The organism is Pseudomonas sp. QLc11A (assembly GCF_052112305.1).
Taxonomy (GTDB): domain Bacteria; phylum Pseudomonadota; class Gammaproteobacteria; order Pseudomonadales; family Pseudomonadaceae; genus Aquipseudomonas; species Aquipseudomonas laurylsulfatiphila.
Map to the genome: position 1 here is coordinate 57672 of NZ_JAVAJJ010000015.1, position 114753 is coordinate 172424.

At 61.3% G+C, this 114753-nt stretch carries 102 protein-coding genes and 4 pseudogenes (1 of these 106 cut by a window edge); 55 read left to right on the top strand and 51 right to left on the bottom strand.

The window, feature by feature from the left end; translation table 11 throughout:
* Positions 1-263 precede the first annotated feature (263 nt).
* The 5 genes from Q8X48_RS20860 (at position 264) to Q8X48_RS20880 (ending at position 7207) form a co-directional block, all read left to right on the top strand.
* Positions 264-1433, top strand: a complete 1170-nt coding sequence (locus Q8X48_RS20860; protein WP_407801829.1) for a PAS domain-containing sensor histidine kinase — start codon at positions 264-266, stop codon at positions 1431-1433.
* Between the two features lie 465 nt (positions 1434-1898).
* On the top strand, positions 1899-3299 hold the full coding sequence (gabP, locus tag Q8X48_RS20865) for a GABA permease (RefSeq protein WP_095967185.1): 1401 nt from the start codon (positions 1899-1901) through the stop codon (positions 3297-3299).
* A gap of 108 nt (positions 3300-3407) precedes the next feature.
* On the top strand, positions 3408-4520 hold the full coding sequence (locus Q8X48_RS20870; protein ID WP_407801830.1) for a GlxA family transcriptional regulator: 1113 nt from the start codon (positions 3408-3410) through the stop codon (positions 4518-4520).
* Positions 4521-4988: 468 nt separating this feature from the next.
* Positions 4989-6185, top strand: a complete 1197-nt coding sequence (locus tag Q8X48_RS20875) for a serine hydrolase domain-containing protein (RefSeq protein WP_407801831.1) — start codon at positions 4989-4991, stop codon at positions 6183-6185.
* Between the two features lie 98 nt (positions 6186-6283).
* On the top strand, positions 6284-7207 hold the full coding sequence (locus tag Q8X48_RS20880) for a transporter (protein WP_095967187.1): 924 nt from the start codon (positions 6284-6286) through the stop codon (positions 7205-7207).
* Between the two features lie 80 nt (positions 7208-7287).
* Here Q8X48_RS20880 and Q8X48_RS20885 read toward each other — a convergent pair whose 3' ends face one another.
* Together Q8X48_RS20885 and Q8X48_RS20890 are read right to left on the bottom strand one after the other, a co-directional pair.
* A complete protein-coding gene (locus Q8X48_RS20885) occupies positions 7288-8316 on the bottom strand; it encodes an AraC family transcriptional regulator (RefSeq protein ID WP_095967188.1) in 1029 nt (342 codons plus the stop codon).
* A gap of 303 nt (positions 8317-8619) precedes the next feature.
* Positions 8620-9945 (bottom strand): sigma-54 interaction domain-containing protein, encoded by a 1326-nt coding sequence (locus Q8X48_RS20890; protein WP_407801832.1) that lies wholly within the window; start codon positions 9943-9945, stop codon positions 8620-8622.
* A 271-nt stretch (positions 9946-10216) separates the two neighbouring features.
* Between Q8X48_RS20890 and Q8X48_RS20895 the strand changes: the two genes are divergently transcribed.
* The 4 genes from Q8X48_RS20895 to Q8X48_RS20910 all read left to right on the top strand — a co-directional run bounded on the left by Q8X48_RS20895 (position 10217) and on the right by Q8X48_RS20910 (position 12941).
* On the top strand, positions 10217-11077 hold the full coding sequence (locus Q8X48_RS20895) for an OST-HTH/LOTUS domain-containing protein (RefSeq protein ID WP_407801833.1): 861 nt from the start codon (positions 10217-10219) through the stop codon (positions 11075-11077).
* Between the two features lie 229 nt (positions 11078-11306).
* Positions 11307-11468, top strand: coding sequence for a hypothetical protein (locus Q8X48_RS20900; protein WP_158247845.1), 162 nt, complete (start codon positions 11307-11309; stop codon positions 11466-11468).
* 134 nt (positions 11469-11602) lie between these two features.
* Positions 11603-11980 (top strand): c-type cytochrome, encoded by a 378-nt coding sequence (locus Q8X48_RS20905; RefSeq protein ID WP_407801834.1) that lies wholly within the window; start codon positions 11603-11605, stop codon positions 11978-11980.
* Between the two features lie 391 nt (positions 11981-12371).
* Positions 12372-12941: a hypothetical protein gene (locus Q8X48_RS20910; RefSeq protein WP_015094646.1), complete on the top strand. Its 570-nt coding sequence runs from the start codon at positions 12372-12374 to the stop codon at positions 12939-12941.
* Positions 12942-13215: 274 nt separating this feature from the next.
* Here Q8X48_RS20910 and Q8X48_RS20915 read toward each other — a convergent pair whose 3' ends face one another.
* Positions 13216-13980 carry a tetratricopeptide repeat protein gene (locus Q8X48_RS20915; RefSeq protein ID WP_407801836.1) on the bottom strand — a complete coding sequence of 255 codons (765 nt, stop codon included), beginning with the start codon at positions 13978-13980 and terminating at the stop codon, positions 13216-13218.
* 286 nt (positions 13981-14266) lie between these two features.
* Between Q8X48_RS20915 and Q8X48_RS20920 the strand changes: the two genes are divergently transcribed.
* On the top strand, positions 14267-14680 hold the full coding sequence (locus Q8X48_RS20920; protein WP_407801837.1) for a hypothetical protein: 414 nt from the start codon (positions 14267-14269) through the stop codon (positions 14678-14680).
* A gap of 129 nt (positions 14681-14809) precedes the next feature.
* Here Q8X48_RS20920 and Q8X48_RS20925 read toward each other — a convergent pair whose 3' ends face one another.
* A complete protein-coding gene (locus Q8X48_RS20925) occupies positions 14810-15769 on the bottom strand; it encodes a DMT family transporter (RefSeq protein ID WP_407801838.1) in 960 nt (319 codons plus the stop codon).
* Between the two features lie 184 nt (positions 15770-15953).
* Between Q8X48_RS20925 and Q8X48_RS20930 the strand changes: the two genes are divergently transcribed.
* Together Q8X48_RS20930 and Q8X48_RS20935 are read left to right on the top strand one after the other, a co-directional pair.
* Entirely contained in the window at positions 15954-16832 is an 879-nt protein-coding gene (locus Q8X48_RS20930; RefSeq protein ID WP_217837983.1) for a LysR family transcriptional regulator, read from the top strand.
* 139 nt (positions 16833-16971) lie between these two features.
* Positions 16972-17481, top strand: a complete 510-nt coding sequence (locus Q8X48_RS20935) for a YkgB family protein (protein ID WP_407801839.1) — start codon at positions 16972-16974, stop codon at positions 17479-17481.
* A 45-nt stretch (positions 17482-17526) separates the two neighbouring features.
* Here the strand turns inward: Q8X48_RS20935 and Q8X48_RS20940 are convergent, their stop codons facing one another.
* Positions 17527-18372 carry a helix-turn-helix transcriptional regulator gene (locus tag Q8X48_RS20940; RefSeq protein WP_126045385.1) on the bottom strand — a complete coding sequence of 282 codons (846 nt, stop codon included), beginning with the start codon at positions 18370-18372 and terminating at the stop codon, positions 17527-17529.
* A gap of 124 nt (positions 18373-18496) precedes the next feature.
* On the bottom strand, positions 18497-19453 hold the full coding sequence (locus Q8X48_RS20945) for an AraC family transcriptional regulator (RefSeq protein WP_407801840.1): 957 nt from the start codon (positions 19451-19453) through the stop codon (positions 18497-18499).
* Between the two features lie 199 nt (positions 19454-19652).
* Here Q8X48_RS20945 and Q8X48_RS20950 point away from each other — a divergent pair, with 199 nt between their 5' ends.
* From Q8X48_RS20950 to Q8X48_RS20960, 3 genes are all read left to right on the top strand, one after another.
* Positions 19653-20606: a hypothetical protein gene (locus Q8X48_RS20950; RefSeq protein WP_407801841.1), complete on the top strand. Its 954-nt coding sequence runs from the start codon at positions 19653-19655 to the stop codon at positions 20604-20606.
* Positions 20607-20687: 81 nt separating this feature from the next.
* Entirely contained in the window at positions 20688-21122 is a 435-nt protein-coding gene (locus tag Q8X48_RS20955) for an MAPEG family protein (protein ID WP_407801881.1), read from the top strand.
* An 87-nt stretch (positions 21123-21209) separates the two neighbouring features.
* Positions 21210-21824, top strand: a complete 615-nt coding sequence (locus tag Q8X48_RS20960; RefSeq protein WP_407801842.1) for a dihydrofolate reductase family protein — start codon at positions 21210-21212, stop codon at positions 21822-21824.
* A 38-nt stretch (positions 21825-21862) separates the two neighbouring features.
* On the opposite strand, the gene Q8X48_RS20965 is transcribed toward Q8X48_RS20960, so the two are convergent.
* From Q8X48_RS20965 to Q8X48_RS21045, 17 genes are all read right to left on the bottom strand, one after another.
* Positions 21863-23005 (bottom strand): acyl-CoA dehydrogenase family protein, encoded by a 1143-nt coding sequence (locus tag Q8X48_RS20965; protein WP_407801843.1) that lies wholly within the window; start codon positions 23003-23005, stop codon positions 21863-21865.
* A gap of 12 nt (positions 23006-23017) precedes the next feature.
* Positions 23018-24211 (bottom strand): acyl-CoA dehydrogenase family protein, encoded by a 1194-nt coding sequence (locus tag Q8X48_RS20970; RefSeq protein WP_015094638.1) that lies wholly within the window; start codon positions 24209-24211, stop codon positions 23018-23020.
* A gap of 157 nt (positions 24212-24368) precedes the next feature.
* The gene (locus Q8X48_RS20975) at positions 24369-25451 is read right to left on the bottom strand and encodes a Zn-dependent alcohol dehydrogenase (protein WP_015094637.1); all 1083 of its coding nucleotides are present in this window, start codon (positions 25449-25451) and stop codon (positions 24369-24371) included.
* Positions 25452-25479: 28 nt separating this feature from the next.
* A complete protein-coding gene (locus tag Q8X48_RS20980) occupies positions 25480-26832 on the bottom strand; it encodes a coniferyl aldehyde dehydrogenase (RefSeq protein WP_407801844.1) in 1353 nt (450 codons plus the stop codon).
* Positions 26833-26964: 132 nt separating this feature from the next.
* Entirely contained in the window at positions 26965-29178 is a 2214-nt protein-coding gene (locus Q8X48_RS20985; RefSeq protein WP_407801845.1) for a LuxR C-terminal-related transcriptional regulator, read from the bottom strand.
* Positions 29179-29313: 135 nt separating this feature from the next.
* Complete coding sequence (locus tag Q8X48_RS20990) at positions 29314-30681, bottom strand: DUF1329 domain-containing protein (protein WP_407801846.1); 1368 nt, start codon at positions 30679-30681, stop codon at positions 29314-29316.
* A 26-nt stretch (positions 30682-30707) separates the two neighbouring features.
* A complete protein-coding gene (locus Q8X48_RS20995) occupies positions 30708-32540 on the bottom strand; it encodes a DUF1302 domain-containing protein (RefSeq protein WP_407801847.1) in 1833 nt (610 codons plus the stop codon).
* A gap of 147 nt (positions 32541-32687) precedes the next feature.
* Positions 32688-33476: a crotonase/enoyl-CoA hydratase family protein gene (locus tag Q8X48_RS21000; protein WP_407801848.1), complete on the bottom strand. Its 789-nt coding sequence runs from the start codon at positions 33474-33476 to the stop codon at positions 32688-32690.
* A 9-nt stretch (positions 33477-33485) separates the two neighbouring features.
* Positions 33486-34487 carry an acyl-CoA dehydrogenase family protein gene (locus Q8X48_RS21005; protein ID WP_407801849.1) on the bottom strand — a complete coding sequence of 334 codons (1002 nt, stop codon included), beginning with the start codon at positions 34485-34487 and terminating at the stop codon, positions 33486-33488.
* Positions 34488-34511: 24 nt separating this feature from the next.
* Complete coding sequence (locus Q8X48_RS21010; protein WP_407801850.1) at positions 34512-35669, bottom strand: acyl-CoA dehydrogenase family protein; 1158 nt, start codon at positions 35667-35669, stop codon at positions 34512-34514.
* Positions 35666-36874, bottom strand: coding sequence for a lipid-transfer protein (locus Q8X48_RS21015; RefSeq protein ID WP_407801851.1), 1209 nt, complete (start codon positions 36872-36874; stop codon positions 35666-35668). The genes Q8X48_RS21010 and Q8X48_RS21015 overlap by 4 nt, the downstream gene beginning before the upstream one ends.
* A 31-nt stretch (positions 36875-36905) precedes the next feature.
* Positions 36906-38045, bottom strand: a complete 1140-nt coding sequence (locus Q8X48_RS21020; protein ID WP_217837967.1) for an acyl-CoA dehydrogenase family protein — start codon at positions 38043-38045, stop codon at positions 36906-36908.
* 244 nt (positions 38046-38289) lie between these two features.
* Complete coding sequence (locus tag Q8X48_RS21025; RefSeq protein ID WP_407801852.1) at positions 38290-39813, bottom strand: acyl-CoA synthetase; 1524 nt, start codon at positions 39811-39813, stop codon at positions 38290-38292.
* Complete coding sequence (locus Q8X48_RS21030; RefSeq protein WP_407801853.1) at positions 39804-40238, bottom strand: PaaI family thioesterase; 435 nt, start codon at positions 40236-40238, stop codon at positions 39804-39806. Before Q8X48_RS21030 ends, Q8X48_RS21025 begins: the two co-directional genes overlap by 10 nt.
* Positions 40238-41794 (bottom strand): acyl-CoA synthetase, encoded by a 1557-nt coding sequence (locus Q8X48_RS21035; protein ID WP_407801854.1) that lies wholly within the window; start codon positions 41792-41794, stop codon positions 40238-40240. The genes Q8X48_RS21030 and Q8X48_RS21035 overlap by 1 nt, the downstream gene beginning before the upstream one ends.
* Positions 41795-41854: 60 nt before the next feature.
* The gene (locus Q8X48_RS21040) at positions 41855-42658 is read right to left on the bottom strand and encodes an enoyl-CoA hydratase/isomerase family protein (RefSeq protein WP_407801855.1); all 804 of its coding nucleotides are present in this window, start codon (positions 42656-42658) and stop codon (positions 41855-41857) included.
* 51 nt (positions 42659-42709) lie between these two features.
* Entirely contained in the window at positions 42710-43864 is a 1155-nt protein-coding gene (locus Q8X48_RS21045) for a CaiB/BaiF CoA transferase family protein (RefSeq protein ID WP_407801856.1), read from the bottom strand.
* A 196-nt stretch (positions 43865-44060) separates the two neighbouring features.
* Here Q8X48_RS21045 and Q8X48_RS21050 point away from each other — a divergent pair, with 196 nt between their 5' ends.
* The 10 genes from Q8X48_RS21050 to Q8X48_RS21095 all read left to right on the top strand — a co-directional run bounded on the left by Q8X48_RS21050 (position 44061) and on the right by Q8X48_RS21095 (position 55333).
* Complete coding sequence (locus Q8X48_RS21050) at positions 44061-46883, top strand: LuxR C-terminal-related transcriptional regulator (RefSeq protein WP_407801857.1); 2823 nt, start codon at positions 44061-44063, stop codon at positions 46881-46883.
* Between the two features lie 258 nt (positions 46884-47141).
* The gene (locus tag Q8X48_RS21055) at positions 47142-48299 is read left to right on the top strand and encodes an acyl-CoA dehydrogenase family protein (protein WP_407801858.1); all 1158 of its coding nucleotides are present in this window, start codon (positions 47142-47144) and stop codon (positions 48297-48299) included.
* A 27-nt stretch (positions 48300-48326) separates the two neighbouring features.
* Positions 48327-49511: a lipid-transfer protein gene (locus Q8X48_RS21060; protein ID WP_407801859.1), complete on the top strand. Its 1185-nt coding sequence runs from the start codon at positions 48327-48329 to the stop codon at positions 49509-49511.
* Positions 49512-49540: 29 nt separating this feature from the next.
* Entirely contained in the window at positions 49541-49981 is a 441-nt protein-coding gene (locus Q8X48_RS21065) for a MaoC family dehydratase N-terminal domain-containing protein (RefSeq protein ID WP_407801860.1), read from the top strand.
* A gap of 14 nt (positions 49982-49995) precedes the next feature.
* The gene (locus tag Q8X48_RS21070) at positions 49996-50412 is read left to right on the top strand and encodes a MaoC family dehydratase (protein ID WP_217837960.1); all 417 of its coding nucleotides are present in this window, start codon (positions 49996-49998) and stop codon (positions 50410-50412) included.
* Positions 50413-50442: 30 nt separating this feature from the next.
* Positions 50443-51267: an SDR family NAD(P)-dependent oxidoreductase gene (locus Q8X48_RS21075; protein WP_407801861.1), complete on the top strand. Its 825-nt coding sequence runs from the start codon at positions 50443-50445 to the stop codon at positions 51265-51267.
* A 214-nt stretch (positions 51268-51481) separates the two neighbouring features.
* Positions 51482-52129, top strand: coding sequence for a TetR/AcrR family transcriptional regulator (locus tag Q8X48_RS21080; RefSeq protein WP_407801862.1), 648 nt, complete (start codon positions 51482-51484; stop codon positions 52127-52129).
* On the top strand, positions 52126-52758 hold the full coding sequence (locus tag Q8X48_RS21085) for an SDR family NAD(P)-dependent oxidoreductase (RefSeq protein ID WP_407801863.1): 633 nt from the start codon (positions 52126-52128) through the stop codon (positions 52756-52758). The genes Q8X48_RS21080 and Q8X48_RS21085 overlap by 4 nt, the downstream gene beginning before the upstream one ends.
* 84 nt (positions 52759-52842) lie before the next feature.
* Positions 52843-54423 carry an arylsulfatase gene (locus Q8X48_RS21090; protein ID WP_407801864.1) on the top strand — a complete coding sequence of 527 codons (1581 nt, stop codon included), beginning with the start codon at positions 52843-52845 and terminating at the stop codon, positions 54421-54423.
* 112 nt (positions 54424-54535) lie between these two features.
* On the top strand, positions 54536-55333 hold the full coding sequence (locus Q8X48_RS21095) for a glycosyltransferase family 2 protein (RefSeq protein ID WP_407801865.1): 798 nt from the start codon (positions 54536-54538) through the stop codon (positions 55331-55333).
* A gap of 74 nt (positions 55334-55407) precedes the next feature.
* On the opposite strand, the gene sorB is transcribed toward Q8X48_RS21095, so the two are convergent.
* The 3 genes from sorB to mqo form a co-directional block, all read right to left on the bottom strand.
* On the bottom strand, positions 55408-56043 hold the full coding sequence (gene sorB, locus Q8X48_RS21100; RefSeq protein WP_407801866.1) for a SorB family sulfite dehydrogenase c-type cytochrome subunit: 636 nt from the start codon (positions 56041-56043) through the stop codon (positions 55408-55410).
* Between the two features lie 10 nt (positions 56044-56053).
* Complete coding sequence (gene sorA / locus Q8X48_RS21105; RefSeq protein ID WP_407801867.1) at positions 56054-57295, bottom strand: SorA family sulfite dehydrogenase catalytic subunit; 1242 nt, start codon at positions 57293-57295, stop codon at positions 56054-56056.
* A gap of 401 nt (positions 57296-57696) precedes the next feature.
* Entirely contained in the window at positions 57697-59343 is a 1647-nt protein-coding gene (gene mqo / locus Q8X48_RS21110; RefSeq protein ID WP_407801869.1) for a malate dehydrogenase (quinone), read from the bottom strand.
* A gap of 401 nt (positions 59344-59744) precedes the next feature.
* On the opposite strand from mqo, the gene ilvD reads away from it, so the two are divergent.
* The gene (ilvD, locus tag Q8X48_RS21115) at positions 59745-61427 is read left to right on the top strand and encodes a dihydroxy-acid dehydratase (RefSeq protein WP_407801870.1); all 1683 of its coding nucleotides are present in this window, start codon (positions 59745-59747) and stop codon (positions 61425-61427) included.
* Positions 61428-61573: 146 nt separating this feature from the next.
* Here the strand turns inward: ilvD and Q8X48_RS21120 are convergent, their stop codons facing one another.
* The 3 genes and pseudogenes from Q8X48_RS21120 to Q8X48_RS21130 all read right to left on the bottom strand — a co-directional run bounded on the left by Q8X48_RS21120 (position 61574) and on the right by Q8X48_RS21130 (position 63958).
* Positions 61574-62437, bottom strand: a complete 864-nt coding sequence (locus Q8X48_RS21120; protein ID WP_371918122.1) for a methyl-accepting chemotaxis protein — start codon at positions 62435-62437, stop codon at positions 61574-61576.
* Positions 62432-63208: pseudogene (locus Q8X48_RS21125) on the bottom strand (MCP four helix bundle domain-containing protein); the annotation flags it as partial. The gene Q8X48_RS21120 and the pseudogene Q8X48_RS21125, both read right to left, overlap by 6 nt.
* Positions 63209-63283: 75 nt before the next feature.
* Entirely contained in the window at positions 63284-63958 is a 675-nt protein-coding gene (locus Q8X48_RS21130) for a DUF2238 domain-containing protein (protein ID WP_407801871.1), read from the bottom strand.
* Positions 63959-64116: 158 nt separating this feature from the next.
* Between Q8X48_RS21130 and Q8X48_RS21135 the strand changes: the two genes are divergently transcribed.
* Positions 64117-64548, top strand: a complete 432-nt coding sequence (locus tag Q8X48_RS21135; protein ID WP_102699839.1) for a nuclear transport factor 2 family protein — start codon at positions 64117-64119, stop codon at positions 64546-64548.
* 127 nt (positions 64549-64675) lie between these two features.
* Here the strand turns inward: Q8X48_RS21135 and Q8X48_RS21140 are convergent, their stop codons facing one another.
* The gene (locus Q8X48_RS21140) at positions 64676-65491 is read right to left on the bottom strand and encodes an AraC family transcriptional regulator (RefSeq protein ID WP_407801872.1); all 816 of its coding nucleotides are present in this window, start codon (positions 65489-65491) and stop codon (positions 64676-64678) included.
* A 134-nt stretch (positions 65492-65625) separates the two neighbouring features.
* On the opposite strand from Q8X48_RS21140, the gene Q8X48_RS21145 reads away from it, so the two are divergent.
* Entirely contained in the window at positions 65626-66144 is a 519-nt protein-coding gene (locus Q8X48_RS21145) for a carboxymuconolactone decarboxylase family protein (protein ID WP_407801873.1), read from the top strand.
* Between the two features lie 184 nt (positions 66145-66328).
* Here the strand turns inward: Q8X48_RS21145 and Q8X48_RS21150 are convergent, their stop codons facing one another.
* Together Q8X48_RS21150 and Q8X48_RS21155 are read right to left on the bottom strand one after the other, a co-directional pair.
* On the bottom strand, positions 66329-67417 hold the full coding sequence (locus tag Q8X48_RS21150; protein WP_407801874.1) for a polyamine ABC transporter substrate-binding protein: 1089 nt from the start codon (positions 67415-67417) through the stop codon (positions 66329-66331).
* A gap of 55 nt (positions 67418-67472) precedes the next feature.
* Complete coding sequence (locus Q8X48_RS21155) at positions 67473-68774, bottom strand: NAD(P)/FAD-dependent oxidoreductase (protein WP_407801875.1); 1302 nt, start codon at positions 68772-68774, stop codon at positions 67473-67475.
* 157 nt (positions 68775-68931) lie between these two features.
* Between Q8X48_RS21155 and Q8X48_RS21160 the strand changes: the two genes are divergently transcribed.
* A complete protein-coding gene (locus tag Q8X48_RS21160) occupies positions 68932-69819 on the top strand; it encodes a LysR substrate-binding domain-containing protein (protein WP_407801876.1) in 888 nt (295 codons plus the stop codon).
* 187 nt (positions 69820-70006) lie between these two features.
* Here the strand turns inward: Q8X48_RS21160 and Q8X48_RS21165 are convergent, their stop codons facing one another.
* Genes Q8X48_RS21165 through Q8X48_RS21175 form a run of 3 tightly spaced genes read right to left on the bottom strand, consistent with a single transcriptional unit; the run spans position 70007 to position 72983 of the window.
* A complete protein-coding gene (locus tag Q8X48_RS21165; RefSeq protein WP_407801877.1) occupies positions 70007-71515 on the bottom strand; it encodes a tripartite tricarboxylate transporter permease in 1509 nt (502 codons plus the stop codon).
* Positions 71516-71530: 15 nt separating this feature from the next.
* Positions 71531-72016: a tripartite tricarboxylate transporter TctB family protein gene (locus Q8X48_RS21170; protein WP_015094605.1), complete on the bottom strand. Its 486-nt coding sequence runs from the start codon at positions 72014-72016 to the stop codon at positions 71531-71533.
* Between the two features lies 1 nt (position 72017).
* Positions 72018-72983, bottom strand: coding sequence for a tripartite tricarboxylate transporter substrate binding protein (locus Q8X48_RS21175; protein WP_218479951.1), 966 nt, complete (start codon positions 72981-72983; stop codon positions 72018-72020).
* 357 nt (positions 72984-73340) lie between these two features.
* Between Q8X48_RS21175 and Q8X48_RS21180 the strand changes: the two genes are divergently transcribed.
* The 5 genes from Q8X48_RS21180 to Q8X48_RS21200 all read left to right on the top strand — a co-directional run bounded on the left by Q8X48_RS21180 (position 73341) and on the right by Q8X48_RS21200 (position 78755).
* Positions 73341-73598, top strand: coding sequence for a DUF2790 domain-containing protein (locus tag Q8X48_RS21180; protein ID WP_015094603.1), 258 nt, complete (start codon positions 73341-73343; stop codon positions 73596-73598).
* A gap of 85 nt (positions 73599-73683) precedes the next feature.
* Positions 73684-74355, top strand: coding sequence for a heavy metal response regulator transcription factor (locus tag Q8X48_RS21185; protein WP_007979096.1), 672 nt, complete (start codon positions 73684-73686; stop codon positions 74353-74355).
* An 8-nt stretch (positions 74356-74363) separates the two neighbouring features.
* Positions 74364-75794, top strand: a complete 1431-nt coding sequence (locus Q8X48_RS21190) for a heavy metal sensor histidine kinase (protein ID WP_126045369.1) — start codon at positions 74364-74366, stop codon at positions 75792-75794.
* Positions 75795-75901: 107 nt separating this feature from the next.
* Positions 75902-78289, top strand: a complete 2388-nt coding sequence (locus Q8X48_RS21195) for a DUF3772 domain-containing protein (protein WP_407802487.1) — start codon at positions 75902-75904, stop codon at positions 78287-78289.
* A gap of 199 nt (positions 78290-78488) precedes the next feature.
* The gene (locus tag Q8X48_RS21200) at positions 78489-78755 is read left to right on the top strand and encodes a hypothetical protein (protein WP_407802779.1); all 267 of its coding nucleotides are present in this window, start codon (positions 78489-78491) and stop codon (positions 78753-78755) included.
* Here Q8X48_RS21200 and Q8X48_RS21205 read toward each other — a convergent pair.
* The gene (locus Q8X48_RS21205; protein ID WP_407802488.1) at positions 78730-80220 is read right to left on the bottom strand and encodes an aldehyde dehydrogenase family protein; all 1491 of its coding nucleotides are present in this window, start codon (positions 80218-80220) and stop codon (positions 78730-78732) included. The genes Q8X48_RS21200 and Q8X48_RS21205 overlap by 26 nt on opposite strands.
* 101 nt (positions 80221-80321) lie before the next feature.
* On the bottom strand, positions 80322-80711 hold the full coding sequence (locus Q8X48_RS21210) for a c-type cytochrome (protein ID WP_116583134.1): 390 nt from the start codon (positions 80709-80711) through the stop codon (positions 80322-80324).
* Positions 80712-80993: 282 nt separating this feature from the next.
* On the opposite strand from Q8X48_RS21210, the gene Q8X48_RS21215 reads away from it, so the two are divergent.
* The 3 genes and pseudogenes from Q8X48_RS21215 to Q8X48_RS21225 all read left to right on the top strand — a co-directional run.
* On the top strand, positions 80994-82316 hold the full coding sequence (locus Q8X48_RS21215) for a hypothetical protein (RefSeq protein WP_407802489.1): 1323 nt from the start codon (positions 80994-80996) through the stop codon (positions 82314-82316).
* A gap of 273 nt (positions 82317-82589) precedes the next feature.
* Positions 82590-83099 (top strand): annotated as a pseudogene (locus tag Q8X48_RS21220) (cache domain-containing protein); the annotation flags it as partial.
* Between the two features lie 375 nt (positions 83100-83474).
* Positions 83475-84497, top strand: a pseudogene (locus Q8X48_RS21225) (methyl-accepting chemotaxis protein); the annotation flags it as partial.
* A gap of 463 nt (positions 84498-84960) precedes the next feature.
* On the opposite strand, the gene Q8X48_RS21230 reads toward Q8X48_RS21225, so the two are convergent.
* Positions 84961-85257: a DUF6124 family protein gene (locus Q8X48_RS21230; protein ID WP_407802490.1), complete on the bottom strand. Its 297-nt coding sequence runs from the start codon at positions 85255-85257 to the stop codon at positions 84961-84963.
* Between the two features lie 477 nt (positions 85258-85734).
* On the bottom strand, positions 85735-86247 hold the full coding sequence (gene hpaC / locus Q8X48_RS21235) for a 4-hydroxyphenylacetate 3-monooxygenase, reductase component (RefSeq protein ID WP_007978142.1): 513 nt from the start codon (positions 86245-86247) through the stop codon (positions 85735-85737).
* A 260-nt stretch (positions 86248-86507) separates the two neighbouring features.
* Here hpaC and Q8X48_RS21240 point away from each other — a divergent pair, with 260 nt between their 5' ends.
* Positions 86508-87137 carry a response regulator transcription factor gene (locus tag Q8X48_RS21240; RefSeq protein ID WP_126045361.1) on the top strand — a complete coding sequence of 210 codons (630 nt, stop codon included), beginning with the start codon at positions 86508-86510 and terminating at the stop codon, positions 87135-87137.
* A gap of 199 nt (positions 87138-87336) precedes the next feature.
* On the opposite strand, the gene feaR is transcribed toward Q8X48_RS21240, so the two are convergent.
* The 9 genes from feaR to Q8X48_RS21285 all read right to left on the bottom strand — a co-directional run bounded on the left by feaR (position 87337) and on the right by Q8X48_RS21285 (position 95258).
* Entirely contained in the window at positions 87337-88257 is a 921-nt protein-coding gene (gene feaR / locus Q8X48_RS21245; RefSeq protein ID WP_407802491.1) for a transcriptional regulator FeaR, read from the bottom strand.
* A gap of 152 nt (positions 88258-88409) precedes the next feature.
* On the bottom strand, positions 88410-89360 hold the full coding sequence (locus Q8X48_RS21250) for a PDR/VanB family oxidoreductase (protein ID WP_126045359.1): 951 nt from the start codon (positions 89358-89360) through the stop codon (positions 88410-88412).
* 160 nt (positions 89361-89520) lie between these two features.
* Positions 89521-90261, bottom strand: coding sequence for an SDR family NAD(P)-dependent oxidoreductase (locus tag Q8X48_RS21255; protein WP_407802492.1), 741 nt, complete (start codon positions 90259-90261; stop codon positions 89521-89523).
* Positions 90262-90271: 10 nt separating this feature from the next.
* Positions 90272-90772: an aromatic-ring-hydroxylating dioxygenase subunit beta gene (locus Q8X48_RS21260; RefSeq protein ID WP_407802493.1), complete on the bottom strand. Its 501-nt coding sequence runs from the start codon at positions 90770-90772 to the stop codon at positions 90272-90274.
* The gene (locus Q8X48_RS21265; RefSeq protein ID WP_407802494.1) at positions 90769-92052 is read right to left on the bottom strand and encodes an aromatic ring-hydroxylating oxygenase subunit alpha; all 1284 of its coding nucleotides are present in this window, start codon (positions 92050-92052) and stop codon (positions 90769-90771) included. The genes Q8X48_RS21260 and Q8X48_RS21265 overlap by 4 nt, the downstream gene beginning before the upstream one ends.
* Positions 92053-92075: 23 nt before the next feature.
* Positions 92076-93200, bottom strand: a complete 1125-nt coding sequence (locus Q8X48_RS21270) for an amidase (RefSeq protein ID WP_407802495.1) — start codon at positions 93198-93200, stop codon at positions 92076-92078.
* Positions 93197-93682: a nuclear transport factor 2 family protein gene (locus Q8X48_RS21275; RefSeq protein ID WP_407802496.1), complete on the bottom strand. Its 486-nt coding sequence runs from the start codon at positions 93680-93682 to the stop codon at positions 93197-93199. Before Q8X48_RS21275 ends, Q8X48_RS21270 begins: the two co-directional genes overlap by 4 nt.
* Before the next feature lie 3 nt (positions 93683-93685).
* Entirely contained in the window at positions 93686-94057 is a 372-nt protein-coding gene (locus Q8X48_RS21280; protein WP_007978123.1) for a hypothetical protein, read from the bottom strand.
* A 31-nt stretch (positions 94058-94088) separates the two neighbouring features.
* Positions 94089-95258, bottom strand: coding sequence for an acyl-CoA dehydrogenase family protein (locus Q8X48_RS21285; RefSeq protein WP_407802497.1), 1170 nt, complete (start codon positions 95256-95258; stop codon positions 94089-94091).
* Between the two features lie 69 nt (positions 95259-95327).
* On the opposite strand from Q8X48_RS21285, the pseudogene Q8X48_RS21290 reads away from it, so the two are divergent.
* From Q8X48_RS21290 to Q8X48_RS21330, 9 genes and pseudogenes are all read left to right on the top strand, one after another.
* Positions 95328-95405: pseudogene (locus tag Q8X48_RS21290) on the top strand (outer membrane lipoprotein carrier protein LolA); the annotation flags it as partial.
* 187 nt (positions 95406-95592) lie between these two features.
* Positions 95593-97065 (top strand): sensor histidine kinase, encoded by a 1473-nt coding sequence (locus Q8X48_RS21295; RefSeq protein WP_407802498.1) that lies wholly within the window; start codon positions 95593-95595, stop codon positions 97063-97065.
* A gap of 361 nt (positions 97066-97426) precedes the next feature.
* A complete protein-coding gene (locus tag Q8X48_RS21300; protein WP_407802499.1) occupies positions 97427-98575 on the top strand; it encodes an amine dehydrogenase large subunit in 1149 nt (382 codons plus the stop codon).
* An 11-nt stretch (positions 98576-98586) separates the two neighbouring features.
* Positions 98587-99126 (top strand): MauE/DoxX family redox-associated membrane protein, encoded by a 540-nt coding sequence (locus tag Q8X48_RS21305; RefSeq protein WP_407802500.1) that lies wholly within the window; start codon positions 98587-98589, stop codon positions 99124-99126.
* Between the two features lie 5 nt (positions 99127-99131).
* Positions 99132-99752 carry a methylamine dehydrogenase accessory protein MauD gene (mauD, locus tag Q8X48_RS21310; RefSeq protein WP_407802501.1) on the top strand — a complete coding sequence of 207 codons (621 nt, stop codon included), beginning with the start codon at positions 99132-99134 and terminating at the stop codon, positions 99750-99752.
* An 18-nt stretch (positions 99753-99770) separates the two neighbouring features.
* A complete protein-coding gene (locus Q8X48_RS21315; RefSeq protein WP_407802502.1) occupies positions 99771-100292 on the top strand; it encodes a methylamine dehydrogenase light chain in 522 nt (173 codons plus the stop codon).
* 231 nt (positions 100293-100523) lie between these two features.
* The gene (locus Q8X48_RS21320; RefSeq protein ID WP_407802503.1) at positions 100524-101075 is read left to right on the top strand and encodes a cytochrome C; all 552 of its coding nucleotides are present in this window, start codon (positions 100524-100526) and stop codon (positions 101073-101075) included.
* 51 nt (positions 101076-101126) lie between these two features.
* On the top strand, positions 101127-101339 hold the full coding sequence (locus Q8X48_RS21325; RefSeq protein WP_218503971.1) for a DUF4287 domain-containing protein: 213 nt from the start codon (positions 101127-101129) through the stop codon (positions 101337-101339).
* Positions 101340-101353: 14 nt separating this feature from the next.
* Positions 101354-102025 (top strand): class I SAM-dependent methyltransferase, encoded by a 672-nt coding sequence (locus Q8X48_RS21330; protein WP_407802504.1) that lies wholly within the window; start codon positions 101354-101356, stop codon positions 102023-102025.
* Positions 102026-102782: 757 nt separating this feature from the next.
* Here Q8X48_RS21330 and metE read toward each other — a convergent pair.
* Positions 102783-105071, bottom strand: coding sequence for a 5-methyltetrahydropteroyltriglutamate--homocysteine S-methyltransferase (metE, locus tag Q8X48_RS21335; protein WP_407802505.1), 2289 nt, complete (start codon positions 105069-105071; stop codon positions 102783-102785).
* A 376-nt stretch (positions 105072-105447) separates the two neighbouring features.
* Here metE and Q8X48_RS21340 point away from each other — a divergent pair, with 376 nt between their 5' ends.
* The 5 genes from Q8X48_RS21340 (at position 105448) to Q8X48_RS21360 (ending at position 109550) form a co-directional block, all read left to right on the top strand.
* Positions 105448-106431 carry a FecCD family ABC transporter permease gene (locus Q8X48_RS21340; protein ID WP_407802517.1) on the top strand — a complete coding sequence of 328 codons (984 nt, stop codon included), beginning with the start codon at positions 105448-105450 and terminating at the stop codon, positions 106429-106431.
* Entirely contained in the window at positions 106431-107198 is a 768-nt protein-coding gene (locus Q8X48_RS21345) for a heme ABC transporter ATP-binding protein (RefSeq protein WP_407802506.1), read from the top strand. The genes Q8X48_RS21340 and Q8X48_RS21345 overlap by 1 nt, the downstream gene beginning before the upstream one ends.
* 54 nt (positions 107199-107252) lie before the next feature.
* Positions 107253-108137, top strand: a complete 885-nt coding sequence (locus Q8X48_RS21350; protein WP_407802507.1) for a ChaN family lipoprotein — start codon at positions 107253-107255, stop codon at positions 108135-108137.
* Positions 108138-108433: 296 nt separating this feature from the next.
* Positions 108434-109039 carry an SCO family protein gene (locus tag Q8X48_RS21355; RefSeq protein WP_116583162.1) on the top strand — a complete coding sequence of 202 codons (606 nt, stop codon included), beginning with the start codon at positions 108434-108436 and terminating at the stop codon, positions 109037-109039.
* A 1-nt stretch (position 109040) separates the two neighbouring features.
* The gene (locus Q8X48_RS21360; protein ID WP_407802508.1) at positions 109041-109550 is read left to right on the top strand and encodes a copper chaperone PCu(A)C; all 510 of its coding nucleotides are present in this window, start codon (positions 109041-109043) and stop codon (positions 109548-109550) included.
* A 115-nt stretch (positions 109551-109665) separates the two neighbouring features.
* Here the strand turns inward: Q8X48_RS21360 and Q8X48_RS21365 are convergent, their stop codons facing one another.
* Together Q8X48_RS21365 and Q8X48_RS21370 are read right to left on the bottom strand one after the other, a co-directional pair.
* Entirely contained in the window at positions 109666-110082 is a 417-nt protein-coding gene (locus tag Q8X48_RS21365) for an organic hydroperoxide resistance protein (RefSeq protein ID WP_407802509.1), read from the bottom strand.
* Positions 110083-110205: 123 nt separating this feature from the next.
* Positions 110206-110535, bottom strand: coding sequence for a hypothetical protein (locus tag Q8X48_RS21370; RefSeq protein ID WP_015094587.1), 330 nt, complete (start codon positions 110533-110535; stop codon positions 110206-110208).
* 183 nt (positions 110536-110718) lie between these two features.
* On the opposite strand from Q8X48_RS21370, the gene potE reads away from it, so the two are divergent.
* From potE to Q8X48_RS21385, 3 genes are all read left to right on the top strand, one after another.
* The gene (gene potE, locus Q8X48_RS21375; protein WP_095968189.1) at positions 110719-112128 is read left to right on the top strand and encodes a putrescine-ornithine antiporter; all 1410 of its coding nucleotides are present in this window, start codon (positions 110719-110721) and stop codon (positions 112126-112128) included.
* On the top strand, positions 112125-114410 hold the full coding sequence (locus tag Q8X48_RS21380; protein WP_407802510.1) for an Orn/Lys/Arg decarboxylase N-terminal domain-containing protein: 2286 nt from the start codon (positions 112125-112127) through the stop codon (positions 114408-114410). The genes potE and Q8X48_RS21380 overlap by 4 nt, the downstream gene beginning before the upstream one ends.
* A 186-nt stretch (positions 114411-114596) precedes the next feature.
* Positions 114597-114753, top strand: the beginning of a protein-coding gene (locus Q8X48_RS21385) for a hypothetical protein (RefSeq protein WP_015094584.1). 245 nt of this gene lie beyond the right edge of the window; the window shows 157 of its 402 coding nt (coding positions 1-157); the start codon lies at positions 114597-114599; its stop codon lies beyond the right edge, outside the window.

Consider the following 114753-nt stretch of genomic DNA (forward strand, 5'->3'; position numbering starts at 1 on the left):
AAATATTCCCACGCATAGGTTAGATGAGTGCTTTCAACCCGAGTTCAACAAATCAATCTCAGGACCAGGACATGCGTTGAGCGGTACGCGTTATCGTTAACGACCATCGCTGGCAAGCCAGCTCCCACAAGGGGCGGTGACCTCCAAACCAGTGAACGCCCCAAAAAAAACATCGAGGTCTGAAAAGGGCAAGTTCTGAGGGCCCTTGCGCAAGCCGTGTCTATAATTTTCCAGATCTCGGCCCCTTTGGTCAGTGAATACAAATGTCCGAAGATGAAAATTCGCAGCCCGGTTCTGACGTTCTCTTCGACGAAGCTGACTGTGGATTGCTGCTGACCGCAGAAAATGGCGAGATCGCACGGGTCAACCTCACGTTCTGCCGCTGGTTAGGCTTGCGGCGAAAAGAGCTGCTCGGGCGTCACATCCAGGACTTGATGAGCCTCGAGGGAAGGACGTTCCACAAGATGTACTGGGCGCCCCTCATGCAGATTCAGGGCGTCGTTGCTGACGTGAAGTTCGATCTCGTTCACCACAACGGACACTCCATTCCAATGATGCTTAGCGCCGTCAGCTGTGAGCATTCTGCTGGCATATTTCATGAAATGACGCTATTCAAGGCCGCGGATAGCCAAAGGTACGAGCGCGAACTGCTCAATGCCCGAATGCTTGCCGAAAGGCATTTGGCGAAACACCTCAAGGACCAACGCGTACAGGACATGACCCAGGACAAGTTGCGTATCACGTACGCTGCGGCTGAAGACAGGGCCCTGTTCGCCGAGCAACTGATCGGGATTGTCAGTCATGACCTGCGCAACCCGTTGTCGGCCATAAAAATGGCCACGGAACTGCTGGGCCGCCGAGAGATGGATGCCAAACAGGTCCAGATACTTGGCCACATCACCCATTCGGCCGAGCGTGCGCTGCGCCTGGTGGCCGATCTGCTGGATTTCACCCTGGCTCAGGTGGGGCGAGGTATCTCGGTCCTGCCCAAACCCGTCGATTTACACGAACTGGTGGGCGATTGCCTGGACGAGTTGTGCCTGGCTTTTCCCGGGCATACGTTGACCCATCTGCGGTATGGGCAAGGTGCTTTCTCTGCAGACAGCGATCGGCTTTATCAGCTCATCGGCAATCTGGTCGCCAATGCAGTCGCCTACGGTGCCAGCGATAGCGAAGTCACCGTTTCCACACGCTTTGAAGATCAAGTTCTCGTTATAACCGTGCACAACTTCGGCACCCCTATACCTGAGGCGTTGCTTGGGGATTTGTTCGAGCCGATGATCCGAGGCAGTCATGACAATGCCGAACTCAGAAGTGTCGGGTTGGGTCTGTTCATCGTTCGGGAGATCGTTAAGGCGCACTGCGGCGAAGTGGCTGTAACTTCTACTCTCACCACCGGTACAACATTCACTGTAACCATTCCTCGCACCTGATATTTACCTGGATTGCCCTTCCCCCCTCCATTACTAGCCGACGATAGCCAGGCATGACTGGCCGCTTCACGCCCCGAGGAAGTCAGTCAACCCAAATAGAGGTTCTTGAGGAGCGGTGAATTTATTCCTTATAGGCAACGAGTCTCGCTACCTGATTAAAAGCACTCTCAATGAACCGAGATGATCACCCTTGGCCGCGTAGTGACTCGTTGGTTTCCATCGCGAACACAATGACTTCCTGTGTCGATATCAGACACGGATGTGGCGTGATCAGATAACTGAATCATCGGACAAGCCGGGTAAGGTGGCGCACCTTTTCATCGAAACAACCACGTCACGATGATGGGCTTGATAAGAACTGCAGCGTTTGAAGAGTGCTTCTTTCAGGAAGCCCGGCAGGCAGCAATGATGATCTGTTGCCCCTATCCATCCGCTTAAATGTCGATCGGCAGAGAAAAAAAACCAATGATTAGCCCGAGCTCCAAGGATTCGAGTGGCCAATTGGCGCAGGGCTTCAAGCCTCGTCACGTAACAATGCTGTCAATCGCCGGTATTATCGGCGCCGGTTTGTTCGTTGGCTCAGGACACGCCATTGCGGCGGCCGGCCCGGCGGTCCTGCTGGCCTATCTATTCTCTGGCCTGCTCGTCGTCCTGGTCATGCGCATGCTCGGTGAAATGGCGGTGGCCAACCCGGACACCGGCTCTTTCTCCACCTATGCCGACCAGGCCATCGGCCGTTGGGCCGGCTTCACCGTCGGTTGGCTCTACTGGTGGTTCTGGGTGCTGGTGATCCCTATCGAAGCGCTGGCCGCCGGCCATGTATTGAACCAGTGGTTTCCCCAGATCGATGCCTGGCTGTTCGCCCTGGTGTCGATCATTGCACTGGTGGTGACCAACCTGTTCAGCGTGTCCAAGTACGGCGAATTCGAGTTCTGGTTCGCCATGGCCAAGGTCGTGGCGATCATCGGTTTCATCGGCGTAGGTTTTGCCGTGTTGATGGGCTGGGTTCCCGATCGGGAAGTCAGCGGATTGAGCGGCCTGATGGCCGCGCACGGCGGGTTTGCTCCAAACGGGCTGTCGGCGGTAGTCGGCGCCTTCATCACCATCATGTTCAGTTTCATCGGTACCGAAGCGGTCACCATCGCCGCCGCCGAATCCGACAATCCCTCGCAGAACATTGCCAAGGCCACCCGTTCGGTGATCTGGCGCATCGGGGTGTTTTACCTGCTGTCGATTTTCGTGGTCATCTCCGTGGTGCCCTGGAATGACCCGCTGTTGGCTTCGGTAGGCTCCTACCAGCGGGCCCTGGAAATCATGAACATTCCCCACGCCAAGTTCATGGTGGACGTGGTGGTGCTGATCGCCGTGGCCAGTTGCATGAACTCCTCGATCTACATTGCCTCGCGCATGCTGTACTCGCTGGGCCGTCGCGGTGATGCGCCGAAGGCGCTGAAGGCGACCTCCTCCGAAGGCGTGCCGCGGGCAGCAGTCATCGCCAGCACCGTGTTGGGCGCGGCGATCACCGTGTGGAGCTACTTCATGCCCGCCGGGTTGTTCGAGTTCCTGCTGGCCAGTTCCGGCGCGATTGCCCTGGTGGTGTACCTGGCCATTGCAGTGTCGCAGCTGCGCATGCGCCGGATGTTGCGTCGGCAGAACGTCGAGCTGACCTTTCGCATGTGGCTGTTTCCCTGGCTCACCTGGTTGGTGATCCTGTTCATCTGCGCGGCGCTGGCGGTGATGATGGCCTCCCCTGATCACCGTACCGAAGTGAGCACGACCATTGGCCTGGCGCTGGCGATTTCCTTTATCGGCCTGGTGACATCGCGTCACCCCGCGCAGGCTGCAAGCGTGACGTCGGCGGGATAAACCAGCGAGGTAGTTGCGCCGAACCTGATACCCCCTTCGCCAGGACAGGGGGTATTACCCGCTCCTGTGTCACAGGCCGTCATCGCTTTTTGTGAGGACATGACCACGATGTCATCGAACTCCGCCGTGTCCGACGGGAAGACTCAATCCATCGGTTTTCTGCTGCTGGACAAATTCACACTTATTTCCCTGGCGTCCGCCGTAGAGCCACTGCGCATGGCCAATCAGTTGTCGGGGCGAGAGCTGTATCGCTGGCATACGTTCAGCCCCGGTGGAGAGCCTGTCTGGGCCAGTGACGGCGTGCAGATCACTCCGGATGCTTCGTGGAACAACCCATTGGTGGCGGACACTGTAATCGTGTGCGGCGGCATTGGAATCCAGAGCGTGATTACCCGCGAGCACATTACCTGGCTGCAAGCCTTGGCGCGTCAATCCAGACGCTTGGGAGGTGTGTGCACCGGTAGCTGGGCGCTCGCAAAAGCCGGGCTGCTCGACGGCTACGAGTGCAGTGTGCATTGGGAATTTCTGGCTGCCATGCAGGAAGCTTTCCCGCGAGTCAGCATCAGCGCGAGCCTGTTCACCCTCGACCAAAACCGCTTTACAAGCTCCGGCGGAACGGCCCCCATGGACATGATGCTGCACCTGATCGGTCGCGATCATGGTCGTGAATTATCGGCAGCCATTTCTGAGATGTTCGTTTACGAGCGCATACGCAACGAACAGGACCATCAGCGCGTTCCACTCAGACATATGCTCGGAACTCATCAGCCCAAGCTGCAAGAGATCGTCGCGTTGATGGAGGCCAATCTCGAAGAACCGATCGACCTCGATAACCTTGCAGAATACGTTGACCTGTCACGTCGACAGCTGGAGCGGCTATTCCAGAAATACCTTCACTGTACGCCGTCACGCTACTACATGAGGTTACGTCTTGTTCGAGCGCGACAACTGCTCAAGCAAACATCATTGTCGATCATTGAGTTGGCGTATGTATGCGGTTTTGTGTCCACACCCCATTTTTCCAAATGCTATCGCGAGTACTTTGGTGTTCCACCCAGTGAGGAGCGTTCCGGCTCTGAAATGAATCGTAAATTGGCAACACTTGCGACTACGCAGCCGTCATTGACCAAGCCGCTGACAGCACTCGACCAGGCTCGAAACGAATCGACGTTTGCCAGTGTTCGAATGATGGATTGTTCCGGTTTGGCGGAGTCGTGCTGATCGGTCGCCCCAGTCGCATCTTCCGTAGTGCATGAGCTTACTCAATAAGATCACGCAGCAGATTTGACGTGCACATGGGTGTTCCACCCAAAATCCAGGTCGGTGAAACATGGGTTTCTTGGCGATCCTGCACCTCTATGGCCCGACCAAGGGCTTCTTCGACAAGACGTGGAAACCTCGCCCCGCAAGTAACCGCTTCCAAGTCGCCCCGTGCGGCGTACCAAATCGCCCGCCAGCGAGCACTCAAATCTGGCCTCAGTCGCTTACACAGCACCCATCTGCGCGGTACTTGAATAAGTGCCTGACTCCGACATCCTCTGCCGGCAGCCGACAAACACTCTGATTCTATTTTCGTACTCTCCACTGGCCCGACGCTCATCCCTTGACGTCGGCCCAGTCAGTCCTACCACTGCCCTGCCATAGGCTCTAGCCGAGCGGACTATAGGTTGGGTTTAAGGAGAATAAAAAATGAATCCAGGTCTTACATCATCACTCAACCACTTGCTCGATACTGTCACGGCTGGACAGCAACGCGTCCCAGGCGTAGTCGCAGCAATAACCGGGCGCGACGGTTTGCTCTACGAGGGTGCATCGGGACAACGAATGTCCGGTCAAGCAGGTGCAATGACGACCGACAGTGTTTTCGCCATGTATTCCACGACGAAAGCGATAACCGCCACGGCAGTGCTGCAGTTGGTCGAAGAAGGTCGACTCGACCTCGATGCGCCTGCCAGGACCTATGTACCGATGATCGGCGAACTGAAGGTGCTCGAAGGGTTTGATAGCGACGGCACCCCACGGCTTCGCGCTCCCAAAAATCACATTACAACCCGAATGCTTCTGCTTCACACGGCAGGCTTTGGTTATGAGTTTTTCAACGAAAACTACAACAGACTGGTTCAGGAACAAGGACAACCCAGCGTCATCGGCGGGTCGCTGGCAGCACTGAAAACACCCTTGCTGTTTGAGCCCGGCGAACAGTGGGAATACGGCTCCAGTATGGATTGGGCCGGCCTGGTGGTGGAGGCCATTACTGGCAAACGTCTGGGTGACGTTATGCGACAGCGTATTTTCGAGCCACTGGGCATGACCGATACCGCGTTTACCATGACCCCGTCGATGCTCCAGCGACGGGCTGGCATGCATCAGCGGGAAGAGGATGGATCGCTGACGGCAATCGAGGACTCCATTGTTTCGCAGGAGCCCGAAGTGCACATGGGCGGTCATGGCCTGTTTTCGACTGTGAAGGATTATTGCCTGTTTATCCGTGCCTGGCTTAACGATGGGCAGGGTGATCACGGACGGATCCTGAGACCGGAAACGATTCGCTTCGCTGAAAAAAATGGCCTTGAAAATCTGAAAGTCAAAGCCCTTCCTGGCGTTATTCCAAGCATCTCTAACACCGCGGAGTTTTTCCCGGGCATGCCCAAGTCATGGGCGTTGAGTTTCATGATCAACGAACAAGACGCCCCCACCGGCCGACCTGCGGGCTCTTTGGCGTGGGCCGGATTGGCCAACCTTTACTATTGGATCGACCGCAAGAACGGCATCGGTGGTTTTTGGGCCACCCAGATATTGCCATTCGCCGATCCTGTTTCGGTCAATGCGTATCTGGATTTAGAAACGGCGGCCTACCGCCATCTGATCCACCAAGCCAGTAGCTGATTCGCCTTAAGTCCTATGAGAGCCCGCCACGGGCTCCAGGCGATGGTGCAAAAAACTGTTCCCTCTCTGAAAACCAACAAAAACAAAAACGGTGACTCATGGAGCTCTCCATACGTACTCCTGCGCGCGTTCGATCCTTGGTATGCGCGTTTGACACTTCAATGTTTGGTGCCGGCCTTGCGATGGCCATGCTGGCGGGCAACGCCCAGGCCGTCGATGTGGATGCCGGCGAATACGCTGCTGCGCTGCCAGCCGGCAGCAACATCGGCTTGCTTTACCTGCAACATGCGCAGCGGCGCTCGCTTTACAGTGATGGCCACAAGGTTGCGGTCAAAGCGGGGCTCGACTCGGATATCGGCATACTGCGAGTCGCAAATTACCAACAACTGGGTGACTACACCGTCAATTCGCAGTTCCTGTTGCCCTTCGGTCGCCTGGAAGGTACACGCGATAACGACTCGTTGGGACAAACCAGTGGCGTGGGTGATCTGATCCTGGCGTCTACCCTGTGGCTGGTGAATGACCCGGCAAAAAACCGTTACTGGGGTATCGCTCCCTACCTGTACGTGCCGACCGGTAACTATGACCGAAACGATGCACTCAACCTTGGCGAAAACCGTTGGAAGCTGATATTGCAAACGGGTTATGTGACCGGTCTGACTGAAAAACTGTCCCTGGACCTCACCGCTGATGTGACCTTGTTTGGCAAAAATGACGACTTCTCGAGTCAAGGTCTGACATTGCGCCAGAAACCGCAATGGCAAGCCCAGACCTACCTGAGGTACGCCGTGACACCCAAGCTGTCGGTGCATGTCGGTGCGTCTCAACTCTGGGGTGGTGAGACACGCCTTGACGGACAGGATCAGAACGATGAACCCGACACCAGTAAGTTCCGTGTCGGGGGATCATACTGGTTGACCCCTGCCTTCCAGGCCTTGGTCAATTACGGCCAGGACGTCTCGGTCGACAACGGTTTCAAGGAAAAGCAGCGGGTTAACCTACGGCTGTTGTGGGTGTTCTGATCCGCAGCAAATGACTGGATTCCTGGGCACCGAGAGCGGCTTCGACACAGCTCTCGGTGCCCTTGTCCTTCGTCAAATCGCTAGCGCAGCCGGCGCCGCAAGGTTTGGGAGGGTAACTCGCTGAAACGCTTGCGATAGCACCCCGCAAATTCACCCAGATTCAAATATCCCCAGCGAAAGGCGACAGACGAAACGGTCGTGCCCGACTCCGGATCCGTCGCCAATAAATCGCGCCGCGCCCCCTGCAATCGCTGCTCGCGCAAGAATGCACCGGGCGTCATACCGCGAAATCGTGAGAAGGCACCACTCAATGCCCGCACACTGGTCCCGACCGCACTGGCAACCTCTGCCATCGTCGGCAGGCTCGCGGCATTGGCACTCATGAACTCTTCGGCAGCCCTGACGTAACGGGGTGCAATCCGATTCATGGGACTACTGAAATCAAACCCGGCTTGCGCGGCGCGGCCAGCCCACTCTTGCAGCAGATGAACGCAAAGACTTTGCTCCAGGTGAGCCCCCATACGCCCTTTAGCCATGTGTTCGGGTGCCTCCGCCACACAACGAACCGTGTACTCCAGCAGACTTAGCCAGCTCGAACCAACGCCGCCAATGACGCACTTGTGTCTCCAGAACTGATCATCGGGCACGAACCCAAACCACTGCTGTGCCATCTGCTCCAAAAGCCCATGAGGAATGGTCAGATTCAGCTGCAAGTGATCCGGGTCAAGGTCGATCCGGTAATCGACACGACTGCAATCGGCGATGAAGGATCCTCCCACAGCCGTATCTTCAGTGACAGAACGCTGCACCCAGTGCCGGGCATTGCCGCGAATGGTCGTGAGCAAAAGTGCATTCCCGGCTTCTGGCGAAAAATCATCGACGCACACCGCCACGCCATAGGCAAAACGACTCAGCGTCAACTCGCCAATCCTGGACGAATGCATGGTTGCGTGGGGCTTGATTGCATGCCCTTTTGGGGATACACGATAGGGCATATAAACGCGGCTCGACCAGTCGCTGATTTCATCCCATTCGGTTGAATAACTTTTATGGTGCTGGCGTATCGGCATGCCACTGGCATCGATTAACAACGCATGGTCGAGAAGCATAGAGACACCTGTTTTTATTTTTTTAGGTTCGGGTAAATACGCAGCGGTGATCTTGGCGTTACCAAACACACTCGACCATTCCGAGAAGCTGAGGTTGGTGGCCTCGCAGTCGTTTGTCAGGAGTGGTCATGATTATGCAGTTAGCACACGCCATACCAAGAGTGGATATCTTGTTTTTATCTTTTTATAACAACTACTTAAATAGCAGCCTGCCAAGGCGCGGGATGCCTTGGCAGGTTAATACGCTGCCAGGATGGCAGTCACTGGCAGTCACTGGCAGTCGTGCAGCGTGAGCGCCAGATACTAGACCAAACCTTGTACTTTCAGTCGTCTGTACAAAGTACGCTCGCTGATACCCAGGTGCTTGGCAAGCTCACTGCGGGTACCTATAAAAGTAGCAAGTGCCTGTTCCAGCGTGCTGCCATCGAAAGGATTGGAAGTAGAGGCCTGCGCGGCCATCACGACGGATGCCTGAGGTAAATGTATGGAGCGGATCACACCATCGTCAGCAAACAGGCTCGCTCTTTCTAGAACATTGCGTAGTTCACGGATGTTGCCCGGCCAGGCAAAACACTGCAATTGCATCAGAGCATCAGCTTCTATCGTCATCCGGCGCTTACCGGTACTGGCACGCTGTAGAAATGAGTTCACCAGCAAACCAATGTCTTCAACTCGGTTGCGCAAGGGTGGTAACTGAATTGGAAAAGCGCTGATGCGGTAGTACAGGTCCTGCCTGAACTCACCTTTCTCCATCATTTTTTCCAGTGGTTTGTGGGTCGCAGCAATTAACCTGAAGTTAGCATGAAGGGTCTCAACACTGCCGACACGGCGATAAGTGCCCGACTCAATCAGGCGCAAGAGTTTTACCTGCATTGCCAGCGGAACATCGCCGATCTCATCGAGAAACAACGTGCCGCCTTGGGCCGTTTCAACCAAGCCAGGCTTACGTGCGGTGGCACCGGTGAATGCTCCTTTTTCATGGCCGAATAGTTCGCTCTCAAATAACGTTTCGGTCAAACCAGAACAATCAACGACTACAAAGGGTCCAGTGGCCCGCTCACTGGTTTCATGTACGGCGCGGGCGAACAGTTCTTTGCCCGTGCCGGATTCGCCTAGCAGCAGTACCGGCAGCATTGATGGTGCCACCCGCTGCAGCTCCGACAGGGCAAGGTTAAAGGCTGGTGAATGGCCAACCAACCCTTCGTTGCTGGGTCGCGCCGATGCGCCGCGAACCAGTGTGAGACGCTCCACATAGGCGATAATAACACCGTGCTCGTCTAGAATCGGGCGCAATTCGACGTCGACATGTTCTGGACCACGAGGCGTATGGTGAATGTGCAAAACACGATCCGGTCCGCGCATTTCCTGCGCCTTTTTCATCGGACAGTTCTCCCCCGCCTGATCACAAGGTACATCGTAATGGTGTGAAACCTGATAACACTTATGGCCGATAAAGGGTTTGTCAGCGCTGCCGAACTGCCGCTGATAGGCGGTGTTGGCAGCCAGGATGTTGTAGTCCGGATCGAGCACGATCATCGGATGTGGTTCGTGCTCAAGAAACGAAACAAGTGACTGCACTTGATCCGGGTGCAAGAGTGCGTTGGTTGGGGTGGGCAGGATAGTCTTCATAGTGGTTCCTAAGAATCCATCCATCCTGTTGTGGCATCGCCACTTCTGTCAACAAGCACTGCCAATGGCAGTGACTGGTCAGGTGCAATGCAAATGGGTGGTCAGGTAGGGTGTAATTTCCCAACCAAACACCTCAGATACGAAAGCACCTTCCGATACCTGGGAATCGAGGTTGAAAGCATCCGATTTACGCGTTGCAAGCCCTCCTGGCAGGGCAAACGTATTGAAGTGAATCGCTCCAGCCCTACCACTTATGCCTGAGTCGTTAATCATGGATGAAGTCACTGACATGCCCTCGGATGATGTACCTGACCTTCAACCTATAGTGCAGCGCAAGCTGGGGCGCTGCCTGTTGCGCTTGCAACAATACGAACGGCAGCTGAAAGCCCTTGTCGCACATGGCGAGCTGAGCGGTCCTGCGGATCGGCTGTCTATCATCCGTGAGCAGAAGGTCGCATGTGCCCAGAAAAAAACCATGGGCACGTTGATGGGGATGTTGACCGAAAGCTTTCTGACCCAGTCGTCCCAAAAAGAAGAATCACAGACGCAAGCCGAAGCCGGTGACCAGATCTGGTTCAACTATCGACACCAGTTGGAAATGTCAGGCGAGCGCTATGAGGCAACGAAGGCCGCTCTCAAGGAGCTCGTTGACCTGCGCAATGAACTGGTCCACCACTTCATTGAGCGTTTCGATCTCTGGACTGAATCAGGCTGCCAGGCGGCGGATGGTTTTCTGGAGGACAGCTACGAAACCATCAATCGGCATTGTCTGAATCTGCAATCCTGGGCCAAACACATGAGTGAGGCACGAGATAAACTGGCTTCGTTTATGCAGAGCCAAGCATTTGAAGATGTGTTCGACGGTATCCGGGTGGATGGCTCAGTCGATTGGCCCGGCAGTGGGATATGCAGCTGTTTACGTGAAGCGGAAACCAAGCTTGCCGAAAGTGGCTGGACTCGACTGGAAGCAGCCATCCGCTGGATTGGTGATACCTATCCAGAGCAGATGCCCAAGCGCTACGGTTGCAGCAGCTGGAGGCATGTCCTGCACGAATCACGGCAGTTCGAAATACGAAAATCCCAACCTGATAATGAACGTACTGCCGTCTGGTATCGCAGCAAGGTCAGTTGAATGGGAAGCTGCATCGCCCCTCCTCTTGTAAGCGCGCTGACTGACTGCTGCTGGCCGCTTTCTGCTTGTCGCGAGGGGCTGCTCCACAGTCAAAAGCCGTCACTGGGATGCGCCAGGAAAACGAGTTGATTCAACGGGAATGTGTGTATGCCGACACGATGGCTGATATCTTTCCCGCGCACCTGATCGCGTCCAATCGACGCTGATCCCATCAAGGAAGATGAAAACAATGAAAACAGTGCTCGGCGCCCTGCCCTTTATCTGCCTGAAACTACAGGCATTCGCTGGCGACAACCCCATCGGCTTCCCGGCCTCGACGTTGCCAGACAAGCAAAATGACCGCCCGCTCGAGTTGGCCCTCTGGCACCTGAATACAACAACTGCCCGCTGACAACCTGATCAGTGTGTTTCGCCAGTCGACCTCTCGTGGGCGCGAGCACATTGCTGATGAACTGAGTGTTGCAATGGCAACTCCGGGGTTTGCCCTCGATTCAGATCTGATTTAAACAACAAGGCCACATAAAAATGAAAATATTATTCATCGTCACGCTCGGAATTTTATCGCTAGTTCAAACATCACTGTCCTTCGCGGATAATGTTAACGGGAAAAATCTCTACTCACAGAGATGTATCATGTGCCACGGAACAGATCTCAAAGGAACAGGGCCACTGGCTAATAAAAGCAATCCCCCAACACCTGACCTTACAACCTCAATTTTCAAAAAACGATTAAATGATTATCCGGGCGTTATTGTATCGTCGATAATACTTCGTCCAAATGGAGATTTGATTCCAAGAACTTTGCAAGAGAATGGTGTAAAGCTATCGCCGTACTCCTGGAGGATTAAGGATCTGCGCGATATAAATCAATACATGAGTGGTGTGATTTCAAAAACTCGATGAGTTTGAGCTGAGAAGTTGGTACAGAAGTCCAACAGTCATTTCAGGCTTGAGGGCTTATGGGGCAATACCAGTGAGCCCGTCGACCTCTCGCGATCACATCGCTGATGACCAATCCCTGATTGATACAAGTTCGGGCGGCTCTTCGCATCCGGCAGCAATCGGCTTCGGTCGTGACAGATAAATAACGGCCAGGAGCGGCCTTTCCCGGTTAGAACCGAACACCTGAACCTGCAGATGCCCGAATGGATCCAATCAACACGTACAGGTAAGCGCAAAAAATGCTGACTAGAGGGTATTGAAACTTGTTGTTACAAGCAGGAATACGTATCATTAATATTCAAACTCAGGACGCAGGGAGTGCATTGTCCATACAATAAGGTCAATAAAAATAATGCTTAAAATGCTCCTCGTGTACGTTCATCTGCTCGCCAGTTGTATTGCCCTCGGCAGGGTATTGCTTGCCGATCACAAGCTTTGGAGTTGGCGCAAGGAAGCGCTGGATCAGGCGAAACTTGAGTATCTGGAAGAAACCAGGAAAATCGCCACCCTCGCGTTACTGGCCCTTTGGGGCAGTGGTCTGCTGTTGGTCCTTCAGGGATATCTCCTCGAGGGTACTGCGTACTTGCTCAACCAGAAGCTCTGGGCCAAGGTGGCGGTTGTCGCGCTGCTGACTCTGAACGGAGGTCTGTTGCATCGCGTCGGCTTCCCGCTGTTGCAAAAAGCCCCCTTCGTCTTGTTACCGGGTTCCGACCGCGGTCGCCTGGCACTCTTGGGGGCGTTCTCCATGAGTGGCTGGTTGTTCGCCGCTTTCCTGGGGGTGGCTCGAGCCTGGAATCATGTCATGCCATGCTTGCATGTGATGGGGGTTTTCACGGCATTCGCCTTGCTGGCTTGTGCCGTGGCGCTTGTGGTCGCCAGCACGGCGGGCACGATACGTGGTGAGGAGCCTACGGTTTCATAGTGGGTTGTAGCACAAGCTCAAGCGTTGATAGGCTCAGTACTGACACCTGATCGCCACACGCAGACCACCTGGCTGATTGATGGACCTTTCAGCCAACGTCTTGACCCGAGACCCGTTAACCCCTCGGAGTGAGGAGCGGACTCTGCGCCATGCACCGCTGCGCGGGGTTTCATTTTCGTCCGTTCCAGGCCACTGGAATCGCTGACAGACACAATGGGTCGAAAGAAGCCCTTCGTGACAGGCAGCCGTCGGCCAAAAGCGGACACCCGGAAACTCACCCGCGAACCAGGTAGGCCCCTGCGGGAACCCGATATCGCAGCTTCTTGCATTTACCGGGTTTAGGCTGATGCCCCGGCGGACGATCAGGAAACCAGATTCGGCATTTGCCCGGAGGCGGCATATGGCCGCGGGGAATCTCGACCTCGGCGTACGCCTGCTCTGACCCGACATTAGCCATTTGCAATTGACCTTCGGCCCCTACTCTGCCCGCCGTCGGTACATCCGAAACCCGATTTGCCTCTGCAGTAATGAAGTTGCCAGCCTCACGCCCGGTGTCCGCAGTGGATTGCCCGACAACCGCCACTTCCGCTTCGCGGCGCCTTTGGGTCTCCTCTTCCAGCCCCTTCTGTACGGCGACCACGTCCTCCTTGGCATTGGGTGGGGTTCCCGAAGATTGGGCCTGCTGCGCCGCCTGGATCAATTGGAAGTTGCGGTTGCGCAACTGGACGTTGTTACCCACCCGCATGTTCGAGCGCGCCGCCAAGGTTTCAGCCTGCTGGTACTGCCCCTGTTGCAGACGCAACACACCGAGGTAATGCAGCGTCGCGGGATTGTTCGGCTGGATATGCAGGGCTCGCTCAAGCGTGGCGGCGGCCTGGTCCAGTTGGCCGTTTTCATACTGCCGCGAGGCTGTTTCGATCAGGGTGGTTGATGCGCTGTTGCTTTGCGCGGGCGCTCTTCGCTCGGCAGCGACAGAACAAAACGACGCGACAGCGCAGAACACCAGGATGAGGACCGGCAGAGAACTCTTGTTTGGCATCAGGGGGGCGGACTCGACTGAACTCGGACGGCACTGCCGATACAGGGCCGGTATAGACCCGGCCAATGCCCTGAAGTTCCGGCTGCAAGGGCCGTCGCAACCGGTACTTTTTTTACCACCCCACGACTGAGACCCCGTTGGCTATTTAAGCAACGGCCCCCTAGAACTTTTTCCTATTTACCGGTCTATGTGGATAGGCACATGCGCTCGGTAAGCACGCCCCCTGCAAGCTTCCCGCCGCCATATAGCCACACGTCCGATTGTCCATCAGAGGTTGTCTTCGCTCATGAAATTCCATGTCCCACGGATGGTGCTCTTCGGCCTGTTCGCGTTCGCGGCAGTGGGCTCGGCATCAGCCACACAGATGAAGGATTCAACCCCTGTTTCTGCAACTCAAGCCCCAGCCATCCAGACGCCCGTCCAGGCCGCCGGCAACCCTTGGCCGACCTTGGCCAGTATGGCCGGCAAGCAGCCAGGGCCGTTGCTTGCCCATGACGACCGATACTGGCATGACGGCCGTTGGCACGATCATAGAGACGATTGGCGCCGAGACGACTGGCGCAGGGATCAGTGGCGTAGAGATCAATGGCGTAGAGAGCAAGCCCGCCGGGAAGCCGAGCGCCGTCGTGATTGGGAGCGCCACCAGGATCGGGCCATGCGGCACCGTTACGAGGACGATCGCCGTTACTATCGTCGCTAGTGCGAAGCTCCGGAACAGCTGCCTGCAACACGGGCGATTCTGCGCCGACCTCCAGGATTCAAACCGGTCCGCAATAGCCGCGTTCGCCCACCCGGTGAAGAGATCAGGCAGATCCTCACCGACAAGCTCTCAAAGAGCGACGGCGGTTTTAACGGTGCTGCCATGGAACACGCCGATCGCTTTAACAACGCCCACGACAATCAACGCGATGCCCATCGTTTCAAACGCCGTAGGCCACCGGTAGCAAAACAGCAGCCCAAGGCAAGTAGCGAAGACCATTTCCAGTGACAGCAACTGGCTGGCAAGTGTCATGGGTAGACGTTGGGATGCGATGGTCCAGGCCCACGCGCCGCCAATCGACGCAACGGCCGCCAGGAAAAATGCCGGCACGTAAAGGTGGCTGATAGCGCCTTGCCCGAAACCGAGCGTGGGGGCCTGGAATAAATCCAGGGCATCCCCCGCCGGGAGGAACATGAGCGTTTGCACGCTGCCGCCAATCATCATCATGGCGGTCCAGACCCAGGCATTCATGCCGGGCCTTTTCATCAGTGCCTTTTGATTGGCCAACCCGAACCAGGCCCACAGGGCGACCGCCGCGATGGATGCGCCGATTCCGATGGCCAGGGTGGTGAATGACTGGCCCTCGAACCGGGCGATGCTCTGGCCGTTGACCAGGAGCAAACCGAGCGCGGCCAGTGCAAAGGGCACTTGAAGCAAGCGCCAGGACATCCCGCCGTGAACATTTGCGCTGATGGCCAGCACGACAGGCACAAGGCCTAGAAAGGCAGGCGCGATGACGGGGCCGGCGTAGGTGGACGCAATGATGACGGCGATGAAGTAACCCACGTAGCCGATAAAGCCAAGCCCGGCGGCAACCAGCCAATCATTGAGGGTCAGGTGTCGCCAGGCTTTGATATTGGCAATCAGGATCAGGGCCCCGATCAGCCCGGCGATGATGAATCGGCAGGCGGCCAAGTCATAAATCGAATACTTGCCAATGACCAGAGGGGCAACAAAATTCATCGACCATGTCAGGGAGGCCGCTACCGCGGCACTGATACCTGTAATGGATAAGGTTGAGTCTTTCATCGCCGACCTCCAGAGGAATGAGTCACCGGGTTGGCACTCCGCTAGAACAGAAAGGAACAAGACGCGGGCTATGCCTTCGCAAGGATTCTCAAGGATGGAAAAGCAAAAGGGAATTCATTGCTTTTGACCAGTATCTGTTCCATAACGGAACAAAAAAGAGGCATATATGGACAGGTACAGCGATATGGCGATCCTGCTCGCCGTGGTGGATGCGCGCGGCTTTTCGCCTGCTGCGCGCAAGCTGAGGATGACCCACTCGGCCATCAGTAAACGGGTTCAGCGCCTGGAGGATCGGCTTGGCACACAGTTGCTGTTGCGCACGACGCGAACCCTGTCGCTGACGCAAACCGGCGAACGGTATGTGCAATTGGCTCGACCGATCCTGGAGGATATTCAGGCGCTGGAAGCTGCAGTCGTCCATGAGTCCGAGGCGCCGCGAGGGACCTTGAAAGTGTCGGCGCCCAATGCGCTCGGCCAGTACCATGTGGTTCCGGCGCTGATCGACTTCATGCGGCTCTATCCGGCGATAAAAATCGATTTGACGCTGAGCGACGCCATTATCGATATCAGGCACGAGCGCATTGATGTGGCGATCAGAAGCGGGACGTTAGCCGACCCGAGCCTGGTTGCTCATAAACTAAGTGCCAACGAGCGCCTTGTGTGCGCCTCCCCGGCATATCTTCAAGCACACGGTGTTCCTGCCGAACCTGGCGAACTCGCTGACCATTCCTGCCTGAAACTCAATTTTGAAAGCCGGTTCAACGACTGGGAGTTTCGTTCGTCCACCAGTAAGGCGATTCCCATCGAAGGTGCTTTTACCTGCAATAGCCTCGACGCTATTCGCACGTTATGCCTGGCCGGTACGGGCATTGCTCGACTGCCCAGGTACATGGTGAACGAGGATGTGCAAGCCGGGCGGCTGATACCGCTGCTGCAGGCGTTTTCAGGTCCGAGCACCTCTGGCATTTATGCGCTCAGGGTGGCTGGCGATTATGTTCCGGCCCGAACGCAGATGTTCATCGACTTTCTTTGCGAACGCCTGCTCTTTCAAGACCTGCCATGAGTCAAGACGATCTGCATTGAACGCAATACGTTCAGACGCCACGAGCGTGGAATCAAAGGCAACACTGTCTCCACTCCCAACGCACACCGCGCCGGGTTGCTGATTAGCGTTCCTCACCAAACTCCTGGAAGCCTTGATCATGAAAACCTTAAGCATCGAGAACTACAAAACCAACAACGCACAACACCCTTCCACGCTGGGGATCAAAACCATGGCGCTCGGCACTTACGGTGCCTACTTTGCACTGGCCGTCATTTACTTCTGGTTCGGCGGGATGAAGTTCACGCACTACGAAGCTGCCGGGCTGGTGCCGCTGGTGAGCAACAGCCCTTTCCTGGGTTGGGTTTATGACATCTTCAGTGTCGATACCTTCTCCAGTTTGCTCGGGGTTCTGGAGGTCTCGATCGGTATCCTGATTGCAGGTCGCTTGCTGTCACCCAAGCTTTCATTGATCGGCGGTGCGCTGTCTGCCGGACTGTTCTTCACAACCTTGAGCTTCATGATCTCGACCCCCGGCGTGATTGAACCCGGCCTCGGCTTTCCAGCCATCACGGTTGCGCCGGGCCAGTTTCTGCTCAAGGACATCGGGTTGCTCGCTGCTTCGATATTTGTCGCCGGCCATTCCCTGACTGAGCTGCAAAGCCGTTAAACCGATGATCGACCTCTCGCGATGGCCTGAAGCAGTTCGATGCTTTCAGGCCATTGCCCCGTCATCTTCTCCTGCCAGAACTTTCATCCAGTCCCGAGGGCTGTAGCCCGTCTTGCGTCGAAACGCGCGTGCCAGTGCCGAAGGGCTCTCATAGCCGACCTCGGCGGCGATCAGCGTTATCGACCGCCCTTCACGCAGACGCTTCTGCGCCAGGCTGATGCGCCAACTCAACAGATAATCCGCCGGCGTCTGCCCGATAACGGCGCGAAAATGCACGGCGTAGGCAGCGCGAGACATGTTCGACTCGCTCGCCAGTTCCGCAATCGACCAGGCTCGATGAGGCGCGTTGTGGATCTGCACCAGAGAGCGCGCCAGCCGCGAATCGGCCAGCCCAGCCATCATCCCCGTACGCAACTGGTGATGGTCCAGCAGGTGCCGGAACAACAAAATGATCAACAATTCGAACAACCGATCCAGCGCTGCCTCCCTGCCACAATGTCCACCTGCCGCCTCGGCGAACATCCATTTCAGCGTATCGGCCAGCATTGGCAGCTCATCCAGGGACAACACCAGACAATCGGGTAACGAAGCCGACAACGGGTTATCGACCCCGCCCTCAAACTCCATTGACGCACACAACAGTTGAGCGCCCTCGGACTCACCGGCAAACAGTTGATGCCGGCTGGGGCGTGGCATAAAAATCAGACTGGGCCGGGTCAGCAGCAAGTCCTTGCGATCGGGTCCCAGCAAGGTGACGCTGCCAGCCTGCAGCAGGTGGATATAACCACGTCCCTCAGCGCCGTTGTAGGACGCCAGGCCGCAAAGTCTGCCGTTGTAAAACAGGTTTGCGCGCACGCCGAACTGCGACAACAAGGTAGACAAGCGATCCATGGGCAATCTCTTGGCGAGATACAGACGTTCAGATCATAACACCGCCGGTTTGCGCTTCGACGGGGCTCAAATGCTGTGCCAATTGATTGGCCATGATCGGTCCGTCCTCAGGCACCGGCCCTTCTCATGCCGATTGTCTGCGCCAGGTGCCGGGTGATGTGCCGAACTGGCGTTTGAATGCGCGACTGAACGCAGCTTCGGATTCGTAGCCCACTGCAAAGCCGATTTGCGCCACATTACCGCGACCTTCGCGCAGGTGTTGAGCCGCCACGTGCATCCGCCAGAGCGTCAGGTATTGCATCGGTGGCTGCCCGACCAATGCCGTGAATCGCTCCGCGAATACCGAGCGCGACATGCCCACTTCAAGCGCCAGGGCTTCTGCCGTCCAGCCCTCGGTTGGACGGGCATGGAGCAGCGCCAGTGCGCGCCCGATATGCGGATCGCGCAGACCCGCCAGCCACCCGCGCCGTTCAGGGGGCAGGTTCGCGACATACTGGCTGACGGCTTCGACGAACAGCAGTTCGGAGAGCTTGGCGATGACCGTTGCCGAGCCGACGCGCCCCGCCGCGATCTCACTGACGGCGAAACGGAAAGAGCTTTCAATCCAGGCGCCCGAAGCCGTCGCGCGCACATCCAGCTTCAACAAGGATGGCAGCGACGAAAGCAACGGGCTGAACGGTGTTTCAGAGCCGAGGAATCCGCACAGTAACTGTGTGGCCTCGCCGCCCCCACCGCACTTGATTCGTGATATGCCGCCGACTTCCGGCGGCTGAATGACTTCGCGTGCCGACATGGGCGCAATGCCCAGATCACTGCCAAAGGTATGAACGTCGTTGCGAGGAAGCAGAATGAGTTCGCCTGCCCGTACCTCGAGGGTGGCACCTTCGTCGACTCGCAATTGCATGTGCCCCGCCGCGACAAAATGCGAGGCGATGATATGTCGAGGGGCCGCCAGGAACGGTTTGCAATCGTCGGCCGAGATTCTTCCGCTCAGACACCAGGGCGCAGTGAACTCCGCCTCGAGGAAGACCCCTCCAGACAGCCGGATCACCCGCAATACATCAGATAGCGCATCCAGCAATTGCCAGCCCTCCTTTCCGGAGTCCGGAGCAAGTAATCAGGCGCACTGGTCATTCGCCGCCTGAACGGCGAGGCCTAGATTAGCACCAACGTGGACTCAGTGATCGAGACGATCCCCAGAGGCATCACCGATTGTCATTGACTCCCGCGTTAACCCTGATTGGCCCATTCCAACTCGACCACGCCAGCCGGAGATCAGTATGAACACCGCCGCTACCCTGCCCCGCCCGGATTCGGGCAACGCCGCCCGTTATGCGCAACTTGTCAGATCCTCGAAGAAAGCGGAATGGCAGATCGACCGCGACTTGCTGCAGGACCGCAGCTTCGACTTCTCGCGCAAATTCTTGCCCGACGGCCTATCGCATATCGACCGCCTGACCTTCCTCGGCGCAGAGGAGGCACGCCTGCTCAGCCAGATTCAGGGTCGAACCTATGCGTACATTTTTGGCCTGGTCGAGCGCTTTATCAGTGCCAAGATGCTCGACCAGGGTCGGGCCCATGTATTTGACGATCAACTCGCACTCGAAGCGCTGGTGCGTTTTTCCAACGACGAGATCAAGCATCAGGAGCTGTTCCGGCGCATTGAGACGATGATGGGTACTCGATTGCCAGCGGGATACCGTCAGGTTGCCGATCCGAACGATGTGGCCCGCGCGGTTCTGGCGGCCAGCACCTGGGCAGTACTGGCGCTGACCTGTCATATCGAGCTGTTCGTTCAGACGCACTACGTGCAGAGCATCGCCCCGCGCGAGGAGTTGTGCCCACTGTTCAAGGACGTCTTCAAGTTTCACTGGAAGGATGAAAGCCGGCACGTCGTCCTCGATGAACTGGAGTGGGAAGCGGAGCACGCGAAACTCACGCCAGGCGAGCGCGACCAGGCCGTGAACGATCTGATTGCCCTGGTGGCGGCCGTCGACGCGATCCTGCAGGCACAATCGGCAGCCGATGCCGACTACTTCATGGGAAATGCTTCACGATCGTTCAGTGCCGATGAGATCTTGCAAATCAAGGCCTGCGTGCTGAGCGCCTACCGCTGGCAATACATTGTCTCGGGCGTACAGCATCCGCACTTTGGCCGGCTGCTTGCGCGAATGACAACCCCGGCACAGATGTCCAGGGTCCAGATCGCACTGGCACCCATCATGGGCCAATGATCGACAGGGGGCGACCGACCGCGTGTCGGTCGCGCGACAGCGGGATGACGTGCTGAAAATGATGGATTGACGATGGCCGCCATGACGATTCCGATGTGGATGCTGCTTGGATTTGCGACCTGGACTTTACTGCTGTTGATGGCAACCGTAGGGGTCTATCGCTGGGTCAGAATCCTGTTCTCGAATGTTCCGATCGCTTCTTTCCTAAGCGATCAGCTCGAAGGCGAGGATTGGTACCGGCGCGGGACAAGAGCACACGCCAACTGTGTGGAAAACCTGCCGGTCTTTGGCGTCATCGTGTTCGTGATTTCAGCCCTGGGTGTCGACGGCCCTGCGGTGAGCTACTTGTCCATGATCGTCCTGATCGCTCGTGTGTGTCAGTCTCTGGTTCACGTATCCCATGTGCAGACCGATAGCTTCGTGGCGGTTCGGTTTACCTTCTTTTGCCTACAATTGATCTGTTTTCTTGCACTCATTGTCATCGCCGCTGGTTACGGCGCTGGAATATTCAAATAGAGGTTCGACTATCCGGCAGGGGATGTCTCAACCAATCGCAGACGCCCCTGTCTAACCTCTTTGACCAGGACGAATCAGGAGAAAAGCATGCGCACACTGACCGTTGCCGCGTTCGTCAGTCTGGACGGCGTCATGCAAGCGCCCGGCGGGCCTGAAGAGGACACCAGTGGCGGATTCCGCTTCGGTGGCTGGATCGTGCCCTACGCCGACCAGACAACCGGCCAGGCCGTACAGGACCTGTTCTCGCAACCGTTCGAGTTGTTGCTGGGGCGTCGTACCTACGACATCTTCGCCGCCTATTGGCCGCACGCTTCGGCCGACTCACCCCACCACACCATTGCCGATCTGTTCAACGACGTGCCCAAGCACGTGGCCACCCATCGCGGCGATTCGCTGGAGTGGCACAACAGTCACGCGCTGCCGGGCAACCTGGTCGACGCGATCAGCGCGCTCAAGCGCCAGGACGGTCCTCGGCTACTGACCCAAGGCAGCGGCGACCTGGTGCGCCAACTGCTCGCCGCCGGCCTGGTGGACGAGTTGCGGCTGATGATTCACCCCATCCTGCTGGGACGCGGCAAGCGCCTGTTCGACGACAACGCACAGACGGCGGCCTTCACCTTGCTGAACTCGATCAGCTCGCCCGGGGGGGTGCTGATCGCCCGCTATACCCGCAGCGGCGAGGTGCGCACAGGTACGTTCTAACGTGGCGGGCGGCGATAGCCTCGCGGTTGGGGTATGCCTCACGCCACCTGCATCAACTTCGCGTAAGCCTGCAAATGGTGATCGTCATCGCCAAACTGACGCGCCACCATCAGCAAATGCCTGGCGTGGTGCGACAGCATGTACTCCCAGGTCAGGCCGATACCGCCGTGCAACTGGATACCCTGGTCGGCGACAAAGCGGCTGGCGCGACTGACGATGAACTTGGCGGCGGCGAGGATACGGCTGCGTTCGTCACTGTCCGCCTGGTCGGCCACGCAGGCAGCGAGCAGTGTCATGGACGTGGCCTGGTCCAGCTCGATGCGCATGTCCACCATACGGTGTTGCAGCACCTGGAACTTGCCGATGGGCTGACCGAACTGCTGGCGGGTTTTCAGGTAGTCGAGGGTCAACGCGCACGCCGCTTCCATGCTGCCAACGGCCTCGGCGCATTGCGCGGCGATGCACCGGCCCTGCTGATAGCGCAGCGCCGGCAAGGCCTGCCCCACTTCGCCGAGTACCGCACTGCTTTTGACGAACACGTCTTCCAGGTACAGCTCGCAGGCCATCCGCCCATCCTGGGTGGCGAAGTCGCGTCGACCGACGCCGCGGTCTTGCGGGTCGACCAGAAACAGCGTGATGCCCTTCTCGTCCCGAGCCCCGTGGCTGGTGCGCGCCGACAACAGAATCAGCCCGGCGCTCTGACCACCGATGATCACCGACTTGCGGCCATTGAGCTTCCAGCCGCCGCTGACCGCCTCGGCGGTCGTCTGAACATCGTGCAACTGGTAGTGACTCTGCGGCTCATCGAGGGCCACGGCCAGTTGCAGGCTGGCGCTGCCGACCTGCGGCAACAGCGTGTCTTTCTGGGCGGCGGTGCCCAACTGGTCGACCAGGCCTCCGGCGAAAATCACCGAATGCAGGAAAGGTTCCAGGCACAGACCGCGGCCCAGCTCGGTCATGATCAGCATGTTCTCCACACCGCTGCCACCATAGCCGCCATAGGCTTCGGCAAAGGGCACGGCGCAGAGGCCGAGGTCGCCCAGTTGCTGCATGAACGGGTCGCTGAAACCGTGTCTGCTCTGGCGGTATTGCTCGCGACGCTCAAAACCATACACGTCACGCACCAGGCGCGCGGCGGTTTCCTGCAGCATCAGTTGCTCTTCTGTCAGTTTGAAATCCATGATCGGGGCGCCTTACAGTTCGAGGATCATTTTCGCGATGATGTTCTTCTGGATTTCGTTGGCGCCGCCATAAATCGAGGCCTTGCGCGCATCCAGATACTGGTAGGTGGCCGCGCTGCTGTAGTCGGTGTACAGCAAGGGTTCGCTGCCGTAACCCAGCTCATCCTCAATGAACGGCAACGCGTACGGCCCCACGGCCTTGCTGATCAGGTAGGTAATCGCCTGCCGGATCTCGGTGCCCTTGATCTTCAGGAACGAGCTTTCGGCGCCGGGGACTTCGCCGTTTTGTGTAGCCGCCAGGGTTCGCAGGCTGCTCATTTCGGCCGCCATCAACTGCATCTCGACTTCAGCGATCTGCGTGCGGAACAACGGGTCGTCGATCAGTGGCCGGCCATCGCGGACTTCCTGGCTGGCAATGCGCTTGAGCCGGGTGAGCAATGCCTTGTTCTGCGCGATCCCGCCGATGCTGGTGCGCTCGTGGGTCAACAGGTACTTGGCGCAGGTCCAGCCCTCATTCTCCTGCCCGACCCGATTCGCCACCGGCACCCGCACGTTGTCGAAGAACACTTCGTTGACTTCATGCTCGCCATCCAGGGTGATGATCGGCCGCACGGTAATGCCGGGCGTTTTCATGTCGATCAGCAGGAACGAAATGCCCCGTTGCTGACGCGCCTCGGGGTCGGTGCGCACCAGGCAGAACATCCAGTCGGCGAAATGCGCCAGCGTGGTCCAGGTTTTCTGGCCGTTGACCACGTAGTCATCGCCCTCGCGCACCGCACGGGTTTTCAATGACGACAGATCAGAGCCGGCACCCGGTTCGGAGTAGCCCTGGCACCACCAGTCTTCACAGGAAAGAATCCGCGGCAGGAAGTGTGCTTTCTGCTCGGCGGTGCCGAACTTGATGATCACCGGGGCAACCATTTTCAAACCGAAGGAAGATACTTTCGGCGCCCCGGCCGCGAAGCATTCCTCGTCAAAAATATGTTTTTGCACATCGCTCCAACCGGTACCACCGAACTCGACCGGCCAGCCCGGCGCGAGCCAGCCTTGCCGGTTGAGTGTGCGCATCCATTGCACCTGATGCGCTTTGCTCAGGCGCTTGCCCAGGGCAATCCGCTCGGCGAATTCAACGGGTAGGTGATCACGAAGAAACGCGCGCACGTCCTCGCGAAACGCGCGCTCGTGCGCAGTGAAATCAATGTCCATCCATCCACTCCAAAAGCATTGGGGCTTACCCACACCCCCTGTAGGAGCGAGCTTGCTCGCGATGGTCTCCAACGATAACGCTGGCTTCCTGACTCCCCGCGGCGTTCTCGGGTTTTTCGCGAGCAAGCTCGCTCCTACAAGGAAATGACGGGGCTTATCAATCGAAAACAATCACCGAACGCGCCAGTTCACCGCGACGCAGCTCATCGAACGCCTCGTTGATCTGGTCCAGACGAATGCGCTGGGAAATCATTTCATCGAGCTTGAGCTTGCCGGCCATGTAGAAGTCGACCAGGCGTGGCATGTCGACCGGGAAGCGGTTGGAACCCATCAACGAACCCTGGATACGGCGTTCGTGCAGCAGTTGCAGCGGGTCCAGCTCGATTTTCAGGCCGGGCTTGAGCATGCCGATCACGGTAGCGGTACCGCCGCGCGCCAACATGGCAAACGCTTGCTCGGCGGTCTGCTTGAGGCCAATGCATTCGAAGGCGTGGTGCACACCGCCACGGGTCAGTTCCATCACTTGCTTGGCGGCATCGCCGTCCCGGCCGTTGATCAGGTCAGTGGCACCGAATTGTTTGGCCAGTTCCAGCTTCGAGTCGAGCATGTCGATAGCGATGATCCGCCCTGCCCCGGCCAGTGCCGCGCCGTTGATGGCCGCCAGACCGATGCCACCGCAACCGATCACGGCCACGGTCTCGCCCGGACGCACTTTGGCGGTGTTGAATACCGCGCCGGTGCCGGTGGTCACCGCGCAACCGAGCAATGCGGCGCGGTCCAACGGCATGTCGCGACGGATCGCCACACAGGCGTTTTCGTGCACCAGCATCTGCTCGGCGAACCCGGACAGGTTGACGAATTGCGGCATCGGTTTGTGCACGTAGGTCAGGCGCGGCTCTTCGTCCTTGTCACGTTTGGTTTCCGGTGACACGCAACGCGCCAGGTGGCCGGTCACGCAGTGTTCGCAATGGCCGCAGAACACCGTCAGGCAGGTGACCACATGATCGCCGGGCTTGACCGAGCGCACTTCGGAACCGACCTGTTCGACCACACCGGCAGCTTCATGCCCCAACACCATCGGGCCGGGATACGGAAACGAGCCGTCAATGACGTGCAGGTCCGAGTGGCACACCCCCACGGCTTTGGTGCGGATCAACACTTCACGCGGACCCGGTTTGCTGATGCCCACTTCTTCAATGACCAGCGGGGCTCCAACCTGATGGAATACGGCAGCTTTCATGACAGTTCTCTCGACAATGATGTGGGGTTCAGGCCGGGTTGGCCGCTGTACGCAAAACGGCTTTGGCATGGCTGAAGGTGCGGAAACCGTCGATGCCGTGATAGGCCCCCATGCCGCTCTGGCCGACGCCGCCGAATGGCAGGCCTTCGGTGCTGGCATGGCTCATCACGCCGTTGAGGGTCACGCCGCCGGAGCAGGTACGGCTGAGCACCAGGGCTTCTTCGGCGGCATCGTTGCCGAAGTAGTACAAGGCCAGCGGACGCGGCCGCGCATTGATCTGGGCGATGACTTCGCTGAGGGTTTCGTAGGGTTTGATCGGCAGCAGCGGACCGAAGATTTCGTCCTGCATCACCTGCAGATCGTCGCCGGGATTGCGCAGCAGCGTCGGTACGATCTTGTTCAGCGGCGACTGGCTGAAATCTTCAGCGCCGGCATTCAGTTCGATCAGCTCGACACCGGCGGCGCGGGCCTCGCTCAGGTAACCCTGCAAACGCTCGAAATGACGGGTGTTGATGATGGAGGTGTAGTCGGGGTTGTCCTTGAGCGTCGGGAAGAACTTCGATACCACGGCTTTGGCCACGGCGATGAAAGCCTCTACCGACTCCTGCGGGACAAACACGTAGTCCGGAGCCACGCACAACTGACCGGCATTGAGCAGTTTGCCGATCACGACCTTGGCCACCGCCTCGTTGAAGTTTGCCGAACGCGAGATGATCGTTGGCGACTTGCCGCCCAGCTCCAGGGTCACCGGCACCAGGTTCTCTGCCGCTGCCCGTAGCACATGCTTGCCGATGCTGGTGGCACCGGTGAACAGCAAATGGTCGAACGGCTGGCCGCAGAACGCCTGCCCGACGTCGGCACCGCCCAGGACCACCGCCACTTCGTCTTCGGCGTAGACCGAACGGATCAGCCGCGCGATCAGCGCCGACGTATGCGGGGTGAATTCCGACGGTTTGATCATCACCCGGTTGCCCGCCGCCAATGCGCCGGCCAGCCCGCTGAACACCATGTAGCCAGGGACGTTCCAGGCCGTGACGATGCCCACGACACCCAGCGGCTGGTATTGCACCCAGGCTTCGCCGGTGCGGGCCTGACGCTGTTCCGGGTGCATCCATTCGGCCAGTTCGGCTTTGGTCTGCTGCAGTGTCACCAGTGGCGACAGCACTTCACTGCCCTTGGAGAAACCCGGGCTGCGATGACCGAAATCGGCGGTCAGGGCCTCGATGATGTCCTGTTCGTGATTGACCAGCAAACCGATGGCCCGGTCGAGCAACTCACAGCGCTCTTCAAGGGTATAGGGTTCGCGGTCCAGCAAGGCCGCGCGTTGTTTTTCCAGGATCGTGCGGATGTCACAGCTCGTCGAACTCTCGATGGCGCTCATCACTACCTCTCTTGTTTTTTGTCAGGGCGCGGCCACGGCCGGGCGGCAATGCACAGGGTCTGGCTGCATGGTTGATCATCGCGGGCGCCGCGCCGCCACCCGGATCAGGTGGGTGGTGTCACGGCGATGGATTCAGGCGAGGATGCCCATGGCCTTGGCGCTGTTGATGGCCTGGGTGCGACGGCAGGCGCCGAGCTTGACGTTGATGTTCTTGGCGTGGGTTTTCACGGTGTTTTCCGAGATGAACAAGCGGCTGCCCACTTCGCGTACCGACATGCCCTCGGCCAGCAACTTGAGCACCGACACCTCGCGGGGGGTCAGGTCATCCTGGTAATCCGGCACACCCGTAGAGAGACGAGTGACCGACGCCTGGCCAGTTTCCGCTGGCTGTTCACGGGCCAGAATGCGTTCTTTCTGCCGGGCAATCGGTGCCTGATACAAGGCGCTGTCGATCTTGCCCCACTGCATGCGCCGCTCGGCCTCATGCAGCAGCAGATGAGCCTTTACCGGGTCGTGGTTGCGCGAAGCAATCTCTGCGAGCAGCAGATAGGCATTGAGTACAAAGGGTGCGCAGCAATCGCGGACCTGCAGCAACCCCGCCTGGATCACCACTTCGGCTTCGCTGCAATGCCCTTGTTGCAGCAACAACTCGCCGCGCAGGAACAGCAGCCGCCCGAGCAACGGATAAGGCTGCGACGGGACCGGGGCCAGCCGGTCCAGCTCAGTGCGCAACAGTGCCTGGGCAAAACCCGATTGTCCCCTGAGCATCATCAGGCGGACCCGGTCGGCATTGACCAGCACTTCCGATTCATGACTGCCCTGGCGTCGGGCCAGCTCCAGCGACTGATCGAGCAAGGTTTGCGCTTGTGCAAGATCGCCAGTCTCCATGGCAACGCGCGCCAGGATGCAATGGCACAACAGCACCGACAACCAGTCCTCGCCTACCAGATAATCAAGGGCTGCACGGCAATGCAGGCGCGCCGGCCCGGTATGTCCCCGCAATGCCTGCAAGGTGCCAAACAACGCCTGCCAGTTCGCCAACAGGCGTTGATTGCGTACCGGGTCGGGCAACGGCAAAAAATGCCCCAGACGTGCCAGGCACTCGGCGGCTTCGTCCAGCCGCCCACTGAACAGCAAAGCCTTGGCGCACAGATAGATCAGACGCGGGCTGCTGTGCAGCAACTGCGGCTCGATGCGCTCGCGCCAGTCCATCAGTTTGCTCAAGTGCCGCTCACTGAGGATCCAGCTCAGCCACAGGCGCTCCATGTAATTGGCGGCCACTTCAGGTTGATCGGCACACAGCGCCTGCTCCACGGCGTCGTCGACATGCCCGAGCACGCTGAGCAGCTGACAGGCCCGCAGGCGCAGCCGGTTCAACGGCGCACCGCTCAAGTGGCTTTGCAGGGTTTGCGCCACCGCGGGTAGCAGACGGAACCAGCCGGGTTGCTGCTCGAGCGGGAACACAAAGGCCTGGCATTCCAACAGACTGTTGAACACCCGGGCCGCTTGCCGGCCTTCCCATAGCTGTTCGCAGAAATCCGCCCTGACGCGGGACAAATGTGCCAGTCCGCCCATCACTTCACGCTGCTCGTCACTCAAGCGCGACAACAGTTCACGCTCCAGGTATTGGCCGAGCAATGGCGATGGCTGGGCATGATCCAGCGAAAGCGACAGGCGAACACCGGCGCACCACCCGCCTGTCTCCTGCCAGAGTATTCCCCTGGCCAGCGCATCGGTGTGTGGCGCAAGGGCATCAATCAGCGATTCGAACTCATCGGGGCGCAGGGCCAGTTGCCGGGCACCGAACTCCAGCAGCTGGCCGGTCAGCATCAGACGCGGCAGGTTCCAGTCCGGACGTTGGCGGCAGGTGACCAGCACCTGCATCTGCGGGTTTTTGAGAGACAGGAGTTGGTCGAACCAGTGGTTGAGGTCGTCGGGCATATCCACGGGAAGGTCGTCGAACACCAGGCGGATCGGGCTGGATTCGTTGGCCCCTTCGCGAGCAGGCTCGCTCCCACAGTTGCCCTCGTCCCCCTGTGGGAGCGAGCCTGCTCGCGAAAGAGACGTAACAGGCACCGAGAGTCCTGAATCGAGAAACGCCAATACCCCATCCGGTGCAGTATCCACCGGCAACCCAAGCGCCCCCGCCAACGTTGCAATAAAGCGCTCCAGCGTCAGCCGCTGTCCGCCCAAAGCCATCCAGACCACCGCCCCCTGCGGCGCAATGCCTTGCAAGTACTGTTGCAACAAGGACGTCTTTCCATACCCGGCAGGCGCACAAAGCAGTTGCAAGCGGCACTGCTTGCCCTCAAGTGCATCGATCAGATGCGGCCGTGGCACAAACATGGCGGACCTCGCTGATGGGGAGTAAGCACCATCATTGAGCCCGCCGCCGGATAACGCGCCACCCGCATCAGGTGGTAGGCGTAGCACAACGCACAACGCCCTGCGAACAGGGCGTTGTCTCAAGCGGACAAAGGGTCAGCGAATGCCGTCGTTGCGCAGCGCAGCCGGGGTGAAGTCGGTCATCTTCGCGGTCATGCCGTACGTCGTCGCATGCCTGGACTGGTTGGTCATCGCCAGGACGTTGTAGCGACCGGCGATCAGGTCGTAGATGCCGAGCATGGAGAAGTTCGACGAACCGCGCTCGTAATCATTGACCGCATAACCTTCCGCCACTCGCCACAGCTGCCCGCGGCCGTCATAGTGATCGACCTCGGCCAGTTGCCAGGTGTCCTCGTCGAAGTACATATCGCGCTTGGCATAGACATGGCGTTGACCGGGCTTGAGCGTGGCCTGCACGTGCCACACGCGGTGCAACTCGTAACGGGTCAGGTCCTGGTTGATGTGCCCCGGCTTGATGATGTCGTCGTACTTGACCTTCGGCGACTGCAACTTGTAGTTGTTGTACGGGATGTACAGTTCCTGTTTGCCCACCAGTTTCCAGTCATAACGATCCGGCGCGCCGTTCATCATGTCGGTGTTGTCGGCGGTGCGCATGCCGTCGGATCCGTTGCCCGGGCCGTCATACGCCACTTGCGGTGCACGGCGCACGCGGCGCTGACCGGCGTTGTAGACCCATGCCAGGCGCGGTTCCTTGACCTGGTCGATGGTCTCGTGGATCAGGATCACGCTGCCGGCCATGCGCGACGGTGCGGTGATTTCCTGTTTGTAGTAGTACAAAACGTTATCGGCCTGCCCGGCATCGACGCCTTCCATCAATTGCGGGAAGGCCAGTTTGTCTTCGTACTCGACGATGGAATAGGAACCGTTGGTTTGCGGTGCCGCCTGGGCCGCGATACGTTCCATGTTGCCGCCGCGATAGCGGTTGGTGTGGTTCCAGTACACCTCCACACCGCTCTTTGGAATCGGGAACGGGTAATAGCGGGTCTGGGTGAAGTTCACCAGGCCGTTGCCGTCGGGGGTCAGCTCGGTGGTCACCGCACTCTTTTTGGCGAGGTCATAGATGTCCTGTGGCGACGCCGCCGTGCGTTGGGTCTTGTACACCGGGATCTTGTAGCTGTCCGGATAACGCTTGAACATCGCCAGTTGCCCCGGGGTCAGCTTGTCCTTGTACTGCTCGACGTTGGCTGCCGTGATCACGAACTGCGGCTTGTCACTGGCAAACGGATCGCCAAGAAATCCATTGTCGAGCGGCGCCGCACCGGGCTTGAGGCCACCGGTCCAGGCAGGAATGCTGCCGTTGGCATTGCCCTCTTTCTGTGCCCCCAACGGCGTCAGGGTGGTACCCAGCTGGGCTGCTTCCTGCGGGGTGACAGCGGCCATGACCCCTGTGGCCAGCAACGACAGACTCAGTGCGCCGGCGCGCAGAATTAAACGTGCGTTCATGTTCAGTTTCCTCTGGCAGGGTTGCATCAGAAATTCACGCCGAAGCTGAGCGCGGCGTAGTCGCGGTCGACGTTGGTATTGAAATCGCCACCGAAGTAGTTGGTGTAACTGAGGCTGGCGGTGTAGGTGTTCTGGTAGTCGGCATCGACACCGAGGCTGACCGCCTTGGAACCTTCATCGAAGTTCGGGCCGTAACCCTGGACGTCGTGAGACCAGGCAAGGTTCGGCGACAGGTTGATACCGGCGATCGCGTTCGGGTAATCGAGCTTGCCGCGCAGGCGATAGCCCCAGCTGCTGCTGGTGTAGAAGCCATTGTTGTTGCACTCCTGCGCCGGGTTGCTGGCGTTGGGCTGGCCCGCTGCGCTGCCACGGCAAGTGGCGGCACCCGCAGCACCCGGCAGTTCGCCGGAACCGAAGGCCGGGCTGCGACCGAAGCGCAGGTCCGTACCGTCCGCCTTGCCCAGGCCGTTGATCTTGTTGTAACCCACCTCGCCCACCAGGGTCAGGCGACTGGCACCGAACACCTGATCGAAGAACTGCGTGGCGGTCACCTGCGCCTGGGTCACCGGCATGCGCTTGTAGCCATTGACTTCGCCACCCAGGGTGCGCCCGGCGAAACCGGTGGTGATCAAGGGCGATGTGGCGCCGAAGGTCGCGGCGGACAACAGGTCGGCGGTGTTCAGTTGCAGCGGCATGTTCGGCCGGTAGCTGAGTTCACCCCCCAGCGAAACGCCCGCGACGTTGGTCTGGAAGCTCAAGCCATACAGGCGAATGTCTTCCGGATAATCGATGAAGTAGCGGGCACTGCGCGCCGAAGCCACGCCCCCGGCCGGGTTGCTCATCTGGTTGATGCTCAGGTACGGGTTGCGGCTGTGATAGTTCATCGCATAGGCGCCGAACTCGGTGTCGTTCGCTTCCGGCACGTACCAGCGCAGGGCCAGGCCATACTGGCCGCTGTCGCGTGCATCGTTGTCGTTCAGGCGCGGGATAAAGGCATCATCGGTGCCTGCGGCAATGGCCGCCAAACCACCGGTGTTCTTCGCCACGCCCGGTGGCAGGTCGAGACCGGCGATCACCAGGCGATCGTCACAGCCTTGCGGTACACCGTCATTGCCAAAGAACGTGCCGCAGTTGTCCACCACCGACTTGTCCCATTGCAGCTGGTAAAACGCTTCGGCGGTGATGTTGTCGGCCAGGCCCTGGGACACGTAGAGCAGGTTGACCGGAATCAGGCCTTCCTTCACTTCCGCACCGGGACGACGCAAGGCGGCGACGTCGATCGGGTTGATGCTGTTGATCGAGTTGCCGATGAAGGTACTCTCGCCCCAGCTCACCACTTGCTTGCCCAGGCGCACGTTGCCGACCTGATCGCCAATCGAGTAGTTGTGGTAGACGAAGCTGTCGAGGAACATCGCGCCGGAGGACTTGGCCGCGCGATCACGCCCCGAGTCGTTGATGTCATAGAACGGGCGGCTCTCATCCATCAGCTCGAAGTCATACCAGTACTTACCGCGCACGAAAGCACCGCTGTCACCGTACTTCAGCTCCAGGTCATGCACGCCCTTGAAGATCTTCGAGAAGGTTTCACCCTTCTTGAAATTCAGGCGGTTGTCGTCGGTGGTCCGGGATGCGGACTGACCGCCGGTAACGCCCTGTGAATTGAAGTTGGAGATGAATTGCTTGTCTGGATCAGCCGTCGACCAACTTGCCCCCATCGACAGCGACGAATCGAAATTGCCCTGAATTTCCCCGATGTTGAAATCAACAGCGTGAGCCTGATTGCTCGCGCAAGTGGCAACCATTACAGCGACGGCCAGCAGATTCGGCTGGAAGACTCCGCGCATTGTTTTTGTTGTCATGCGGTTTCTCCGGTTAAGGATTAAGTGTTGGGGAGCCCATGCTAGTGGGGCTCCGGCCCGTCCCTCACACCCGAACGGGTGATTTGAAGGGGTGTTGGTCGCGAGGATTCGCGCGGTGTAACAACCCGGCGTTACGCTCGGTGACATTCACCCGGTAAAACTCGGCACGCGCTTGTCGATAAAGGCCGCCACGGCTTCGCGGTGGTCAGCGGTCTGGTGCGACAGCACCTGGAACGTCGCGGACATTTCCAGCAGCGTGTCGAGTCGGGTGTGCAAGGCTTCGCGCAACAATCGCTTGGACAGACGCACGGCGTGAGGCGGGTTGGCGGCAATCGACGCGGCGATTTCCCGTGCCGTGTCCAGCAACTGTTCGGCGGGAACAACGCGGGACACCAGGTTCCATTGCTCGGCCTGGCGAGCGTCGATCATTTGCCCGGTCAGGGTCAGTTCGGTGGCGCGGGACAAACCGATGATCCGTGGCAACAGCCAGGCGCCGCCGTCCCCCGGAATGATCCCCAACTTGACGAAGCTCTCGGCAAACTTCGCCTGCTCGGACGCCACGCGGATGTCGCACATGCAGGCCAGATCCAGCCCCGCGCCGATGGCCGCGCCATTGACCGCGGCGATCACCGGGACTTCCAGATTGAACAGCGCCAGGGGCAGGCGCTGAATGCCGGTGCGATATTCCTGACGCAATTGCATGCCCGACATTTGCCCATAACGGTCCATGTCGCGCACGTTGCCGCCGGAGCAAAACGCAGTGCCGGCGCCGGTGATGATCACTGCACGCACGCTGCTGTCGCGCTCAATGCGCTCGATGGCTTCGAGAAATTCCTGCACGGCACTGTTGCCAGTCAGCGGATTGCGTCGCTCGGGGTCATTCATCGTCAGGGTGACGACATGACCCTCCTGTTCGTATTTCAAAAACGGGTTCATGGCTGATTCTCAAGCAGTGGGAAACGGGGTGACGTGACGCACGAATTCGCAGGCCGTGACGTTCGGCTGCGTCAGCAACGCCTGGCCGACAATCCCGTTCCAGTAAGTTTCCGAACCTTCGCTGATGCGCCACTCGTGCAGGCGCCGGGTGAACAGTTGCAGGTCCAGCTCTTCGGTCACGCCGATGGCGCCGAACAATGCATGGGCGATGGCCGTGACTTGAGGCACCGCCATGCTGGTCCGCGCCTTGGCAATGGCCGTCGCCATCAACGGCGGCACCTGCAAATCGCCGGCAAACGCCAGTTCAGCGGCGATGCGCGAAGCGGCAACCTGCTCGGCCATCACACTGAGCTGGTGTTGCACCGCCTGGAACTTGCCGATGGCCTTGCCGAACTGCACGCGGTCGTTGCAGTACTCCAGCGTCATGGCGAGTGCCTGCTCCATGGCCCCGGCTATGGCAGCGGCGTGGATGGCGGCGTTGAACACCCGTACTTCCTCGCCGTTATTGCCGATGGCGCTACCGAGTGAGTCCTGCGACCAGTACAAGGTCGCGCATTGACTGCCGTGAACGCCCGTGGGCTGGCGGCGCGCCAGGCTGCAATCGAGCAGCAACAACTCGCCTTCCAGGTTGACCAGGGCGAAATCGGCCATCAAGCCAAACGCCACACGCGGCACGCACAACAGGCCATCGGGCTGGCGATGGCCTGTACCGGCCAGGGTCAACATGCCGCTCGGTGGCGCGCTCGGGCAGTCACGCATCAACGCGCGAGCGGCCATGCTTTGCGCCGCCGGGACCGGTAGCGCGCAGCGACCGAAGGCGACAAAAATCGGCAGCAGTGCATTGAGCGCAAGGCCCGCTCCACCGGCGACTTCCTGCGTCAGCAATTCGAGAAAACCGCTGTCTTCCAGGGCGCTCCACAACGTCGCTGCGCTGTCTGCGCTTTCCACGGCACGGACCCGCGCCGGCGTGCACAAGTCGCTGAGGATCTTTTCAATGGCTTCAGTGAACATGAAGTATTTCCTGTTGGAGGTGCATCAACGCAGGCCAAGGCCGCGGGCGATCATGCCGCGCAGGATTTCCCGGGTGCCGCCGCGCAACGAGAAGGTCGGCGCTACCTGGTTCAGGTAGGCGACCGTGCTGTAGAGCGCCTCATCGACCGGTACATCCGGATCGGCGCTGATCGCTGCGGCAATCGCCGCCGGGATCGCCTGCTCGAATTCGGTGCCGATGTCCTTGACCAGTGCGGCTTCCACCACCGGGCTTTCACCCCGTGCGAGCAACGCGGTCAGTGCCAGCGACAGGTTGCGCAGGCAGGTGAGCTGGCTGAGAAAACTACCGAGCAACGCAGTCTCCTGGGCCGTCGCGCCCGTGCGCCGCAATGTCTCGGCCCACAGGTCGAGCAACACGATGCTGGAGTAGAAACGCTCCGGCCCGCTGCGCTCGAACGCCAGTTCGGCGTTGACCTGTTTCCAGCCACTGCCCTCCTCGCCCACCAAAGCGTCTTCGCCGAGCAAGACGTCGTCGAAGGCCACTTCAGAGAAATGCGCGTCACCGGCCAGGTCAACGATGGGACGCACGCTGATGCCTGGCTGCTTGAGGTCGATGATGAATTGCGACAGCCCGTTTTGACGGTCCTCGGGCGCACCACTGGTGCGCACCAGGGCGATCATGTAGTCGGCGTGATGGGCGTTGGTGGTCCAGATCTTGCGCCCGCTCAGGCGCCAACCTTCCGGGCAACGGGTGGCACGGCTGCGCACGCTGGCCAGGTCCGAACCCGAGTTCGGTTCGCTCATGCCGATGCAGAAAAACGCCTGGCCGGCACAGATGCGCGGCAGGAAAAAATCCTTCTGTGCATCGCTGCCGAACTTCAGGATCAACGGCCCGCTCTGGCGGTCGGCGATCCAGTGTGCCGCCACCGGAGCACCGGCAGACAGCAGCTCCTCCACCAGCACGAAGCGACTGAACGCATCCAGCCCGGCACCGCCATAAGCGGCGGGCAAGGTCAGGCCGACCCAGCCGCGCTGCGCCAGTTGCCGACTGAAACCTGCATCGAAGCCGGTCCAGCTGCGCGCTCGTACATCCGCCGAAACCCTTGGCAGATGCTCGGCCAGAAAAGTTTTGACCTCGGCACGAAAGGCTTCTGCGTGTGGCGGCAACGCGGTCAGGCGAAAGGCGTCGAGCAAGCTGCTCACTGGGCACCTCCACTGACTTTGCCGTACAGCGTCACCACGCATGCGCCGCCCAGCCCGAGGTTATGGGCCATGGCCAGGCGCGCACCATCGACCTGACGCTGCTCGGCGTTGCCGCGCAATTGCTGGGTCAGCTCGTAGCACTGCGCCAAACCCGTCGCGCCCAATGGATGCCCCTTGGAAAGCAGACCGCCGGACGGATTGATCACGATCTGCCCGCCGTAGGTGTTGTCGCCATCCATCACGAACTTCTCGGCACCGCCCTCGGGGCAGAAACCCAGCGACTCGTAGCAGATCACTTCGTTCTGGGCGAAGCAGTCGTGCAGTTCGCAGACGTCGATGTCCTGTGGACCGACGCCAGCCTTCTCGTACACCTGGCCCACGGCGGCGTGGGTCATGTGGGTGCCGACCCAATCGAGCATCGACGGTTTTTCGAAGTTGAAGGATTCAGGGGTATCGGTGGTCATGGCCTGGGCGACGATTTCCACGTCGCGGCGCAGGCCATGTTTTTTCGCAAAACGCTCGGACACCAGGATCGCCGCCGCGCCGCCACAGGTCGGCGGGCAGGCCATCAGTCGGGTCATCACGCCTGGCAGAATCACCGGGTCGTTCATCACGTCTTCGACGCTGAGCACCTTGCGAAACAATGCAAGCGGGTTGTTGGCGGCATGACGGCTGGCCTTGGCGCGCACAGCGGCGAAGGTTTCCATTTTGGCGCCGTATTTCTGTATGTATTCGCGCCCGGCACCACCGAAGGTACGGATGGCCTGGGCCATGCCATCCATATCGGCGGTGAGACCACGCAGGATCGGCAGGAAACGTTCGCGGGTCGGCGGGCGGTCGTCCCAATGGGATTTCAACGCGCCGGCCTGCATCTGCTCGAAACCCACCGCCAGTACGCAATCGGCCGAGCCGGATTCGATGGCCTTGCGCGCCAGGTACAACGCGGTGGAGCCGGTCGAGCAGTTGTTGTTGACGTTGACCACCGGGATCCCGGTCATGCCGACTTCGTAAAGCACGGTCTGGCCGCAAGTGGAATCGCCGTAGACGTAACCGGCGTAAGCCTCCTGGACCAGGCTGTAATCGATCGCCGCATCGGCCAGGGCGCGACGCACCGCTTCGGCACCCATCTGCACATAGGTCGGGCTGTCGCTGGGCTTGCGGAACGGGATCATGCCGACGCCGGCAACCAGTACTTTTTCGCTCATGGTGTCACCTGAAAAAATGCGGGGAAAGGAATCACAACTGGCGCGCGATGAGTTCGCGCAGCACTTCGCTGGTGCCACCGAAGACACGCGTCACGCGCATGTCGACGAAGGCGCGGGCGATCGGGTACTCCATCATGTAGCCGTAGCCGCCATGCAGCTGGACCATGTCGTCGATGCACTTCCACAGTGTTTCGGTGGCGAAGAGCTTGGCGATGGCCGACTCCTGCACCGTGAGGCGACGACGCATGTGCTCACTGATGTAGTGGTCGATGGTCAGGCGCACGGCCGTGGCCTGGGCCTTGATGTCCGCGAGCTTGAATTTGGTGTTCTGGAAGTCCCAGACAGTCTGGTTGAACGCCTTGCGGTCCTTCACGTACTCGACGGTCTGCTCCAGCAGGCGTTCGAGCTTGGCGGCGCAATACAGGGCAATCACCAGACGCTCTTGCGGCAGCTCCTCCATCAGGTGCATGAAGCCCTTGTTTTCTTCACCGAGCAGGTTGCCCACCGGCACACGGACATCGTCGAAGAACAGCTCGGCGGTGTCGGCAGCGTGCTGGCCGACCTTGTCCAGCTTGCGGCCACGGCGGAAACCCTCGCGATTGCACTCGACCATGATCAGGCTGCAGCCCTTGGCCCCGGCACTCGGGTCGGTCTTGCACACGACCACCACCATGTCGCAGGTCAGGCCGTTGCTGATGAAGGTCTTGCTGCCGTTGATCACCCACTCGTCGCCGTCACGCACGGCGGTGGTGCGGATCGCCTTGAGGTCGGAACCGGTGCCCGGCTCGGTCATCGCGACGGCCAGTACGGTTTCGCCGGTGCAGATTTTCGGCAGCCATTTCTGCTTCTGCTCTTCGGTGCCCAGACGCACGATGTAGGGCGCGACGATGTCCGAATGCACGCCCAGGCTCCAGCCCGAAACCCCGGCGCGGTACAGCTCTTCGATCAACACCGCCGAGTGCCCGAAATCACCACCGCCACCGCCATATTCGGTGGGCACGGTGAGGCACAACAGGTTATGGCGGCCAGCCTTGAGCCAGGTTTCCCGGTCGACCTGCCCGGCCTCGTCCCACTGCGCCTGTTTGGGCAGACACTCACGCTCGAAGAAACGCCGCGCGGTGTCGCGCAGCATTTCGTGGTCTTCACGGTAGACGGTACGGTTGATATGCATCGGGATCTCCAGTGGGTTGCCAGGCAAGGCTTGCGCCTGGTTCGTGGAACCACTGTATTGGCGGGGGGTGGGTCGTGAAGCCACCCGGATCGGGTAGCGATTGCGATGGGGTGAACAATGGAGTTCAGGGGAGGCACACAGACCCTTGTGGGAGCGCTCGCGAAAGCAGTGGATCAGTCAACATCATTGCTGGATGTCATAATGCCTTCGCGAGCAGTCTCGCTCCCACAGGGGGGTGGTTTGGCTACTTGCGCAGTTCGCGCTTGAGGACTTTGCCGGCGGCCGACAGCGGCAGTTCGTCGCGGAATTCGACGGTTTTCGGGCATTTGTAGGGTGCGATGAACTCGCGGCAGTACCTGCGTAATTGCTCGGCATCGACCTGGGCACCGGGCTTGCGCACCACCACCGCGTGCACCGCCTCGCCCCACTGTTCATGGGGAACGCCGAGCACCGCGCACAGCGCCACGGCCGGGTGCCGCGCCAATACGTTTTCGACTTCCGCCGAGTAAACATTCTCGCCACCGCTGACGATCATGTCCTTCAAGCGGTCGACGATGAACAGGTATCCCTGCTCGTCCATGTACGCTCCGTCGCCGGTGAACAGCCAGCCATCGCGCAATGCCTTGGCGGTTTCCTCGGGCTTATTCCAGTAACCCTGCATGATGTTCGGCCCGCGCACGATGATCTCGCCCACCATGCCACGCGCAACTTCCTGACCTTGCGGGTCGACGATCTTCACGTTGACCCCCAACCCGCCGCGCCCGACCGAACGCGACAGACCACTCTTGCGTGCCTGCGGCGTGTGATTGCACGGCAGATTGCTCGACACCACCGGGCAGGCTTCGGTCAGCCCGTAGGAATGAGAAAGCTCGAGATCCGGAAGCCGGGCCAATACCTGCTCCACCATTTCGCCAGCGCTGGGTGACGCACCGTAGGTCAGGCGTTTCAGGCTACTGAGGTCATGGCGATCGAAGTCCGGATGGGCCAGCAGCGCGAGGATCATGGTCGGCACCAGCAGCGTCTCGGTGATCCGTTCCCGCTCGATCACCTGCAGCACTTGGGCCGCGTCGAAATTCGACAGCAGCACATGGCTTTCACCGGCCATGAACTGAATCAGTGCCCGAGCCATGCCGGCGACGTGGAACAGCGGCGCCACGTGCAACAGTCGACCGTCACGGATCGGCGGCATGTCGACCATGCGCGGCATGCACGCCGACCACAGGTTCAAGTGCGACTGCATCACGCCCTTGGGAAACCCGGTGGTGCCGCCGGTGTACATGATGCAGGCGAGGTCTTCACCGCCACGCCCGGCATCCTCGACCGGCGCGATCTGGCCAATCAATTGCTCGAAACCCAGCATGCCCACCGGCACTTCGCCCTCGCCTGCATAGATAAACCGTGGCGCATGGCGGGCACTCCTGCGGATCTGCTCGGCCAGTGGTGCAAAGTGTTCATCGACGATAAGGATGCCGGTACTGCAATCGTCCAGCGAATAGACGATCTCCGGCACGCTCCAGCGGATGTTCACCGGGTTGAGCACCCCACCGCCCCACCACACGCCCATGATGTATTCCAGGTAGCGGTCGGAGTTGAGCGCCAGCATGCCGACCCGATCGCCGGCCGCCATGCCCAGATTCTGCAAGGTACCGGCCAGGCGAGCGACACGATCACCAAACTGTCGATAGGTCCGACGGCGATCACCGAAAACCGTCGCGAGCTGATCCGGATTTTGTTGCAATGTGCGCTGCAGGCATTGGGTCATGTACATGGCATCTGGCCCTTCCACGGGGTGAAGACGCCGTTGGCACGTAACACCAGGCGCTCGCCGACCTTCAACAGGCAGTTGGCGTTGATGAAGGTGCCGCCGCTCTTGAGCACTTGCACATGCGCCTCCAGCCAGTCTCCTTCGCGCACCGGACCGAGGTAATCGACGTTCAGATTGACCGTCACTGCCACCGACTGCGACACCGAATGGCGCCGCAAAATGACGCCGAACGCGCTGTCCGCCACCGTGGCGAGAAAGCCGCCGTGGGCGATGCGCACGTAATTGAGATGCTGCGGTTCGAGACGCACCGCCAGGATGGGCAGCGTTTCATGCACATAAAAGTCGCCGCAACAGCGCAAAAAACCCGAGCGTTGTTCCAGCGCGCAGAAGCCCTCGGGAATCAATGCGCCACCGTTCACCTGTGGCATCAGCTGACACCCCGGTCCTTGCCGGCCCAAAACGGTTCGCGCAGATCGCGCTTGAGCACCTTGCCAGCGCCAGACAGCGGCAACGCAGTGCGGAACTCGACCGACTTCGGCGTCTTGTAGCCCGCGATCTGCCGCCGGCAATGCTCGATGATCGCGGCGCCCGCGGCTTCGTGATCGGGCTTGAGCACGATCACCGCATGCACCGCTTCGCCCCACTGCGCGCACGGAATGCCGATCACTGCGCAGGCAGCGACGGCCGGGTGACTGGAAATCGCGCTTTCGACTTCACCCGAATAAACATTTTCGCCACCGCTGACGATCATGTCCTTGAAGCGGTCGACGATGTAGACATAGCCGTCGTCGTCCATGTAGGCGCCGTCGCCGGTGTGCATCCAGCCGCCACGCAGGGCCTGGGCGGTTTCTTCGGGTTTGTTCCAGTAGCCGAGCATGATGTTCGGGCCACGGACCAGCACTTCGCCGACCGTGCCGCGCGGCACCTCGTTGTCATGTTCGTCGACGATGCGCACGGTCACGCCCAGCCCGGGGCGCCCGGCAGAACGCAATCGGCCATTGGCGATGCCCTCGACGCTATGGTTTTCCGGTCCGTTGGCGCAAATCGGTGGCGCCGCTTCGGTCATGCCGTAGCCCTGGGTGAACTCGACATTCGGCAACGCCTTGAGCGCCAGCTCCAGCAAGGGCACGGCAATCGGCGAGGCACCGTAGGTGAGACTGCGCAGGCAGCTCAGGTCATGTCTGGCGAAATCCGGGTGCATGATCAATACCTGAAGCATGGTCGGCACGATCAGGATATCGGTGATGCGCTCGCGCTCGATGGTACGCATCACGTCCAGGGCATCGAAGGCCGGGACGAAAATGCTCGGCAGACCGAGCAGCGAGATCAGGATGACCCGCGACAGCGCCGCCAGGTGGAACATCGGCGCGATGTGCAGGGTCAGGGCATCCGCCGGCACTGGCACATCGGCCGCGCGGGCCACGGCAGCGGTCCACAGGTTCATGTGCGACTGCATCACGCCCTTCGGCCGGCCGGTCGTGCCGCCGGTGTACATGATGCTCGCCAGGTCATCACCGCCGCGAAAGGCGTCGTCCACCGGCGTAGCTTCACGAATCAGTTGCTCATAGGACAGCATGCCTTGCGGCAATGGCCCGTCGCCGATGTGAACCAGCAAAGGCCGTACCTTGGCGCTGTCGGCGATGTTTTCGGCCATGGGCAGGAAGGTGTCGTCGATCAGCAGGATGCGCGTGTCACAGTCGTCCAGCGAGTAGACGATTTCCGGCACGCTCCAGCGTATATTGACCGGGTTGACCACGCCGCCGCCCCACCAGGTCGCCAGGAAATACTCAAGGAATCGGTCGGAGTTCAGGCCCAGCAGGCCGACGCGGTCGCCGGTCTGCATCCCCAGTTGCTGCAAGGCCCCGGCCAGACGAGCCACCCGCTCGGCCAGTTCGGCATAGGTGCGGCGGCGGTCGCGAAAGACCGTCGCCACGGCATGGGGACGTTGCTGCAACACGCGGTGCAGGCCTTGGGTCAAATACATGGGGGTCTCCTGTAAATTATTGTTGTCAGGGCAGGACGAATGCGGCGCTTGCCTGTTGCGTCAGGTGCCGGTGTACTTCGGTGAACGCTGTTCGACCTGGGCCATGCGCCCCTCGGCGTGATCTTCGCTGTCACGCAGCAAACCCCAGTGCAGATGGGCCTGGGTGACGAAATCCCGGGGTGCGAGGTGGGCGGTCTGCAAGGCCAGGCGCTTGATCGACTGCACCGCCAGCGGGCCATTGGCGGCAATGCGCCCGGCCAGATCCAGCGCCGCTGGCAGCAGACGGTCCTGGGGCAGCAGCTCTATGATCAAACCGATGTCCAAAGCCTCCTGTGCGCCGATCGACTCCCCGGTCAGGGCCATTTTCATCGCGTGTGCCGCCGGAATCGCACGCAGCAGGTATTGCACGCCGCCGGCCGCCGGAATGGTCGCGTCGCACACTTCAGGCAAGCCGAACGTAGCGCTGGACGAAGCGATGCGCAGATCGCATTGCAGCGCCAGCTCAAGACCGCCTCCCAGGCAGGCACCATTGATGGCGGCAACCACCGGTTTCCAGATGTCCAGGTCGCTGAGGTCGAACAGTCGGCTGTAGCCCCCCTCCTCGGCTTCGGTCTCGCGACTCTTGAGGGTGCCGGCGACGAAACCCGATGCGGCCAGCAGCGACTCCTGGTGGCTCGCGCCGCTGCAAAATGCACGCTCGCCGGCACCGGTCAGGACGATGACCCGCACCTGTTCGTCATCCTGGCAGGCGCCCAGGGTCTTGCGCAGGTGCATCAAATCGCTGAGGGTCAGCGCGTTATTCGACTGTTGCGCATCGAGCGTGACAAGTGCCACGTGATCGATGATCTTGAACTGAATGGCCATGGATGACTCCTGCGCTGCACGGATCTTTATGTTTTTTCGGGGCGCACGCGTTCAGGCGCGCCATCCCAGACCCAGCGCACGCAAGCGCTCGATGGCCGCTGTGTCGAACCCCCAGTCGCGCAGTGCGTCGCCGCCGTGTTCGCCACGCTCGGGGGCGGGTTGCGGTTGCGCCGATGGCGTGCCCAGGAAACGCGGAGCCGGGACCGGTTGCACAACCCCGTCAACCTCGATGAAGCTGCCACGGGCAACGCCGTGGGGATGCCGGGCGGCTTCGACAAGCCCCAGCACCGGTGCAACGCAAGCGTCGCTGCCTTCGAACGCGGCCACCCACTGCTCGCGGGTGCGGCCCAGGAACGCAGCGGTGAAGGCCTCACGCAGCCGCGGCCAGCCAGCCCGGTCGTGCTGATTGGGCAGGTCGGCGTTGGAGAGTCCGAGAATTTCCAGCATCTGCGCATAGAAGCGCGACTCGATCGGCCCGATTGCCATGTACTGGCCGTCGCGGGTTTCGTAGGTGTCATACCAGGGCGCGCCGCCATCGAGCAGGTTGCTGCCGCGCTGTTCTTTCCAGTGCCCGCCGGCCAGCAGGCCCCAGATCACCGAGCCCAGTTGCGCCGCACCTTCGGTCATGGCCGCGTCGACCACCTGGCCGGCGCCGCCGCGCTGCACGTTGACCAGTGCCGCCAGCACGCCCATCGCCAGCAGCATGCCGCCACCGCCGTAGTCGCCCACCAGGTTCAGCGGCGGCACCGGTCGCCCACCGGCCAGGCCGATGCTCGACAACACACCTGACAAGGCGATGTAGTTCAGGTCATGCCCGGCGCGGTCGGCCATCGGGCCGGTCTGCCCCCAACCAGTCATCCGCGCGTAGACCAGGCGTGGATTGCGCTTGAACGCGATGTCAGGGCCAAGACCCAGGCGCTCCATCGTGCCGGGGCGAAACCCTTCAATCACCACATCGGCACGTTCGATCAGTTCCAGCGCAGCGGCGACACTGTCTGGGCGTTTCAAATCGAGGGTGACCGAACGCCGATTGCGCCCGGTAATATCGGCACGTTTGCCTTCCAGCTTCGGCCCCAGGTCACTGGCCTTCTGCGGGCGGTCGATGCGCACCACGTCGGCCCCCATGTCGGCCAACAGCATGGTGCCAAACGGCGCCGGCCCGATTGCCTCAAACTCCACCACCCGAATGCCACTCAATACGCCCATTGCCAACGCTCCACTGTTCTGACGGAGCGCCACAGCACTCCTATTGTTGTGCCTTCCAGTAGATCAATCCGTTGATCGACGACCACCACCCGCATCGGGTGGTGGCCGCCAAAGACAGGGTCATGCCCCCCATGCTCTGGGTTACACTCGATGAGATTCGACGCACTCACAAAACAAGAAAGAATCGGACAGCCCCATGGATAAACACCGCAAGTCCAATGTATCGGACCCCCATGCCAGCCAGGTCTTCAATCCGGTTCAGTCCCCGATCGTCAGCACCAAACTGATTCCGCCGCGCAGCACCGGGCGCCTGATTTCCCGCGAACGCCTGCAGGATCAAATGCTCAAGGCCCGACGCCTGCGCTGCATCGTGCTCAAGGGGCCGGCCGGCTGCGGCAAGACCTCGACCCTGATCGCCTGGCGCCAGGCGCTGTTGCCGTTGGGGTTCGACGTGGCGTGGCTGACGCTGTCGGCGGACGACAACGAACTGACGCGTGTTCTTGACTACCTGCTGGCAAGCCTCGGCCAAATCGACCCGGCGCTGGTGCGGGACGCGACTCAACTGGAAGGTCGCGGCATCGACAGCGAGGCCGTTGAGCGCACCGTCATCACCCTGGTGCGCAGCATTGCCAGCCGTGGCCGTGAACTGGTGCTGGTACTCGACGACCTGCACCACCTGACCGACGTGGGCATTCACCAGGCCCTGCAATGGCTGATCGACTACGCCCCGGCCAACCTGCATTTGGCGCTGGTATCGCGCAGTGCCGTGCCGTTGTCCCTGGCGCGGTTGCGCAGCCAGGAACTGGTACTCGAGCTGAACCTGCGGGACTTGCGCTTCACGGCGATCGAGTCCGAACAGTTCCTCAAGGCGCAGTTGGGCGAGGTCAATGCCCGTGACGCCAGGATGATGCATGAGCTGACAGATGGTTGGGTCGCCGGCCTGCAACTGCTCGCTGTCAGCCGCAAAAAGAACCGCCCGCCTGCCACCCCGGACGCCACGTCAGTGCACCCGCAGCTGCGGGACGATCAAGCCTTCGCCAAATTTTTCGAAGTCGAAGTGCTGTCTCACCTGTCGCCGACCGACCTCGACCTGCTGCTGCTCATGGCCGTGTGCAACCGATTCTGCGCCTCGTTGTGCGCCGCTCTCAGCGGCCACCCCCAGGCGGTTGCCGAAGCGAATGCACTACTGACGCGCATGGAGCGGGACAACCTGTTCCTGATCCCGGTGGACAGCGCCGAACGTGAAACCTGGTATCGCCTGCACCCGCTGTTGCGCGAAACCCTGCTCAAGTATTTCGACTCCCGCAGCAAGGCCGAGCAACACGCGGTGCACGTGCGGGCGTGGCACTGGTTCCGTGACCACCATCACCTGGATGAAGCGGTGCACCATGCGGTCATGGGCGGCGACCCGGCTGCCGCCGCCGACCTGGTGGAGCAACACGCCGAGGCGCTCTACGCCCATGGCGACCTGCGCATGTTGATCGAGCTGGTACGGCTGTTGCCGGTCGAACAGGTACAGGCCCGGGTCAAGCTGCGCATCCTCAAGGCGCGAATGCAGCTGTATGCCAGGGATTTCGTGGCCTGCACCGCCAGCCTCGAACAGCTGTTTCGCGACGTTCCCGAGAGCGAAGTCCATGACCACTTCATGATCTCGCTGCTGCGCGCCTCCCTGGCCCTGCAACGGGATGACACCGACGCGGCCATGACGGTCCTGCCGCAACTGCTCAACCCGCCGCCGGGCAGCAACAGCGTGGCCATCGGCTCCTGCGCCAACATCCTGTCCTGGCTGTACATGCACCGCGGCGAATACGAAAAGGCCCGGCAGGTACAACTCGACCGGCCGAACCTGCTGATCAATGGCGAACCGCTGCTGGGGACCACGGCCGGCAGCCTTCAGGGTCGTTGCATGATTGGCTTGAGCCTGGCCCTTGAAGGCCAGATGACTCAGGCGGAAAGAGTTTACCGCGACGTGCTGCATGAGGCCGGCCAATGTGGCAAGGCCGGTGCCGACGCGACTTATCTCTCCGCCGCGCTGCTCGGTGAGGTGCTGTACGAAACCAACGATGTCGACGCCGCGTTCAAAATGCTCTCGGGCTGGATCGACATTCTCGAACGGATTTCGATTCCCGATTCCGTCCTGCGTGTGCTGCAAGTGTTATGGAACGTGCAATGGCTGGCAGGTAACCATCAAGAAGCCCTGGCGTTTGTCGAGCGGCTGGATGAGTACGCGATCAAACTCGGTCTGGAGCGCCTGCAAGCCTACTGCCTGACCTGGCAAGTGCGCTGGTTGCTGATTCTCGGGGAGACGGCACAAGCCCAGGCCAAACTGGCGCGCCTGGAAGCCATCGACGCGCGTCACCCGGATGCCGGGCACACGGCCCTGAAGGAAATCCACATCCTGGCCGAGAATGCCCGCGCTCGCTGGCAACTGATCCAGGGTGATCTGGACGGGGCTTGCGATCGCATAGAGCGATTGATCGAAACCTGCGACCGGCATCGTCGCCAACTCGGGGCAACGCGCCTGCTGGTGCTCAGCGCCGTGATCGAGTCCGAACGCGGCAACCATGAACGGGCACGGATCAAAATCATCGAAGCCTTGCGCCGAGGTCAACGCTTTGGCCTGGTGCGCAGCCTCCTCGACGCCCATCCGGATGGCTTGAAACTGATCTGCGATATCGCCGCCCGCGAAGTCCTGGACCCGGTGCTGGCGTTTTATGTCGAGCGCTTGCAGGCGGCCGAGGCCACGACCCCGGCGATCTCGAAGGTCAAACCTGCGACAACGGCCACCAGCAAACCGTTGACGGCCGGGATCGAACCGTTGAGCGAGCGGGAAATCGAAGTCGTGCGCCTCTTGGCCCAGGCCCTGCCCAACAAGAAAATCGCCCGCGCCTTGGGGCTCTCGCCGGAAACCGTGAAATGGCACCTGAGCCATATCTACAGCAAGCTCGGCGTCAGCAGCCGCGATGAAGCGGTGGCGCGGGTGCGGGATCTTGAATCGCAGTCCCCAGACAATCGATAAACCCTGTGGGAGCGGGCTTGCTCCGGGCGGCGATCCGACGAAGAGGCCACTACATCCAACATGGATGTCGAATGACACACCGCTTTCGCGGGCAAGCCCGCACCCACAGGGTCCTTGGTGTTCCTCTCCCGCCGTCAAATTCTCTCCCCGCCACCCGCCTCGGGTGGCGTTCGTATCAGCCCCCCAACCTATCGTAACCCTCAGATCACAGGCGCAGTCCGCGCCTTGCGTAAGCGCTCGGCCCAAGGCCGGCCTGCCATGTTTGAGGAGTCTTGCGTGCATATCGCCCGAACCGTTTTCCGCGACGACCATGAGATGTTCCGCACCACCGTGCGCCGTTTTTTCGAGCGTGAATGCCTGCCGCGCCAGGCCGCCTGGGACAAGGCCGGCCAGGTCGACCGCGAAACCTGGCTCAAGGCCGGCCGCGAAGGTTTGCTCGGCATCACCCTGCCCACCGAATACGGTGGTGGCGGCGGTGATTTCGGTCACTGCGCGGTGTTCAACGAGGAGTTCGCCCGGGCCGGCGTGAGTGGCGCCTACTTCGGCATGCATTCGGACGTCATCGCCCCGTACATCAATCGCTGCGGCAACGAAGAACAGAAACACAAGTGGCTGCCCGGCATCTGCTCTGGCGAGATCATCCTGGCCATCGCCATGACCGAGCCCGGTACCGGCAGCGACCTCAAGGCCGTGCGCACCACCGCCGTGCGCGATGGCGACGAATACGTGATCAACGGCAGCAAGACCTTCATCAGCAACGGCCTGACCGCCGACCTGGTCATCGTCGTGTGCAAGACCGACCCGGCCACCGGCGCCAAGGGCATCAGCCTGATCGCCGTGGAAGCCAGCCGTGCCGGTTTCAAGCGCGGGCGCAAACTGGAGAAAGTCGGCCAGGCCGCCGCCGATACTTCCGAACTGTTCTTCGACAACGTCCGCGTGCCCGTCGGCAACCGCCTCGGCGAGGAAGGCCTGGGCTTTACCTATCTGATGGGCGAACTGCCCCAGGAGCGCTTCTCCATTGCCGTGTCCGCCGCCGCCAAGCTGGAGCGCCTGCTGGAGCAGACCCTCGAGTACGTGAAGGACCGCAAGGCCTTCAACCAGACCGTCTGGGACTTCCAGAACAGCAAATTCAAGCTCGCCGATATCAAGGCCCAGGCCACCGCCATGCGGGTGATGGTCGACTACTACCTGGGCGAGCACATGCGCCGGCGCCTGACCCTGGAAGAAGCGGCCATCGCCAAGCTCTTCACCACCGAGACCCTGTGGAAATGCATCGACGACATGGTCCAGCTGCACGGTGGCTACGGCTACATGATGGAGTACCCGATCGCCCGCGCTTTCGTCGACTCACGGGTCAATCGCATCTACGGCGGCACCAGTGAAGTCATGCGCGAAATGATCGCGCGCAAGCTCTGAACCTCTCAAACAACAAGGAAAACAACGATGAGCAATAAAGTGTTCGTTGCTGGCGTCGGCATGATCCAGTTCAAGAAACCGGGAACCAACGAGCCCTACGACGTCATGGGTGAACAGGCGATCCGCCAGGCCCTGGCCGATTCGGGTGTGGATTTCAATGACATCCAGCAGGCCTACGCCGGTTATGTCTACGGCGACTCCACCTGCGGCCAGAAAGCCTTGTACCGCGTGGGCATGACCGGCATCCCGCTGATCAACGTCAACAACAACTGCGCCACCGGCTCCAGCGCCCTGTTCCTCGCTCGCCAGGCGGTACAAAGCGGCGCGGTGGACTGTGCCCTGGCGTTTGGTTTCGAACACATGAACCCGGGTGCCTTGAAATCCGCCTGGACCGATCGCGCACCGGCCACCGAACGTGCCCTGGTGCTGGCCAACGAACTGATCGGCATGCCTGACCTGCCCAATGCCATCCGCCAGTTCGGCGGCGCCGGCTACGCGCACATGCACAAGTACGGCACCCGACTGGAAACCTTCGCCAAGATCCGCGCCAAGGCCAGCCGTCACGCCGCCAATAACCCGCTGGCGGTGTTCCGCAACGTGGTGAGCAGCGAAGAAGTCATGGCCGCCCCGATGCTGTGGGAAGGCGTGATGACGCGATTGATGGCCTGCCCGCCGACCTGTGGTGCTGCCGCGGCCATCGTGGTGTCCGAAGCGTTCGCGAAAAAGCACGGCCTGCGCACCGACGTATTGATGGCAGGCCAGGCGCTGACCACTGACCTGCCGAGCACCTACGACGCCAGGGACATGATCCGCGTGGTCGGATTCGACATGACGCGCATGGCGGCGGATATCGCCTACAACCAGGCCGGCATCGGCCCCCAGGACATCGACGTCATCGAACTGCACGACTGCTTCGCGCAGAACGAACTGTTGACCTATGAAGGCCTGGGCCTGTGCGCCGAGGGCGGCGGCGAGCGACTGGTCAACGATGGCGACAACACCTATGGCGGCAAATGGGTGACCAATCCGTCCGGCGGCCTGCTCTCCAAAGGCCACCCGCTGGGCGCCACCGGACTGGCCCAGTGCTTTGAACTGACCCACCAATTGCGCGGCACCGCCGAACAACGCCAGGTGCAGGACGCGCGCATTGCGGTGCAGCACAACCTCGGCCTGGGCGGCGCCTGCGTGGTCACCGTTTACCAGAAAAACTGACGCGCCCGCAGAGCTTAGGAGCCATTTCGATGATCGACAAGAAACACATCGGCAGACAACTGCCCGCTTTCCTCGTGACCGCCGAAGCCGGGCAATTGCGCTTCTTCGCCAAGGCCACCGGTGAAACCAACCCGGTTTACTTTGACGAACAGGCCGCACGCGATGCCGGGTATCCCAACCTGCCGCTGCCGCCGACCTTTCTGTTCTCGCTGGAGTTCCAGATTCCTTCGAACGCCTGGCGTGACGAACTGGGCATCGTCACCGCGCGCATTTTGCACGGCGAAGAATCCTTCCGTTATCACCGCATGGCCCATGCCGGCGACACCTTGCGCTTCGATGTGCGCATCGCCGACATCTACGACAAGAAAGGCGGCGCCCTGGAATTCGTGGTGCGCGAAACCCGGGTCACCAATCAGCACGGTGAGCACGTTGCGGACCTGCGCAGCGTGCTTGTGCAGCGCAACAGCTGAAGCGGAGAACACTGATGAACGCGATTAGCCTGGAAAAAATCAACGTCGGCGACACCCTGCCACCCCTGGCCTTGCCGCCGATCAACCGCACCACCCTGGCCCTGTTCGCCGGTGCGTCGGGTGACCACAACGCCATCCACATCGACACCGATTACGCCCGCCGGGCCGGCATGCCCGACGTGTTCGCCCACGGCATGTTGTCGATGGCCTACCTCGGTCGCCTGCTGACCCAATGGGTTGATCAGCGCCAGTTGCGCGAGTTCGGCGTGCGCTTTCTCGGCATCACCCACCTGGGTCACCAGATCACCTGCACCGGCACTGTCGTCGAGCGCTTCGAGGTCGAGGGCGAGCAACGGATCAAGGTCGAAGTGCGCACCACCAATCAATACGGCGAGACCAAGATCGTTGGCGACGCCGTGATCGCTCTGTAAACAAAACTGATCACTGAGGAGCAACACCCCATGGCAAAACTCGAAGGCAAAGTCGCACTGGTCACCGGTTCCGGTCGTGGCATCGGTCAACAGATCGCCCTGAAACTGGCGAGCGAAGGCGCGCGCATCGTGATCAACGACCTTGACGCCGACCCGGCCCACGAGACCGCTGAAATGATCCGCAAGCTGGGTGGCGAAGCCGCCGTCTGCCACGGCAACGTCAGCGCCCCGGACTTCGGCGACCGCTACGTCAAGACCGCGATGGACAACTTCGGCGCCATCGACATCATCGTCAACAATGCCGGCTACACCTGGGACGATGTGATCCAGAAGATGAGCGACGAGCAGTGGTACGCCATTCTCGACTGCCACATGACCGCGCCCTTCCGCATCCTGCGGGCCGCCTACCCGATCATCAAGGCCCAGGCCCAGGCCGATGTGGCGGCAGAGCGCGAGGTGTTCCGCAAAGTGGTGAACATTTCTTCGGTGTCGGCCCTCAACGGCAACGCCGGGCAGATGAACTACTCCTCGGCCAAGGCCGGCGTCATCGGCATGACCCGTGCGCTGGCGCGCGAATGGGGTCGTTTCAAGGTCAACGTCAATGCTGTGGCCTTCGGTTTCATCGAAACCCGCATGACCAAGGCCGACGCCCATGCCGGCGCCACGGTGAACATCGAAGGTCGTGACATCCGTGTCGGCATCAGCCCGGAAGCCGCCAAGTCGTTCGCCCAACGCAACCCGCTGGGTCGTCCGGGCACCGTGCAGGAAGCGGCCGATGCGGTGTACCTGTTCTGCTCGCCGGAGTCGAACTACATCACGGCGCAGACCATCGCGGTCGCTGGCAATCTGCAATAAGCAATATAGATAAACAACCACCACTGTGGCGAGGGGGCTTGCCCCCGTTGGGCTGCGCAGCGGCCCCCGACAATCTGTCAGTTGTTGCGAATGGGCAGAGACACGACTGCTTCGCAGCCGAACGGGGTGGTGCGGCATTCCGACAAGCCCCCTCGCCACAAAAGCTCCTCCGCCACAACTTCGTTTGAGTTTTGATGACCGCAGGATCACTCCCATGAACATGACTGAAAGCAACATCCGCCTGGCCGCCATCAAACTGATCTCGCGCAACGGCTTCGGCTCGATGAGCCTGCGCCAGCTCGCCACTGAAGCTGGCATCAACGCCTCGACGCTGTACCTCTACTACAAAGGCAAAAACGAACTGCTGCTGGAGCTGATTCTCGAGTATTTCCAAGGTGTGTCTCGGGAGTGGGCACGGCGTCGCCCCAAAAAGTCCGCGACCGCCGATATCAAACTGCTCGCCTTCATCGCCTGCCACGTGCGTTATCACCTGGAACACCAGGACGAGGCCATGCTCGGCAACCTGGAGTTCAGAAGCCTCGCCGAAGAGGATCTGGAGCAGGTCCGCCAAGTCCGGCGCCAGTACCTGAGCGCCCTGCAGGAACTGCTCGAGCAAGGGGTCAAGGAAGGTTCGCTGAGCTGCGCCGAACCCAAACTGATGGCCCGCACCCTGTTCAACATGCTCACCCATGCCTGCGTCTGGTACCAGGCCGATGGTCGCTGGAGCATCGATGCCGTCATCCGCCATTACTCGGAACTGGTGTTGAAAATGCTCGGCGCCGCGCCTGTTCCGTCGCCCGGGATACCTGTCCCACGAGCCCTGATCACCCGCCGCCCGATGACCGCGGAGGCACGCCCATGAGCGATCCCATGCAGCCGTTTTCCATGGCCGGCAAGACCGTTCTGGTGGCCGATGCCAGCACCCGCCTGGGCGCGCATTTCGCCCGCCTGATCAGCCTCGCCGGCGCCCGTGTGGCCCTCGGCGGCCAGCACCCTTCGCAGTTGGAGCAACTGGCGGCCGACCTGCATTGGGAAGGTGGCGAAGTCATGGTCGTCAGCCTCGACAGCGCCCGCAGACCGAGCATAGAAGCCGCACTGGACACCGTGCAGCAACGATTCGGCAGCGTCGATGTGCTGATCAACAACAGCGCCGAGCGCGAGCATGTTGCCCTGAACAATCACATCGTCCACTGCACCAGCCTGCACATGATACGGGCCGAACGCGGTGGCAGCATCGTCAACATCGACCCGCCGCCGCGCCCCATCAGCGAGCCGAACCCGTGCCTGCGCGCCAATAGCAGCCTGATCCGTATGAGCCGCGCCATGGCCCAATCGCTGACGCCGCACCGCATTCGCGTCAACGTCATCGCGGCCGGTCGAGGCAAGGAAGCCGTCCTGCAAGAACTCAACGGCCCCTTGTTACTGCTGGCCAGCGGTGCCGGTGCCAGCGTCACCGGCGCGGTGCTGCATATCGACGGCCACGCCACCTGATACGGGTGGCGTGTTGTTTCTGGCACCCCTTGAATATCGGAACCTGTCGCCCTGCGCGACGCCCGTCAACAAGGAGCCAGTCAGATGACTCGCATAAAAAAGTGGCTGCCGAAACTCGCCCTGGCGGCGACAACGGTCATGGCAATGGCGGCGAATGCCGCTGACAAACCCAACATTCTGGTAATTTTCGGCGATGACATCGGCCAGACCAACATCAGCGCCTATTCCATGGGCGTGGTCGGCTACAAGACGCCGAACATCGACCGCATCGCCCACGAAGGCATGCTGTTCACCGACTACTACGCGGAGAACAGCTGCACCGCCGGGCGCTCGTCGTTCATCACCGGCCAGTCACCGCTGCGCACCGGCCTGACCAAGGTGGGCGTGCCGGGCGCGCCGATCGGCCTGCAAAAACGCGACATCACCATTGCCCAGGCGCTCAAGTCCCAGGGTTATGCAACCGGCCAGTTCGGCAAGAACCACCTGGGTGACAAGGACGAGTTCCTGCCGACCAACCACGGTTTCGACGAGTTCTTCGGCAACCTCTATCACCTCAACGCCGAAGAGGAGCCCGAGCGCCCTTACTGGCCCAAGGATGACCCTGACTTCGTCAAGGCCAGGACGCCGCGCGGCGTGATCCACAGCTACGCCGACGGCAAGATCGAAGACACCGGTGCGCTGACCGCCAAGCGCATGGAAACCATCGACGACGAAACCACGGCTGCCGCTCAATCCTTCATCGAGAAACAAGCGAAGGCCGATAAACCGTTCTTCGTCTGGATGAACACCACACGCATGCATTTGTTCACCCACGTGCGCGATTCGATGAAGGGCCAGAGCGGCATGCCCGGCAACGATTACGCCGATGGCATGCTGGAACACGACGGCGATGTCGGCAAACTGCTGAAGACCCTCGATGACCTGAAAATCACCGACAACACCATTGTCGTCTACACCACCGACAACGGACCGAACCAGTTCTCCTGGCCGGACGCAGCGACCACGCCGTTCCGTAACGAGAAGAACTCTAACTGGGAAGGCGCCTACCGCGTGCCGGCGATCATTCGTTGGCCGGGCAAGATCAAGGCCGGTGAAGTCTCCAACGAAATGTTCTCGGGCATGGACTGGTTCCCGACCCTGTTGGCAGCCGCGGGCGAAACCGACGTGAAGGAAAAGCTGCTCAAGGGTTGGGCACCGACCTCGGGTGGCAACAACTTCAAAGTGCACCTGGACGGCTACAACCAGTTGCCGTACCTGACCGGTCAACAGCCTAAAGGCGAGCGCCGCGAGTTCTACTACTTCAACGACGACGGCGTGCTGGTTTCCATGCGCTTCGACAACTGGAAAGTGGTCTTCGCCGAACAGCGCGAACCCGGTGGCTTTGCGGTGTGGAGCAGCCCGTTCGTGCCACTGCGTGTGCCGAAGCTGTTCAACCTGCGCATGGACCCGTATGAGCGGGCTGACCTGGTCTCGGATCAGTACAACGACTGGCTGGTGAAAAACTCCTACCTGATGGCCGCGGGTGTGGCCAAGGCGGCGCGCTTCCTGCAGACCTTCATCGAGTACCCGCCGAGCCAGAAGCCTGCCAGTTTCAGCGTTGACCAGATTCGCGCGGCAGTCGATGCGAAAATCGAAGAGAAGCTGAAAAACCAGGCCAAACCCTAGGCGTATCGAGACCGCCTGAATGCAAAAGGCCAACCCGCCCAGGTGAAATTAAGCTTGGGCTAAGGTTGCCTGTTTAGTCTTCGAGGCTTTCAGGTAGTCGAGCATTTCGAAGATGGCCCGTGTCGATACAAGCGCCAAACCGCCGTTCAGCATCGTGCTGGTGAATTACAAAACCCTCGATCTGACCAGGATCTGCCTGGACCTTTTGCGTGAGCCTGCACGCAAAGCCGGGATTCCAGTCTGGGTAGTGGACAACGATTCGGCGGACGCCAGCGTCGAGTATCTGCGCTCACTGGACTGGATCAACCTGATCGAACGCGATGCCCCCACCAAAGAGCCGGGCCATATCGCCCATGGCAAGGCACTGGACATGGCGCTGGCCAGGATCAATACCGACCATCTGTTCCTGATGCACACCGACACCTTCGTCTTCGATGCCAACATCTTTGCGCTGATGATGGAACACTGCGCCAGAGACCAAAATGTCATCGCGGTCGGCTGCACCGAGCAGCTCAATCGCGGGTTGCCAAGGACTGTCTGGCGCTTCACCTCACGCTTCGCAAAACACCATTTGCGTCGCCTGAAACTGTCCCTGGGCCTGCGTTCAAGAGAACCGAAGCCCTACACCGAGACTTACCTGAAAAGCTTTTGCACCCTGTGGAATTGCAGGCTGATGAAGCAGCAGGGTCTGCATTTTCAGATCGATGACCGGGTGCCCGGTTATGAGCTGCAAGACCGCGCGATCGGCCTCGGCTACAAGGTGGTGTTTCTGTCCCCCGGCAAAATCTTCAAGTACCTGGACCATGTCCAGGCCGGCACCGTCGCCGCTGCTGGCGGATATGGCCGGGATCACCGGCGGACCAAAATGTACCAGGACATTCTCAAGCGCTTCAGTGCCGCCAATCCCTAGATGGATTGAACAAATCGCACTCACAGAAAAGCCCACTGAACCGGCGACGGTCAGTGGGCTTTTTTGCATCAGGCTCACTGGCTCATGATGAACGTCGCCAGGCTTTTCAGGTCGTCCGGGCTCAACTGCGCGAAGGGCGGCATGGGCACCTCCCCCCACTTCCCGCTGCCGCCGTGCTGAATGCTGGACATTATCCGGACCAAGGCCTGGGGGTCATTGGCATACCTGACCGCCACATCGTGATAGGCCGGGCCGACGACCTTATGGTCGATTGCGTGACAGGACAGGCAGGCGTTGTCCTTGAGCAAGGCCGAAGCCACTTTTGCCACCGATACCGTCGGCGGCTGTTCCACTGGCGGGTTCGAGGCTGCCTGGACATCGGCGTCGGTGGCCTTGGCACTGCCGTAGGTCGCCGCCAGGTAGGCGCCGATCACACTCACGTCCCGGTCGCTGATCGGAGCACCGTACACGTGCTGCATCTTGCCCGCTTCGGCAGTCCACTGTGCCAGGCTCATGCCGGGCGGCTGGAAATTGATGTAGTCGGCCGAATGGCAGGTGGAGCACTTCTGCTGCGCCAATGGGTAACCAGGCAGCGAACTGGGTTTGAACACTGCCGTCTCGGGCGGCAAGGTGATCGAAAGTGGCGCGGCGTCAGCCAGGGTCATCAGGCAAACCTGGGCGGCGCACAGCAGGGAGGTCAAAATTTTCATGCAGCCCTCCTCAGGCGACGGTCACGTGGCGGGTTTCGACGACGTGGCGGCGGTAGCCACCGGGGTTCCAGTCCGCTTGCAGTGGTTGCGTCTCGCCGGCCCTGTTGCTGGCGCGCACCATCAACTGAGTGGCGCCCTTGCGGGTAAAGGTGATCGGCAGCGTCCACTCACGAAAGGAGAAACGGCCCAGGTCCTGCCCGAGGGTGGATTCGCGCCATGTGGCTGCGCCATCGATCGACACCTCGACCTTGTTGACCCCGGCGCCGCCGTCGAACGCGATGCCCTTGAGCACCAGGCTTTGGTTCAGCGGCAATACATCGCCGTGTTTGACGCTGGTGATGAAACTGCGCACCGGCAATCTGGAAATCGGTTGGGTGTTCGCCGCCGTGGTGCCGGGGGCAATGCACAGGCAATCGTTATCCGGAACCCGGTACCCCTTGGCCATGAAGAAGCCGTCGTAGGTATGGTCGACGACTTCGATCTCACTCAGGTGCTTGACCCAGTAGGTGCCGAAATAACCGGGCACCACCAGACGAATCGGGTAACCGTTGAGAAATGGCAGGTCGGTTCCATTCATCGACCAGGCGATCATCGGCTCGCCGTCCATGGCATGGCTGATGTCCAGCGCCTTGATGAACTCCGGCGTGCTCGGCAGCACGGGTTTATCGAGTCCACGGAAGGTCACTTGCCTGGCACCGGCTTTCACTCCGGCCTTTTCCAGTACCGCCTTGAGCGGCACCCCCAGCCACCGCGCATTACCTATTGAGCCATTGCCCAACTGAGCGCCGAACACCCGCGGCATCGAGAAGCCACGGCTGTTGCCCGAACACTGATTGACGGCCACCACCTCCACCGGCTCGGCAAGCGCCTTGAGTTCGGCAAGGGAAAGCGACAGCGGCGTATCGACCAAGCCCTTGATCGTCAGGCGGTAGCTGTCCGGGTCGATGCTGGTCGGAAAATTGGCCAGGTGGTAACGCACGAAAAACGCGTCATTGGGCGTGATGACCCCTTTATTGAAGACAGAGAACGGCGTCTCCAGGTGCGGCGGGCGCGTGGTCACCAGGGTCAACGGGCGTTTTTGCGGGTATTGCACCAATGGTCGCGGGCCCGCGGCAAAGGTCACTTCTTCAGTGTTTTCCTCGGCGGCCCTGGCGAGATTTGCCACCGGCGAAGCCGCCAACGCCAACGTGAAAGCATCGCGTAAAACCCGCCGACGGCTCGGCTGGCGGCTGTCTATAAAACTGAACTTCATTCTGCGCTCTCTATGATTGTTTTATCGAGATGCAACTGACTACTGTGGGAGCGAGCCTGCTCCGGGCGGCGTTCCGACGATGGACGTTAACGAAAACGCGCGCTGACTGACTAAACGCAGCGCAAGTTCGTCCATAGTCGGAACGCCGCCCATATTCCCGCCAGGGCGGAGAGGTCTCAGACTTACGGTTTCGCGTTACCCAGGTCGGTAAACAAACCAGTATCCTCAGGGCCAAACTGCCTGCTTCTCATTGAGCGTCAGCGACTTGACAATTGATGACAGAAAACCCCGTAAAGGCCGTCGTAGACACTCCGGAGTCAAAGCATTGCCTGTACCATCGCCCACAAAAAAGCCCACTGACCGTCGCCGATTCAGTGGGCTTTTTTTGATCCGGCGTCTAATTACAGAGCCATATCACTCGCAGCACTAGCCTTCGGTGCCTTCGCATCCGTATCGACAGTCACTGGCTTCACAGCCGGCGCAATCACCGCTGGTGGCGGAGTCAGTTCCAGTACCTTGGCGGTATAGGCCCACTCTTGAGCAACCTTCTCGGGGCTGTTGTTCAGCTGGGTGCCGTAGCTCGGTACGATCTGGTGCAGTTTTGCCTGCCACTCAGGGCTCGCGACCTTGTCCTTGAACACTTTCTGCAGCACGGTCAGCATGATCGGTGCGGCGGTCGATGCGCCTGGGGAGGCGCCCAGCAGGCCGGCGATGCTGCCGTCTTGCGAAGCGACGATTTCGGTGCCCAGTTTCAGCACGCCACCGGCAGCTTCGTCACGCTTGATGATCTGCACGCGCTGGCCGGCTTGCCACAGGCGCCAGTCTTCAGCCTTGGCGTTCGGGAAGTATTCCTTCAGGGCGTTGAGGCGGTCTTCGTCAGACAGCATCAGCTGGCCGGCGAGGTACTCGACCAGCGGGTATTCCTTGATGCCGACCTTGGTCATTGGCCACACGTTGTGGGTGGTCGTGGTGGTCAGCAGGTCCAGGTACGAACCTTCCTTGAGGAACTTGGTGCTGAAGGTCGCGAACGGGCCAAACAGGATCACGCGCTTGCCGTCCAGCACGCGGGTGTCCAGGTGCGGAACCGACATCGGCGGTGCGCCCACCGAAGCCTTGCCGTAGGCCTTGGCCAGGTGTTGTTCGGCGATGGTCGGGTTCTCGGTCACCAGGAACGAGCCGCCTACCGGGAAGCCTGCGTATTCCTGGGCTTCAGGAATGCCGGACTTCTGCAGCAGGTGCAGGGCACCGCCGCCGGCGCCGATGAACACGAACTTGGCGTCGGTTTCGGTCTTGCTGCCGTCTTTGAGGTTCTTGTAGCTGACGCGCCAGCTGCCGTCTTCGTTGCGGGTGATGTCCTGCACTTCGCTGGACAGCTTCAAGTCGAACTTCGGCGTGGTTTGCAGGTGTGCAACGAACTGACGCGTGATTTCGCCGAAGTTCACGTCAGTACCCAGCGGGCTCCAGGTGGCTGCGACCTTCTGGCTCGGGTCACGCCCTTCCATCATCAGCGGCACCCACTGCTTGATCACAGCCGGGTCTTCGGAGTACTGCATGCCGGCGAACAGCGGGCTCGCCTGCAGGGCGTCGTAGCGTTTTTTCAGGAACTTGATGTTGTCATCGCCCCACACGAAGCTCATGTGCGGCGTGGAATTGATGAACGAACGCGGGTTCTTCAGCACGCCTTGCTGAACCTGCCAGGCCCAGAACTGACGGGAGATCTGGAAGGCTTCGTTGATTTCAACGGCCTTCGGGATCGAGACCTTGCCGTTCTCGTCTTCCGGGGTGTAGTTCAGCTCGGCCAGGGCGGAGTGACCGGTACCGGCGTTGTTCCAGCCGTTGGAGCTTTCCTGGGCGACGCCGTCGAGGCGCTCGATCATTTCCATCGAAGTGCCAGGTTCCAGCTCGTTGAGCCAGACACCCAGGGTCGCGCTCATGATGCCGCCGCCAATGAGCAGTACGTCGACTTTCTTGGCTTCTTCAGCCTGGGCTGTCGTCATCCCCAACGACAAGGCCAGCCCCAGCAGGGCTGTGTTCACTTTCTTAAACATCTGTAGCACCTATGATAAAACGCCATCCACCCCTCCATCCTCATGCGCACAGCCCCGTGTTTCACGGCAGTCACGGATGCGGCACTCAAGGATTGCAGGGTGGGCACACAAGGCCGATGAACCGCATCGACCCCAGTTTTTTGTCCCTTCTGAACTGACTTTTTATCTTTATTGGCTTCAGCTACTTGAGCGACAGTGATTCGTTCGCCCGTCGCGAGGACAGGTAAACAGAATAGGTCAAACCAAGTTGTTGCGAAGAATATCACGACAAGGCTAACCCGCGCGTCTGTTCCCGACTCGATGGTCCGGTCACTGATAGTGCCGTAGAAGCCGGTGCACGAGGAGACGGCGGATCGGCGACTATACTCAGTGGTCTTCAGATGAGCCGGTGAGGACAAGTCATGAGCGACAAAGACGATCTGCGCAAGTACTCCTCTCAAGTAATCGACGGCGTGGAGGCCGCACCGGCACGCGCCATGCTGCGGGCCGTGGGCTTTACCGATGCAGACTTCGACAAGCCGCAGATCGGCATCGCGTCCACCTGGGCCATGGTCACGCCCTGCAACATGCATATCGACAAGCTGGCGCTCGAGGCCGAAAAAGGCGCGAATGCCGCCGGTGCCAAGGGCGTGATCTTCAACACCATCACCATTTCCGACGGCATCGCCAATGGCACCGAAGGCATGAAGTATTCCCTGGTATCGCGCGAGGTGATTGCCGACTCCATTGAGGTGGTCACCGGTTGCGAGGGTTTCGACGGCCTGGTGACCATCGGCGGCTGCGACAAGAACATGCCGGGCTGCCTGATCGGCATGGCGCGGCTCAATCGCCCGTCGATCTTTGTCTATGGCGGCACCATCCAGCCGGGGGCCGGGCATACCGACATCATTTCCGTGTTCGAGGCCGTGGGCCAGCACGCGCGGGGCGACATCAGCGAGATCCAGGTCAAGCAGATCGAGGAAGTGGCGATTCCCGGTCCCGGCTCCTGTGGCGGCATGTACACCGCCAACACCATGGCCTCGGCCATCGAGGCGCTGGGCATGAGCCTGCCCGGCTCCAGCTCCCAGGACGCCATTGGCGGCGACAAGGCCTCGGACAGTTTCCGCGCCGGGCAGCAGGTCATGGAGTTGCTCAAGCTCGACCTCAAGCCCCGGGACATCATGACCCGCAAAGCCTTCGAAAATGCGATACGCGTGGTGATCGCCCTCGCCGGCTCGACCAACGCCGTGCTGCATCTGCTGGCCATGGCCAACGCGGTGGATGTCGAACTGACCCTGGATGACTTCGTCGAGCTGGGTAAAGTTTCCCCGGTGGTCGCCGACCTGCGCCCCAGCGGCAAGTACATGATGAGCGAACTGGTGGCCATCGGCGGCATTCAACCGCTGATGAAGCGCATGCTCGATGCCGGCATGCTGCACGGCGATGTGCTGACCGTCACCGGCCAGACCCTGGCGCAAAACCTCGCCGGCGTGCCCGACTACCCGGCCGGCCAGGACGTGATCCGGCCGTTCGACCAGCCGATCAAGAAGGACTCGCACCTGGTCATCCTGCGCGGCAACCTCTCGCCCACCGGCGCCGTGGCCAAGATCACCGGCAAGGAAGGCCTGCGCTTCGAAGGCACGGCGCGGGTCTATCACGGCGAGGAAGGTGCGCTGGCCGGCATTCTCAATGGCGAAGTGCAGCCCGGCGAAGTGATCGTGATCCGCTACGAAGGGCCCAAGGGCGGGCCGGGCATGCGCGAAATGCTCTCGCCGACGTCAGCGGTCATGGGCAAGGGCCTGGGCAAGGAGGTGGCGCTGATCACCGACGGGCGCTTCTCTGGTGGCTCGCATGGTTTTGTGGTGGGGCATATCACGCCTGAGGCGTTTGAGGGCGGGCCGATTGCCCTGGTGGAAAACGGTGACAGGATTACCATCGACGCTGAAACGCGGTTGATCACGGTCGATGTTTCCGATGCCGTGCTTGCGCAGCGCAAGAGCCGCTGGGTGCGGCCGGAATCGAAGTACAAGCGCGGGGTGTTGGCCAAGTATGCGAAGACAGTGTCCAGTGCTTCGGAGGGGGCGGTGACGGACAAGTATTTGTAGGCCGTTAGTCCTGCGTTGTCTGGACTATTGCCATCGCGAGCAAGCTCGCTCCCACAAGGGATCTTCGTCATAAGGAGATCCTCTGTGGGAGCGAGCTTGCTCCGGGCGGCGTTCCGACGATGGCGTCCTGTCAGGCAACCTCTACCTCAAAGCCTGAACCGATCCACCGACTGCGACAACTGCCCCGCCAGACTGGACAGTTCATCGGTGGTCGAAGCCGTCTGCCCGATCACCTTGCTGTTGCCTTCGGACATGCCGGCAATCATCTCCACCTGATGGGCGATCTCGTTGCTGGCCAGGCTTTGCTCGCCGATGGTACGGCTGATGTCATTGACCAGTTGCGTGGTGTGCAGCGTGGCATCGAGGATCTCGCGGATGGCGCGCTCGACATCGGCCGTCACCGCCATGCCTTTGTCGACCTGGGCCACGCCCTCCTCCATGCTGATCACCGCCTCGCGGGTGCTTTGCTGGATCCGTGCGACCATGCTGGCGATTTCCTGGGTGGAAGCGCTGGTGCGCCCCGCCAGGCTGCGGACCTCATCGGCCACCACGGCAAAACCGCGTCCCTGCTCGCCGGCGCGGGCGGCTTCGATGGCGGCGTTGAGTGCCAGCAGGTTGGTCTGGTCGGCAATGCCCTTGATCACCTGGATGATGTTGAAAATCCCCTCGGACTCCTTGTCCAGCGTGCGGATCACCTGCGCCGACTGCTGCGCCGAACGCGCAATGCCATCCATGTCGCTGACCACCTGATGGATCACCCGGCCGCCGTCCTTGGCCAGGGCTTCTGCCTGATTGGCCATGTTCAGCGCCCGTTCGGCATGCCGGGTGATTTCCTCGATGCTCGCGGTCATTTCGCTGGCGGCCGCGGCCATGGTACTGGCCGCCGCGCTTTGCTGCTGGCTGCTGCCCGCCACCTCATGGCAGCCGTTGCTCAGCAGTTCGCTCATGCCGCTGACGCCGTGGGCGTTGCTGCGCACGACCTCGATCATGCCGCGCAAATCCCGCTGCATGGTTGCCAGGCTACGAATCAAGGCGCTGGCTTCGTCCTTGTGGGTGGGCTCGACAATCGGCTCGCTGAGGTTGCCATGGGCGATGCTCTCGGCAATGCGGCTGGCGGTTTGCAACGGGCCCATGATGCTCAGGATCGCCGAACGCCCCAGGGCCAGTAGCAACAACAGGCTGGCGATCAGCACGCCGCCGAGGGTCAGGTTGGCGTTGCTGATGGCAAGCGCTGTGCCCTGGCTGGTCTGTTGCGTGTCGCTTTCGATCAACTCGCTGAGGGCCTCCATCTGGTCTTCCAGTTGGCTGAAGGCGTTGTTGAACGTGCCCAGTTCCTGTTGCGCGGCTTCCGGGTTTTCCAGGGCCAGCCCGACGATACGCTCGGCAGTGCCGATGTAGGTGTCGAGGCTGGGCTTGATCTTGTTCAGGCCGGCCTTGATGGTGTCGTTGACCGGCAGCTTGAGGTTTTCCCCGAGCACTTCGCGAAAGCGTTGGGTGTGCTCTTCGATGGAACTGCGCACCTCGGCTTTGCTGCTGGTGCTCTTGTTCAAGCCCACCAACATGGCCGACAGCACGTCGGCGCGCAACGCGTCGTGCATCATGTCGGCTTCGAGGTGATTGCGCAGCGCGGCCATGCTGACGTTGTCGTCCTCCACGGCCTCGGCCATCCGGGCGTTCCCCAGGTAACTGACCAGGCTCATGATCAATGCAGTCAGTAGTCCGGTGCCGATCAGCAACATTAAACGCAGTTTTATGGACACTCTGTGGTTCCTCTCTGGCACGTTAGGCCGCGGGATTCCCCCGCGCGAATGGCACTCTTGAAGAGGTTATCGACGGGGCCGCGCAGTAATTGAAGCCTATTGCCAAAGATTGTGTTTTTTGCGACATGCGGTCGTCACCGGTTGCTTTTGCAGCATGCCGCGCAGGGACACCAGCAACAGGTTGGCAAACGCACCGGCGACCGCGATGGCCATGTCCTTTTGCGAATCCCACGGATCGTTTTGCGCGCCGACGAAAGCCTTCGCCGTGTCCTTGCCCAGGAAGGCACCGCCGATCCACTCCACCAGTTCGTACACGGCGGATGTCGACAGCATGATGTTCAGGGTCACGAAGAACAGCCAGAACCCGCGCAGCGGCGTCAGCCGCCACAGGACTTCACGCACCGGATAAGCCAGCAGCAGCCCGTAGCTCAGATGCACCAGCCGGTCGTAGTGATTGCGGTGAGCACCTGCCGCCTGGTCGAAACTGAAGCCCAACCACGCCGAAGACCAACGATCGTAAGGCACCAGGGAATAGGTGTAATGGGCGCCCAGTTCATGCACGCACAGAAAGGCAAACACCAGGGTGACGGACATTGTCGACAAGCGGAATCGCCGGGAAACCGCGACCAGGGTGCCCACCAGCAACAGCACCAGCAGGTTTTCCAGCGCCCAGTCCACCCGGCTGCGGGGAGAAAAACCCGACACCACGACGATCACCACAAACACCATGAGCAACGTCAGGTCGTGCCGTATACGTTGGTTCGGCTGCATGGCTGGAATACCTCGAAGTCAGGACATCGCCCTTTTAACTTCGAGGCAAGGTCGCCGGGCAAGTTCGCTTTTTCCCTCCAGCGCATGATAAGTTGTACGATGACTGATGAATACCCCTCCAGTCATCGCGTGATCCCTACAACAACAAGGAAACACTCATGAAAAAAGCAAAAGTGCTGATTGGTTTTCTGTGCCTGTTCACCGGTTACGTCGCTGCCACCCCGGCTGCCTCGGACAAGGACGTGGCCCAGGCCGTCGACCACCTGACCCAGGCCATGCTGCACAAGGACATCCCGGAGCTGAAAGCCTTGACCGCCGAGAACCTGACCTACGGGCATTCCAGCGGCAAGATCCAGGACAAGCAGGCCTTCATCGCCGACATCGAAACCGGCAAAAGCGCGTTCAAGACCCTTGAGATGCAAAACCAGACCATCACCGTTTCCGGCGATGTCGCGCTGGTCCGTCATCATTTCTCGGCACAAGCGCTCAAAGGCACCGAAGTGGTGCCCACTGAAATAGAGAACTTCCAGATCTGGCAAAAGCAGGACGGTAAATGGCTGTTGGTTGGACGGCAGGCGTTCAAGTTCTGATGCACAGCTGAGGCCACCACTGTATCTGTGGGAGCTTGCTCGCGATGACGGAGTGTCGGTCGCCATATCAGGTGTCTGACACACCGCTATCGCGAGCAAGCTCGCTCCCACAGGGTTTTCGGGTGTATCAACTACCTTTCCACTCCCGCGGGCTCAGCCCGGTCTTGCGCCGGAACGCCCGGGCCAGCGCCGAGGGGCTCTCATAACCCACTTCCTCGGCGATCAGCGCTATCGGCCGACCCTCGCGCAGGCGCTTCTGCGCCAGGCTGATGCGCCAGCTCACCAGGTAATCCACCGGCGTCTGCCCGACCACCCGGCGAAAGTGTTCGGCGAAACTGGCCCGCGACATGTTGGCGGCGACCGAGAGTTCGGCCACGCTCCAGGGCTTGGCCGGGCTTTGATGCATCAGGCTCAGGGGCCGCGCCAGGCGCGCATCGGCAAGGCCCGCCATCATGCCCGGTCGCTGGCCCGTGGTGCTCAGGATGTGCCGCAGCAACAGAATCACCAGCAGCTCGAACAGGCGATCCATCACCGCTTCACGCCCGCACGTACCGTCGAATGCCTCGTTGAACAGCCATTCCAGGGTCCCGGCCAGGGTCGGGATTTCATCGAGCTTGAGCACCAGGTAATCCGGTAGCGCCGCCGCCAGGGCATTGCCCGCACCGCCGTCGAAATCCAGGGTCGCGCACACCAGTTGCGTACCGGATGCTTCAGACGCAAACAGACGATGTCGATAGGGCCGGGGGAAAAAGATCAGGCTCGGCTCGGTCAGTTGCAGGTCCGGCTGGTCGCCCATTTTGAGCAGCAACTCGCCGGCCTGAAGCAGGTGCAAATGACCGCTGGCCTGTTGGCCGTCGTAGGCGACGGTGCCGCAGAACATACCGCTATGGAAAGTGCCGGCATTGACGCCGAAATGGGTGAGCAGTGTGGACAAGCGATCCATGACAAGGCTCCCGAAGGCAGTTCTGGACGATTTGTCGCATATCCTCGACGATTTGCATCCAATACACCAGACCTTCTCCCTAACATGAGCTCCGTACCCAGCGCATTCCGCGCCTCACACCACGGAGTATCACCATGACCCGCATTGCCCCGATCAGCCTGGAAAACGCCACCGACACCACCCGCCCCCTGCTGGAAGGCGTGCAGAAGAAAATCGGTTTTCTGCCCAACGTCTTCAAAGTCCTGGCACACGCACCGGCGGTGCTGGCCTCATACCTGCAAAACTCGGCCGCACTGGGCAAGACGTCCCTGAGCGCCACGGATAAGGAAGCGGTGTTCCTCGCCACTTCGCAAGTCAACGGCTGCGAATACTGCCTGGCCGCTCACACGCTGTTTGCCGGTAAGGCCGGACTGTCGAAGCAGGAGATCCTCAGCGCACGACACGGCGAGCTCAACGCCATTGCCACCCTCGCCCGCCAGGTCACCGAAAGCCGTGGCCACCTGAGCGTCGAGCAGATCGCCGCTGCCCGTAACGCGGGTATCGACGACGGCAGGATCATCGAAGTGATCGCCCATGTGGCATCGCAGACGCTAACCAACTATCTGAACAACGCAGCCCTGACCGACATCGACTTCCCGGCCATCGACGCCTGAACCCATCTAGCGTAAATCCTGTCTGAAACATTCTGTCGGAGCGAACCGAAACCTGTGGGAGCGAGCTTGCTCGCGATCGCGGTGGTCCATTCAACATCAATGTCGTCTGGCCTGACGCTATCGCGAGCAAGCTCGCTCCCACAGTGATTTTGCTCAAGCGACAGATGTGCGCATGACGTAGCGATCAGGTATTGGTTTTCAGCTTGGTCCACAAGCGCGTGCTGAGGCGCGCGATGGCCGCGGGCAAGTCCTCGACGGTGAACAGCTTGTCCATCACGGTTTTCGGCGGGTAGATCGCCAGGTCCTGCTTCACCGCCGGGTCGACGAAGGCATCCGCCGCGCTGTTGGGGTTGGCGTAGTGGATGCTGTTGCTGATGTTGGCAATCACCTTCGGCTCCAGCAGGTAGTTCATGTAGGCGTACCCGTTCTTCTCGTGTGGCGCACTCTTGGGCATGACCACCATGTCCAGCCACAGGGTGGAACCTTCGTCCGGGATCGAGTAGGCAATGTCGATCCCGTTTTTGGCTTCCCTGGCACTGGCGGCGGCCTGCACGATGTCGCCGTTGAAACCGATCACCGCGCAGACGTTACCGTTGGCCAGGTCGCTGATGTACTTGGACGCGTGGAAATACTGGACGTAAGGCCGAATCTTCAGCAGTGCCTGCTCGGCTTTCTTGTAGTCGGCCGGTTCATGGCTATGTGGCGGCAGCCCCAGGTAGTTGAGGGTGATTGGCAGGATCTGCGTCGGGTTGTCGATGATCGCCACGCCGCACTCGCTGAGTTTCTTGATGTTGTTCTCGTCGAAGAACAGCGTCCAGGAATGGGTGACGTCGGTATTGCCGAAGATCGCCTTGATCTTCTCGACGTTATAGCCGATGCCCGCCGTGCCCCACATGTAAGGGAAGCCATACTGGTTGCCCGGGTCGTTGACCTCAAGCTTCTTCATCAGCGCCGGATCGAGGTTTTTCCAGTTGGGCAACTGGCTCCTGTCGAGTTTCTGGATGGCGCCGGCCTTGATCAGGCGCGACAGGAAGTGGTTTGACGGACTGACCACGTCATACCCGGTATTGCCGGTCATCAGTTTCGATTCCAGCACTTCGTTGCTGTCGTGGATGTCGTAAGTCGCCTTGATCCCGGTTGCCTTGGTGAAGTCGGGCAAGGTGTCGTCGGCGATGTAACCGTTCCAGTTGGAAATATTGACGGTTTCGTCGGCGCAGGCGACGGCGGAAAAGGTCGAGATCAGGGCCACAAGGGAAAGCGTATTGACGCGCATGTTGAATCACCTTCGATGGGAAGTGCTGTTGTTCTTGTTGTGAAGTTCGTGTTGTTCAGACTTCGCTTCTGGCCCGGACCGTTTCCACACGCATACGCAGCATGGCACCGATGTCGAGCAACGGCTTGGGCGGCAGCCAGCCGGGTTGTGCCCGCGAGATGACCGATTGCAGCAGCGGTGAATCACCGCCCGAGGCCCACTCCGCGAGCAAGCGTCCCCACAACGTGCCCCGCGCCACGCCGGAACCGTTGCACCCGGCCACGGCGAACACGCCCTCCTCGACCTTGGCAAAGTACGGTTGCCCGGAGCGCGAAGCGCTGAGATGACCGGTCCAGGTGTATTCGATGTCCTGCTCGCCGAGCATCGGGAAACGTCGTTGCAACCCCAGCACGTGGTGTTGGCGACGGGTCGACAGCTCGCTCAATGACAAATCCCGGGAACGGTATTCCGCGGTGTTGCGGATCATTACCCGGCGATCCGGCGTCAGGCGCACCGTGGCGCCCAACGGCCGGGTCGACAGCACGCCCCAGGACGCTGGCGCCCCCAGGGCTTGAAACTCTTGGTCGCTGAGCGGCCGCGTGAGGCTGGCGCTGAGTTCCATCGCGAAGGTGCCGCTGTCGTCGATCCCTGAACGAGGAATGAAGGCGTTCAGGCAGACCAACACCTGTTTGACCTCAATGCAGCCGTCTTGGCCCCGGGCACGGATCCGGCCGTCGCCGAGGCGCTCAAGACCTGCGATATCGCTGTTCTCATAGACCGTCACTGTCGGCGGCAAGGCATCGAGCAGGCCCTTCACGTACTTGGCCGGTTGCAGCAGCGCATTGCCATTGCCGCACCAGATTCCGGCACGGTAGTGGCGGGTGCCGAGTTTCTCGATCAGTTGCTCGCCTTGCAGGAACTGCGCGCTGGCGCCAACGGCCCGCAAGGTCTGCAACTTGGCCTCGACGTGGCTCAGCTTGCGTGGATCGCTGACGGCAAAGAAATAGCCCGATTCCCTGAGGTCGCATTCGATACCCAGCCGGGCGATCTGCTTGCGCACTTCATCGGCGGCGGCGCGGCCGATCGCCGTATCCACTTGATAACCGGCGAACCCGGCGCTGCCCAACAGTTCGCTGGCGACGGGATGTTCGTGGGCCACCACAAACCCGGAATTACGCGCCGATGCCCCCTGCGCAGCCCGCTGGCGGTCAACGACCACAATGCGTGCCTGGGGGTGCATGTGCGCCAGGGCGTGCGCCGCACTGAGGCCGGTAATGCCGGCGCCGATCACCAGCCAGTCGGCGTGCTGCGTGCCTTTGAGCGGGTCGCGCAACGGAGAACTCCCCGCTTGCGCAATCCAGCCACAGATATTTTCCATGCGTCACCTCAGGTTCTTGTTCTGCGAACCGTCTCGATCAGCGCTTTATGCAAGATTCGCATAATTGGTTTTCGTGAACGGCGTCAATGACTAGAATCTAAAGGCTGATAACGCGGACAACCAACGTTATTAAATCATCGAGGCATTCTGAAAACGCATGGATAAAGTACGCCACGTGCCCTCGCTGCAGGGCTTGCAGGCCCTGGTCGAGGTCGCCGGGTCGGGCAGCTTCACCCAGGCGGCGCAAAAGCTCTGCCTGACCCAAAGCGCCGTGAGCCGACAGATCCAGCAACTGGAGAGCCACTTCGGTGTCGCGCTGTTCGTGCGCAGCAGCCGCAGCCTGCAACTGACCCCGGAAGGCGACCAGGTGCTGGCCAGCGCTCGCACCATCCTTGAACAATTGAGGTCGCTCGAAGACCGGCTCGCGCCAAAGCAACGCCCGTTCCGCATTCGCATGCACGTGTCACTGGCGGTGCGCTGGCTGCTGCCCAAACTGAGCGATTTCTACCGGCATCACCCGGACGTCTCCCTGGCCATTGAAACCGTGGCCACCGAAGTCGTGGAACCTGCCAGTGACAGCGACGCCTACATTCTCTATCTGCCAGAGCCGTCCACGGCGCCCGATTGCCTGACGCTGTTCGAGGAAGCACTGGTGCCGGTGTGCGCGCCTGGGCTGGGCAACCCGACCCGGCCATTGGCTTCGCTGGAAGATCTGTCGGGGTTCGCGTTGCTGCACCGCTCCTGCGATCAAAATGACTGGCAGGTATGGCTGTCGGCCAATGGCGGCAAGGCGTTGCAGGAGTATCGGCATATCCCCTTCAACCTCGACGAACTGGCACTCGATGCCGCCGCGCGAGGGCTGGGGGTGGCGATGACTGACATGACGCTGGCAGGCGAGTCGATCCAGCGCGGTGAACTGGTGATTCCGTTTGGTGAACCGTTGAAGACCCGAGGGATTTACTCGTTGTGCCTGCAACCCTCGGCGGCCACCCATCCGGCGTGCGCGCCGGTCATGCAGTGGTTCACCGCACAAACCACTGCATGACCACCTTCACATTCAACATCAATGTTGACTGACACACCGCCTTCGCGGGCAAGCCCGCTCCCACAGTAATTTCTGTTGTTCACGAATACTGCGTACACCCACTAACCCTGTGGGAGCGGGCTTGCCCGCGAAGGCGTCGGGTCAGGTGACCATTATTTCACTGACACACCGCCCCCACAGGGATTGCTCAATCATCCTCATGCAACTTGATCCCGCGTTTATGCAACACATAAGGCACCAACAGCACCAGCAGCGTCAGGGCGAGAAAGAACGCCGAGATCGGTTGCGTGACGAACACCGTCCAGTCGCCCTCGCCGATGGACAAGGCATTGCGCAGTTGTTTCTCGGCCATCGGCCCCAGCAGCATGCCGACGATCACCGGGGCGACGGGGAAGTCGAACCGCCGCATCAACACCCCGCCCCAGCCAATCGCCAACATCAACAGCAGGTCGAAAGATGAGTGACGCATGCCATACACGCCGATGGTGGCGAATACCAGGATGCCGGCATTCAGGTACGGCCGGGGGATCTGCAGCAGTTTGACCCACAGCCCCACCAACGGCAGGTTCAACACCAGCAGGATGACGTTGCCGATGTACAGCGAGGCCACCAGCGTCCAGACCAGGTCGGCGGAGGTTTCGAACAGCATCGGCCCCGGTTGCAGGTTGTAGTTCTGGAACGCGGCCAGGAGGATCGCCGCGGTGGCGGACGTCGGGATGCCCAGGGTCAGCAACGGCACCAGGGACCCGGTCGCGCTGGCATTGTTGGCCGCTTCGGGGCCGGCGACGCCTTCGATGGCGCCCTCGCCCTTGTTGGCGGAAAACTCCTTGGGGTACTTGCTGAGCTTGCGCTCGGTGGAATAGGACAGAAAGGTCGGAATCTCCGCGCCGCCGGCCGGAATCGAACCAAACGGAAAGCCGATCAGCGTGCCGCGAAACCAGGCAGGCACCGAACGTTTCCAGTCGGCGCGGCTCATCCATAACGAGGTCAGGCGATGCCGCCCTTCGTTCGATTCTTTTTGATAGAGCAAGCTGTACAAGGCCTCGCCCACGGCGAACAAACCGACCGCCACCAGCACCACCTCGATACCGTCCACCAGTTCGGGAACGCCCAGGGTGTAGCGGGCAATGCCCGAGGTCGAGTCCAGGCCGATCAAACCGATGGTCAGCCCGACGCCCAGCGAAGCAAACCCTCGCAGCATCGAGGCGCCGAGCACCGCCGACACGGTGGTGAACGACAGCACCAGGATCGCGAAATATTCGGTCGGGCCGAAATTCAGCGCCAGCCTGGCCACAACCGGCGCAAACAGCGTCAGCAAAACCGTGGCGATGGTGCCCGCGACGAAGGAGCCTATCGCCGCCGTTGCCAGCGCAGGGCCGGCGCGGCCGTTGCGTGCCATCTGGTTGCCCTCCAGGGCCGTGACCATGGAGGACGATTCACCCGGGGTGTTGAGCAGGATCGAGGTGGTGGAACCGCCGAACTGCGCACCGTAGTAGATACCGGCGAACATGATCAGCGCGCCGGTGGGGTCGACCTTGGCGGTGATCGGCAGCAGCAGGGCCACCGTCAGCGCCGGACCGATCCCCGGCAACACACCGATGGCGGTGCCGAGCAGGCAGCCGATGAACCCCCACATCAGGTTGATCGGGGTCAGTGCCGAGGAAAACCCCATCGCCAGGCTTGAAAGAATGTCCACGGTGTCTATCTCCTTTCAAAGCCAGATGTTGATCAGCGACGGCAGGGAAACCCCCAGCCCGGCGTTGAACAGCCAGTAGATCGGCAGGGTCAGGGCAATACCGATGGCCAGGTCCCGCAGCGGATGACGGCTGCCAAAACCCCGCGCCGAACAGGCGAACAACAACCCGGCGGCCAGCACAAAACCGATGAGGTTGATCAGCAGCGCCACCCCGACAAGCCCGGCGGTCACCCAGGCGGCGCCGGTTTTTCCTCCGGGCACCGTGCCCGTGTCGTCGTTATCCAGCTCGCGAAAACCGCCGCTGAGCGCCTGATAGCTCAGCAACAGACCCACAGCGCCGAGAAACGCCGCCACGATATAGGGGTAAACGTAGGCCGGGAGGATGACGAAACCCATTTCGGGAGGAAACCGGTAGGCACCCAACGCCAACATGACGCTGATGGCGATCAGGCCGATGCCGACCGCCAATTGCGTCGGCACCACTGCGCGCAGTGTGGCCATCTCAAAGCAGCCCGACCTTGACCAGCATGGCGCGCAACCGCACGTGTTCTTCCTCGACGAATTTGCCGAACTCATCGCCGGTCAACACGCTGGGCGTCCAGGCGTTGGCCTGGATATTGTCCTGCCAGACCTTGCTGTTGGTAGCGGCCACCACAGCGTCGATCACCTCTTTGCGCTGCTGCGGGGTAAGGCCCGCCGCACCGTAAACGCCGCGCCAGTTGCCGATCGTCACGTCATAGCCGCTCTCCTTGAGGGTCGGTGCGTCAATGCCGGGAACACGCTCCGGCGCGCCGATGGCCAGGACACGGAACTGACCGCTCTTGATGTACTGGCCCAGTTCGGCGAAACCGCCGGTGATTACCTTGAGCTGGCCGCCCAGCGCCTGGGCAACCACCTCGCCACCGCCACCAAACGCCACGTAGTTCACCTTGTTGACCGGCACGTCCAGCTTGCCCGCCAGCTCGGCAATGCCGATGTGATCCACCGAGCCCTTGGAGCCGCCGCCCCAGGTGATGCTCGTCGGCTTGTCCTTGAAGGCCTTGATCAGGTCATCGAGGGTCTTGTATTCCGATTCCTTGCGCACGGCGATCACGTTGTACTCGGTGAATAACCGGGCAATGGGCGTCACATCCTTCAGGCTGATCTGCGGTTTGTTCTGTTCGATGCCCGCGACCATGATCGCGCCGACCACCAGCAACGCATTCGGATCGCCCTTGGTGCTGTTGGCAAATTGCGCCAACCCCAGGGTCCCGCCCGCCCCACCCTTGTTCTCGAAGGTCACGGCCTTGGCCGTATTGGCTTCGACCATGGCCTTGCCCAGCACACGGGCAGTCTGGTCATAACCACCGCCCACCGAGCCCGGGGCCATGAATTTCACGGTATCGAGGGCGAAGGCCGGTGCGGCAAGCACGGCAGCGGTCAAACCGGCGGCCATGCAGCGACTGAAACGACGGATCAAAGCGGACATGGGCATCTCCTGATTGCGTTGTTTTTATAGGTGCCGTTTGCCCATCGAGGAGTTCGAAGAGCATGGGCCTGCAAACAAGCTTAGGCCATGGATCCGCGGGTTGCTGCTGCCCCCCTGTGGGAGCGAGCTTGCTCGCGATGGTCGTTAACGATTACACGGGTCATCTGTATAAACGCGGTGCCTTTGCGTCCATCGCGAGCAAGCTCGCTCCCACAGGGGGTTGCGGTGTTGCCGGCGGCGTTTCATTACAACTTTGTAATCGAGTTGTTGGTCGGCTGTCCGGATCACACCGTTAGCCTGAACTCACTGTCAGGCCAGACCCGGCAGCCACCCAGCCCTTGTAGAGAGAGATTCGTCATGAAACTGTTGATCGCGGGCTTTGCCGCCCTGCTCGCCACTGGTTCGGCGTTTGCCGCCACCCAGCCCACCTCGCCAATCATCCACGACCAGGACGGCTTCTATGTCCCGGTGGAAGTGGCCAAAGTGCTGTCCATGACCGACCTCAACGGCAAGTGCGGCATCGTGCCCGCGCAGTTCAACTACCTCGACCACCAGGGCCGCGAGCATCAACTGAACTATCAGGTTCAGGGTGTGAACTGCCTTGGCGAGAACTGAGCGGATGCCTGCCATCGCCGCCGATCGGGCTACACTTGCGCCACTGATGCGCCCCCGTAGCCCGACCGAACCAGGCGGATTTTCCATGAACATCCTCGTAGTCGAAGACGAACCCAAGGCCGGCAATTACCTGCTCAACGGCCTGCAGGAACTCGGATACACCGTGAACCTGGCGCGCGACGGCGTCGATGGCCTGCACCTGGCCCTGGAACATGACTTCGATGTGATCGTGCTGGACGTGATGATGCCGAAGATGGATGGCTGGGAAGTCCTGCGCCGCCTGCGCAAGGAAGCCGACACACCGGTGCTGTTCCTCACCGCCCGGGATGACATCGCCGACCGCATCAAAGGCCTCGAACTGGGCGCCGACGATTACCTGATCAAACCCTTTTCCTTCGCCGAACTGGTGGCGCGCCTGCGCACCCTGACCCGCCGTGGCCCTACCCGGGAAGACGAACACCTGCATGTCGACGACCTGCAGATCGACGTGCTCAAGCGTCGCGTCAGCCGCGCCGGCAACCGCATCACCCTGACCAACAAGGAATTTGCCCTGCTGCACCTGTTCGCCACGCATCAGGGCGAGGTGCTGTCACGCTCGATGATCGCCTCGCGGGTCTGGGACATGAATTTCGACAGCGACACCAATGTCGTCGATGTCGCGGTGCGCCGCCTGCGCCTGAAAATCGACGATCCGTTCCAGCTCAAGCTGATCCACAGCGTGCGCGGCATCGGCTATCGCTTCGACACACAACCTTGAATGCCCCCATGAATGCCATGACGCCGCTGCGATCCGCCTCTCGTCTGAGCCACTCCCTGACCCTGCGCCTGGCGCTGGTGTTCGCCCTGCTGGCGTTTGTCTCGCTGGCGCTGCTGGGCGTGGCGCTGTACCGCGACCTGGAACGCGAGTTGATCCATCGCGACGACATTGCCCTGATCACCCGCATCGACCAGTTGCGTACCTTCCTCAACGACAGCAACACCCTGGACCTGATAAAGGCCAAACCCGCGCTGTTCCAGAACATGATGGGCAACCGCGAGGCCCTGCTGACCATCGGCACCCCGGGGCAACCGCCGTTGCTGGTGGTCAACCCGGGCAACCTGAAAATGCCGGTGCTGACTCCGGTGGCGATGGATCATCGACTGACCCTGGACGACGTGCAGCATTTGCCCAACGTCAACGGCGTGCCGTTTTCCGCCCTGGCGGCGACCATCGACTCCGGGGACCTGGGCAGCCTGCAAGTGGTGACCGGGCGCCTGATGACCGAACGCACCGCCGTGCTCGCCGATTACCGGCTCAACGTCTACCTGTTCGCCACCCTGGCCGCGATTCTGCTGGCGTTGTCCGGGTACGTGCTGGTGCATCGCGGCCTGTTACCGGTGCGGCGCCTGGCCCGCCATACCCAGAGCATCGACGTCGGCAACCTCAACGAGCGCCTCGACAGCCAGGGCGCACCGCTGGAACTGCTGCCGATGATCGACGCCTTCAACGCCATGCTCGACCGCCTGGACAAAGGCTTTGTGCAATTGGGTCAGGTATCGACCGACATGGCCCACGAACTGCGCACGCCGATCAACAACCTGCTCGGCGAAACCCAGGTGGCCTTGCAGCAGAACCGCAGCACCGACGCCTATCAGCAGTTGCTGGCCTCCAATGTCGAAGAGCTTGAACGCCTGGCGCGCATGCTCGACAACATGCTGTTCCTGGCCCGCACCGATCCGCGCAGCGCCTTGCGCCAGCGTCAGGAACTGGATGCCGCCGACGAAATGCAACGCATGGCCGACTATTTCGAAGGCCCGGCGACCGACGTTGGCATCTGCATCAAAGCCCACGGCAGCGGTTTGATCTGGGCCGAGCCCATGTTGCTGCGTCGTGCACTGGCCAACCTGTGCGCCAACGCCATCAAGTACGGCGCGCCGCATACCGAGCTGTGCATTCACGCCAACCCGACCGCCGACGGCATCCAGGTGCAAGTGCGCAACCACGGCCAGACCATCCCGGCGCAGCATCTGTCACGGCTGTTCGAACGCTTCTACCGGGTCGATGAATCCCGCGAACGCTCGGCCCAATCCAACGGCCTGGGCCTGTCGATCGTGGCGACGATCATGCAACTGCACAACGGCGCCTGCCATGTCAGCAGTGCCGACGGCATCACCTGCTTCGAACTGTTTTTCCCGGCGCGGCAACAGCATGAGTAGCGCCCGGGCGAAAACCGGCCGGGCACTTTCGACAAAACATCGCTCAAGGGTGCGAGTCATGGCCTAACCTCATTGGCTAAGTGACTAACAACCCGTCGAGCTCGCCGATGTTCAATGTATGGAAGTCAATGATTTACGTCGCCTTCGCACTGCTGGTGGCGACCCCGGGATGGCTGTCGGCGGCGACCATGGCCGACACCCTTGCTCCCGCCCCCACAGCCCCGGTCATCAGCATCTCCGACAGCGAATTGCTGGGGTTGCAAAACCAGCTGAACAGCCTCAAGCAGCAGGTTTCCCAGGCCAGCACCTACACCCAGCTGGAAAGCTCACAGGACCTGGTGCTGGCACTGATCCAGAATATTGAAAGCCTCTCCACATCGCTGCTGCCTGGTCAGGCGCAGTTGCAGGCCCAACTCAACGTGCTGGGGCCAGTGCCGCTCGACGAGAGCCCACAGGTGACGTCTGGCATTACCACCCAACGAGACATCCTCAGCGAGCAAAAAAACAAGATCGACAACCAGCTCAAAACCCTGGCCGCGCTGAAAGTCAGTGCCGCCGAGCTGATCACCCAGATTGCCAGTATTCGCCGCAGCCTGCTGGAGGCGGAGGTGACCCAGCAGACCAACAGCATCCTGAACCCGCGGTTCTGGTCGCCATTGTTCAATCTTCCGCTCAATGACCGCCAACGTTTCAGCACCCTCGTCCAGCAACTCAAGGTCACGCACCAGGCGGCCTGGCAACCCGGTCAACGCGCAATCACGGCCTCCCTGCTGGTTCTGGCCCTGGTCATCTGGACCCTGGGGCGAAAATTCGCCGGTCGGGGTCTGGCGTGGCTGTGCATTCATCGAATGCCCGAAGGCCGGTTACGGCGCAGTTCCCTGGCATTGGCCTCGGTACTGGCGACGGTGCTGAGCGCCGGCATCGCCCTGCAATTGCTGCACTTTGCCGCGACCCGGCAACTGCCCTACACCCCGTTGCTGGCCGACCTGGCGCAATACCTGGAAAAGCTGGCCTATACCTGCGTGATGATCACCGGGTTGAGCCGCGCGTTGCTGTCGACCAAACATCCTTCATGGCGCCTGCCCGATATCGCCGATCCGGTGGCGCTGGCGATGGAACCCTACCCCAGGCGGCTGGCCAGCCTGCTGCTGGTGCTGGTGACACTGGTGCAGATGAGCAACGTCACCGGCATGAGCGCCGAAGTGGTGTTGTTCGGCCGGGGAATCGTGGCGTTGGTCGTGGCACTGGTGATCGGCGCGCTGCTGTTGCGCGTCAGCAAGACCCGACGGGCGCTGATCGTTGCCGGAGAGACTCCCGAAGGCGTCACCACGTCCGCCGGCCTGATTTATGTGTTTGCTGGCGTTGCCGTGGTGGTGTCCCTGTTCGCCCTGGTGATCGGCTACGTGACGATGGCCCGGTTCATCACCTATGAAATGGTGTGGATTTTCATCGTCTTCGCCGCGTTCTACCTGCTCACGCAGGTGTACCAGGACACCTGCGAATCGCTTTTTTCACCCAGGCAACCTACCGGCAAGGCGATCAAACAGCTGCTGGGCATCGGCAATCCACGCCTGGAGCAGATATGCACCGTGTTTTCCGGGGCGGGCCGCGCCATCCTGATGCTGGTCGGCGTCATTGCGTTGTTTGTCGGCGGCGTAGGTACGACGTTCGGGCAACTGGTCACCAGCACCGCGGCCATTCTCGGTGGCGAAGGGCTGCGCAAGCTGAACATCGTCCCGGACAACTTGATGCGTGCCTTCCTGACACTGCTGATCGGTGTCTACCTGATTCGCACGCTACGCCGCTGGCTGGACGGCGAGTTCCTGCCGAAGACCGAGATGGACCCGGGCATGTGCGCCTCGCTGAGCACCCTGTTCGCCAACATCGGATACGCGTCGATCGTGCTGCTCACGCTGTCGTCGCTGGGGATCAAGTGGACCAACCTGGCCTGGATCGTCAGCGCCCTGTCAGTGGGCATCGGCTTCGGCCTGCAGGAGATCGTGAAGAATTTCATCTCCGGCCTGATTTTGTTGACCGAGCGCCCGGTGAAGGTCGGCGACCTGATCAGCATCAGTGGCGTCGAAGGCGACATACGACGGATCAACGTACGGGCCACGGAAATACAACTGGCCGACCGTTCGATCATGATCGTGCCCAACTCGCACCTGATTTCGCAGAACCTGCGCAACGTCACCCTCGGCGGCAGCGCCCAGGGCGTGGTGATACTCGAGCTGATGTTCCCGCTGGATATCGATCCGGAACTGGTGCAAAACCTGCTGATGGACAGCTACACCGAGCACGAATCCATCCTGGATAAACCGGCGCCGTTCTTGCGCTTCAGCCAGTTGAAACCGGAAGGCATCACCTTGACCATCACCGGCTACGTCGGCAGCCCGCGCACGGTCGGGGCGATCAAGAGCGAGCTGCTGTTTGAAATTCTCAAGCGGCTGGGTGCCGCCGGTATTGAACTGGCGAAACCGCCACCGGCAGCGTGATGTGGGAGCGATGGTGCAGCCGACCATCCTCTTACAGATTCACGCAAATCAAACTGTAGGAGCTGGCTCGTCGGTTCGCCGCATCGCAGCGATGGTCGTTAACGATAACGCGTGTGAACCGGATAAACGCGGCGCACTTGAGCCCATCGCCGGCCGGCTCCTACAGACGCGGTCCCTTGTGGGAGCTGGCTTGCCAGCGATGGTCGTCAACGATAACGCGGGTGAACTGGATGATCGCGGCGCACTGGAGTCCATCGCCAGCAGGCTGGCTCCTACAGACGCGGTCTCCATAGGAGCTGGCTTGCCAGCGATGGTCGTTAACGATAACGCGTGTGAACCGGATAAACGCGGCGCACTTGAGCCCATCGCCGGCAAGCCGGCTCCTACAAGACCGCATTATCTTGACGTTTTTCGCGAGCAAGCTCGCTCCTACAGGTTGATCAATGCGCGATACACACCGACTTGAGCTCGGTGTAGGCCTCGATCACCGCGCGACCGAACTCGCGGCCCATGCCCGATTGCTTGACGCCACCGAACGGCATCGCCGGGTCGAGCAACACGTGGGCGTTGACCCACACCGTGCCGGCTTCGATACGCGGCACCAGGTTCATGGCTTTGCCCAGGTCATTGGTCCACAGGCTCGCGGCCAGACCGTAGCGGTTGTCGTTGGCCAGTTCGATCACGGTGTCTTCGTCGTCGAACGGCATCACGCCCAGCACCGGGCCGAACACTTCTTCACGGGCCACGGCCATGCTGTGGTCGATGTCCGCCAGGATGGTCGGCTGCACGAAAAAGCCGTCGCCTTGCAGCAACTCACCGCCAGTGACCACCCGCGCACCTTCCCGGCGGGCCAGTTCGATATGCTTGAGCACGCTTTGTTGTTGCTTGCGCGACACCAGCGGGTTGATCGCCGCGTCGCCGTTCATGCCCGCGCCAATCGGCATCGCCGAGACGGCGGCGGCCAGGGCCTCGACGAATCTGTCGTGGATCGAGCGGTGCACATAGAAGCGCGATGCCGCGGCGCAGACCTGGCCGTTGTTCAGCAAGCCACCGAGGATCGCGCCCTGCACGGCTTTTTCGATGTCGGCATCGGCGAGCACGATCATCGGGTTCTTGCCGCCCAGTTCCAGCGAGAAACGCGTCATGTTTTCCATGCACGCCACGCCGACGCTCTTGCCCACGGCGGTGGAACCGGTGAACGACACCTTGCTCACCAGTGGGTGCGAGGTCAGCACGCCACCGACCGAGGCACCGCCACCGGTGACCACGTTGAACACGCCGGCCGGGATGCCGGCGTCCAGCGCCAGCTCGGCCAGGCGCATGGCGGTCAGCGGAGTTTCCATCGCCGGCTTGATGATCACCGTGCAACCGGTGGCCAGGGCCGGCATCAGCTTCCAGGCGGCGATCAGCAGCGGGAAGTTCCACGGCACGATGCCGACCACCACGCCCACCGGCTCGCGCTTGGTGAACGCGGTGAATTTGGCGCCCGGTGGTAGCGGGATCGACACGTCGAAGGTCTGCCCTTCGATCTTGGTCGCCCAGCCGGACATGTAGCGCATGAACTCCACGGTGGCGTTCAGGTCCAGCGCACGGGCCATGTTGATCGACTTGCCCTGGCTCAGGGTTTCCAGCTGGGCCAGTTCTTCGGCGTGTTCTTCGACCAGGCGGGTGAAGTTCAGCAGGATGCGCTCACGGTCGGCCGGGCGCAGGCTCGACCACACACCGGATTTGAACGCCTTGTGCGACGACTGTACAGCGCGCTCGACGATCTCCAGCGGCGCATCCAGGGTTTCGCACAGGGTTTGCCCGGTGGCCGGGTTGACCACGGCGATGCTGTCGCCCTCGGCAAACACCCACTGGCCGTCAATGAAGCAGCCGTGACGACGTTCGAGGAATGCAGCCACCTGGGGCAGGATTTCAACGTTGCTCATAATTCACCTTTCATTCAGATGCAGGAGCCGACTCAAGGCCGTCTTCGCTGGCAAGCCAGCTCCCACAGGGGTTGGTGGTTGTCAGGCGGAAATTCGACTGATCAGTGTTGTTCTTTGAGGAAGCACGCGACCGCCTGGCGGTCGTCGGCGGACGCCAGGCCCATGTACGGCATGTAGGTGCCGGGCACGTAGGCCTGGGGCTGGGTGATCAATTGCGTGATGTTCTCGGCTTGCCAGCTGACGTCTTTGTCGCGCATGGCCTGGGAGTAGCTGAAGCCCGGCAGCGAGCCGGACTTGCGCCCGTACACGCCGAACAGGTTCGGCCCCATCATCCCGGTCGTACCCTGGGTCACCGCGTGGCAGACGCTGCACTCAGTGGCAAACACTTCGGCACCACGCTGGGTATCCGTGGCGCACTCGGCGGCAGACACCGCCTGAACCAGGGTGAAGGACAGCAAGCCGATGAGGGGCAAACGCAGCGAAGTGAACATAAGAAAACGCCCTTGAAAATCCACGCGCTCGCCAGCAGGCGAACACAACACCAAAAAACGCCGAGGCCAGGGTGCTTCGGCAGCTTGGTGGGGATTGTCGGTGGTCGCCGGCCGGCAGGTTTTGCCCTGCGTGCCAGTTATGTTGGCCGGGCTGCCAAACCGGACAATCTGGCATGCACAACCAACTAATTGGCAAACAGGGAAAAGGGCGAACGAAAGGCGCGACTTAGTATCCGGGCAGACCGCAAACCTGCGCTCAAGAACAAGAACGGATGCCACACCATGCTCAAGTCCCCCTTGCTTCGTCTCTCGACGCTCGCGCTGATGATCAGCGCCGGCCAGGCCAATGCCTATGAGCTGTACGCCGATGATGACAGCCATCTGAACGCCACCCTCGAAGCCGCGTTCGGCATTTTCCACAGCCAGGAAAACTACGCCCTGTCCGGCCGTCTCGACGAAGGTTCCTCGTCGTGGCGCGAGGGCTACATCAAATACGGTTTGAGTTTCGACAAGGGCCTGGGCGGTGCGGGCACGGCTTACGGCGCGGGCAACCTGCTCAGCTCCGGCACCTGGGGCGATGGCGATGCCGCCGGTTTCAGCGATGGCTCGGAACGCACCACCAAGTTCGAAGACGCCTACCTCGGCTGGCGTTCGGCCGACCTGTTTGGCGCATTGGGCAAGGACGGTGTGGACCTGTCCTTCGGCCGCCAGAACATCGTGGTCGGCGATGGCTTCCTGATCAACGGCGACGCCCTGAATATGGGCAAGGGCCTGGCCGACGGCGAGTTCAACCGTGGCGGCGCCTACTACCTGGCCGCTCGCAAAGCCTTCGACGAAACCGCCGTATTGCGCCTGGGCGGCAAGGAAGGCTGGCGCAGCGACCTGATGTGGCTCAAGTCCGACAACCGCGCCCAGGCCAAGACCGAAATGTACGTCGGCACCCTGGAACACGTGGCCGAGGCCGGCACGGTGGGCCTGACCTACATCAAGACCACCGACATCGACGAGCAGTACGCCTCGCCGATCCAGCTCGAACGCGACGGCATGAAGACCTATAGCGTGCGCGCGGCGGGCAATGCCGGAGTGAAAGACCTGTTCCTGTCCGGCGAGTACGCCAAGCAGGACAAACCCCACGCCGCCACCGAAGACGCCTGGTACCTGGAAGCCGGCTGGACCTTCTCCGAGGCGATCTGGACCCCGAACGTCAGCTACCGCTACAGCCGCTTCTCGGAAGGCTACGACACCTTGTTCTACGGCATGAGCCGTGGTTATGGCACCTGGTTCCAGGGTGAAGTGGCGGGCAACTACGCCGGGCCGTTCAACAGCAACTCGCGGATTCAGAACGTCGGGCTGAAAGTCTCGCCGCTGGAAAACCTCAACCTGGGCGCGCTGTACTTCAACTTCGACACCATCGATCGCAGCCTGGGCAATACCGACGGCCACGAAGTCGACCTGTATGCCGAATGGCACGTCAACGACCACCTGACCGTGATGCCGCTGGTGGGCATCTACCAGCCGGACAAGAGCGCCGAAAACGGCGGCACGCAACTGGGCAACAACGACCGGAACGTCTACGCCCAACTGCTGTTCGTCACCGGTTTCTAACCTCGGTCGTGGGCAATGGCAGCGTCATTGCCCACGTGGAAAAAGGTATTTCCAATGCACAAGAAACTCCTGACGATCCAGAGCAAGATCGCCCTCCTCGCCGGGCTCTGCCTGCTGCTGGTCGTCGGCCTGCTGATGGGCTTGTCGCTCTATCAGACTCACAAGAGCAGCCAGCAGGTTGCACAAGCCAGTGGTGACATGCTCGCCAATGCGGCCAGGGAACACATGCAGGCCCTGGGCAAAGTGCAGGCCATGCAAGTGCAACGCACCTTCATGCAGACCCACGAGTACGGTCAGGGGTTATCGCGCTACCTGTTGTACCTGCGACAACTGCAACAACAGGGCAGCCTGACCCGCCAGCAACTGCGCCGGGAGCTGAGTACCCAGCTTCACCAGGCCTTGATCGACAAGCCCGACCTGCTCGGGCTTTATGTCATTTTCGAACCCGGTGGACTCGACGGCGACGACGCCGCTTTCGCCCATCAGGCGGACATTGGCAGCAACGAAACCGGGCGCTTCGCCCTGTATTGGGTGCAGAGCAAACCCGGCGAGCTGCAAGCGGTGATCGGCGACGAAGGCCTGCTCGCCAACACCGAGCCGGGGCCGAGCGGTGCGCCCTACAACGCCTTCTATACATGCGCCCGCGACACCCGTCAGGCCTGTGTGCTCGAGCCCTATTTCGACGAGGCGTCCGGCAGCCGCAAACTGGTGACCAGCGTGGCCTTCCCGCTGCTGGAAAACGGCAAGGTGATCGCCGTGGTCGGGCTCGACATCAACCTCGCCGCCCTGCAACAGAACAGCCAGGCCAGCGCCCGTGAGTTGTTCGAAGGCAACGGTCAGATCAGCATCGTCAGCCCGCGCGGGGTGATCTCCGCCAACAGCCAGGACGTCAGCCGCCTCGGCCAGCCGATGGACAGCGCCGAGGTGATGGACGCCTTGCACCGGGGCAAACCCAAGGTGTTTGTCGACGCCCGGCAGATCGAGGTGCTTGAGCCGCTGTCACCGATTGCCGGCGCCGCACCGTGGGGCGTGCTGGTCGGCGTGCCGCAAGACGTCCTGCTGGCGCCGGTGACCACCTTGCAAAAGGAACTCGATGCCCAAGGCGTGCAAAGCACCGCGCTGGAGTTGCTGCTCGGTGGCGGTTCGGCCCTGCTCGGCCTGCTGTTGATCGGGTACACGGCGCGGCGCATTACCCGGCCGCTGCAAGTGCTGACCCGCGTGATGGAGGACATCTCCCTCGGCGAAGGCGACCTGACCCGGCGCCTGCAGGTGCAATCGCGGGATGAAATCGGCCAACTGGCAACCGCCTTCAACCGTTTTGTCGAACGCATCCACCAGTCGATGCGCCAGGTGTCCTCGGCAGCTCTCGGTGTCAATGAAGGGGCGCGGCGCGTGCTGGATGCATCGAACGCTTCGCTGAGCAATTTCGACGATCAATCCACCCGCACCAGCAGCGTGGCGGCGGCGATCAACCAGTTGGGCGCGGCCGCCCAGGAGATCGCCCACAACGCCAGCGATGCTTCGCACCAGGCGTCCGGTGCCCGACAACAGGCCGAGGACGGACGCCAGGTGGTGCAACGCACGATCGAGGTGATGAACGAACTGTCGGGCAAGATCAGTGCCTCGTGCGCCAACATCGAAGTGCTCAACGACAAGACCGTGAACATCGGGCAGATCCTCGAAGTGATCAAGGGCATCTCCCAGCAGACCAACCTGCTGGCGCTCAATGCGGCCATCGAAGCGGCGCGGGCCGGTGAAGCGGGTCGTGGTTTCGCGGTAGTGGCGGACGAAGTGCGCAGCCTGGCCGGACGCACCCAGGCCTCGGCGCTGGAGATCCAGCAGATGATCGAGGAACTGCAAGTGGGCGCGCGGGAATCGGTCACCACCATGACCGAGAGCCAGCGCCACAGCGAAGAAAGCGTCACCATCGCCAACCTCGCCGGCTCCCGCCTGGGCAGCGTGACCCAGCGCATCGGCGAGATCGACAACGTCAACCAGTCCGTCGCCGCCGCCACGGAAGAACAGACGGCGGTGGTCGAAGCCCTTAACGTCGATATCACCCGGATCAACAGCCTGAACCAGCAAGGGGTGGAGAATTTGCAAGCGACGTTGCGCGCTTGTACCGAGCTGGAACAGCAGGCCGGGCGGCTGAATCAGTTGGTGGGGAGTTTTCGGATCTGAGATTTGGGTTGCCTGACACGCAGCCATCGCGGGCAAGCCCGCTCCCACACTGGATTTTTGGCGTACTCACTTCTTGTGTTCACCAGAGATCCCTGTGGGAGCGGGCTTGCCCGCGATGAGGCCAGCACATCCAACATCACCGTCGCCTGACACCCCGCCTTCGCGAGCAGGCTCGCTCCCACATTTGAATCTCTGCCATGCACAAATCTTGTGTTCACCAGAGATCCCTGTGGGAGCGGGCTTGCCCGCGAAGAAGCCATCACATCCAACATCACCGTCGCCTGACACCCCGCCTTCGCGAGCAGGCTCGCTCCCACACTTGAATATCTGCCATGCACAAACCTTGTGTTCACCAGAGATCCCTGTGGGAGCGGGCTTGCCCGCGAAGAGGCCAGCACAGCCAACATCATCATCGACTGACACTCCGCCTTCGCGAGCAAGCCCGCTCCCACAGTGTTCGTGGTTAGCCGGGGCGATCGACCTGATCCAGCGCCCTATTCACCGCCAACTCCCCCAGCATGATCACTTGCGCGATGCCCAGCAGGGTGTTGCGGTGGGTGCCTTCCAGGAAGCCCGCCAGGTCATTGGCCATGACACTCGCCGAGGCCAGCGATTCGCAGGCGTGGGCCAGCAGGGTTTCGGTGTCGATGTCGGGGTTGATGGTGAACAGTGTGGAGGGTTTGTGCGGGGTGGCCATGATGTGCAGGGCCGGGTTGGGACAAGCGTCGTCTTGCGGTGGATCAGGGGTAACCTTCAACATCGTTCGGTCTCCAGAACTGGAGCCGTCACCGATTCGCTGCTAAACGAATGTAGGGTGGCGGCTGTACGCAGGTTAGCAGACCGGGGAGACACGAAACCGGCGCGCCCGAGGGCGCCCTGCGCACAGCTGCCGTCAAGTGCAGGGATGGGGAATACCTGACTGTGTGGACTGCCAATGCACCTCGTGTCACCACGGGCTGCTAAACCCGACCACTGGAAATCAGTGATGCGGACCAAGTTACCGATGACCTCCAAGACGCACAAGCCGGCGGATTCTGGCGTACCTGTAGGCAATGCCGCAAGGTGTTGTAGCTTGCAGGAAGTTACTCCTACAGCCGTTAAACAAACATTCCAAACTGGCACCGCCATCGCGAGCAAGCTCGCTCCCACAGGGACTTTCAGCGAACGCAACATCTGTGTTCGACTCAAATCCACTGTGGGAGCGAGCTTGCTCGCGATTGAACGATAACGCGGTCTATCAGCAATGCGCGCCGGCATGTTCCAGGCGATGGAACAAGCGGTTGAAATACACCAGGCTGTCACGTGGTTCGCGCACGCCGACCTTCGTCAGCTCCACGAACATCACCGAGTGCGAGCCCACTTCCTTGCACTCGCTGATCCGCCCTTCGAGCTGCACCAGGGCATCGCGCAGCACCGGCACGTCGGCCGCGCCGTCGTCCCACAGGTCCCAGGCGAAACGCTCGGCCATCGGCACCTTCGTCATGCCGGCGAAGTGTCGGGCCAGTTCTTCCTGCTCGCCACACAGCACGTTGACGCACAGGTGGCCGTTGGTGCGGAACACGTCGTGGGTGGCGCTGTTGCGGTTGACGCACACCAGCACGGTGGGCGGTGAGTCGGTCACCGAGCACACGGCGCTGGCGGTGATGCCACAGCGCCCGCCGGGGCCGTTGGTGGTGATGATGTTCACCGCCGCAGGCAACTGCGCCATGGCGTTGCGAAAGTCGATTTGCTGCTGGCTCAGGTCGGCCATGTCGATGCCCCTTCCTTCAGGAGGACCGCCATCTTGCGGCCCGTAGGTGATGGAGCAAGACTAAGGCTGCGGGCGCGGCACAACCATTCTGACGATCCCCATGGCGAGGTTGGGTTTCCGCTAGTCGACTAGGTGGTTTCTTTATCGCAAGGGCCGGCCACAGTGGGTATTCTGCTTACAGGCTCCAGAAAGACGAGCCGATGCGTGCCGCGCGTTCGCGTGCGAAAACAATAATTAGAAAACTTTCGTGGCAGCCCCCGATGGAAACCCGCAAACCGATTGTTTATATCGTTGACGACGACAAGGACCTGCGCACTTCGCTGGCGTGGTTGCTGGAGTCCGTCAGCGTGCAGGCGCAGTGCTTTGCCGGCGCCGAAGAATTCCTCAGCCAGTACGACCCCAAACAGCCCGCCTGCCTGGTGCTCGACGTGCGCATGCCGGAGACCAGCGGTTTCCAGTTGCAGGAAATCCTCAACCAGCGCGGCAGTACTCTGCCGACCATCTTCGTCTCGGCCCATGGCGACATTCCGATGTCGGTCACGGCGATGAAGAACGGCGCGCTGGATTTCGTCGAGAAGCCCTACAACCCGCAACAGATGATCGACCGCATCCAGGCCGCGCTGAAGACCGCCGTGCACGCCCAGGCCGATCAACAACAGCGTCAGAACCTGCAGGGCAAACTGGCGTTGCTGACCAGCCGGGAACGGGAAGTGTTGATGCTGGTGATCGATGGCAAGGCCAGCAAGGTGATCGCGCGGGAGCTGAACATCAGCGTGAAGACCGTTGACGTGCACCGCACCAAGATCAAGGAAAAGATGGGCGTGACCAGCATCGCCATGCTGGTGCGCGAGGTGCTGCATTTGCCGGTGGATGAGCCGGTGCGGCATTGAGCATTTTGTATTCGCCGTCGGACCTCATCGCGAGCAAGCTCGCTCCCACAGGTTGATCCCGGCCGTACACAGATCTTGTGTTCACCGCTCCCACATTTTTTGATCCCGGCCGTACACAGGCTTTGTGTTCACCAGAGATCTATTGTGGGAGCGGGCTTGCCCGCGATGAGGCCAGCAAATACACCATCAATGGTAGATGTCAGTTGTGGCTATAGCGCTTGCGATAAGCCCCTGGTGACACGCCGAAGCGCGATTTGAAGGCCGACGAGAAGTAGCTCGAATCCGAGAAGCCCCACGCATAACACAGCGCCGACAGCTTCTGCTCGACATCGGCGCGGCGCAGGTTTTCGGCGCAGAAGTCCAGGCGACGATGCTTGATGTACTGCGCCACTACCAGCCCGCGCTTGGAGAACATCCGGTACAGGCCGCGCACGGAAATCCCGACTTCACGGGCGATCAACTCGGGGCACAGTTCTTCGTCGCTGAGATGTGCGTCAATGAACGCGATGATCTTGCGGAACTGCCGCTCATGGGGATCAGCCGCGCTGTCCCGGGCGCTGATACCTGGCAACAACAAACTGGCCAGGGCATCGAGCACGGCCTCGCTTTCCTGCATGTCCAGCCCTTCCTGCTGGCGAGTCTCCAGCACCAGCTTGTTGGCCATCGCCGCCAGGGGGCTGCTGGCCGCGATGCGCGTGGCGCAGTTGACGGCATTGAAGTGCGAGCCACGCTCGACCACCTGGCGCGGAAGAATCAGCGACAGCTGTCGGCAATCGTCGTGGTAGGTCATGTCGCTCGGACGGCTGGCGTCGATCAGCGCAATGTCGCCACAACCCAGTTGCGCGCGGTTGTCGCCCTGCTCCAGCTGTGAACTGCCACGCATCTGGAACACGGCGTAGTAGTGGCCGTCGCTGCTGGTGCTGACGTCCTTGCTGGTGCGATACAAATGCACGTGCGCCATGTCGACCACACTGAGGTTGATCGCACCGCTGCGAAATTCCGCCAGTTCGCCGTAGAAATCAGTGTCCAGCGCCCGTGCGTCGAAACGCCCACAGGCCTGGTTCACCTGGTTCAACCAACTTTCGAACGCCTCGTTGCGCACCGTCGATGCTGTAATCATGTCCGCAAAGCCTCACGTTTTTTGTTGTTATTTTTCGACCGCTTCATCGAGCGGTTCGTCAAACCGTTGTTTCTGTAGCCATCGCCTCCCTCGACGGCCGCCGGGCGCCCATTCAACAGGCTCCGGCGCACGCTTTCCAGCCTTCCCGAGGCTTAAATGTCCAATACCAGACGAGCGGAAAGCGCCCGTGATACACAGGCGCAGATCTGCTTGTTGGACGCCTTTTCCTTGTTCGACAGGCAGTTGTCGCGGTGCTCCGGTACGCCGTCCAGCACTTCGACGATGCAGGTGCCGCAAATGCCTTCGCGGCATTCGGTGTCGATGTCGCAACCGTGGGCCTGCAGCACGTCGACCAGACTGGCGTCGGCCGGCACGTGCAGCACCACGCCGGAACTGGCCAGCTCCACTTCGAACGTGCCGGCCGGAGCGCTGTTGGCCGCCGGGTCCGCCGCGAAGTGTTCGAGGTGAATGGCCTCATCCGGACGACTGCGCGAAGCCACTGCCACCACTGTGTTCATGAAGGGTGCCGGGCCGCAGGTGTAGACATGGGCGGCGCTGCCGGCACGCTCCAGGCATTCACTCAACGCTGCGTCGAGATCCGCGGGCTCCACGCCGTAGTGAAACTCCACGTGGTCGGCAAAACGGGTCGCCAACAGCTCGGTAAACGCGGCGTACTGCGCCGAACGGGCGAAATAATGCAGGCGATACGGCTGGCCGCTTTCCGCCAGTTTGTAGGCCATGCTCAGCAGCGGCGTGACACCGATACCGGCGGCGAACAGCAGGTGTTCACTGGCACTTTCATCGAGACGGAACAGGTTGCGCGGCGCGCCCATTTCCAGCTCCATGCCCTCCTCGACCTGCTCGTGCAACGCCAGCGAACCGCCGCGCGACTGCGCTTCTTTCTTCACCGCCACCAGGTACGCACGGCGATCCTGCGGCGGGCTGCACAGCGAATACTGGCGGGTCACCCCAGTCGGCCCGGTCAGGTCGACGTGGGCACCCGGTTCATAGGTGTCGAGCGGCTGGCCGTCACTGCGCACGAGGCGAAAGGAGCGGATATCCAGCGCTTCGTCGACGATCCTTTCGATCTTCACCTTCATCATTGCATCACCTGAATACACTTGGTTGGGTTTAACACTACGGCCAGATCCAGACCTTGTAGGAGCGAGCCTGCTCGCGATGGACTTTCAGTTACATCGGTGTCGACTGACACACCATCGCGAGCAAGCTCGCTCCTACAAGGATCATTTTCCAGCCATGAAGTCAGCGCATGAACAAGCCGCCGTTGATGTCCCAGCACGCGCCCGTGACAGAGGCGGCGTTGTCGGCGATCAGCAGCAACACGCTGTCGGCGATGAACGCTGGATCACCGAGGGTGCCGGCCGGGATCATTTTCAGGATCTGCTCCAGACGCTCCGGCGCCACGGTTTCGCGCACCACCGGCAAGTCCAGCGGACCCGGCGAGATGCTGTTGACCGTCACCCCTTGGGGCGCCAGTTCACGGGCGAAAACCTTGGTCAGGGTCGCCACGCCGCCCTTGGCCGCCGCGTAGTGCGCGCCGGTGGCGGTGCCGCCGTTCTGCCCGGCCAGCGACGCGATGTTGACGATGCGCCCGAAGCCACGCTCGGCAAAGTGCGCGCCGAACACCTGGCAGGCCACGAAGGTGCCGCGCAGGTTGATCGCCATCGACTCATCGAACTCTTCTGGCGTGATGTCCATCAGCGCCGCGACTTTCGACACGCCGGCGTTGTTCACCAGAATGTCGGTGCCGCCCCACTGCTCAACGAGCAGGTCGCGGGCACGCTGGAAGTCGGCCTTGCTGCGCACATCCAGTTCGATGGCCATGGCGCTGGCGCCGCTGCCATCGAGTTGCAGAGCCAGTTGCTGCACGCCGTCGAGGCGTACATCCGCCAGGGCCACGCGATAACCTGCCGCGTGCAGACGGCGGGCGATGCACTCGCCCAGCCCGCGCGAGGCACCCGTTACGAGGGCTACTCGACTCATGATGGTGCCCTCACAAAAGGAAGCCGAGCGCGCTCAGGCTGTCGGTGGAGTTGATCAGGCGCACCACCTTGCGTTCCAGGGTCGGCACGCCGTCGGTGAAGCGGATGCGGTGGTTCAGGTCGGCCACGAATGGCGTGTGCACGCCGCGCTTGTAGGCGTACAGCAACTGCGCGGAATTCACTTCGACGATGTCACCGGCCGCTTCCACCAGACGGAAACGCGAGACGGTGCGAATGGTTTTCGCCGCGTCCACCGCCGACGGCGAGAAGCCGGCGCTCAGTCGTTCGATGCGCAGGGCACGCATGCGTGCATCGTCGTAGGCGTAGTTGAGGGTCGCTTCAAAATCCTCGGTGTCCGGGTCGATCGGCACGATGTACTTGCCGCTGTCGCTCCACAGGGTCGCCCACTCGGCATAGTTCTTGTGGTCGAGCAGTTCGGCTTCGCGCCAGATGAATTCGATGGCCTGGGCCAGGGGACCGGTAAAACCGTTCAGGGTGTCGTGATTGCTCATTGGCTCATCATCCTTTTCCACATGTCGTAGGCACCGCGCATGCCGCCTTCGTCGGTGGCGTGGCTGACCTTGTCGCCGTTTTCAGCGGTGATTTCGCGGTTCAGGCCGCGGTTGACCAGGATCGGCGCGTCGACGCCGGCATACGAGCCGCGCTGCACGCGGTCCCAGGCTTCGGCATCGTCAGGGCTGCCGAAACCGAACGGACCCTGGAAGTGTTCGTGGATGCGCATGCGCTCGCGGTTGGCGATTTCCGGGCCGCCGTCCATGCCGAGGGCCACGTGACGGATCTCGGTTTCGGTGACCGACACCGGGCGCAGCACGCGGAAAAACGACATCGACATCGCCACGTTGGGGAACAGGTTCAGGTTGAAACCGGCGCCGTGCAGCGAGCGCACGATGCGACGCACCTGATCGGCCGGCAGGGTTTTCGACAGTTCTTCAGTGACGTGGGCGAAGCGTTCCTGCAACTGTTCGGTGCCGTCGTCGTGATCCAGGTCGACGTGCTCCGGCACCATCACCATCACGCTGTGGCCATTGCCCAACGAGTGGGTCACGGCTTGTTCATCGGTCATGAACGAGAGCATTTCCGAGGTTTCTTCGTCCACCGACGACATGAACGACTTGTGCACGATCGGGAAGTGATAACCGTCGGTGGTGTTTTCCAGCTGGATCTTCCAGTTGCCCTTGAAGCTGAACTTGTGTTCACCCTGGGTCTTGATCGGGTAGCCGGCGCCCTGCTTCATGAACAGGTCCATCCAGTGTTTGGCACCGCCGAGGAAGTCTTCCAGCGGTTCGATCTCGTCGTTGTAGCTGGCGAAGACCATGCCGGCGTAGCTTTCGACGCGCAGGCTGGTCAGCGGCAGTTCGGACTTCTCCAGGATGCCTTCGTAACCGTCCGGATACGGCAACGCCCGCAGCTTGCCGTCCAGGCCATAGGACCAGCTGTGGTACGGGCAGGTGAAGCCGGTGGCGTTGCCCTTGTGCTTCTCGCACACGGTGGCGCCACGGTGGCGGCAACGGTTTTCCAGGACGTTGATGGTGTTCTTCTTGTCGCGCACGACGATCACCGGGCGACGGCCGATGGTGGCGGTCTTGAAGTCGCCGCTGTTGCGCACCTCGCTTTCGTGGGCCACCCACACCCAGGTGCGGTAGAAAATCTTTTCCAGCTCGGCTTCGAACAGCGCCGGGTCGTTGTACAGCGAGACGTCGACGCGGTCGTGACTGACCAGGTCTTCGGGGCTTTTCGACGTTGCGATCAGCCGGTATTCATGAGTGCTCATGCGGTTCTCCTCATGGCTTCTTTTCAGATTTGGGTTGTAGAGGCTTGAAGTTGCGCGCCAAAGGCGCAGACCAGCTCGTCCTGACCTTTGCGGCCGACGATTTGCAGGCCGACTTTCAATCCGCCGCAATCGAGCTCCACCGGCACCGTCAGCGCCGGGTGACCGCTGAGGTTGAAAGGCCGCACCAGCGGGGTCATGCCAGCCACGGCCTTGCTGCCGGCGCGGGCTTCGCTGAGGGTTGGTGGCAAGGTCGGCAGCGTCGGCAACAGCAACACGGCAAAGTCTTCCAGCGCCGCATCGACCTGTTGCGTGAAGCGCGCGCGCACGGCCTCTGCCTCTGCGAGCTCTTCACGCGTAGTACGGCTGGCCGCCAGCAGGCGTGTCTCGACATCGGCGCCGATCAGGCCTTTGCCGGTGAGATGACCGAACGCGGCCCAGTTTTCAAAATTGATCACGGTCAGGCCGGCGGCGAACGCCGCTTCGAATTCGCTCAGGTGCAGGTGGCTGCGACGCCAGCCGGCACGGTCGGCTGCGGCACCGAGACTGGCTTGCAGATGCGTGTCACAGGCCACGTCGAGGAAGCCGACTTTCGCGCCGTCTGCGGGCAGTCCCTGCACCTCAAAGCCTGGACAAATCACCCGCATGGCGGCGATCAGGTCGTCCATGCTTTTGGCGAACGGCCCGACGCAATCGAGGCTGGACTCCAGCGGATGAGCACCGATGCGGCTGACACGGCCATAGGTCGGCTTGAGCCCGGCGATACCGCAGCACGCTGCCGGCACCCGCACCGAACCTCCGGTGTCGGTGCCGAGGGCGATGTCTGCCAGGCCGGCGGCGACGGCCGAGGCCGAACCGCTGGAGGAACCGCCCGGCACCCGGTCCGGCGCCTGCGGGTTCACCGGTGTACCGGTCCAGTCGTTGATGCCGGTGACGCCAAAGGCCAGTTCATGCAGGTTGGTCTTGCCGACGATCTGCCAGCCGGCGTCGAGGATCGCGTCGACCACTTCGGCGTTTTTCGTTGCAGCGGGTGCATCGGCGAAGGCACGGCTGCCCGAACGGGTCGGGTGGCCGGCAATGTCGATGGAGTCCTTGATGGCGACGCGCTTGCCGTTGCCACCGAGAAGGAATTCGCTGATGAAAGTACTCATGTGCCCGCTCCCAAGGTGAAGAGCTCCATGTTGAACAGCCGTTGCGTGCGGAAATGGGCGATCAGCCAGGTGCCGTCAACGCAGCGGAAATCGATGTTCAGGCGCGTGCCGAACAGCTCGCTGCGGCCATCGGCGTAGGTGGAAATCTGCTGCATGATCCACTGCCCTTGCGCCGTGCTGCCGTCGACGCTGATCGACTCGCTGGTGAGGTAATGCAGGTTCAGGCAAAAGTGCTCGGACGGCGGTAAATAGCTGCCGACAAAAGCTGCCACGGCATCACGCCCACGGTGCTGACCAAAGGTCTGCGCGGTCTGGCTGCCGACGCCTTCCCAGATCGCATCGATGCAGAACAGCTCAGCCAATTCGCTGACATGGGTAAGCGCCCTCGGCACATCGCACAGATCCATGTAGCGCGCCATCAAACGGCGCACTGCGCTCTCCCCTTCGAGCGTCTGAAGACGCTGCAGCAAGGCCTCGTTCATGGCTTACACCCTGGCCGCGTCAGGGATAGTCAGCGGGCGACCGATGCGCGCTTCGACCTTGGCGTAACGCCACAGGCTGTACTCGCCCACCGGCGTGGTACGGAACAGGTTGCAGGCGTCGATCACCGACTGGTGGCAGTCGACGTCGGCCATGATGTACACGGTCCAGGGTGAGGTGGTGGACGGGCCGACCATCAAGCGGTCGTCGTCCATGGCACCGAGCACGGTGATGCCGGGCATGGCGCCGAGGGAGCCCATCATCTGGCTGAAGCCCTTCCACACGCTCAGGCCTTCGCCAGTGGGCAGGTCGAAAAAGTTCTGGGTGATGCCGATGCAGAAGACGACGCGCAACGGTTCCTGGGTAGCTTGGGACATGCTGTTGATCCTTGAAAAAAGTAATGAAAAATCAGACGTAGCCCGGGAACGGCGGCACGCCGAGGAACACCGAGCCGGCGCCGTCGTACAGCCCTTCGCTGAGGAAGGCGTGCTGGGTCACCACCATCGAGTCGCGCAGGTAGCGTTGCAGCGGATGACGCAGGTAAATGGCGGTGGTCCCGGCCAGGCTGTAGGCGCTCTGCACCACCTCGGCCCCCGCCTGGGAGACATGGATCGCCGACAGGCGCAGCAGGCTGGTCTGCTCCGGCGTGACCGGGTTGCCGGCCAGGATCGAGTTCCACACCTGCTCGGTGGCGTTGTAGAAGAACCCCCGTGCGGCCATCAGCTTGGCTTCGGCCTTGGCGATCTCGATGCGCACGTAAGCGCGGTCGGCCATTTTCGGCGCACCGGTAATGCCGCCGGCGCCGGCCATGCGACTGATTTCGTCCAGCGCTGCACGGGCCAGGCCGAGGTTGACCACGGCCAGCACTTGCGCGGCGTAGGCGATCGACGGGTAGCGGAACAGCGGTTCGTCGATGGTGGCGGCACCGCCACGGATGAAGGTCCAGCGGTCCTCGACGAATTTGTCGGTGACGCGCAGGTCATGACTGCCGGTGCCCTTGAGGCCGACCACGTCCCAGTTCTCGACGATCTCGACCTGGCTGGCCGGGAATACCGCCGTGCGCGGTTTGCCGCCCGCCGCACTGGCGCCGATGCCGACACCCAGCAGGTCCGCGCCTTTGCTGCCGCTGGCGAACTTCCAGGTGCCGTTGACCTGCCAGCCGCCTTCCACCGCCTCGGCTGGCTGCAGCGGGAACAACCCGCCGGCGAACACCAGGTCCGGACTCTCCGCGTAGATTTCAGCCAGGGTTTGCGGTGGCAAGGCCGCCAGATAGACACCGGCGCTGCCGAAGCTGGCGACCCAGCCCGCCGAGCCGTCGGCTTCGGAGATGCGTTCGATCATGTGCAGGAACAGCGCCGGCGCCAGGGCGTCGCCGCCGTAGCATTTCGGCGTGGCGGCGCGGTAGATACCCAACTGCTTGAAGCGCTCGATCATGTCCCGAGGCACGTGGGAGCCGGCGTCGAATTCTTCGCGGCGTTGGCGAACCTCATCCAGCACCTGCTCAAATAGCTGACTCTCGACCATTGGCACGACCGGGCCGGACACAGGGTCTTGTTGCGCGACAGCTGAACGCAGCATGGGCTAGTTCTCCGTTTTGATTATTGTTAGAGGGCTCCACCGCTCCTTGTAGGAGCGAGCTTGCTCGCGATGGTCGTCAACGATGACGCTGGAAACCTGGCACCCCGTGGCGCTCTCAGGTTCATCGCGAGCAAGCTCGCTCCTACAAGGGTCGGGTCGTTACCCTTGCATTGGAGGCCAGTGTAAAAACCGCATCCGCCCGCCACTATTGGTGCGTGCAGCCCCCTCACTAAAGAAAACCCCTAGGTCCACGCCGGTTACCTCTGAGCGCATCGCGCTGTGCGAGCCGGTATAAAACGCCATACTGCAAATCTCTGCCGCCAGGGGCCGTGCGATGTACCTGCCAAAACCGAACGACTTTTTTGCCCTGATCGAAGCCATGCCGCTGTGCATCATTCTTCATGACGCGCACACCAAGGAGATTCTCTGGGCCAACGCCGCTGCCCTGGCGGCGCTGGGCTTTACCCTGGAGGAGCTGACGCCGCTCAAGGCCCCGGACATGACCCGCGATGCGCCGAAGTACCGACGTTCGGTCGGCTTGCGCTGGCTCGAAGGCGCGGCGCGCACCGGGCAGCGCGCCATCGAGTGGTGCTATCGCTCCAAGCAAGGGGTGGAGATTCTGTCCGAGGCGGTGGCGACCCTGGTGCACCTGGACGGTCGCGACGTGTTGATGGTGCAGTTCCGCGACATCTCCAAAGAGGACAAGGTCAAGCGCGACCTCAAGCGTTTCGAAAGCCGGCTCAAGGCCTTTATGCAGGACCTGGCCGAAGGCGTGGCGGTGCTCGGCCCCGAGGGCGACATCCGTTTTATCAGCGACTCCGGCGCGCACCTGCTCAACAGCGAAGTGCACCAGCTGATGGGCAAGAACTTCCTGGCCTGGTGCGACGACGCATCCGGCCAGCGCCTGTTGCAACAGCTTGCCCATGAGACGCCGGAACACGCGCCGTTCAACGTGCATTACAAGGTGCAACGCCGGGATGGCGAGTGGCGTTGGCATGACGCAACCTGCCGCTACATCGAGATCGAGGACGATCTGGTCGGCCATCTGCTGCTGTTCCGCGACGTCACCGAGCAGGTCCAGGCCGAGGAAGCGCGGCGGGTCAGCGAGCAGAAGCTCGAGTACCTGGCGCGCTACAACGCCATGGGCGAAATGGCCGTGGCCATCGCCCACGAACTGAGCCAGCCCTTGGCCGCCACCCGCAACTTCATTGAAGGCACGATGATTCGCCTGGGCAACGCCGGCGAAACCGATCAAGGCGTCGCCTGGGGTTTGCAAAACGCAGTGCGGCAAATCGAGCATGCCTCGGTGATCATCAAGAGCGTGCGCGATTACGTGGTCAAGCTGGAGCAATCCGAACAGCGGGTCGACCTTAATGAGCTGCTGCGCGAAACCCGCTACTTCATCAGCCTGCGCGCCGATCCGAGCCGGGTGCGCGTGGAAATCATCGCCTCGCCCGAACCGCTGATGGTGAGTTGCGAGAAGGTGCTGATCGGCCAGGTGATCCTCAACCTGGCCTTCAACGCCATCGAAGAAATGGCCGACCTGCCCGCCGAACGTCGCGTGTTGCGGATCCAGGCCAGCCGCGACAACGAGGTGGCGCTGGTGCGCATCGAAGACTGCGGCCGTGGCATCCAGGCCCAGGCGCAAGAGAAGCTGTTCGACGGCTTTTTCTCCTCCAAGGTCAGTGGCAATGGCATTGGCCTGGCGCTGTGCAAGAACATCATCGGCCGCCACCGGGGCGATATCTGGGCGCAAAACCTGGCGCCGTGCGGCGCTGTGTTCAGCTTTTCCCTTCCCCTCGCCTGACCAGCACAACTCCTCTGGTCTGACATACACAAACCCCGTGGCGAGGGGGCTTGCCCCCGTTCGGTGGCGAAGCCGCCGCAAAACCTGCTGGCATGGTGTGACTGGAAAATACTGGGGCCGCTTCGCGACCCAACGGGGGCAAGCCCCCTCGCCACAAGTGCAGCGTCGCCCTCCCCCTCTCAGACCATTCAACCCCCGGCTTTATCACCTTGTGCAGCCAGTTTCATGACACTGGCACAGACACACAAACACTTGGCAGGCAGGGCAATTCTCCTGATCGCCGGGCACGGCAGAATCAAAGGGTAAAAATCTGCCAAAGCACCCGCGATCCGCGTTACCAACAATTCAGGAAGTTCCCCTTATGCGAACAAACAGGATCTCCGTACAGTCAGCGCTTGGCCTGAGCCTGCTTGTACTCGGTTTGAACAGTGCCCGCGCGGATTTGCCCGCCGGTACGATTGGCCAGACCGTTCTGGCGTTTCCACCCGAAGCTCACCGCGCGTTCGTCATCGACGTCGAGTTCGACAGTTTCGTCGCTGGCCGCGTGACCGTGGTCGACCCGGACCAGAAGCGCATCCTCGGCATGGTGCCGACCGGTTTTGCCGCGCCGTCGACCCTCAGCCATGACAAGAAGACCCTCTACAGCGCGGACATCTGGTATTCGCGCGGCACCCGCGGTACCCGTACCGACGTGCTGACCGCGTGGGACAGCTCGACACTGTCGCCGACCTGGGAAGTGCTGATCCCGAACAAGCGCGCCGAATCGCTGACCCAGCGTTATGCGCTCAAGCCGAGTGGCGACGACAAGTTCGTCTATGTCTACAACTTCACGCCGTCGACTTCGGTCACTGTGGTCGACACCCAGGCCAAGGCCGTTGCCACGGAAATCGCCATCCCCGGTTGCGTGCTCAACTACCCGATCGGCAACCGTCGCTTCGCCTCGCTGTGCGGCGACGGCAGCCTGCAAGTGGTGACCCTCAACGATCAGGGCCAGGAAACCGCGCGCAGCCGCACGCCGTTCTTTGATCCGAACGCGGAAAAACTGGTAGAGCGCGCGGTCAACGTCGGCGACACCTACTACTTCACCACCACGACCGGCACCGTGCGTCCGGTGGATTTCGCAGGTAGCGCGCCGAAGATCCTGCCGTCCTGGTCGCTGGTTACCGAGGAAGAAAAGAAGGCCGGTTGGGCACCGGGTGGCTGGCAGTTGATGGCCGTGGCACCGAAGCTGGACCGCCTGTATGTGCTGATGCACGACGCCCACGAAGCCATGAAGTGGGAAGACCCGAGCCCGCTGATCTGGGCGTTCGACCTCAAGACCCACAAAAAGGTAGCGACCCTGGAAGCCCCGGTTCCGGTGTGGAGCATGCAGGCCACCGGTGACGACAAGCCGCTGTTGCTTGGTACCGATGTGGAAGGCGGTTTGCAGATTTTCGATCTGAAGACCAACAAGCTCACCGGCAGCATGCCGAAAGTCGCGAAGACCGCGACTCAGGTCCTGAGCTACTGAGAGGTTCGGCCATGCACACAGATCCGATCTTCATCATAGCCAGCGCCATCGCCATCGCGGTGTTGCTGGCCAGCGCCGCGACCCACAAGTTGCGCGCGCCGGCCCGCTTCGCCCGGCAACTGGCGGACTACCAACTGCTGCCCCAGGCGCTGGTGCGCCCGACGGCACGGCTGGTGCCGCTGCTGGAACTGGCCATCGCCTTTGCCCTGCTGGTGCCGGTCAGCCGTGGTTACGCCGCGGTGAGCGCGGCCAGCCTGTTGGCGCTGTACGCCGCCGCCATCGGCATCAACCTGTGGCGCGGTCGCGCGGACATCGACTGCGGTTGCGCCGGTCCCGACCAGGCACAACCGCTGCGCCCGGTCCTGCTGGCGCGTAACAGCGCACTGGTGCTGCTTGCACTGGTGGCCAGCGTGGCGCCGGTCGCCCGCGACCTCAACCTGTTCGATGGTTTCGTGACCCTGGCCGCCGCCGCGGTCGCGTTGCTCATCTACGCCGCGGCCGATGGCTTGCTGGCGAACTCCCCTCTTCTGCTCAAATTGATTGGTAGGTAATCGAAATGGAAGGCTTGATTGTTTCCAACGTTCTGCTCTGGGTGCTGCTGGTGGCCGTGGCGTTTGTCGTCATGGGCCTGGTGCGGCAGATTGGCGTGCTGCACGGGCGTCTGGCCCCCGCTGGTGCGCTGATGGTCGACAAAGGCGTGGCGGTCAATGAACCCGCGCCGCAAATCACTGCCAGCGATCGTCACGGTCGCCCGGTGAACTTCGGTTATGCCGGTGAAAAATCGCAATTGCTGTTCTTCCTCTCGCCGACCTGCCCGATCTGCAAGTCGCTGCTGCCGGCGATCAAATCCATCGCCAAGGAACAAGCGGGCAGTCTGGACGTGGTGTTCGTCAGCGATGGCGACATGGACGCCCAGCAAGCGCTGATCCGTGAACACAAACTCGAAGACACCACCTACGTGGTCGGCCCGCAAGTGGGCATGACCTACCAGATCGGCAAGCTGCCGTATGCCGCACTGATCGACAAGGCCGGCACCCTGCGCGCCAAGGGCCTGGTCAACTCCCGCGAGCACCTGGACAGCCTGTTCGAAGTCGAGCACCTCAAGCACGCCACGTTGCAGCAGTACCTCAATGCCCAACCCCACACCCACGACCACAGCCACGGCCATAGCCACTGATAAGGCAGGGAGACGTTTATGAAACTGCTGGATCTGTTGTTCGAGCGCTCGACCCGCCGTGTGGCCGACACCACTTCGCGCCGTCAATTGCTGTCGCGCATGGGCTCGCTGATGGTGGCCGGTGCCGCCCTGCCCTTGCTGCTGCCGCTGGACCGTACCAGCAAGGCCCTGGCCGCGGAGCCGGCACAGGCTGGCGACCCGGGTGATCCGAACAGCTGCGACTACTGGCGCTACTGCTCCATCGACGGTTTTCTGTGCAGCTGCTGCGGTGGTTCGGTGACCTCCTGCCCGCCAGGCACCGAAGCCTCGCAAGTGACCTGGATCGGCACCTGCCGCAACCCGGCCGATGGCAAGGACTACATCATTTCCTACAACGACTGCTGCGGTAAGCAAAGCTGCGCCCAGTGCGCCTGTACCCGTAACGACAGTGAAGAACCGGCTTACCGCCCGTTCAACAACAACGATGTGAACTGGTGCCTGGCCGCCAAGTCGCACATCTACCACTGCACCGTTTCGGTGATCCGCGGCGTCGCCGTCTAAACGCGCACTTTCCGCCGGTTGCTCGCGCAATCGGCGGTTTTTTTTCTGTGGCTGCTTTTGTTTTTTTTACGGCTTTGTGTGTGTGTGTGCACCTGTAGGAGCGAGCCTGCTCGCGAAGAACTCAAGGGCGACGCGTTAAACCAGATAGCCCGCGCTATCGTTGACGTCCTTCGCGAGCAGGCTCGCTCCTACATTGAGGTGCCAAACCGGTCATCAGCGGAGGTTTGTTTTATGCGTAGGTTGATATTGCTCGGACTCGTCTGCGCCCTGAGCGCCCCGCTCGCGTTCGCCCGGGCCATTCCCGACCCGGCGCAAGGCCATGCGCCGGGCAACGAAGAGGTTCAAAAACCGATTGCCCAGGCCGGCTACGGCGTCGGCGTCAACTATCAGCTGCAATGTGCCGGTTGCCACCTGGGCGACGGCACGGGCTCCGCCGCCAACGACACGCCACGGATGAAAGGCTTTGTCGGCAACTTCCTGAAGGTACCGGGCGGCCGCGAATTCCTCGTGCGGGTGCCGGGCATGTCGCAGTCGGCGCTGAACAACGCGCAACTGGCGGACTTGCTCAATTGGCTGATGCGTAAAGACGGCATGGCGGGCGAAAGCCTGCCGGCCGACTATCAGCCTTACACCGCCGAAGAAGTCGCGGCGCTGCGTGCCCGGACCATGCTCAACCTGCCCGGCACCCGCAGCGAGTTGATCAAGGCCATGCGCGCCCGGGGCATCGCGATCGATGACGGGATGACCGCTGGAACGATGGACTCGCCGATGGCAAATCAGTAACGTAACCGGTGCTGCTTTCGACCCCACCAAAGCGAAATGGGAGTTTGCATCGTGACCGAAGAGACAAAACCCAAAGGACCGGCTTCGTACTTCCCGTCAATCGAGAAGAAGTATGGCCAGCCGATCAGCCATTGGCTGGACCTGCTTAAAACCCTCAGCGACAAGAAACACATGGAAATGGTGGCCTGGCTCAAGACCGAACACGGCATGGGGCATGGCCACGCCAACGCGTTGGTTGCCTATCATTTGGCAACTGCCAAATAGCGCCGGACAACGTCATGCCCGCCCCCGAATCCACCCTCCTCGACAGCTGGCACCACAATGCCCGGGCCTGGATCGACGCCATCCGCACGGGCACCATCGAAAGCCGTCTGAAGGTCACCGACCAGGCCATCCTGCTGGCGGTGCTGGGGCGCCAGCCCGAGCGGGTGCTCGACCTGGGTTGCGGCGAAGGCTGGCTGTTGCGTGCGCTGACGGACCGGGGCATCGAGGCGGTCGGTGTGGATGGCGATGCGACGCTGGTGGAGGCGGCGCGGGCGGCGGGCGCTGCACCGGTGCATCTGGCGAGCTATGAACAGCTGGCAGAGGCAGCCGTCGACATCGGCCGCGACTACAACCTGATCTGCGCCAACTTCGCCCTGCTGCATCAGGACATCATCCCCCTGCTCGGCGCCATGAACAGCCTGCTCGCCCCTGGCGGCGCGCTGGTGATCCAGACGCTGCACCCGTGGGCCGCTGCGGCGGGCGACTATCAGGATGGCTGGCGGCAAGAGACCTTTGCCGGATTCAAGGGCCAGTGGCAGCCCATGCCGTGGTACTTCCGCACCCTGTCCAGTTGGCTCAACGCGCTGGACATGGCCGGTTTTGTACTGGCCGGCTTGCAGGAACCGCAGCACCCGCAGAGCCCTGTGCCGCAGTCGTTGCTGTTGGTGGCCGAGCCGCGGCTGTAGGAGCGAAGAGGCCCGCACATTCGACATCAATGTTGCCTGACACTCCGTCATCGCGAGCAAGCTCGCTCCCACAGGTTAAGGGGCTGTACGCAAAATCTGCGAACTAACCAGGTCACTGTGGGAGCGAGCTTGCTCGCGATTGCGGTCTGGCAGTCACTACAACGGTGTCTGTCATGCCGCCTTCGCGGGCAAGCCCGCTCCCACAGGTTCAGCGGTTGAGCGCAAAATCTGCGAACTAACCAGGTCACTGTGGGAGCGAGCCTGCTCGCGATAGCGGTCTGGCAGTCACTACAACGGTGTCTGTCATGCCGCCTTCGCGGGCAAGCCCGCTCCCACAGGTTCAGCGGTTGAGCGCAAAATCTGCGAATTAACCAGGTCACTGTGGGAGCGAGCTTGCTCGCGATTGCGGTCTGGCAGTCACTACACCGGTGTCTGTCATGCCGCCTTCGCGAGCAGGCTGCTCCCACAGGTTCAGGGCTGTACGCAAAATCTGCGAACTAACCAGGTCACTGTGGGAGCGAGCTTGCTCGCGATTGCGGTCTGGCAGTCACTACACCGGTGTCTGTCATGCCGCCTTCGCGAGCAGGCTCGCTCCCACAGGTTCAGGGCTGTACGCAAAATCTGCGAATTAACCAGGTCACTGTGGGAGCGAGCTTGCTCGCGATTGCGGTCTGGCAGTCACTACACCGGTGTCTGTCATGCCGCCTTCGCGAGCAGGCTCGCTCCCACAGGTTTCAGTGGTGCGTCCAGCAAAGCGTCAGGCCCACTCTTTACGCAATTGACGCGCAGCGTTGACCATGTGCACCAGCGCCGCTTCGGTTTCCGGCCAGCCGCGGGTTTTCAGGCCGCAGTCCGGGTTGACCCACAGACGCTCGGCGGGAATGCGCCTGGCGGCCTTGCGCACCAGGTTGGCCATTTCCGAGGCGTCCGGCACCCGTGGCGAGTGGATGTCGTACACGCCGGGGCCGATGTCGTTCGGGTAGGCGAAGGCTTCGAACGCGTCCAGCAACTCCATGTCCGAACGCGAGGTTTCGATGGTGATCACGTCGGCATCCATGGCGGCGATGGACTCGATCACATCGTTGAACTCGCTGTAGCACATGTGGGTGTGGATCTGGGTTTCGTCCCGCACACCCGAGGCGCACAGGCGGAACGCTTCGGTCGCCCAGTCCAGGTAGTGCTGCCACTGCGCCTGGCGCAACGGCAAACCTTCGCGGAACGCCGCTTCGTCGATCTGCACGATCCTGATCCCGGCGACTTCCAGGTCCACCACTTCGTCGCGAATGGCCAGGGCCAGCTGACGGGCCTGTACTTCACGGGTCACGTCTTCGCGTGGGAACGACCACATCAGCATGGTCACGGGACCGGTCAGCATGCCCTTCATCACTTTGTCGGTGAGGCCTTGGGCGTAGCGGATCCACTCCACGGTCATGGCTTTCGGGCGGCTCAGGTCGCCGAAGATCACCGCCGGTTTCACGCAGCGCGAACCGTAGCTCTGCACCCAGCCAAAACGCGTGAACGCATAGCCGTCGAGTTGCTCGGCGAAGTATTCGACCATGTCGTTGCGCTCGGCTTCACCGTGCACCAGCACGTCCAGGCCCAGGCATTCCTGCACTTGCACGGCGTGGCGGATCTCGCTGTGCATCGCTTCGGTGTATTCGGCCTCGGTCAGCTTGCCTTGCTTGAACGACTGGCGCGCCAGACGGATCGACGCGGTTTGCGGGAACGAACCAATGGTGGTGGTCGGGAACAGTGGCAGGTTCAGGCGGGCGCGTTGCCTGGCGATACGCTGGGCAAACGGCGATTGACGCTGGCTGTCCTTGGTAGTGATCGCGGCGACACGCGCCTGAACAGCCGGCTTGTGGATGCGTGGCGATGCAGCCCGGGCAGCCTGAACGGCGCGGCTTTGGCTCAGCGCCTGGAGTACGTTCGGCGCTTCGGGCTCGTTGACTGCCTGAGCCAGCAGCGCGACTTCTTCACACTTCTGCACGGCAAACGCCAGCCAGCTTTTCAGCTCGGCATCGAGCTGGTCTTCGCGGCCCAGATCAACCGGGCTGTGCAGCAGCGAGCAGGACGGCGCGACCCACAGGCGATCACCCAGGCGTTCGTGAGCGTGCTGCAGGGTGGCCAGGGCGTTTTCCAGGTCGCAGCGCCAGACGTTACGGCCGTTGACCACACCCAGTGACAGCACTTTATAGGCCGGCAGGCGGTCGAGAATGGTCGGGTACTGTTCAGGCGCACGCACCAGATCGATGTGCAGACCATCCACCGGCAGGTTGGCGGCCAGGCCCAGGTTCTCTTCCAGGCCACCGAAGTACGTGGCGACCAGCTTCTTCAGCGGATCGCGCTGGATCAGGTTGTAGGCGCGTTCGAAGGCGTTTTTCCATTCTTGTGGCAGATCGAGGACCAGGATCGGCTCGTCGATTTGCACCCACTCGACGCCCTGCGCCGCCAGGCGCTGGAAGATCTGGCCGTACAGCGGCAGCAGGCGCTCGAGCAGTTCGAGCTTGTCGAACCCGGCGCCCTTGGCCTTGCCCAGCCACAGGTAGGTCAGCGGGCCGATGATGACGGGCTTGACGTTATGCCCCAGTGCCCGGGCTTCTTCGACTTCTTCGAACAGTTGATCCCAGCCAAGCTGGAACTGTTGGTCGGCGCTGAATTCCGGGACCAGGTAGTGATAGTTGGTGTCGAACCACTTGGTCATTTCTTGGGCGTGGGCGCCGCCGCAGCAGCTGTCGCTCACACCGCGAGCCATGCCGAACAGGGTCTGCAGACTGGCCTTGCCATCGTGCGGGCGGAAACGCTCGGGGATCACACCGAACATCAAGGAGTGGGTCAGGACCTGGTCGTACCAGGCGAAGTCGCCGACCGGCAGCAGTTCGATGCCGGCCTTTTTCTGCAAGTCCCAGTGAGTCTTGCGCAGGTCACGGCCAACGGCACGCAGGCCGGCTTCGTCCAGCTCGCCCTTCCAGAACGCCTCTTGGGCCTTTTTCAGTTCACGGTCGCGACCAATGCGCGGAAATCCAAGGGAATGGGCCACAGCCATGTCAAATAACTCCAATGCGTTCAATGGGGCTATTGTCGACAGTGCCGATGAGTGAGACAAACTCATTTTAATCGTGATGATCACAAGTTCTTCTCATGATCGGTAGCGCTGCGCAACCGGCGCTGGATGGACACCTGGTTCAACGCGCTCGTCCCCAGTGTGCGTAAGCCGGGCGTCGATGGCATCATCACCCGCTACGAAGTTTTCGATGTCCGCCCTCTCTGATCGACCAAGGAATAGTCGCGATGCGTATCAAAACACGGCTGGCCTGTGCAACAGTGCTCTACCCGCACGCCACAGCGCAGACCACCGGGATCAACCCATGACGGCCATTTTCCGGCCGCGTCCGACCTTGATCTGTTTGCTGCTGTTGCTGGTGCTGGTGTTCTGGCTGTCCCTGGCCCTCGGCCCGGTGAGCCTGCCGCTGGGCGATACCATGCTGGCCGGGATGCGCCTGCTGGGTTTGCCGCTTGACGGGGGTGACACGCAGCAGGCGGAGCTGATCCTCGGTCAGATCCGCCTGCCGCGCAGCCTGCTTGGCATCGCCGTGGGCTCGGTACTGGCGTTGTCCGGCGTGGCGATGCAGGGGTTGTTCCGCAACCCCTTGGCGGACCCGGGCCTGGTCGGCGTGTCCGGTGGTGCCGCGCTGGGTGCCGCCCTCGCCATCGTCGGCGGCAGCCTGCTGGGTGGCGTGCCGCCAGCGGTAGAGCCTTACCTGCTGTCGGTCAGCGCCTTCGCCGGTGGCTTGATCGTCACGGCGGTGGTGTATCGCTTCGGCCGCCGCAACGGGCAAACCGACGTTGCCACCCTGCTGTTGGCGGGTGTGGCGATGACGGCCATGGCCGGTGCCGGCGTGGGTCTGTTCACCTACCTGGCCGATGACGCGACCCTGCGCACCCTGACGTTCTGGAACCTGGGCAGCCTCAACGGCGCCAGCTATCCGCGCCTGTGGCCGTTGCTGATCGTCACCCTGGGCGTGGCGCTGTGGTTGCCACGTCGCGCGGCGGCACTCAATGCCATGCTGCTGGGCGAGTCGGAGGCCCGTCACCTGGGCTTCGACATCGAGCGCATCAAGCTTGAGCTGGTGCTGTGCACGGCGCTCGGCGTCGGCGCGGCCGTCGCGGCGGCCGGCCTGATCGGCTTCATCGGCCTGGTGGTGCCGCACCTGATGCGCCTGCTGGTCGGCCCGGATCACCGGGTGTTGCTGCCCGCGTCGTTACTGGCCGGTGCGAGCCTGCTGTTGCTGGCCGACCTGGCCGCGCGCCTGCTGTTGGCGCCGGCCGAATTGCCGATCGGCATCGTGACCGCACTGATCGGCGCGCCGTTCTTTCTCTATCTGCTGGTACGAGGGCGTTCCTGATGCTGCGGGCAAACAACTTGCTGGTACGTCGTGGCAACCGCACGGTACTGGCGAACATCGATATCCAATTGCGCCCCGGTGAAGTGCTCGGCGTGCTGGGACCGAACGGCGCCGGCAAAAGCACCCTGCTCGCCGCCTTGTGCGGCGAACTGCCAACCAGCGAAGGCAGGGTCAGCCTCGACGAGCGTCCGCTCGCCGACTGGCCGGGCCAGGAACGGGCCAGGCGCCTGGCCGTACTGCCGCAGAGTTCGAGCCTGAACTTTGCGTTCTCGGTCAATGAAGTCGTGGGCATGGGGCGCCTGCCTCACGCCAGCGGCCGCGTGCGCGATGGCGAAATCGTCGCCCAGGCGCTTTCAGCGGCCGATGCGCTTCATCTTGCCGGGCGCAGTTATCTGGCGCTGTCCGGCGGTGAACGCCAGCGCGTGCATCTGGCGCGGGTGCTCGCTCAACTCTGGCCGGGGGCCGAAGGGCAAACCCTGCTGCTCGATGAACCGACGTCGATGCTCGATCCGCTGCACCAGCACACCATTTTGCAAGCCGTGCGCGACTTCGCCGAGCACGGTGCAGCGGTGCTGGTGATTCTGCACGACCTCAATCTGGCTGCACGTTACTGCGATCAACTGCTGTTGTTGCAACAGGGCCTGCCCCACGCCTACGGTCCACCGGCACAGGTGCTGACCGCCGAGGCGCTGGCGGCGGTGTATGGCCTGGAGGTGCTGATTCACCAGCACCCGGAACGCGGCCACCCGTTGATCATCGCGCGCTGATACCGTCCCCTCCTTCGTTGATCGAGGGGGCTTTTGTCTATTCAAGGAAAACCGATGCGCTTTCTATTGCTGTGTGCGTTCAGCCTGTTGGCTGCCTGCCAAACCCATTCTGTAACGCCGCCCCCGGCGCCGATTGCCCCGCAAGGGCGCGATCACGCCGATCTCGGCGTCATCCGCGAACTGGCCAGCGGTCGTACGCTGACCCCGCAGGAACTGGTCGAACGCCTGGCCGTTGCGCCGCGGGTTCTGGTCGGTGAACAGCACGACAACCCGGACCACCACGCCCTGCAATTGTGGTTGCTGCGCGAGCTGGCGGCACAGCGTGCCCAAGGCAGTCTGCTGATGGAGATGCTCAATCCCGATCAACAGGCCAAAGTCGATGCCGCGCAAGCCGCGACCCGCGCCGGCCAGCCGCCGGAGGATGCGTTCAAGGCGCTGGCCTGGCAGGCCAATTGGGACTGGAGCGTCTATGGTGCCCTCGTCACCTACGCGCTGCGTCAACCCTATCCGCTGCTGGCGGCGAATCTGGATCGCGCGCAGATCATGCAGATCTACCGACAACGCCCTGAGTTGAATGGCGAAGCATCCACCACCCGACAGGTGCAGGCGACCTTGCTCGACGACATCCGCCAATCCCATTGCGGTCTGCTGCCCGAATCACAAATGCCGGCCATGCTCGCCGTGCAGCAACAACGCGACCGGCGCATGGCCGAGCGCCTGATGGCCGCGCCGACGCCGGCGTTGCTACTGGCCGGGGCCTTTCATGTGCGCAAGGATCTCGGGGTGCCACTGCACTTGAAAGACCTCGGTGCCGGTGAAGGCAACGCCGTGCTGATCCTCGCCGAAGCGGGCAAGACCGTGACCGCCGAGAGCGCGGATTACGTGTGGTACACAGCCGCACAGCCGGAACAGGATCATTGCGCGAAGCTGCGTCGTTAATTGTGGTGAGGGAGCTTGCCTGTGGCGAGGGAGCTTGCTCCCGCTGGACTGCGCAGCAGGCCCTCTTTTTTGGGGTCGCTACGCAACCCAGCGGGAGCAAGCTCCCTCGCCACAAGAGCACTATTGCCCTCAGCCGAACATGTTGCGGCGCGACACTATGTCACGCCTCTGCGCCGGTCCAATGGTCGTATCCACCCCGCCGCCACCGGCACAGTTTGTTAAGATCCCCCCGATTTTTTCGTCTGTACAGTCACTACGCTGTCAGTTTCAGCCTGTTCAACAGGATGCTTTTTTCCATGAGTACTTTGTATACCCGCCGAACTGTCCTGCAAGGCATGGGCCTGTTGAGCCTGGGCCTGCTCGCCGGTTGCGACGACAGCAGCAAGCTGTCGTTCAAGTACGGCAAAGACCTCAGCGACAAGATCATGGGGCGTAACTTCAAGCTCACGAACGCCGAGGGCGAAACCAGGATGCTGGGCAGCTATCGCGGCCTGATGCCGATGGTGTTCTTCGGTTTCACCCAGTGCCCGGCCGTGTGCCCCACCACGCTGGCCCGTGCCGCCCAGGCCAAAAAGCTGATGGGCCGCGATGGCGAAAGGCTGCAGGTGGTCTTCATCACCCTGGACCCTGAGCGCGACACGCCAGAGCTGCTCGACAAATACGTCAAGGCCTTCGACCCGAGTTTCGAAGCGCTGTACGGCACCCTGGAACAAACCGCCGCCACCGCCAAGGAATTCGGCGTGTTCTTTGAAAAAGTCCCGAGCGGCGATACCTATACCCTCTCCCATACCGCGACCAGTTATGTCTTCGACTCCCGGGGCAATCTGCGCCTGGGGCTGTCCGCGTCCCTGACGGCCAAAGAGTGCGCAGAGGACCTGCTCACCGTGATGGAGGTTTGCTGATATGAATGCCCCGCAGGCTAAGAACCGTTTCGCGCAACGTTGCAAGCAACTGGCACTGGGCTTGTCCCTGGTCGGCCTGGCCTTTCAGGTGTCGGCACAAACCCGGGTCGACGACGCCTGGGTCCGCGCCACCGTAGCCGGCCAGCCATCGAGCGGCGCCTTCATGACCGTCACCGCGAGCAGCGACAGCAAACTGTTGAGCGTGCAAACGCCGGTGGCAGGTCTGGTGCAGATTCATGCAATGAGCATGAAAGACGACGTGATGAAAATGCAGCAGGTGGACGCCGTGGCACTGCCGGCCGGTAAAGCGGTGAGCCTGGATCCCAATGGCTACCACATCATGCTCATGAACCTGACGGGCCAGATCAAGGAAGGCGACAAGGTGCCGCTGACCCTGACCGTCGTAGATGCCAAGGGCGAGAAAGAGTCGATCCAGGTTGAAGCCGTTGCCAAGGCGATTGGCACCATGGATCACGGCAACATGGCGCATGATCACAGCAAGATGAATTGATACCCGCGTAACACTGTAGGAGCCGGCTTGCCGGCGATGGGGCCAGGGGAACCTGCATCGATCTTGCGGCCCTCATCGCTGGCAAGCCAGCTCCCACAGGTACGGGGTGATCAACTCAAACGAGCTTGAGCGCGACGTTGATGTTATTGCGCGTGGCTTTCGAATACGGGCAGTACTGGTGCCCGGTGTCGACGATTTTCTGTGCGGTTTCACGGTCCAGCCCCGGCAGGCTGACATTGAGCCGAGCCTGGAGCAGGTAGCCGCCTTCATTCGTGCCCAGGTCGACTTCCGCATCGACAGCCACATCCTTGGGCAACGTCACTTTCATTTCCCTGGCTGCCACTTGCATGGCGCCGATAAAGCAGGCTGACCACCCGGCCGCGAACAATTGCTCGGGGTTGGTACCGCCACCGCCCGCACCTGGCGACGAAAGCTTCACATCGAGGATCCCGTCGGAACTGCGGGAGGCGCCGTCACGCCCGCCGGTGGTGTGGGTCTGGGCGGTGTACAACACTTTATCGATCTGGTTCATGCTGACCTCCTGATTGAGTTGTAGGAAACCGGTTTTAACACCCATCCGGTCGCCGGGATGGTCAATCAATATAGACGTCACCGGCCCGCGCCGCAGTCGATCCGACCAGCGCCCGCTTCTTCCTTATTTACGCGCCAACTTGTACCTGACGCAGTCCTCATAAAAGCTTTGCCGCACGGCCGTCGGTTTCAATCGCGACGAACTGTCATAAGTTTGCTCTGTAATACCGAGTGCCATCATGCGCATCCATGTTTTGGAGAACTTGTAGGCCTGGATTTTCTGCCGCGCGGCGTACAGGGAAACCCCTGAGAGCTTGAGTTCCTGTGCCCTTGCAGCAGTGCCCGCGCCCCAACTGCACATGTATTGATCCTGGGTGGCCAGTTCTTTGGCTTGCGTCGAATTGCTGATACCCGCAACAACTAGCGGAATTAACGCGATCCATATCTTGCGCATCTTGACCTATCTAACTAGTTGAAAATGAACTAATTTTGCGGGGGATTTCTAAACTTGGGGGCCAGCATCGTGCCTTTTTTGCAAATGAGTGCAAAAAACGAGATGGCCAAGGCCATTTCTTGCGAGTTTTCAATCCTTTGCTATAGCTAAGACTCTCAATCGCCAACTAAGTGAGGCAACGGAATGTCAGTCGCAAAAAAAATGAGTGTGGGGCAACTGACAATGTTGACCGCCGTCAACATGTTGGGCTCAGGCATTGTGTTATTACCGACGAAACTAGCGGAAGTCGGTGCAATTTCGATTCTTTCCTGGCTGGTGACGGCCACCGGCTCCCTGGCTCTGGCCTACGCCTTTGCGCGATGCGGGATGCTCAGCCGCAAGACCGGCGGCATGGGCGGCTATGCCGAATACACGTTCGGTAAAGCCGGTAACTACATCACCAACTACACCTACGGCCTCTCACTGTTGATTGCCAACGTGGCGATCAGTATTACCGCGGTCGGCTATATACAGACGTTGTTCGGAATAAAACTGGATTCACTGCAAGTCGGTCTCGCGACCATTGCCTTGTTGTGGATTACCACCTTCGCCAACTTTGGCGGCGCGCGCATTACCGGCCGGATCGGCTCGATCACCGTCTGGGGGGTGATTGCGCCGGTGGTGCTGGTGTCCACGGTGGGCTGGTTCTATTTCGACAGCAGCGTCTACGCCGCTGGCTGGAACCCACATGACAAAGGCTGGTTCGAAGCGGCCGGTGCCTCGGTGGCGATCACCCTGTGGGCCTTCCTTGGCCTGGAATCGGCTTGCGCCAACACCGACGCGGTGGAAAACCCTGAGCGCAACGTACCGATTGCCGTGCTGGGCGGCACCCTGGGTGCGGCGGTGATCTACATCGTCTCCACCAACGTCATCTTCGGCATCGTCGGCAACGAAGAACTGGTCGCGTCCACCGCGCCGTTCGGCCTGGTGTTCGCCAAGATGTTCACCCCGATGATCGGTGACATCGTGATGGCGGCCATGGTGCTTGCCTGCATCGGTTCGTTGCTGGGTTGGCAGTTCACCATCGCTCAGGTGTACAAAAGCTCGGCAGACACCGGTTACTTCCTGTCGATCTTCGCCAAGGCCAACAAGGCAGGTACCCCGATTGTCGGCATGCTGGTGCTGCTCGCCGCACAGACCGCACTGGCCCTGCTCACCATCAGTCCCGACCTGAGCAAGCAGTTCGACACCCTGGTCAACCTCGCCGTAGTGACCAACCTGGTGCCGTACATCCTGTCCATGGCCGCGCTGATGACCATGCAGAAAGTCTCCAACGTGCCGGAAGGCAAGGCGCTGGCCACCAACGTCATTGCGCTGATCGCGGCGGCCTACAGCTACCTGGCGCTGTACAGTTCCGGTGAGCAGGCCCTGATGCTCGGTGGCGTCGCCACGATCTTCGGCTACACCCTGTTCGGCTTCGTCAACAACCGCCTGATCCGCCTCGAAGCACTCAACAACAGCGTACCGACGCAAACCGTCAGCGCGCAGCACCTCACTGCCGAGCCAGTGCCGGTGAACAATCTGAATAAAGCCACTCTGGAGATTCAAGCATGACGGACTATAAACACTCGCTGGGCATGCTGGCGCTACTGGTCAGCAGCCCACCGGACAAACGAACGGTGTTTGGCCGTGCCCTGGATCATCTGGTCCACGATGTAGAGGGACGTGGCGTCAGTGTCCTGGCTTCGGAAAGCCTCTCGGACGCCGCATCGATCCTGCGGTCGGACCCTGCCGTTCAGTGCGTGCTCATCCGCTGGGAAATGGACACCAGCGATGGCCACGCCGACTGCATCAAACTGCTGGTCAAACTGCGCGAGCGCAACACCCGGGTGCCGGTGTTCCTGATCAGTGACCGTACCACCGCGTCGAGCATTCCGTTGCTGGTCATGCAACACGCCGACGACTTCATCTGGCTGCCTGAAGACACCACCGGTTTCCTCAGCGGGCGCATCCTGGCCGCCATCGAACGCTATCGTCAGGCGGCCTTGCCGCCGATGTTCGGCGCGCTGGTGAAGTTTGCCCGCACCTATGAATACTCCTGGCACACCCCGGGCCATGCCGGCGGTACCGCATTTCTCAAGAGCACTGCCGGGCGCGCCTTCTACGAGTTCTTCGGTGAAAACCTGCTGCGTTCCGACCTGTCGATCTCGGTCGGCGAACTGGGCTCACTGCTCGATCACAGCGGCCCCATCGGCCAGGGCGAACGTTATGCCGCCAAGGTCTTCGGTGCGCACCGCACGTACTACGTGACCAACGGTTCGTCGATGTCCAACCGCGTCATTCTCATGGCCAGCGTCACGCGCAACCAGATCGCCCTGTGCGACCGCAATTGCCACAAGTCCGCCGAGCATGCGATGACCCTGTCCGGCGCGATCCCGACCTACCTGGTGCCGACCCGCAACCGCTACGGCATCATCGGCCCGATCCTGCCGCAGACCCTGAGCGCCGAAGGCGTGAAAGCCGCCATCGCCAACAACCCGCTGGTCAAGAAAGGCATCGACCCGACGCCGGTGCACGCGATTGTCACCAACTCGACCTACGACGGCCTGACCTACAACGTCACCCGCGTCGAAGAGTTGCTGGGCGAAAGCGTCGACCGCCTGCACTTCGACGAAGCCTGGTACGGTTATGCGCGCTTCAACCCGCTGTACAGCGGACGCCATGCCATGCACGGCAACCCGGCCGACCACGACAAGTCCAAGCCGACCGTGTTCGCCACCCAGTCGACCCACAAGCTGCTGGCCGCCCTGTCCCAGGCCTCGATGATCCACGTGCGCGACGGTCGTAACCCGATTGAACATGCGCGCTTCAACGAGTCGTACATGATGCACGCCTCGACCTCGCCGAACTACGCGATCATGGCGTCCTGCGACGTCAGCTCGGCCATGATGGAAGCACCGAGCGGGCAGATCCTCACCAGCGAGTCGATCGAAGAAGCCATCAGCTTCCGCCAGGTCCTCTCGCGCATGCACAACGAGATGCTGAGCAAGGACGACTGGTTCTTCACCTGCTGGCAGCCGCCGACCGTACAGGTGGGCGCCGCGACCGTGCCCTTCCATGAGGTCGATCCGGTTACCCTTAAAACCGACCCGAACTGCTGGGTCCTGCACCCGAACGCGGTATGGCACGGTTTTGGTGACATCGAAGACGGCTACTGCATGCTCGACCCGATCAAGGTGTCGGTACTTGCCCCGGGCATGGGCGACGACGGCAACCTGCTCGCCTCCGGTATCCCGGCCTGTGTGATCACGGCGTACCTGGGCCGCCAGGGTATCGTGGTCGAGAAAACCACCGACTTCACCATCCTGTTCCTGTTCTCCATCGGTATCACCAAAGGCAAGTGGGGCACGCTGCTCAACGCCCTGCTCGACTTCAAGCGCGACTACGACGACAACGCCGAACTGGAGCTGTGCCTGCCCGACCTGTACAACGCCAACCAGCGACGCTATGCCGGCATGGGCCTCAAGGATCTGGCCGACGAAATCTTCGCCGCCATGAAGAAACACAAGACCACCGCCAACATGTCCCAGGCCTTCGGCACCTTGCCAAAAGCCGAATTCAGCCCGGTGGAGGCTTACGAGAAACTGGTGCGCAACGACATCGAACTGGTCACCCTCGAGCAGGCCGCCGGACGCCTCGCCGCCACCGGTATCGTGCCGTACCCGCCAGGCATCCCGTTGCTCATGCCAGGTGAGAACGCAGGCCCCGCGGACGGTCCGCTGCTGGCGTATCTCAAGGCACTGGAAGCCTTCGACAAATCCTTCCCAGGCTTCACCCATGACACCCATGGGATCGAAGTCGAAGACGGCGTTTATCGGATGCTGGTACTGAAGTAAGTCCAGCAGGCTCACCGCAACCCCCTGTGGGAGCGGGCTTGCTCGCGAAGGCGTAGTGTCAGTCGACGCAATTGTCGAATGACAGGACGCTTTCGCGAGCAAGCCCGCTCCCACATTTTTTTAGATCGTCTTCACGCCAAAATCCCTATGGGCAAAATCAATCACCGCGCTCTATGATTGATCCCCATGACCACCACCGCTCCAATTCGCTCACCCTGCCCGCCCGGCGCCTGCGACTGCGGGCGTGACCCGCTGCTGGAAACACCAGGGGCGGACCTGCGCATCCTGTTTCTGACCCGCAACGAAGAAAAACGCCTGATCGAACGCCTGGAGAATCTGCAAA

What these genes read in the sequence shown, in the direction of transcription:
- Q8X48_RS20860 (WP_407801829.1), top strand. Translation starts at nt 264, where the DNA reads ATGTCCGAAGATGAAAATTCGCAGCCCGGTTCTGACGTTCTCTTCGAC.
- gabP (WP_095967185.1), top strand. Translation starts at nt 1,899, where the DNA reads ATGATTAGCCCGAGCTCCAAGGATTCGAGTGGCCAATTGGCGCAGGGC.
- Q8X48_RS20870 (WP_407801830.1), top strand. Translation starts at nt 3,408, where the DNA reads ATGTCATCGAACTCCGCCGTGTCCGACGGGAAGACTCAATCCATCGGT.
- Q8X48_RS20875 (WP_407801831.1), top strand. Translation starts at nt 4,989, where the DNA reads ATGAATCCAGGTCTTACATCATCACTCAACCACTTGCTCGATACTGTC.
- Q8X48_RS20880 (WP_095967187.1), top strand. Translation starts at nt 6,284, where the DNA reads ATGGAGCTCTCCATACGTACTCCTGCGCGCGTTCGATCCTTGGTATGC.
- Q8X48_RS20885 (WP_095967188.1), bottom strand. Translation starts at nt 8,316, where the DNA reads ATGCTTCTCGACCATGCGTTGTTAATCGATGCCAGTGGCATGCCGATA.
- Q8X48_RS20890 (WP_407801832.1), bottom strand. Translation starts at nt 9,945, where the DNA reads ATGAAGACTATCCTGCCCACCCCAACCAACGCACTCTTGCACCCGGAT.
- Q8X48_RS20895 (WP_407801833.1), top strand. Translation starts at nt 10,217, where the DNA reads ATGGATGAAGTCACTGACATGCCCTCGGATGATGTACCTGACCTTCAA.
- Q8X48_RS20900 (WP_158247845.1), top strand. Translation starts at nt 11,307, where the DNA reads ATGAAAACAGTGCTCGGCGCCCTGCCCTTTATCTGCCTGAAACTACAG.
- Q8X48_RS20905 (WP_407801834.1), top strand. Translation starts at nt 11,603, where the DNA reads ATGAAAATATTATTCATCGTCACGCTCGGAATTTTATCGCTAGTTCAA.
- Q8X48_RS20910 (WP_015094646.1), top strand. Translation starts at nt 12,372, where the DNA reads ATGCTTAAAATGCTCCTCGTGTACGTTCATCTGCTCGCCAGTTGTATT.
- Q8X48_RS20915 (WP_407801836.1), bottom strand. Translation starts at nt 13,980, where the DNA reads ATGCCAAACAAGAGTTCTCTGCCGGTCCTCATCCTGGTGTTCTGCGCT.
- Q8X48_RS20920 (WP_407801837.1), top strand. Translation starts at nt 14,267, where the DNA reads ATGAAATTCCATGTCCCACGGATGGTGCTCTTCGGCCTGTTCGCGTTC.
- Q8X48_RS20925 (WP_407801838.1), bottom strand. Translation starts at nt 15,769, where the DNA reads ATGAAAGACTCAACCTTATCCATTACAGGTATCAGTGCCGCGGTAGCG.
- Q8X48_RS20930 (WP_217837983.1), top strand. Translation starts at nt 15,954, where the DNA reads ATGGCGATCCTGCTCGCCGTGGTGGATGCGCGCGGCTTTTCGCCTGCT.
- Q8X48_RS20935 (WP_407801839.1), top strand. Translation starts at nt 16,972, where the DNA reads ATGAAAACCTTAAGCATCGAGAACTACAAAACCAACAACGCACAACAC.
- Q8X48_RS20940 (WP_126045385.1), bottom strand. Translation starts at nt 18,372, where the DNA reads ATGGATCGCTTGTCTACCTTGTTGTCGCAGTTCGGCGTGCGCGCAAAC.
- Q8X48_RS20950 (WP_407801841.1), top strand. Translation starts at nt 19,653, where the DNA reads ATGAACACCGCCGCTACCCTGCCCCGCCCGGATTCGGGCAACGCCGCC.
- Q8X48_RS20955 (WP_407801881.1), top strand. Translation starts at nt 20,688, where the DNA reads ATGACGATTCCGATGTGGATGCTGCTTGGATTTGCGACCTGGACTTTA.
- Q8X48_RS20960 (WP_407801842.1), top strand. Translation starts at nt 21,210, where the DNA reads ATGCGCACACTGACCGTTGCCGCGTTCGTCAGTCTGGACGGCGTCATG.
- Q8X48_RS20965 (WP_407801843.1), bottom strand. Translation starts at nt 23,005, where the DNA reads ATGGATTTCAAACTGACAGAAGAGCAACTGATGCTGCAGGAAACCGCC.
- Q8X48_RS20970 (WP_015094638.1), bottom strand. Translation starts at nt 24,211, where the DNA reads ATGGACATTGATTTCACTGCGCACGAGCGCGCGTTTCGCGAGGACGTG.
- Q8X48_RS20975 (WP_015094637.1), bottom strand. Translation starts at nt 25,451, where the DNA reads ATGAAAGCTGCCGTATTCCATCAGGTTGGAGCCCCGCTGGTCATTGAA.
- Q8X48_RS20980 (WP_407801844.1), bottom strand. Translation starts at nt 26,832, where the DNA reads ATGAGCGCCATCGAGAGTTCGACGAGCTGTGACATCCGCACGATCCTG.
- Q8X48_RS20985 (WP_407801845.1), bottom strand. Translation starts at nt 29,178, where the DNA reads ATGTTTGTGCCACGGCCGCATCTGATCGATGCACTTGAGGGCAAGCAG.
- Q8X48_RS20990 (WP_407801846.1), bottom strand. Translation starts at nt 30,681, where the DNA reads ATGAACGCACGTTTAATTCTGCGCGCCGGCGCACTGAGTCTGTCGTTG.
- Q8X48_RS20995 (WP_407801847.1), bottom strand. Translation starts at nt 32,540, where the DNA reads ATGACAACAAAAACAATGCGCGGAGTCTTCCAGCCGAATCTGCTGGCC.
- Q8X48_RS21000 (WP_407801848.1), bottom strand. Translation starts at nt 33,476, where the DNA reads ATGAACCCGTTTTTGAAATACGAACAGGAGGGTCATGTCGTCACCCTG.
- Q8X48_RS21005 (WP_407801849.1), bottom strand. Translation starts at nt 34,487, where the DNA reads ATGTTCACTGAAGCCATTGAAAAGATCCTCAGCGACTTGTGCACGCCG.
- Q8X48_RS21015 (WP_407801851.1), bottom strand. Translation starts at nt 36,874, where the DNA reads ATGAGCGAAAAAGTACTGGTTGCCGGCGTCGGCATGATCCCGTTCCGC.
- Q8X48_RS21020 (WP_217837967.1), bottom strand. Translation starts at nt 38,045, where the DNA reads ATGCATATCAACCGTACCGTCTACCGTGAAGACCACGAAATGCTGCGC.
- Q8X48_RS21025 (WP_407801852.1), bottom strand. Translation starts at nt 39,813, where the DNA reads ATGTACATGACCCAATGCCTGCAGCGCACATTGCAACAAAATCCGGAT.
- Q8X48_RS21030 (WP_407801853.1), bottom strand. Translation starts at nt 40,238, where the DNA reads ATGCCACAGGTGAACGGTGGCGCATTGATTCCCGAGGGCTTCTGCGCG.
- Q8X48_RS21035 (WP_407801854.1), bottom strand. Translation starts at nt 41,794, where the DNA reads ATGTATTTGACCCAAGGCCTGCACCGCGTGTTGCAGCAACGTCCCCAT.
- Q8X48_RS21040 (WP_407801855.1), bottom strand. Translation starts at nt 42,658, where the DNA reads ATGGCCATTCAGTTCAAGATCATCGATCACGTGGCACTTGTCACGCTC.
- Q8X48_RS21045 (WP_407801856.1), bottom strand. Translation starts at nt 43,864, where the DNA reads ATGGGCGTATTGAGTGGCATTCGGGTGGTGGAGTTTGAGGCAATCGGG.
- Q8X48_RS21050 (WP_407801857.1), top strand. Translation starts at nt 44,061, where the DNA reads ATGGATAAACACCGCAAGTCCAATGTATCGGACCCCCATGCCAGCCAG.
- Q8X48_RS21055 (WP_407801858.1), top strand. Translation starts at nt 47,142, where the DNA reads ATGTTTGAGGAGTCTTGCGTGCATATCGCCCGAACCGTTTTCCGCGAC.
- Q8X48_RS21060 (WP_407801859.1), top strand. Translation starts at nt 48,327, where the DNA reads ATGAGCAATAAAGTGTTCGTTGCTGGCGTCGGCATGATCCAGTTCAAG.
- Q8X48_RS21065 (WP_407801860.1), top strand. Translation starts at nt 49,541, where the DNA reads ATGATCGACAAGAAACACATCGGCAGACAACTGCCCGCTTTCCTCGTG.
- Q8X48_RS21070 (WP_217837960.1), top strand. Translation starts at nt 49,996, where the DNA reads ATGAACGCGATTAGCCTGGAAAAAATCAACGTCGGCGACACCCTGCCA.
- Q8X48_RS21075 (WP_407801861.1), top strand. Translation starts at nt 50,443, where the DNA reads ATGGCAAAACTCGAAGGCAAAGTCGCACTGGTCACCGGTTCCGGTCGT.
- Q8X48_RS21080 (WP_407801862.1), top strand. Translation starts at nt 51,482, where the DNA reads ATGAACATGACTGAAAGCAACATCCGCCTGGCCGCCATCAAACTGATC.
- Q8X48_RS21085 (WP_407801863.1), top strand. Translation starts at nt 52,126, where the DNA reads ATGAGCGATCCCATGCAGCCGTTTTCCATGGCCGGCAAGACCGTTCTG.
- Q8X48_RS21090 (WP_407801864.1), top strand. Translation starts at nt 52,843, where the DNA reads ATGACTCGCATAAAAAAGTGGCTGCCGAAACTCGCCCTGGCGGCGACA.
- Q8X48_RS21095 (WP_407801865.1), top strand. Translation starts at nt 54,536, where the DNA reads ATGGCCCGTGTCGATACAAGCGCCAAACCGCCGTTCAGCATCGTGCTG.
- sorB (WP_407801866.1), bottom strand. Translation starts at nt 56,043, where the DNA reads ATGAAAATTTTGACCTCCCTGCTGTGCGCCGCCCAGGTTTGCCTGATG.
- sorA (WP_407801867.1), bottom strand. Translation starts at nt 57,295, where the DNA reads ATGAAGTTCAGTTTTATAGACAGCCGCCAGCCGAGCCGTCGGCGGGTT.
- mqo (WP_407801869.1), bottom strand. Translation starts at nt 59,343, where the DNA reads ATGTTTAAGAAAGTGAACACAGCCCTGCTGGGGCTGGCCTTGTCGTTG.
- ilvD (WP_407801870.1), top strand. Translation starts at nt 59,745, where the DNA reads ATGAGCGACAAAGACGATCTGCGCAAGTACTCCTCTCAAGTAATCGAC.
- Q8X48_RS21120 (WP_371918122.1), bottom strand. Translation starts at nt 62,437, where the DNA reads ATGCAGCGGGATTTGCGCGGCATGATCGAGGTCGTGCGCAGCAACGCC.
- Q8X48_RS21130 (WP_407801871.1), bottom strand. Translation starts at nt 63,958, where the DNA reads ATGCAGCCGAACCAACGTATACGGCACGACCTGACGTTGCTCATGGTG.
- Q8X48_RS21135 (WP_102699839.1), top strand. Translation starts at nt 64,117, where the DNA reads ATGAAAAAAGCAAAAGTGCTGATTGGTTTTCTGTGCCTGTTCACCGGT.
- Q8X48_RS21140 (WP_407801872.1), bottom strand. Translation starts at nt 65,491, where the DNA reads ATGGATCGCTTGTCCACACTGCTCACCCATTTCGGCGTCAATGCCGGC.
- Q8X48_RS21145 (WP_407801873.1), top strand. Translation starts at nt 65,626, where the DNA reads ATGACCCGCATTGCCCCGATCAGCCTGGAAAACGCCACCGACACCACC.
- Q8X48_RS21150 (WP_407801874.1), bottom strand. Translation starts at nt 67,417, where the DNA reads ATGCGCGTCAATACGCTTTCCCTTGTGGCCCTGATCTCGACCTTTTCC.
- Q8X48_RS21155 (WP_407801875.1), bottom strand. Translation starts at nt 68,774, where the DNA reads ATGGAAAATATCTGTGGCTGGATTGCGCAAGCGGGGAGTTCTCCGTTG.
- Q8X48_RS21160 (WP_407801876.1), top strand. Translation starts at nt 68,932, where the DNA reads ATGGATAAAGTACGCCACGTGCCCTCGCTGCAGGGCTTGCAGGCCCTG.
- Q8X48_RS21170 (WP_015094605.1), bottom strand. Translation starts at nt 72,016, where the DNA reads ATGGCCACACTGCGCGCAGTGGTGCCGACGCAATTGGCGGTCGGCATC.
- Q8X48_RS21175 (WP_218479951.1), bottom strand. Translation starts at nt 72,983, where the DNA reads ATGTCCGCTTTGATCCGTCGTTTCAGTCGCTGCATGGCCGCCGGTTTG.
- Q8X48_RS21180 (WP_015094603.1), top strand. Translation starts at nt 73,341, where the DNA reads ATGAAACTGTTGATCGCGGGCTTTGCCGCCCTGCTCGCCACTGGTTCG.
- Q8X48_RS21185 (WP_007979096.1), top strand. Translation starts at nt 73,684, where the DNA reads ATGAACATCCTCGTAGTCGAAGACGAACCCAAGGCCGGCAATTACCTG.
- Q8X48_RS21190 (WP_126045369.1), top strand. Translation starts at nt 74,364, where the DNA reads ATGAATGCCATGACGCCGCTGCGATCCGCCTCTCGTCTGAGCCACTCC.
- Q8X48_RS21195 (WP_407802487.1), top strand. Translation starts at nt 75,902, where the DNA reads ATGTTCAATGTATGGAAGTCAATGATTTACGTCGCCTTCGCACTGCTG.
- Q8X48_RS21200 (WP_407802779.1), top strand. Translation starts at nt 78,489, where the DNA reads ATGGTCGTCAACGATAACGCGGGTGAACTGGATGATCGCGGCGCACTG.
- Q8X48_RS21205 (WP_407802488.1), bottom strand. Translation starts at nt 80,220, where the DNA reads ATGAGCAACGTTGAAATCCTGCCCCAGGTGGCTGCATTCCTCGAACGT.
- Q8X48_RS21210 (WP_116583134.1), bottom strand. Translation starts at nt 80,711, where the DNA reads ATGTTCACTTCGCTGCGTTTGCCCCTCATCGGCTTGCTGTCCTTCACC.
- Q8X48_RS21215 (WP_407802489.1), top strand. Translation starts at nt 80,994, where the DNA reads ATGCTCAAGTCCCCCTTGCTTCGTCTCTCGACGCTCGCGCTGATGATC.
- Q8X48_RS21230 (WP_407802490.1), bottom strand. Translation starts at nt 85,257, where the DNA reads ATGTTGAAGGTTACCCCTGATCCACCGCAAGACGACGCTTGTCCCAAC.
- hpaC (WP_007978142.1), bottom strand. Translation starts at nt 86,247, where the DNA reads ATGGCCGACCTGAGCCAGCAGCAAATCGACTTTCGCAACGCCATGGCG.
- Q8X48_RS21240 (WP_126045361.1), top strand. Translation starts at nt 86,508, where the DNA reads ATGGAAACCCGCAAACCGATTGTTTATATCGTTGACGACGACAAGGAC.
- feaR (WP_407802491.1), bottom strand. Translation starts at nt 88,257, where the DNA reads ATGATTACAGCATCGACGGTGCGCAACGAGGCGTTCGAAAGTTGGTTG.
- Q8X48_RS21250 (WP_126045359.1), bottom strand. Translation starts at nt 89,360, where the DNA reads ATGATGAAGGTGAAGATCGAAAGGATCGTCGACGAAGCGCTGGATATC.
- Q8X48_RS21255 (WP_407802492.1), bottom strand. Translation starts at nt 90,261, where the DNA reads ATGAGTCGAGTAGCCCTCGTAACGGGTGCCTCGCGCGGGCTGGGCGAG.
- Q8X48_RS21260 (WP_407802493.1), bottom strand. Translation starts at nt 90,772, where the DNA reads ATGAGCAATCACGACACCCTGAACGGTTTTACCGGTCCCCTGGCCCAG.
- Q8X48_RS21265 (WP_407802494.1), bottom strand. Translation starts at nt 92,052, where the DNA reads ATGAGCACTCATGAATACCGGCTGATCGCAACGTCGAAAAGCCCCGAA.
- Q8X48_RS21270 (WP_407802495.1), bottom strand. Translation starts at nt 93,200, where the DNA reads ATGAGTACTTTCATCAGCGAATTCCTTCTCGGTGGCAACGGCAAGCGC.
- Q8X48_RS21275 (WP_407802496.1), bottom strand. Translation starts at nt 93,682, where the DNA reads ATGAACGAGGCCTTGCTGCAGCGTCTTCAGACGCTCGAAGGGGAGAGC.
- Q8X48_RS21280 (WP_007978123.1), bottom strand. Translation starts at nt 94,057, where the DNA reads ATGTCCCAAGCTACCCAGGAACCGTTGCGCGTCGTCTTCTGCATCGGC.
- Q8X48_RS21285 (WP_407802497.1), bottom strand. Translation starts at nt 95,258, where the DNA reads ATGCTGCGTTCAGCTGTCGCGCAACAAGACCCTGTGTCCGGCCCGGTC.
- Q8X48_RS21295 (WP_407802498.1), top strand. Translation starts at nt 95,593, where the DNA reads ATGTACCTGCCAAAACCGAACGACTTTTTTGCCCTGATCGAAGCCATG.
- Q8X48_RS21300 (WP_407802499.1), top strand. Translation starts at nt 97,427, where the DNA reads ATGCGAACAAACAGGATCTCCGTACAGTCAGCGCTTGGCCTGAGCCTG.
- Q8X48_RS21305 (WP_407802500.1), top strand. Translation starts at nt 98,587, where the DNA reads ATGCACACAGATCCGATCTTCATCATAGCCAGCGCCATCGCCATCGCG.
- mauD (WP_407802501.1), top strand. Translation starts at nt 99,132, where the DNA reads ATGGAAGGCTTGATTGTTTCCAACGTTCTGCTCTGGGTGCTGCTGGTG.
- Q8X48_RS21315 (WP_407802502.1), top strand. Translation starts at nt 99,771, where the DNA reads ATGAAACTGCTGGATCTGTTGTTCGAGCGCTCGACCCGCCGTGTGGCC.
- Q8X48_RS21320 (WP_407802503.1), top strand. Translation starts at nt 100,524, where the DNA reads ATGCGTAGGTTGATATTGCTCGGACTCGTCTGCGCCCTGAGCGCCCCG.
- Q8X48_RS21330 (WP_407802504.1), top strand. Translation starts at nt 101,354, where the DNA reads ATGCCCGCCCCCGAATCCACCCTCCTCGACAGCTGGCACCACAATGCC.
- metE (WP_407802505.1), bottom strand. Translation starts at nt 105,071, where the DNA reads ATGGCTGTGGCCCATTCCCTTGGATTTCCGCGCATTGGTCGCGACCGT.
- Q8X48_RS21345 (WP_407802506.1), top strand. Translation starts at nt 106,431, where the DNA reads ATGCTGCGGGCAAACAACTTGCTGGTACGTCGTGGCAACCGCACGGTA.
- Q8X48_RS21350 (WP_407802507.1), top strand. Translation starts at nt 107,253, where the DNA reads ATGCGCTTTCTATTGCTGTGTGCGTTCAGCCTGTTGGCTGCCTGCCAA.
- Q8X48_RS21355 (WP_116583162.1), top strand. Translation starts at nt 108,434, where the DNA reads ATGAGTACTTTGTATACCCGCCGAACTGTCCTGCAAGGCATGGGCCTG.
- Q8X48_RS21360 (WP_407802508.1), top strand. Translation starts at nt 109,041, where the DNA reads ATGAATGCCCCGCAGGCTAAGAACCGTTTCGCGCAACGTTGCAAGCAA.
- Q8X48_RS21365 (WP_407802509.1), bottom strand. Translation starts at nt 110,082, where the DNA reads ATGAACCAGATCGATAAAGTGTTGTACACCGCCCAGACCCACACCACC.
- Q8X48_RS21370 (WP_015094587.1), bottom strand. Translation starts at nt 110,535, where the DNA reads ATGCGCAAGATATGGATCGCGTTAATTCCGCTAGTTGTTGCGGGTATC.
- potE (WP_095968189.1), top strand. Translation starts at nt 110,719, where the DNA reads ATGTCAGTCGCAAAAAAAATGAGTGTGGGGCAACTGACAATGTTGACC.
- Q8X48_RS21380 (WP_407802510.1), top strand. Translation starts at nt 112,125, where the DNA reads ATGACGGACTATAAACACTCGCTGGGCATGCTGGCGCTACTGGTCAGC.